This window comes from Actinacidiphila acidipaludis, from assembly GCF_019890725.1.
Lineage (GTDB): Bacteria > Actinomycetota > Actinomycetes > Streptomycetales > Streptomycetaceae > Actinacidiphila > Actinacidiphila acidipaludis.
Map to the genome: position 1 here is coordinate 1 of NZ_JAINZZ010000008.1, position 113408 is coordinate 113408.

The 113408-nt window shown below is 74.1% G+C and carries 99 protein-coding genes, 2 tRNA genes and 1 pseudogene (1 of these 102 running past the window's edge); 46 read left to right on the forward strand and 56 right to left on the reverse strand.

From position 1 onward, the window contains the following. Window positions 1-163: 163 nt before the first annotated feature. A complete protein-coding gene (locus K7862_RS09405) occupies window positions 164-565 on the reverse strand; it encodes a hypothetical protein (protein WP_222962008.1) in 402 nt (133 codons plus the stop codon). Window positions 566-704: 139 nt separating this feature from the next. Then, on the reverse strand, window positions 705-2339 hold the full coding sequence (locus K7862_RS09410; RefSeq protein ID WP_222962009.1) for an ABC-F family ATP-binding cassette domain-containing protein: 1635 nt from the start codon (window positions 2337-2339) through the stop codon (window positions 705-707). Between the two features lie 217 nt (window positions 2340-2556). Between K7862_RS09410 and K7862_RS09415 the strand changes: the two genes are divergently transcribed. From K7862_RS09415 to K7862_RS09450, 7 genes are all read left to right on the forward strand, one after another. After that, window positions 2557-2913 carry a hypothetical protein gene (locus K7862_RS09415; RefSeq protein ID WP_262412904.1) on the forward strand — a complete coding sequence of 119 codons (357 nt, stop codon included), beginning with the start codon at window positions 2557-2559 and terminating at the stop codon, window positions 2911-2913. A 155-nt stretch (window positions 2914-3068) separates the two neighbouring features. Further along, window positions 3069-3902, forward strand: coding sequence for a TIGR03084 family metal-binding protein (locus tag K7862_RS09420; RefSeq protein WP_222962010.1), 834 nt, complete (start codon window positions 3069-3071; stop codon window positions 3900-3902). Window positions 3903-4000: 98 nt separating this feature from the next. Next, window positions 4001-5539, forward strand: coding sequence for an acyl-CoA carboxylase subunit beta (locus tag K7862_RS09425; protein ID WP_222962164.1), 1539 nt, complete (start codon window positions 4001-4003; stop codon window positions 5537-5539). 12 nt (window positions 5540-5551) lie between these two features. Continuing rightward, entirely contained in the window at window positions 5552-7882 is a 2331-nt protein-coding gene (locus K7862_RS37435; RefSeq protein ID WP_262412905.1) for an acetyl/propionyl/methylcrotonyl-CoA carboxylase subunit alpha, read from the forward strand. Then, window positions 7879-9069, forward strand: a complete 1191-nt coding sequence (locus K7862_RS09440; protein WP_222962011.1) for an acyl-CoA dehydrogenase family protein — start codon at window positions 7879-7881, stop codon at window positions 9067-9069. The genes K7862_RS37435 and K7862_RS09440 overlap by 4 nt, the downstream gene beginning before the upstream one ends. 117 nt (window positions 9070-9186) lie before the next feature. After that, complete coding sequence (locus tag K7862_RS09445) at window positions 9187-9927, forward strand: enoyl-CoA hydratase family protein (RefSeq protein WP_222962012.1); 741 nt, start codon at window positions 9187-9189, stop codon at window positions 9925-9927. Beyond that, on the forward strand, window positions 9915-10535 hold the full coding sequence (locus K7862_RS09450; protein WP_222962013.1) for a TetR/AcrR family transcriptional regulator: 621 nt from the start codon (window positions 9915-9917) through the stop codon (window positions 10533-10535). Before K7862_RS09445 ends, K7862_RS09450 begins: the two co-directional genes overlap by 13 nt. Window positions 10536-11152: 617 nt before the next feature. Here K7862_RS09450 and K7862_RS09455 read toward each other — a convergent pair. Both K7862_RS09455 and K7862_RS09460 read right to left on the reverse strand, forming a co-directional pair. Next, the gene (locus K7862_RS09455; RefSeq protein WP_308011915.1) at window positions 11153-11746 is read right to left on the reverse strand and encodes a DUF1349 domain-containing protein; all 594 of its coding nucleotides are present in this window, start codon (window positions 11744-11746) and stop codon (window positions 11153-11155) included. Continuing rightward, window positions 11724-12656, reverse strand: a complete 933-nt coding sequence (locus tag K7862_RS09460; RefSeq protein ID WP_308011916.1) for a GNAT family N-acetyltransferase — start codon at window positions 12654-12656, stop codon at window positions 11724-11726. The genes K7862_RS09455 and K7862_RS09460 overlap by 23 nt, the downstream gene beginning before the upstream one ends. Window positions 12657-12979: 323 nt before the next feature. On the opposite strand from K7862_RS09460, the gene K7862_RS09465 reads away from it, so the two are divergent. Continuing rightward, on the forward strand, window positions 12980-13264 hold the full coding sequence (locus tag K7862_RS09465; RefSeq protein ID WP_222962014.1) for a DUF6343 family protein: 285 nt from the start codon (window positions 12980-12982) through the stop codon (window positions 13262-13264). 185 nt (window positions 13265-13449) lie between these two features. On the opposite strand, the gene K7862_RS09470 is transcribed toward K7862_RS09465, so the two are convergent. Together K7862_RS09470 and K7862_RS09475 are read right to left on the reverse strand one after the other, a co-directional pair. Further along, window positions 13450-13523, reverse strand: a tRNA-Met gene (locus tag K7862_RS09470). A gap of 15 nt (window positions 13524-13538) precedes the next feature. Continuing rightward, the gene (locus K7862_RS09475) at window positions 13539-13955 is read right to left on the reverse strand and encodes a hypothetical protein (RefSeq protein ID WP_262412906.1); all 417 of its coding nucleotides are present in this window, start codon (window positions 13953-13955) and stop codon (window positions 13539-13541) included. Between the two features lie 565 nt (window positions 13956-14520). Between K7862_RS09475 and K7862_RS09480 the strand changes: the two genes are divergently transcribed. The 3 genes from K7862_RS09480 to K7862_RS09490 all read left to right on the forward strand — a co-directional run bounded on the left by K7862_RS09480 (window position 14521) and on the right by K7862_RS09490 (window position 18347). Next, the gene (locus tag K7862_RS09480) at window positions 14521-16137 is read left to right on the forward strand and encodes an ABC-F family ATP-binding cassette domain-containing protein (protein ID WP_222962015.1); all 1617 of its coding nucleotides are present in this window, start codon (window positions 14521-14523) and stop codon (window positions 16135-16137) included. 142 nt (window positions 16138-16279) lie between these two features. Beyond that, the gene (locus K7862_RS09485) at window positions 16280-17221 is read left to right on the forward strand and encodes a pseudouridine-5'-phosphate glycosidase (protein WP_222962016.1); all 942 of its coding nucleotides are present in this window, start codon (window positions 16280-16282) and stop codon (window positions 17219-17221) included. A gap of 103 nt (window positions 17222-17324) precedes the next feature. Then, the gene (locus tag K7862_RS09490) at window positions 17325-18347 is read left to right on the forward strand and encodes a carbohydrate kinase family protein (RefSeq protein WP_222962168.1); all 1023 of its coding nucleotides are present in this window, start codon (window positions 17325-17327) and stop codon (window positions 18345-18347) included. Window positions 18348-18382: 35 nt separating this feature from the next. Here the strand turns inward: K7862_RS09490 and K7862_RS09495 are convergent, their stop codons facing one another. The 5 genes from K7862_RS09495 to K7862_RS09515 all read right to left on the reverse strand — a co-directional run bounded on the left by K7862_RS09495 (window position 18383) and on the right by K7862_RS09515 (window position 21077). After that, window positions 18383-19177 carry an aminotransferase class IV gene (locus tag K7862_RS09495; protein WP_222962017.1) on the reverse strand — a complete coding sequence of 265 codons (795 nt, stop codon included), beginning with the start codon at window positions 19175-19177 and terminating at the stop codon, window positions 18383-18385. 10 nt (window positions 19178-19187) lie between these two features. Next, window positions 19188-19619: a RidA family protein gene (locus tag K7862_RS09500; protein ID WP_222962018.1), complete on the reverse strand. Its 432-nt coding sequence runs from the start codon at window positions 19617-19619 to the stop codon at window positions 19188-19190. A 129-nt stretch (window positions 19620-19748) separates the two neighbouring features. Then, window positions 19749-19833, reverse strand: a tRNA-Leu gene (locus K7862_RS09505). 145 nt (window positions 19834-19978) lie between these two features. Next, window positions 19979-20644 (reverse strand): NAD(P)-dependent oxidoreductase, encoded by a 666-nt coding sequence (locus K7862_RS09510; protein ID WP_222962019.1) that lies wholly within the window; start codon window positions 20642-20644, stop codon window positions 19979-19981. Window positions 20645-20723: 79 nt separating this feature from the next. Then, the gene (locus tag K7862_RS09515; protein WP_222962020.1) at window positions 20724-21077 is read right to left on the reverse strand and encodes a chorismate mutase; all 354 of its coding nucleotides are present in this window, start codon (window positions 21075-21077) and stop codon (window positions 20724-20726) included. A gap of 143 nt (window positions 21078-21220) precedes the next feature. Between K7862_RS09515 and fdhD the strand changes: the two genes are divergently transcribed. Both fdhD and K7862_RS09525 read left to right on the forward strand, forming a co-directional pair. Next, entirely contained in the window at window positions 21221-22066 is an 846-nt protein-coding gene (gene fdhD, locus K7862_RS09520) for a formate dehydrogenase accessory sulfurtransferase FdhD (RefSeq protein WP_222962021.1), read from the forward strand. Between the two features lie 38 nt (window positions 22067-22104). Then, complete coding sequence (locus K7862_RS09525) at window positions 22105-22479, forward strand: hypothetical protein (RefSeq protein WP_222962022.1); 375 nt, start codon at window positions 22105-22107, stop codon at window positions 22477-22479. A 22-nt stretch (window positions 22480-22501) separates the two neighbouring features. On the opposite strand, the gene K7862_RS09530 is transcribed toward K7862_RS09525, so the two are convergent. After that, entirely contained in the window at window positions 22502-23047 is a 546-nt protein-coding gene (locus tag K7862_RS09530) for a DinB family protein (protein ID WP_222962189.1), read from the reverse strand. Continuing rightward, window positions 22950-24092 carry a bile acid:sodium symporter family protein gene (locus K7862_RS09535; RefSeq protein ID WP_308011917.1) on the reverse strand — a complete coding sequence of 381 codons (1143 nt, stop codon included), beginning with the start codon at window positions 24090-24092 and terminating at the stop codon, window positions 22950-22952. The genes K7862_RS09530 and K7862_RS09535 overlap by 98 nt, the downstream gene beginning before the upstream one ends. Before the next feature lie 94 nt (window positions 24093-24186). On the opposite strand from K7862_RS09535, the gene K7862_RS09540 reads away from it, so the two are divergent. Then, the gene (locus K7862_RS09540) at window positions 24187-25056 is read left to right on the forward strand and encodes a LysR family transcriptional regulator (protein WP_222962024.1); all 870 of its coding nucleotides are present in this window, start codon (window positions 24187-24189) and stop codon (window positions 25054-25056) included. Window positions 25057-25598: 542 nt separating this feature from the next. Further along, on the forward strand, window positions 25599-27425 hold the full coding sequence (locus K7862_RS09545) for an AMP-dependent synthetase/ligase (protein ID WP_222962025.1): 1827 nt from the start codon (window positions 25599-25601) through the stop codon (window positions 27423-27425). Window positions 27426-27470: 45 nt separating this feature from the next. On the opposite strand, the gene K7862_RS09550 is transcribed toward K7862_RS09545, so the two are convergent. Further along, window positions 27471-28211 carry an SLATT domain-containing protein gene (locus K7862_RS09550; protein WP_222962026.1) on the reverse strand — a complete coding sequence of 247 codons (741 nt, stop codon included), beginning with the start codon at window positions 28209-28211 and terminating at the stop codon, window positions 27471-27473. A 256-nt stretch (window positions 28212-28467) separates the two neighbouring features. Here K7862_RS09550 and K7862_RS09555 point away from each other — a divergent pair, with 256 nt between their 5' ends. Further along, window positions 28468-29295, forward strand: coding sequence for an aldo/keto reductase (locus tag K7862_RS09555; RefSeq protein WP_308011918.1), 828 nt, complete (start codon window positions 28468-28470; stop codon window positions 29293-29295). A gap of 141 nt (window positions 29296-29436) precedes the next feature. Continuing rightward, complete coding sequence (locus K7862_RS09560; RefSeq protein ID WP_222962027.1) at window positions 29437-30168, forward strand: class I SAM-dependent methyltransferase; 732 nt, start codon at window positions 29437-29439, stop codon at window positions 30166-30168. Between the two features lie 94 nt (window positions 30169-30262). Here K7862_RS09560 and K7862_RS09565 read toward each other — a convergent pair whose 3' ends face one another. Then, entirely contained in the window at window positions 30263-31006 is a 744-nt protein-coding gene (locus K7862_RS09565; protein ID WP_222962028.1) for a Clp protease N-terminal domain-containing protein, read from the reverse strand. A gap of 98 nt (window positions 31007-31104) precedes the next feature. Here K7862_RS09565 and K7862_RS09570 point away from each other — a divergent pair, with 98 nt between their 5' ends. Beyond that, on the forward strand, window positions 31105-31686 hold the full coding sequence (locus K7862_RS09570; RefSeq protein ID WP_222962029.1) for a TetR/AcrR family transcriptional regulator: 582 nt from the start codon (window positions 31105-31107) through the stop codon (window positions 31684-31686). A 147-nt stretch (window positions 31687-31833) separates the two neighbouring features. Continuing rightward, entirely contained in the window at window positions 31834-32595 is a 762-nt protein-coding gene (locus K7862_RS09575; protein WP_222962030.1) for an SDR family NAD(P)-dependent oxidoreductase, read from the forward strand. 21 nt (window positions 32596-32616) lie between these two features. On the opposite strand, the gene K7862_RS09580 is transcribed toward K7862_RS09575, so the two are convergent. Further along, entirely contained in the window at window positions 32617-34698 is a 2082-nt protein-coding gene (locus K7862_RS09580; protein WP_222962170.1) for a phage holin family protein, read from the reverse strand. A gap of 220 nt (window positions 34699-34918) precedes the next feature. Here K7862_RS09580 and K7862_RS09585 point away from each other — a divergent pair, with 220 nt between their 5' ends. Further along, a complete protein-coding gene (locus K7862_RS09585; protein WP_222962031.1) occupies window positions 34919-35710 on the forward strand; it encodes an MBL fold metallo-hydrolase in 792 nt (263 codons plus the stop codon). Then, complete coding sequence (locus K7862_RS09590) at window positions 35707-36357, forward strand: DedA family protein (RefSeq protein WP_372461534.1); 651 nt, start codon at window positions 35707-35709, stop codon at window positions 36355-36357. Before K7862_RS09585 ends, K7862_RS09590 begins: the two co-directional genes overlap by 4 nt. A gap of 98 nt (window positions 36358-36455) precedes the next feature. Here the strand turns inward: K7862_RS09590 and K7862_RS09595 are convergent, their stop codons facing one another. From K7862_RS09595 to K7862_RS09605, 3 genes are all read right to left on the reverse strand, one after another. After that, window positions 36456-37457, reverse strand: coding sequence for an MBL fold metallo-hydrolase (locus K7862_RS09595; RefSeq protein ID WP_262412907.1), 1002 nt, complete (start codon window positions 37455-37457; stop codon window positions 36456-36458). A gap of 110 nt (window positions 37458-37567) precedes the next feature. Next, window positions 37568-38779, reverse strand: coding sequence for an aminotransferase class I/II-fold pyridoxal phosphate-dependent enzyme (locus K7862_RS09600; RefSeq protein ID WP_222962033.1), 1212 nt, complete (start codon window positions 38777-38779; stop codon window positions 37568-37570). Between the two features lie 128 nt (window positions 38780-38907). Next, window positions 38908-39573, reverse strand: a complete 666-nt coding sequence (locus K7862_RS09605; RefSeq protein ID WP_222962034.1) for an HAD family hydrolase — start codon at window positions 39571-39573, stop codon at window positions 38908-38910. Window positions 39574-39626: 53 nt separating this feature from the next. Between K7862_RS09605 and K7862_RS09610 the strand changes: the two genes are divergently transcribed. Continuing rightward, window positions 39627-41174, forward strand: a complete 1548-nt coding sequence (locus K7862_RS09610; RefSeq protein ID WP_222962035.1) for a bifunctional phosphatase PAP2/diacylglycerol kinase family protein — start codon at window positions 39627-39629, stop codon at window positions 41172-41174. Between the two features lie 55 nt (window positions 41175-41229). On the opposite strand, the gene K7862_RS09615 is transcribed toward K7862_RS09610, so the two are convergent. Further along, window positions 41230-41655: an SseB family protein gene (locus K7862_RS09615; RefSeq protein ID WP_222962036.1), complete on the reverse strand. Its 426-nt coding sequence runs from the start codon at window positions 41653-41655 to the stop codon at window positions 41230-41232. A 165-nt stretch (window positions 41656-41820) separates the two neighbouring features. On the opposite strand from K7862_RS09615, the gene K7862_RS09620 reads away from it, so the two are divergent. Then, the gene (locus K7862_RS09620) at window positions 41821-42441 is read left to right on the forward strand and encodes a GNAT family N-acetyltransferase (protein ID WP_222962037.1); all 621 of its coding nucleotides are present in this window, start codon (window positions 41821-41823) and stop codon (window positions 42439-42441) included. Window positions 42442-42628: 187 nt separating this feature from the next. On the opposite strand, the gene K7862_RS09625 is transcribed toward K7862_RS09620, so the two are convergent. Both K7862_RS09625 and K7862_RS09630 read right to left on the reverse strand, forming a co-directional pair. Beyond that, window positions 42629-43870: a M48 family metalloprotease gene (locus K7862_RS09625; RefSeq protein WP_308011920.1), complete on the reverse strand. Its 1242-nt coding sequence runs from the start codon at window positions 43868-43870 to the stop codon at window positions 42629-42631. Window positions 43871-44414: 544 nt separating this feature from the next. Beyond that, window positions 44415-45482: an RNA ligase (ATP) gene (locus tag K7862_RS09630; RefSeq protein ID WP_222962039.1), complete on the reverse strand. Its 1068-nt coding sequence runs from the start codon at window positions 45480-45482 to the stop codon at window positions 44415-44417. Window positions 45483-45640: 158 nt separating this feature from the next. Between K7862_RS09630 and K7862_RS09635 the strand changes: the two genes are divergently transcribed. Further along, window positions 45641-46612, forward strand: coding sequence for a ketopantoate reductase family protein (locus K7862_RS09635; protein ID WP_222962040.1), 972 nt, complete (start codon window positions 45641-45643; stop codon window positions 46610-46612). A gap of 197 nt (window positions 46613-46809) precedes the next feature. Here K7862_RS09635 and K7862_RS09640 read toward each other — a convergent pair whose 3' ends face one another. Then, on the reverse strand, window positions 46810-48906 hold the full coding sequence (locus K7862_RS09640; protein ID WP_262412908.1) for a DUF5107 domain-containing protein: 2097 nt from the start codon (window positions 48904-48906) through the stop codon (window positions 46810-46812). Between the two features lie 235 nt (window positions 48907-49141). On the opposite strand from K7862_RS09640, the gene K7862_RS09645 reads away from it, so the two are divergent. The 3 genes from K7862_RS09645 to K7862_RS09655 are packed head-to-tail and all read left to right on the forward strand — an operon-like array spanning window position 49142 to window position 51138. Then, the gene (locus K7862_RS09645; protein WP_222962041.1) at window positions 49142-49921 is read left to right on the forward strand and encodes a maleylpyruvate isomerase family mycothiol-dependent enzyme; all 780 of its coding nucleotides are present in this window, start codon (window positions 49142-49144) and stop codon (window positions 49919-49921) included. Between the two features lie 32 nt (window positions 49922-49953). Then, the gene (locus K7862_RS09650; RefSeq protein WP_222962042.1) at window positions 49954-50691 is read left to right on the forward strand and encodes a hypothetical protein; all 738 of its coding nucleotides are present in this window, start codon (window positions 49954-49956) and stop codon (window positions 50689-50691) included. A 9-nt stretch (window positions 50692-50700) separates the two neighbouring features. Continuing rightward, window positions 50701-51138, forward strand: a complete 438-nt coding sequence (locus tag K7862_RS09655) for an ankyrin repeat domain-containing protein (RefSeq protein ID WP_222962043.1) — start codon at window positions 50701-50703, stop codon at window positions 51136-51138. Between the two features lie 39 nt (window positions 51139-51177). Here the strand turns inward: K7862_RS09655 and alc are convergent, their stop codons facing one another. From alc to K7862_RS09685, 6 genes and pseudogenes are all read right to left on the reverse strand, one after another. Then, entirely contained in the window at window positions 51178-52326 is a 1149-nt protein-coding gene (gene alc / locus K7862_RS09660; RefSeq protein ID WP_222962173.1) for an allantoicase, read from the reverse strand. Between the two features lie 131 nt (window positions 52327-52457). Next, complete coding sequence (locus K7862_RS09665) at window positions 52458-53381, reverse strand: LysR family transcriptional regulator (RefSeq protein WP_222962044.1); 924 nt, start codon at window positions 53379-53381, stop codon at window positions 52458-52460. Between the two features lie 86 nt (window positions 53382-53467). Continuing rightward, window positions 53468-53977: pseudogene (locus K7862_RS09670) on the reverse strand (helix-turn-helix transcriptional regulator); the annotation flags it as partial. 266 nt (window positions 53978-54243) lie between these two features. Beyond that, window positions 54244-54759, reverse strand: coding sequence for an AAA family ATPase (locus K7862_RS09675; protein ID WP_222962046.1), 516 nt, complete (start codon window positions 54757-54759; stop codon window positions 54244-54246). A gap of 158 nt (window positions 54760-54917) precedes the next feature. Further along, window positions 54918-55748 (reverse strand): crotonase/enoyl-CoA hydratase family protein, encoded by an 831-nt coding sequence (locus K7862_RS09680; protein WP_222962047.1) that lies wholly within the window; start codon window positions 55746-55748, stop codon window positions 54918-54920. A gap of 12 nt (window positions 55749-55760) precedes the next feature. Continuing rightward, entirely contained in the window at window positions 55761-56396 is a 636-nt protein-coding gene (locus K7862_RS09685; protein WP_222962048.1) for a helix-turn-helix domain-containing protein, read from the reverse strand. Between the two features lie 115 nt (window positions 56397-56511). Here K7862_RS09685 and K7862_RS09690 point away from each other — a divergent pair, with 115 nt between their 5' ends. The 3 genes from K7862_RS09690 to K7862_RS09700 all read left to right on the forward strand — a co-directional run bounded on the left by K7862_RS09690 (window position 56512) and on the right by K7862_RS09700 (window position 58931). Next, the gene (locus tag K7862_RS09690) at window positions 56512-57321 is read left to right on the forward strand and encodes an AzlC family ABC transporter permease (RefSeq protein ID WP_222962174.1); all 810 of its coding nucleotides are present in this window, start codon (window positions 56512-56514) and stop codon (window positions 57319-57321) included. Window positions 57322-57329: 8 nt separating this feature from the next. Continuing rightward, window positions 57330-57629, forward strand: coding sequence for an AzlD domain-containing protein (locus K7862_RS09695; RefSeq protein ID WP_262412909.1), 300 nt, complete (start codon window positions 57330-57332; stop codon window positions 57627-57629). Window positions 57630-57821: 192 nt separating this feature from the next. Then, window positions 57822-58931 carry a phosphatidylinositol-specific phospholipase C domain-containing protein gene (locus K7862_RS09700; protein ID WP_308011921.1) on the forward strand — a complete coding sequence of 370 codons (1110 nt, stop codon included), beginning with the start codon at window positions 57822-57824 and terminating at the stop codon, window positions 58929-58931. 105 nt (window positions 58932-59036) lie between these two features. Here K7862_RS09700 and K7862_RS09705 read toward each other — a convergent pair whose 3' ends face one another. From K7862_RS09705 to K7862_RS09715, 3 genes are all read right to left on the reverse strand, one after another. After that, a complete protein-coding gene (locus K7862_RS09705; RefSeq protein ID WP_222962051.1) occupies window positions 59037-59414 on the reverse strand; it encodes a nuclear transport factor 2 family protein in 378 nt (125 codons plus the stop codon). Between the two features lie 329 nt (window positions 59415-59743). Further along, window positions 59744-60616, reverse strand: a complete 873-nt coding sequence (locus K7862_RS09710) for a L,D-transpeptidase family protein (protein WP_262412910.1) — start codon at window positions 60614-60616, stop codon at window positions 59744-59746. 224 nt (window positions 60617-60840) lie between these two features. Beyond that, entirely contained in the window at window positions 60841-61476 is a 636-nt protein-coding gene (locus K7862_RS09715; RefSeq protein WP_222962052.1) for a GNAT family N-acetyltransferase, read from the reverse strand. An 83-nt stretch (window positions 61477-61559) separates the two neighbouring features. Here K7862_RS09715 and K7862_RS09720 point away from each other — a divergent pair, with 83 nt between their 5' ends. After that, window positions 61560-62648 (forward strand): MerR family transcriptional regulator, encoded by a 1089-nt coding sequence (locus K7862_RS09720; RefSeq protein WP_222962053.1) that lies wholly within the window; start codon window positions 61560-61562, stop codon window positions 62646-62648. On the opposite strand, the gene K7862_RS09725 is transcribed toward K7862_RS09720, so the two are convergent. From K7862_RS09725 to K7862_RS09740, 4 genes are all read right to left on the reverse strand, one after another. Continuing rightward, entirely contained in the window at window positions 62602-63315 is a 714-nt protein-coding gene (locus K7862_RS09725) for an alpha/beta fold hydrolase (RefSeq protein ID WP_222962054.1), read from the reverse strand. The genes K7862_RS09720 and K7862_RS09725 overlap by 47 nt on opposite strands. Before the next feature lie 233 nt (window positions 63316-63548). Continuing rightward, on the reverse strand, window positions 63549-64298 hold the full coding sequence (locus tag K7862_RS09730; RefSeq protein ID WP_222962055.1) for an SRPBCC family protein: 750 nt from the start codon (window positions 64296-64298) through the stop codon (window positions 63549-63551). Window positions 64299-64301: 3 nt separating this feature from the next. After that, complete coding sequence (locus K7862_RS09735; RefSeq protein WP_222962056.1) at window positions 64302-64853, reverse strand: dihydrofolate reductase family protein; 552 nt, start codon at window positions 64851-64853, stop codon at window positions 64302-64304. After that, complete coding sequence (locus K7862_RS09740) at window positions 64850-65470, reverse strand: ArsR/SmtB family transcription factor (RefSeq protein WP_222962057.1); 621 nt, start codon at window positions 65468-65470, stop codon at window positions 64850-64852. The genes K7862_RS09735 and K7862_RS09740 overlap by 4 nt, the downstream gene beginning before the upstream one ends. A gap of 304 nt (window positions 65471-65774) precedes the next feature. Between K7862_RS09740 and K7862_RS09745 the strand changes: the two genes are divergently transcribed. From K7862_RS09745 to K7862_RS09755, 3 genes are all read left to right on the forward strand, one after another. Continuing rightward, a complete protein-coding gene (locus tag K7862_RS09745; RefSeq protein WP_222962058.1) occupies window positions 65775-66779 on the forward strand; it encodes a hypothetical protein in 1005 nt (334 codons plus the stop codon). A gap of 78 nt (window positions 66780-66857) precedes the next feature. Beyond that, window positions 66858-68771, forward strand: a complete 1914-nt coding sequence (locus K7862_RS09750; RefSeq protein ID WP_222962059.1) for an HSP90 family protein — start codon at window positions 66858-66860, stop codon at window positions 68769-68771. Continuing rightward, complete coding sequence (locus K7862_RS09755; protein WP_222962060.1) at window positions 68768-71863, forward strand: hypothetical protein; 3096 nt, start codon at window positions 68768-68770, stop codon at window positions 71861-71863. Before K7862_RS09750 ends, K7862_RS09755 begins: the two co-directional genes overlap by 4 nt. Window positions 71864-71998: 135 nt before the next feature. Here K7862_RS09755 and K7862_RS09760 read toward each other — a convergent pair whose 3' ends face one another. The 3 genes from K7862_RS09760 to K7862_RS09770 form a co-directional block, all read right to left on the reverse strand. Further along, window positions 71999-72766, reverse strand: coding sequence for a Mut7-C RNAse domain-containing protein (locus K7862_RS09760; protein WP_222962061.1), 768 nt, complete (start codon window positions 72764-72766; stop codon window positions 71999-72001). Between the two features lie 81 nt (window positions 72767-72847). Beyond that, window positions 72848-73315: a tRNA (N6-threonylcarbamoyladenosine(37)-N6)-methyltransferase TrmO gene (gene tsaA / locus K7862_RS09765; protein ID WP_222962062.1), complete on the reverse strand. Its 468-nt coding sequence runs from the start codon at window positions 73313-73315 to the stop codon at window positions 72848-72850. 139 nt (window positions 73316-73454) lie between these two features. After that, window positions 73455-74267: an exodeoxyribonuclease III gene (locus K7862_RS09770; protein ID WP_222962063.1), complete on the reverse strand. Its 813-nt coding sequence runs from the start codon at window positions 74265-74267 to the stop codon at window positions 73455-73457. A 100-nt stretch (window positions 74268-74367) separates the two neighbouring features. Between K7862_RS09770 and K7862_RS09775 the strand changes: the two genes are divergently transcribed. Then, window positions 74368-74805, forward strand: a complete 438-nt coding sequence (locus K7862_RS09775) for a GNAT family N-acetyltransferase (protein ID WP_504740051.1) — start codon at window positions 74368-74370, stop codon at window positions 74803-74805. Between the two features lie 40 nt (window positions 74806-74845). On the opposite strand, the gene K7862_RS09780 is transcribed toward K7862_RS09775, so the two are convergent. Then, window positions 74846-75115: a LapA family protein gene (locus K7862_RS09780; protein WP_372461539.1), complete on the reverse strand. Its 270-nt coding sequence runs from the start codon at window positions 75113-75115 to the stop codon at window positions 74846-74848. A gap of 170 nt (window positions 75116-75285) precedes the next feature. Beyond that, window positions 75286-76467 (reverse strand): M14 family zinc carboxypeptidase, encoded by a 1182-nt coding sequence (locus K7862_RS09785; RefSeq protein ID WP_262412911.1) that lies wholly within the window; start codon window positions 76465-76467, stop codon window positions 75286-75288. Window positions 76468-77431: 964 nt separating this feature from the next. Here K7862_RS09785 and K7862_RS09790 point away from each other — a divergent pair. The 4 genes from K7862_RS09790 (at window position 77432) to K7862_RS09805 (ending at window position 81349) form a co-directional block, all read left to right on the forward strand. Beyond that, a complete protein-coding gene (locus K7862_RS09790; protein ID WP_222962066.1) occupies window positions 77432-78238 on the forward strand; it encodes a response regulator transcription factor in 807 nt (268 codons plus the stop codon). Further along, window positions 78231-79358, forward strand: a complete 1128-nt coding sequence (locus K7862_RS09795; protein ID WP_222962067.1) for a sensor histidine kinase — start codon at window positions 78231-78233, stop codon at window positions 79356-79358. Before K7862_RS09790 ends, K7862_RS09795 begins: the two co-directional genes overlap by 8 nt. Before the next feature lie 146 nt (window positions 79359-79504). Beyond that, entirely contained in the window at window positions 79505-80074 is a 570-nt protein-coding gene (locus K7862_RS09800; RefSeq protein WP_222962068.1) for a TetR/AcrR family transcriptional regulator, read from the forward strand. Between the two features lie 102 nt (window positions 80075-80176). Then, window positions 80177-81349, forward strand: a complete 1173-nt coding sequence (locus tag K7862_RS09805) for a GDSL-type esterase/lipase family protein (RefSeq protein WP_222962069.1) — start codon at window positions 80177-80179, stop codon at window positions 81347-81349. A 418-nt stretch (window positions 81350-81767) separates the two neighbouring features. Here K7862_RS09805 and K7862_RS09810 read toward each other — a convergent pair whose 3' ends face one another. The 4 genes from K7862_RS09810 to K7862_RS09825 are packed head-to-tail and all read right to left on the reverse strand — an operon-like array spanning window position 81768 to window position 86917. After that, window positions 81768-82724 (reverse strand): S66 peptidase family protein, encoded by a 957-nt coding sequence (locus K7862_RS09810; RefSeq protein ID WP_222962070.1) that lies wholly within the window; start codon window positions 82722-82724, stop codon window positions 81768-81770. Next, a complete protein-coding gene (locus K7862_RS09815) occupies window positions 82721-84700 on the reverse strand; it encodes a prolyl oligopeptidase family serine peptidase (protein ID WP_222962071.1) in 1980 nt (659 codons plus the stop codon). Before K7862_RS09815 ends, K7862_RS09810 begins: the two co-directional genes overlap by 4 nt. Further along, window positions 84697-86091: a M20/M25/M40 family metallo-hydrolase gene (locus tag K7862_RS09820; protein WP_222962072.1), complete on the reverse strand. Its 1395-nt coding sequence runs from the start codon at window positions 86089-86091 to the stop codon at window positions 84697-84699. The genes K7862_RS09815 and K7862_RS09820 overlap by 4 nt, the downstream gene beginning before the upstream one ends. Continuing rightward, the gene (locus tag K7862_RS09825) at window positions 86084-86917 is read right to left on the reverse strand and encodes a M55 family metallopeptidase (protein ID WP_222962073.1); all 834 of its coding nucleotides are present in this window, start codon (window positions 86915-86917) and stop codon (window positions 86084-86086) included. Before K7862_RS09825 ends, K7862_RS09820 begins: the two co-directional genes overlap by 8 nt. Before the next feature lie 787 nt (window positions 86918-87704). On the opposite strand from K7862_RS09825, the gene K7862_RS09830 reads away from it, so the two are divergent. After that, entirely contained in the window at window positions 87705-89318 is a 1614-nt protein-coding gene (locus K7862_RS09830; protein WP_262412912.1) for a DUF8823 domain-containing protein, read from the forward strand. A 75-nt stretch (window positions 89319-89393) separates the two neighbouring features. Here K7862_RS09830 and K7862_RS09835 read toward each other — a convergent pair whose 3' ends face one another. Continuing rightward, window positions 89394-91964 carry an MFS transporter gene (locus K7862_RS09835; protein ID WP_443611928.1) on the reverse strand — a complete coding sequence of 857 codons (2571 nt, stop codon included), beginning with the start codon at window positions 91962-91964 and terminating at the stop codon, window positions 89394-89396. A gap of 199 nt (window positions 91965-92163) precedes the next feature. Between K7862_RS09835 and K7862_RS09840 the strand changes: the two genes are divergently transcribed. After that, window positions 92164-92826: an RDD family protein gene (locus tag K7862_RS09840; protein WP_222962076.1), complete on the forward strand. Its 663-nt coding sequence runs from the start codon at window positions 92164-92166 to the stop codon at window positions 92824-92826. Window positions 92827-93062: 236 nt separating this feature from the next. On the opposite strand, the gene K7862_RS09845 is transcribed toward K7862_RS09840, so the two are convergent. The 10 genes from K7862_RS09845 to K7862_RS09890 all read right to left on the reverse strand — a co-directional run bounded on the left by K7862_RS09845 (window position 93063) and on the right by K7862_RS09890 (window position 107024). Then, entirely contained in the window at window positions 93063-93908 is an 846-nt protein-coding gene (locus K7862_RS09845) for an ABC transporter permease (RefSeq protein ID WP_222962077.1), read from the reverse strand. Beyond that, on the reverse strand, window positions 93905-94879 hold the full coding sequence (locus K7862_RS09850) for an ABC transporter ATP-binding protein (protein ID WP_222962078.1): 975 nt from the start codon (window positions 94877-94879) through the stop codon (window positions 93905-93907). Before K7862_RS09850 ends, K7862_RS09845 begins: the two co-directional genes overlap by 4 nt. Continuing rightward, window positions 94872-96107 (reverse strand): DUF3267 domain-containing protein, encoded by a 1236-nt coding sequence (locus tag K7862_RS09855; RefSeq protein WP_222962079.1) that lies wholly within the window; start codon window positions 96105-96107, stop codon window positions 94872-94874. The genes K7862_RS09850 and K7862_RS09855 overlap by 8 nt, the downstream gene beginning before the upstream one ends. Further along, window positions 96104-97168, reverse strand: coding sequence for a thiopeptide-type bacteriocin biosynthesis protein (locus tag K7862_RS09860; protein ID WP_222962080.1), 1065 nt, complete (start codon window positions 97166-97168; stop codon window positions 96104-96106). The genes K7862_RS09855 and K7862_RS09860 overlap by 4 nt, the downstream gene beginning before the upstream one ends. Further along, the gene (locus K7862_RS09865) at window positions 97165-99927 is read right to left on the reverse strand and encodes a lantibiotic dehydratase (protein WP_222962081.1); all 2763 of its coding nucleotides are present in this window, start codon (window positions 99925-99927) and stop codon (window positions 97165-97167) included. The genes K7862_RS09860 and K7862_RS09865 overlap by 4 nt, the downstream gene beginning before the upstream one ends. Window positions 99928-99937: 10 nt before the next feature. Further along, window positions 99938-101647, reverse strand: a complete 1710-nt coding sequence (locus K7862_RS38195) for a nitroreductase family protein (RefSeq protein WP_222962082.1) — start codon at window positions 101645-101647, stop codon at window positions 99938-99940. 77 nt (window positions 101648-101724) lie between these two features. Then, entirely contained in the window at window positions 101725-103680 is a 1956-nt protein-coding gene (locus K7862_RS09875) for a TOMM precursor leader peptide-binding protein (protein WP_222962083.1), read from the reverse strand. A 138-nt stretch (window positions 103681-103818) separates the two neighbouring features. After that, complete coding sequence (locus tag K7862_RS09880) at window positions 103819-103992, reverse strand: hypothetical protein (protein WP_222962084.1); 174 nt, start codon at window positions 103990-103992, stop codon at window positions 103819-103821. A 90-nt stretch (window positions 103993-104082) separates the two neighbouring features. Continuing rightward, on the reverse strand, window positions 104083-106083 hold the full coding sequence (locus K7862_RS09885) for a TOMM precursor leader peptide-binding protein (RefSeq protein WP_222962085.1): 2001 nt from the start codon (window positions 106081-106083) through the stop codon (window positions 104083-104085). A gap of 488 nt (window positions 106084-106571) precedes the next feature. Continuing rightward, window positions 106572-107024, reverse strand: a complete 453-nt coding sequence (locus K7862_RS09890; RefSeq protein ID WP_222962086.1) for an SRPBCC family protein — start codon at window positions 107022-107024, stop codon at window positions 106572-106574. Between the two features lie 171 nt (window positions 107025-107195). Here K7862_RS09890 and K7862_RS09895 point away from each other — a divergent pair, with 171 nt between their 5' ends. The 5 genes from K7862_RS09895 to ccrA form a co-directional block, all read left to right on the forward strand. Then, the gene (locus tag K7862_RS09895; RefSeq protein ID WP_222962087.1) at window positions 107196-108278 is read left to right on the forward strand and encodes an Rv2578c family radical SAM protein; all 1083 of its coding nucleotides are present in this window, start codon (window positions 107196-107198) and stop codon (window positions 108276-108278) included. Window positions 108279-108296: 18 nt separating this feature from the next. Then, window positions 108297-108830: a GNAT family N-acetyltransferase gene (locus tag K7862_RS09900; protein ID WP_262412914.1), complete on the forward strand. Its 534-nt coding sequence runs from the start codon at window positions 108297-108299 to the stop codon at window positions 108828-108830. A 373-nt stretch (window positions 108831-109203) separates the two neighbouring features. Continuing rightward, a complete protein-coding gene (locus K7862_RS09905) occupies window positions 109204-111084 on the forward strand; it encodes a 3-hydroxyacyl-CoA dehydrogenase family protein (protein WP_222962088.1) in 1881 nt (626 codons plus the stop codon). Window positions 111085-111163: 79 nt separating this feature from the next. Then, window positions 111164-111955: a TetR family transcriptional regulator gene (locus tag K7862_RS09910; protein WP_222962089.1), complete on the forward strand. Its 792-nt coding sequence runs from the start codon at window positions 111164-111166 to the stop codon at window positions 111953-111955. A gap of 467 nt (window positions 111956-112422) precedes the next feature. Then, on the forward strand, window positions 112423-113408 hold the 5' portion of the coding sequence (gene ccrA, locus K7862_RS09915; RefSeq protein WP_222962090.1) for a crotonyl-CoA carboxylase/reductase. The gene runs 352 nt beyond the window's last position; 986 of the gene's 1338 nt are visible here — the first part of the coding sequence; the start codon lies at window positions 112423-112425; its stop codon lies beyond the right edge, outside the window.

The following is a 113408-nucleotide window of genomic DNA, read 5'->3' on the forward strand; positions in this document are numbered from 1 at the left end:
ACCGCCGCCAACGTGAGCTGACCGCTCGGGCACAAGGCTCTTCGGGGCGCGCCGCACACGGCATCACGTGACACGCCCTGACGAGCCCGGCACGACGCAACGCGGCGGACCCGGGTCGGCCCCCACTGCCGACCCGGGTCCGCCGCTTCCCCCGGCCACCCGGTCACCGCACGTCGACGGTGACCCTCCACCCGACGATGGCGTGGCAGGACACGCCGCCGGGTTCGGCGCCCGGGCAGGCGTGCCGGAAGCCGCTCAGCTGGGCACTGCCGGTCCGTGCGCCGCGGTAGACGCCGGGCGAGACCTCGGTGAGCGCGCCGCCGTGCTCGACGGCGGGCACGTCCTTCTTGTCGATCTGCACCCGCAGGGTGCTGCCCACGCTCAGGCACACCTCGCGCGCGCCGGTGCCGTCCAGGTCGACCACGGTGTCGCCGCAGTCCGGCTGTGAGCTCGCGCTGCTCGGGTCGGGCGCTCCCACCCGGACCCCGCTGGCCGAGCCGCACCCCGTCACCAGCATCAAGGACGCGACGGCCGCCCCCGCGGCCGCGGCTATCCGAGCGCGCATCGTCCATCCTCCTTCGCCCGGGCCGCCCTTGGTCGGGGGGCGGCCGGTCCTGGATGGGACGCAGCGGGGACGCGCCTGGTTCCCCTGGGGCAGGTGGGAGCCGGCTCCGGGGAGCCACCCGGCCGCCCCGGGGGATGGTTCAGTGCTCGGTGACCCGTCCGCCGGCGACCTCGATCCGGCGCGTGGTGTGCACCGCGTCCAGCATCCGGCGGTCGTGGGTGACGAGCAGCAGCGTGCCCTCGTAGGAGGCGAGCGCGGACTCCAGCTGCTCGATGGCGGGCAGGTCGAGGTGGTTGGTGGGCTCGTCGAGCACCAGCAGGTTCACGCCCCTGGCCTGCAGCAGTGCCAGGGCCGCCCGGGTCCGCTCGCCGGGCGACAGGGTGGCGGCCGGGCGCAGCACGTGGTCGGCCTTGAGGCCGAACTTGGCCAGCAGCGTGCGGATCTCCGCGGGTTCGAGGTCGGGCGCCGGACCGCGGAAGGCGTCCAGCAGCGTCTCCTCGCCCCGGAACAGGCCACGGGCCTGGTCGACCTCGCCGACCAGCACGCCCGGGCCGAGTGCGGCCGTCCCCTCGTCCAGCGGCAGGCGGCCGAGCAGCGCGGCCAGCAGCGTCGACTTGCCGGCACCGTTGGCGCCGGTGATCGCGACCCGGTCCGCCCAGTCGATCTGCAGGTCGACCGGGCCGAACCCGAAGGAACCGCGCCGCACCCGGGCGCCGCGCAGCGTGGCCACCACGGCCCCCGAGCGGGGTGCCGCGGCGATCTGCATCCGCAGCTCCCACTCCTTGCGCGGCTCCTCGACGACGTCCAGCCGCTCGATCAGCCGCTCGGTCTGCCGGGCCTTGGCGGCCTGCTTCTCGCTGCCCTCCGCCCGCGCCTTGCGGGCGATCTTGTCGCCGTCGGGGGCCTTGCGCAGGGCGTTGCGGGTGCCCTTGTCCATCCAGTTGCGCTGCATCCGGGCCCTGGCCTCCAGGGAGGCCTTGGTGTCGGCGTACTCCTCGTACTCCTCGCGGGCGTGCCGCCGCGCGGTGGCGCGTTCCTCCAGGTAGGAGGCGTAGCCGCCGCCGAAGACGGACACCTGCTGCTGGGCGAGGTCGAGTTCGACGACGCTGGTGACGGTCCGGGTGAGGAACTCGCGGTCGTGGCTGACCAGGACGGTGCCGGACCGCAGCCCGGTGACGAACTTCTCCAGGCGCTCCAGGCCGTCCAGGTCCAGGTCGTTGGTGGGCTCGTCGAGCAGGAAGACGTCGTAGCGGCTGAGCAGCAGGGAGGCCAGGCCCGCGCGGGCCGCCTGGCCGCCGGACAGCGAGCGCATGTCCGCGTCGAGGCTGATGCCGAGACCGAGCGAGGCGGCGGCCTCGTCGGCGCGGTCGTCCAGGTCGGCGCCGCCGAGGGCGAGCCAGCGGTCGAGTCCGGTGGCGTAGGCGTCGTCGGCGCCGGGGGTCCCGTCGACGAGTGCCTGGGTGGCGGCGTCGAGCGCGGCCTGGGCGGCGGCCACGCCCGTGCGGCGGGCGAGGAAGTCGCGGACGGACTCGGCACGGCGGTCCGGCTCCTGCGGCAGGTGGCCGACGTTGGCGTCGGCCGGGCTCAGCCGCAGCGTCCCCTCCTCGGGGGCGGTGAGGCCGGCGAGGAGCCGCAGCAGCGTGGACTTGCCGGCGCCGTTGGCACCGACCAGCCCGATGACGTCGCCCGGGCCCACGACCAGGTCGAGCCCGGAGAACAGGGCACGGTCGCCGTGCGCCGCGGCGAGGTTCTTGGCAACGAGAGTGGCACTCATCAGGCCCTGGATCCTAACGGTTCGCTTCGCGGGGATCCCACTTGTAGCGGGCTCACCCGGGCCTGGCCCGGATCCGGGCCGACACCCGGGTGCCTGATTGCGCCTGGGCTCGTCCCTCCGGCCGGGGGACGTCGGGCCCGCCTTCGCCGGCAAATCCGTTCGGCCGGCGCCGGAGACCGTGCCAGCATGGCCGGTATGACGACGACCCGAGAGGTACATGCCGCGTAGGCGGCCACGACAGGTCCGTAAGAGCGCCGGGCGCCGCGGACCACATGACCTGCAGCCGGCGATCGACGGCCTGTCCTACCGGACGCGGTACGAGGTCCACCGCCTCGAGAGCACCCGCAACTACCTGAACGCCGGGGACGTCGGGCTGGCCGTGCACCTGTGGAAGGTGCACATGTGCCGCCCCGAGCGGCAGCTCTGGGAAGCGGCCGAAGCGGACGACCCGCACGGGTACTGCTGCGGCGACCCGTACGCGGGCCGCGCCCTTCTCGACGCGGTCGTGCGGGCCCTGTCCCGCCGGGGCGCCCGTGAACTGCGCGAGGTCATCGACTGGCTGGACGGCCTCTGACCGGTGAGGTGGCCGTGGCCCACCCGGGCCGCCCGCGGGAACGGACGGACCCCGGGCGGAGGGGAAAATCATGCATGCGTGCTTGATTGTTTCTGGGGGCGCTGCCACGCTCGGGTCGCACGCTGTCACACACCGGCTGCAACCGAGAGGTGGCCATGGCCGACCCGCAGTCCGTACGCAGTCTTCTGGACGATCTCCGCGCCGAGAGCGATGCGCTCGACAGCCTCGTCGCGGGGCTGCCGGCCGAGCGATGGGCGGAGGCCACGCCCGCCGAGGGGTGGACCGTCGCGCACCAGGTCGCCCATCTGGCCTGGACCGACCACCAGGCCCTGCTGGCGATCGAGGACCCGGACGCGTTCGCCGCGGAACTGACGTACGCCGTCGACCATTTGGACACCTACGTCGACGAGGCCGCCGCCCAGGGCGCACAGATGCCGGCGGCCACACTGCTGGAGGCATGGCGGTCCAGCCGGGCCCGGCTGTGGGCGACCCTCGTCGCACAGCCGCCCGGCGTCCGTCACCCGTGGTACGGGCCGCCGATGAGCACCGCCGCGGTGGCCAACGGGCGGCTGATGGAGACCTGGGCGCACGGCCAGGACATCGCCGACACGCTGGGCGTGCGGCGCGCTCCCACCGCGCGGCTGCGCCACGTCGTGCGGATCGCCGTCCGCGCCCGGGACTACGCCTTCGCCGCGCACGGCCGTCCGGCCCCGCGGGAGGAGTTCCGCTGGGAACTCACCGCTCCCGACGGCTCGTTGTGGACCTTCGGCCCGGACGGCGCCGAACAGCGGGTGACGGGACCGGCGTTGGACCTCTGCCTGCTGGCCGTCCAGCGCCGCCACCGCGACGACCTCGCGCTGCACGCCCAGGGCGAGGACGCCGACGCCTGGCTGTCGATCGCCCAGGCGTTCGCCGGACCGCCCGGCAAGGGCCGCGCGGCCGCCGGACCGGCCGGGAGCGCGCTCCGGCCGGACGGAGGTGCGTCGTGACGGCCCCCTCCGTGCCCACTGCGTCCACTGCGTCCGCTGTGCCCACTGCGTCCACCGTGACGGCCGCATCCGCGGACTTCGCCGAGCGCCGGGCGACCATGCTGGAGCGGCTGGCCGAGGTGGCGGCCGCCCACGCGGAGGCGCTGGCCGGCGGCGGGCCCAAGTACCAGGAACGGCACCGCCGTCGGGGCAAGCTGACCGCCCGGGAGCGGATCGAGCTGCTGCTCGACCCGGACACGCCGTTCCTGGAACTGTCACCGCTCGCGGGGTGGGGCAGCGACTTCGCCACCGGCGCTTCGATCGTCACCGGCATCGGTGTCGTGGAGGGTGTCGAGTGCCTGGTGACGGCCAACGACCCGACCGTACGCGGCGGCGCGAGCAACCCCTGGACGCTGAAGAAGGCACTGCGGGCCAACGAGATCGCCTTCGCCAACCGGCTGCCCGTGATCAGCCTGGTGGAGTCGGGCGGCGCGGACCTGCCGAGCCAGAAGGAGATCTTCATCCCCGGCGGGGCGCTCTTCCGCGACCTGACGCGACTGTCGGCGGCCGGAATCCCCACCGTGGCCGTGGTGTTCGGCAACTCCACCGCGGGCGGCGCGTACGTGCCGGGGATGTCCGACCACGTCATCATGGTCAAGGAGCGCTCGAAGGTCTTCCTCGGCGGTCCGCCGCTGGTGAAGATGGCCACCGGCGAGGAGAGCGACGACGAGGAGCTCGGCGGCGCCGACATGCACGCCCGCGTCTCGGGCCTCGCCGACTACTTCGCGCTGGACGAGCCCGACGCGCTGCGCACCGCCCGCCGGGTCGTCGCCCGGCTCAACTGGCGCAAGCTGGGGCCCGATCCGCGACCCGCGCCGCGCCCGCCGCTGTTCGACGAGGAGGACCTGCTCGGCATCGTGCCGGGCGACCTGCGCACGCCGTTCGACCCGCGCGAGGTCATCGTGCGGGTCGCCGACGGCTCCGCCTTCGACGAGTTCAAGCCGCTGTACGGGCCCAGCCTGGCCACCGGGTGGGCCGAGATCCACGGCTACCCGGTCGGCGTGCTGGCCAACGCGCAGGGTGTGCTGTTCAGCGCGGAGTCCCAGAAGGCCGCCCAGTTCATCCAGTTGGCCAACCAGCGCGACATCCCCCTGATCTTCCTCCACAACACGACCGGCTACATGGTCGGCCGCGAGTACGAGCAGGGCGGCATCATCAAGCACGGCTCGATGATGATCAACGCGGTCTCCAACTCGAAGGTCCCGCATATCTCGGTGCTGATGGGCGCGAGTTACGGCGCCGGTCACTACGGGATGTGCGGGCGCGCGTACGAGCCGCGGTTCCTGTTCTCCTGGCCCAGCGCGAAGTCCGCGGTGATGGGACCGGCGCAGCTCGCGGGCGTGCTGTCCATCGTGGCCCGGCAGTCGGCGCTGGCCAAGGGCCAACCGTACGACGAGGCCGGTGACGCGGCGCTGCGGGCGATGGTCGAGCAGCAGATCGAGGCGGAGTCGCTGCCGATGTTCCTGTCGGGACGGCTCTACGACGACGGGGTGATCGACCCGCGGGACACGCGCACGGTGCTGGGCCTGTGCCTGTCCGCGGTCCACGGCGCCCCGGTCGAGGGCGCGCGTGGTGGCTTCGGCGTCTTCCGGATGTGAGGGGCGGAACGGATGAGCAGTGAGTCGAACGGCATCGGCGCACCCGGGACGGCGCCCGCCCCCGCGGACCGGGTGGAGATCGGTTCGGTCCTGGTGGCCAACCGCGGCGAGATCGCCCGGCGGGTCTTCCGCACCTGCCGCGATCTGGGCATCACCACCGTCGCCGTCTACGGCGACCCGGACGCGGACGCCGCGCACGTCCGCGAGGCCGACGCGGCGGTGCGCCTGCCGGGCAGCGCGCCTGCGGACACCTACCTGCGCGCCGACCTGCTGGTGGCGGCGGCGCTCGCCTCGGGCGCGGACGCGGTTCACCCGGGCTACGGATTCCTCTCGGAGAGCGGCGAGTTCGCGCGCGCCGTGCGGGACGCCGGGCTCGTCTGGATCGGGCCGTCGCCGGACGCGGTCGCGGCGATGGGGTCGAAGACACGCGCCAAGGAGCTGATGGCGGCGGCCGGTGTCCCGGTGTTCGGCGCGCTGGACCCCGGCGCGGTCGGCGCCGGCGACCTGCCGCTGCTGGTGAAGGCGGCCGCGGGCGGCGGCGGACGCGGCATGCGTGTCGTGCGCGAACTGGACCGATTGCAGGAGGAGTTGGCCGCCGCACGACAGGAGGCGCGGTCGGCGTTCGGCGACGGCGAGGTGTTCCTGGAGCCGTACGCGGAAGGGGCCCGGCATGTCGAGGTCCAGGTGCTGGCCGACACGCACGGGACGGTGTGGGTGCTCGGCGAGCGGGACTGCTCACTGCAGCGGCGCCACCAGAAGGTGATCGAGGAGACACCGGCCCCGGCACTGCCCGACGACGTGCGCACGGCGCTGCACACGGCGGCGGCGCGCGCGGCCCGCTCGATCGGCTACACGGGCGCGGGCACGGTGGAGTTCCTGGTCGCCCGCGACGGACGGCCGTACTTCCTGGAGATGAACACCCGTCTGCAGGTGGAGCATCCGGTCACCGAGTGCGTCACCGGGCTCGACCTCGTGGCCTGGCAGATCCGCGTCGCGGAGGGCGCCGCGCTCCCGCCGGAACCGCCGCGGCCGCACGGCCACGCGGTCGAGGCCCGGCTGTACGCGGAGGACCCCGCACACGGCTGGCAGCCGCAGCCCGGGCTCTTTCACCTGCTCGAAGTCCCGGGCGTGGACGCGGAGTTCACCGTCCTTCCCGAACGGGACGCCGGACTGCGGCTCGACGCGGGCGTGACGAGCGGCGACACCATCGGCGTGCACTACGACCCGATGCTGGCGAAGGTCGTCGCGTGGGCGCCGACCCGGGGCGAGGCCGTCCGCCGGCTGGCCCGGGCGCTGGAACGGGCCAGGCTGCACGGCCCGCGCACCAACCGCGATCTGCTCGTCCGCGCCCTGCGCCACCCGGAGTTCGCGGCGGCGCGGCTGGACACGGCGTTCCTCGATCGGCACGCGGCGGAGTTTGGCGTGCGGCAGGGCGGTGAGAGCGCCGGGGCCGGCGCGGCGGCAGGGGACGCGCCGGTCGCGGGCGCCACGGCAGTGGACCAACCGGTGGCGGGCCCTGAGGGCACGGCGGACGGCACGGCGGGCGGCGCGACCCAGGCCCCTCCTACGGGTGCGGACGGCCTCGACACCCCTGCTGGAGAGCTCGGCGACGGCGATCCCGGCGGCGTCGGCGCCGCGCAGGACCCGGTGGCGCTCGCAGCCCTGGCCGCCGCCCTGGCCGACGCGGCCCGGCGGACGGCGGGGACATCCGGCGACGCGGGTCGAAGCAGTGCGGGCGATACTTCCGCGCCACGGCACGGCATCGCCGTCCCCGGCGGCGGGGCCACCGGCAGGGGCGCGGCTGTCGCGATGGGCCTCGGGGGCTGGCGAAACGTTCCCTCGCAACCGCAGCTGAAGCGTTTCCGCGCCGAGGCCACCGGCGTCGCGTATGACGTCCGCTACCGCCTGGACCGGAACGGCCTGACCGCGCCGGACTTCCCCGGCGTGGCGGTGGTGAGCGCCACCGCGGGCCGCGTGGTGCTGGACGTGGCGGGCGTCCGGCACGGGTTCGACGTGGCCACCTACGCCGAACGGGTGTTCGTGGACTCGCCGTTCGTGTGCACCGCACTGACCGCACTCCCCCGCTTCACCGAGCCCGCAGAGCGCACCGCACCCGGCTCACTGCGTGCGCCGATGCCCGGCACGGTCGTCCGGATAGGTGAATTCTCGCCGGGCGACCGCGTCGAGGCCGGCAGCCCCCTGCTGTGGCTGGAGGCGATGAAGATGGAACACCTGATCGCCGCGCCCACCGCGGGGACCCTCACCGAACTCACCGCCGACGTCGGCCTTCAGGTCGAACTCGGTGCCGTACTGGCCGTCGTCAAGGAGGAAACGGGACCATGACCACCGTCCGCAGCACCTTCGACACCACCCTGCTGGAGAGCGAGGAACGACGGGCGCTGCGCGAGGCCGTCGGGACGCTCGGACGCCGTTACGGGCGCGCCTACTTCACGGCGGCCGTGCGCGACGGCAAGCACACCGACGCGCTGTGGCAGGAGGCCGGCGGGCTCGGCTACCTGGGCGTGAACCTGCCGGAGGAGTACGGCGGCGGTGGCGGCGGCATGGCCGAACTGTCCATCGTGCTGGAGGAGCTGGGCGCGGCGGGATGCCCGCTGCTGCTCCTGATCGTCTCCCCCGCGATCTGCGGGACGGTCATCGCGCGGTTCGGGACCGCCGAGCAGAAGCAGCGCTGGCTGCCGGGTCTCGCGGACGGCTCGCTGCGGATGGCCTTCGGCATCACCGAGCCGGAAGCCGGCTCCAACTCGCACCGCATCACCACCACGGCCCGCCGCGACCCGGCCACCGGCGGCTGGCTGCTGACCGGCCGCAAGGTGTTCATCTCAGGCGTCGACATCGCCGACGCGACGCTCGTCGTGGGACGCACCGAGGACGCCAGGACGGGGAAGCTCAAGCCCTGCCTGTTCATCGTCGAACGGGAGACCCCGGGCTTCGAGTACCGGCAGATCGAGATGGAACTGTCCGCTCCGGAGAAGCAGTTCCAGCTCTTCCTCGACGACGTGGCGCTGCCCGCCGAGGCGCTGGTGGGCGACGAGGACGCCGGACTGCTGCAGCTGTTCGCCGGGCTCAATCCCGAGCGCATCATGACCGCCGCGTTCTCGGTCGGCATGGGCCGCTACGCACTGGCCACGGCGGTCGACTACGCCCGCACCCGGCAGGTGTGGAAGGAGCCGATCGGTTCGCACCAGGCCATCGCCCACCCGCTGGCCCAGGCCCACATCGAGCTGGAACTGGCCCGGCTGATGATGCAGAAGGCCGCCTACCTCTACGACGCCGGTGACGACATGGGCGCGGGCGAGGCGGCGAACATGGCCAAGTACGCGGCGGCCGAGGCCGGCGCCCGCGCCGTCGACCAGGCGGTGCACACCCTGGGCGGCAACGGCCTGACCGCGGAGTACGGCCTGGCCTCGATGCTCACCGCGTCCCGGGTCGGCCGAATAGCCCCGGTCAGCCGTGAGATGATCCTCAACTTCGTCTCGCACTACACCCTCGGCCTGCCCAAGTCCTACTGACGGGCGGGGCGTCGCCCACCGCGCCGGAGGGCCGGCCGAACGGATCCGGGCCCACCCCGCCGTCCCGCCGGGCCCGCCAGGACCTCCCCGACCACCCGCTCACGACAGGAGCCCGCAGTGACCACAGCGCCGCTCGTGCGGCGGCACACCGACCGCGGTGTCGCCGTACTCACGCTCGACTCGCCGGGCAACCGCAACGCCCTGTCCGCCGAGCTGATCGCCGATCTGGCGGCCGCCCTCGACGAGGCGGGGGCGGACCCGAGCGTCCGGGCCGTGCTGCTCACCCACGCCGGCACGTCCTTCTGCGCGGGCGCCGACCTCAAGTCGACCGGGATCCACAAGGGGCCGCGGCTCCTGGTGGACCTGATGCGGCAGATCGCCGTGCTGCCCAAGCCGGTGGTCGCGCGGGTCGACGGGCATGTACGGGCCGGCGGCCTGGGCCTGCTGGCGGCCTGCGACATCTCCGTGGCGACCGGCGCCGCCTCGTTCGCCTTCACCGAGAGCCGGCTGGGGCTGGCGCCCGCGGTGGCGTCCCTGCCGGTGCTGGCCAGGGCCGACCGGCGGGCCGCCGCCCGGTGGATCATCACCGGCGAGCGGTTCGGCACGGCCGAGGCGGTGCGCATGGGCCTCGTCACCGCCGAGGACGACGCCCTGGACGGCATCCTGGCGGGGCTGCGAGCCGCCTCCCCCCAGGGGCTCACGGCGTCGAAGGCGCTGACCACGGCGGCGTTCCTGGAGCGGCTCGACGCCGACGCCGAGGCGCTCTGCCAGGAGAGCGCCCGGCTGTTCGCGTCCGAGGACGCGGCCGAGGGCGTGCGTGCCCTGCTCGAACGACGGGACCCGCCGTGGGCACTGTGACCGAGCGGGCGCCCAAGCAGGACCGCAGCCGCGCCACCCGGCAGCGCATCCTGGAGGCCGCGGTGGCCTGCCTGGCCGAGCACGGCTGGTCGGGCAGCACGGTCGCGGTGGTGTGCACCCGCGCGGGGGTGTCCAGGGGCGCCGCCCAGCACCACTTCCGCACCCGGGAGGAGCTGTTCACCGCGGCCATCGCGCACGTGGCCGAGCAGTGGCTGACCGCGGTCCGCGAGCGCGCCCGGGCGCTTCCCCGGGAGGGCCAGGACCGGACCTACGCGGTCGTGGACATGCTGGTCGCGGTCCACACAGGGCCGCTGTTCCGGGCGGCGCTGCACCTGTGGGTCGCGGCCGGTGAGGAGGAGGCTCTGCGGCCGAGGGTCGGCGCGCTGGAGGCCCGGATCGGCCGGGAGGCGCACCGGCTGGCCGTGGACTTCCTCGGCGCGGACGAGACGCAGCCGGGGGTGCGGGAGACCGTGCAGGGTGTGCTGGACATGGCCCGCGGGCTCGGCCTGGCCAACCTGCTCAGCGACGACTCGACGCGCCGCTCCGGGATCGTCCGCCAGTGGTCCCGCATCCTCGACGCGGAGCTGCGCCGGGGGGCGGAGGGCTGAGGCCCGGCGCCCCGGGTCCTGCCCCGGGGCAGGCGACGCGGTCGTCGGAGGCGCCAGTGCTGTGCCGGCGGCCGTGGCGATGCGGTCGGTGCCGGACCGTCCGTCCCCGCCGGCACCGAGGGCCGGTGGCAGACGCCCGGTTCGCCCGCCGGTCGAGCCTGGCCTTGAGTCGCGGTCCGCGCGCCGGGCGGGGTTCTGGCCCCCGCGGGATGCGGTCCGCCCCCCCCGGGTGGGGCATAGCCTCCGCGGGCCGCGGTTCGCCTGCCGGACGGAACCCGGCCCCCGCGGGCCACGATTCGCCCGGGCCTGTCGCCCCCGGCGGGCCGCGGTCCGCCAGGGGGGCGGAGTTCTGGCCCTCCACGGGCCGCGATTCGCCCGCCGTTGCCGGGCCTGACACCCCCGCGCGCTGCGGTCCGCCCCCTGCGGGCTACGTTCCAGCCGGGCCTGTTCGGATGAACGGTCACCATCAGAGGAGCGGGGTCCCCCAGGGTTCGCCCGCGAGGTGCCCCCGGCCCGAGCGACCGGTCATCGGCCGGAGGTCCGGAGCGGAGCGGAGCGAACCGCCGCTTCGGGGCGTTGGACGGAGTGCGGCACGCATCGCGGCCGGTCGGGTGTGCTCAGTGCAGGGAGGCGTCCGCGGGGCCGGTGGCGAGCCGGGTGAATCGCACGCGCAGGCCGTCGTGCAGCGGGGAGCAGCAGAAGGGGCCGGCGTGGGCGTCCGCGGCCGGGTCGAGCCAGGCCAGACGCACCATGCGCCAGGGCTCGCCGCCGCAGCGCGCCCGTACCGTCACCGCGTCGCCGGCGCGGCTGACCCGGACGGTGACCTCGCGTCCGGTCCACTCGGGGACCGGGGCCAGCGACCAGTCGGAGGTGCCGTGCGTGACGACGGCGCCCAACTGCGGCGCGCCGTCGGACCGTTCGATCCCCGCTTTGATCCAGTTCTCCGCGTCGGCCCGGACCAGGACACCGGCCTGGTCGTACAGCTCGGGGAAGTCCGCGACGAAGGAGACCTCGACGGCGGTGCCCGGCGGGAAGGGGCTCAGCAGCGCGTGGCCGTCGTCATGGACGAAGCCGTAGCTCGTGGTGCGCCAGAAGTCGCTGCCCTCGCGGGTGGTGACGACGAGCCCGGTGCCGTCCTCGCGCACATCGGCGGGCGGGTTGAGCCAGCGGCCGTCGGCCCAGGGCAGGTCACGTTCGGTCGGTGAGGTCACGGATGTACCGCCATTCGGTCGCGCACGGCCGGTAGCCGAGCCATCGGTTGACGGCCAGCATCGGTTCGTTGCCGTCGTCGTTGCTGGTGTAGGCCTCGCGGAGTCCGCGCGTGCGGGCGAGGTGCAGCGAGTGGGCCTTGGCCGCCTTGGCCAGGCCGCGGCCGCGGTGGGCGCGGCGGATTCCGGTGCCGCCGGACCAGTACCGCGTGCGGCCGTCGGTCTCCACGATGAGCATCCCGGCGACCTCACCGTCCACCACCGGCACGATGCTCAGCTCCGGGTCGAAGCCGGGCCGGTCCCAGGTCACGGCCTTCCAGTCGGCGAGGGAGATGGCGTCGGAGTTCACGTCGCCGGGCTCGTCCTGGAAGGCCTCCTGGTCGGCCGCGTGCAGCGGGCTCGGGTCGTCGGCCCAATGGGACGCCGGGAGCAGCTCCACCCCGGCCGGCAGCTCGGGCACGGCCGGCAGCGATCCGGCGTCCGTCAGGCCGAGGCGCTGGAAGCTCGCCGAACGGCCGCGCCGGTAGGCGTGGCGGGCGGCGAAAGCGTGCGCGCCGGGGTCGTCCGCGGCCCAGGCGTAGACGGTGTGGGCCCCTTTGCCGGTCAGGTGCTCTTCGGCCGCCGCCAGCAGGGCGCCGCCCACGCCGCGGTGGCGCGCGCCGGGCGCGACGGTGAGGTTGGCGAAGGACAGCCCCGTGTCGCTGGTGTCGGCGAACAAGCCGGTCCTGACGCATCCCACGGGCGTGCCGCCCTCCTCGGCCACCAGCAGCCGGAAGTGCTGGCGCGCGGGCGAGCGTGTGACCTGGGCGTGCAGGCCGTCGGGCGTCACCACGAGGTACGGCGCGGTCGCGTAGAGCAGTTCGGAGAGGGGGACGCTGTCCCCGTCGCGGTAGTCCCGCACGATCAAGGTCACGGTGAGGCACCCTACGCGCCGCGCCTTCGCAGTGCCCGGGGTTTTCGGTGGGGGGCGGGGAGGCTGGGGCCTCGGTCCTCGGGTCTCGGGTTCTGGGGCGTCGGGGGGCGGCCTGTGGCTGACTGCGGCTGACTGCGGCTGACTGCGGACCTTTTCAGGTCGGGTCACGGATGATCGCGTGCCCGGGCGGGCAGGCGCGGGGCGTCGGGGGTCCGCGCGCCGGCCTTGCCGGGGGGATGCTGGAGACAGGGGGTGCTGCGATCCGGGCCCCGGCCCCCGGGAACGCCCGGGGCAGTGGCGCGGGGAGAAGGGAGATGACGCGGATGCCCAGAACCGGATCGGAACCCGTCCAGGCGCGCAGCCCGCTGCGCCTGCGGCTCGGGCTGGCGATCTGCGGAGTGGTCTGGGGTGCGGCGGCGGCCGTCGGCTTCGCCCTGGCCCACCAGCCCGGATGGGCCGCCTTCGTCGCGGCGATCGGGGCGCTCGCCCTGCTGGACGTGATCATCGTGGTCCGCCACATGCGGCAGGGGGCGCACTGGCAGCCGGGCCGCAACATCCCGCCCTACCAGCCGGTGGAGCCGCGCCGCAGGCCGAGTTCCCGCAGATGAGAGGGCTCGACCTGGGTGTGGAACGCCGGTGAGCGGGCCGCAGTCTCGTGGTGGCTCCCCTGTGCCACGAACCACGGGCGCAGGCCCCGGCGCTGACCAGGGAGGCGGCACAGTGACGCGGACGCGGAAACGCGCCCGGACACACAGAAAGGCCCGGCACATGATGTGCCGGGCCTTTCCTTCAGTAGCGGGGACAGGATTTGAACCTGCGACCTCTGGGTTATGAGCCCAGCGAGCTACCGAGCTGCTCCACCCCGCGTCGGTGAACTCCACTTTAGGGGGTGTTCACCCAGGCGCCAAATCCATTTCCGCGCCGCACCCCACGGAGCCGTGCGGCGCGGGTGCGAGGGAGGGCCGCCCGGTACCAGTCAGCGGCCCAGCAGCCGGCGGCGCCGAGGGCGCTCGATGACCAGGGTCGCGGCGCCAGCACGCTCACACACACCGCCGCCCAGAGCGGCCAGACCGCCGCCCTCGCGGAGACGACGGCGGCCGCCAGCTCCATCAGCACCAGCAGCACGGTGGCCCAGCCGGGCACGGCCACCATCACCTGCGCCTTCTCCCCAGGAGTCGCGAACACCGTGGGCAGCCCGATGAGCACGATCAGTGACAGCACGGACAGCACCCAGGACGTGTGCCACAGCCACCAGGGCGTGGCCACCCAGGCCGCGAGTTCGGTCGCGAACCGGAACACAGCGGGCAGCCCGTCTACAGCCCGTACCGGTCCGCCCCCGCCCGCGGTACGGCCCGTGCCGGGCCACCCCCGCCCGCCGTACAGCCCGTGCAGGGCCGCCCCCGTAGAGCGCGTGCCGGGCACCCCCGCGCGCCTCCGGCAGGAGCCGGAAAAAGCCTTTGCGGCCGCCCCAACGCCGCCGTACCGTCGTTCTCGGCCGTATCGCCGTCCGACAGGAGAAGGCCGTTGTACGTCTGAGGTCCCGGGTCACCGTCGCCCGCCCGCCGCGTCCCGCTTGAAGGGTGACGCCGCGCGCGGCACGCGTGTGCGACCTCGGCTACGAAGCAGGCCACGGGCGGTCTCGCGGCGTTCGCCGCGTCCTCACCGGCCGGATCCGACCGGACCCCGTCGAACCGACGGGTCACGGCCGGCACGCCGGTCCGGCCGCCCGCATCCCCTGTGCCTCCGCCCGTCCGTGTCCGCGTGACGTGCGGATCCGCCCGGCGTGGCCTGCCGACTCAGCGCACCCGCAACCGGTGTCCCGTTCCGTCGCTCTGCCCACCACCCAGCGACCCGGGAGATCCTCATGTCATTTCTCACCGCCTCCGTCATCTGCTCGCGCCTCACCTTCGGATGGCCGGACGGCTCACACCTCTTCGACGGCCTCAACTGGACGGCCGGACCCGGCCGTACGGGACTCATCGGCCTCAACGGCGCGGGCAAGTCGACCTTGCTGAAGATGCTCGCCGGTCAACTCGCCCCCACCTCGGGCACCGTGAAGGTCACGGGCGAGATCGGCTACCTGCCGCAGGACGCCGCGCTGGACACCTCGTTGCGTGTCGACCGGGCGCTCGGCATCGACGCGGTCCGGGCCGCGCTGCACGCCATCGAGGCCGGCGACACCCGCGAAGAGCACTTCGCCGTGGTCGGCGACGACTGGGACGTCGAGGAGCGCGCCCGCGCGACCCTCGACGCGCTCGGACTGGACCGGATCGGCCTGGACCGCACCGTCGGGGAGGTCTCGGGCGGCGAGTCGGTGCTGCTGCGGCTCGCGGCGCTGCTGCTGCGCCGTCCCGACGTGCTGCTGCTCGACGAACCGACCAACAACCTGGACCTGCGCGCCCGGCGTCACCTCTACGAGGCGGTGGCGTCCTGGCGCGGGCTGCTCGTCGTGGTCAGCCACGACCGCGAACTGCTGGAGTACGTCGACCAGATCGCCGATCTGCGCGGCGGCGAGGTGCAGGTGTACGGCGGCAACATGTCGGCGTACGAGGAGGCGCTGGCCGTCGAGCAGGAGGCGGCGGAGCGGACGGTCCGCGCCGCCGAGGCGGACATGAAGCGCCAGAAGCGCGAACTGGTCGAGGCACAGGTGAAGTTGGCGCGCCGGGTGCGGTACGGACAGAAGATGTACGACACCAAGCGGGAGCCGCGGGCGGTGATGAAGCTGCGCAAGCGGTCGGCCGAGGTCTCCGCGGGAAAGCACCGGCAGCTGCACACCGATCGCCTGGCCGAGGCCAAGGAGCGGCTGGACGAGGCGGTGCTGGCGGTCAGGGACGACGACGAGATCCGCGTCGACCTGCCGCACACCGCGGTGCCGGCCGGCCGGACCGTGCTGACGCTCGACGGTGTGCGTCTGCGCTACGGCACGCGCGCCATGCTGGAGGTGCGGGGCCCGGAGCGGATCGCCCTGCTCGGCGGCAACGGCGCCGGCAAGTCGACGCTGCTGCGCACCCTGGCCGGAGAGATCCCGCCCGCGGCCGGAGAGGCGTACGTCCACGTGCCGGCCCGCTACCTGCCGCAGCGTCTCGACGTGCTGGACGGGGAGGCGACGGTTGCCGAGAACGTGGCCGCGTTCGCTCCCTCGGCGAACACCAACGCGATCCGGGCCCGGTTGGCGCGCTTCCTGTTCCGCGGTGCGCGGGCCGACCAGCCGGCCGGTTCGCTGTCGGGCGGGGAGCGGTTCCGGGCGACACTCGCGGCCCTGATGCTCGCCGAGCCCGCACCGCAACTGCTGCTGCTGGACGAGCCCACGAACAACCTGGACCTGGCGTCGGTACGGCAACTGACGTCCGCCCTGGCCGCGTTCGAGGGTGCGCTGGTGGTGGCGAGCCACGATCTGCCGTTCCTGCGGTCGCTGGGCATCACCCGGTGGCTGCTGATCGAGGACGGCACGCTGAAGGAGGTGGACCGCGCGCTGATGTGACCGAGCGTGGATGTGCCCGCGCGCTGGTGTGACCGGACCCGCGTGGCCGGGGCGTCGCAACCGCCGTGGCCCTTGCCGGCGCATGGCCGCCGCGCCGTCTCCCCGAGGTTTGGGGAGGCGCGCGGCGTGCCAGGTAAGGGCCATGAGCACTGACGGATCCGTCCCGGCACCGGCCCTCGCCCTCTCGGAAGAAGTCGCGGACGCGCTGGCCCGGCGCGCGCCCGTAGTGGCCCTGGAGTCGACGATCATCGCCCACGGCCTGCCGCGGCCCCGCAATCTGCGGGTCGCCCGGGAGCTGGAGCAGATCGTGCGGGACGCCGGGGCGGTCCCGGCCACGGTGGCCGTCCTCGACGGGGTGCCGCACGTCGGGCTCGACAAGGACCAGGTGGAAAGGGTCGCGGAGGACCCCGCCCTGCGCAAGCTCGGGTTCCGCGACCTGGCTCCCGCCCTCGCCGCCGGCGCCAGCGGTGCCACGACCGTCTCCGGGACGGCGTTCCTCGCCGCCCGCGCGGGCATCCGGGTGTTCGGCACCGGCGGCCTGGGCGGGGTGCACCGCGGCTGGACGTCGGTCCAGGACGAGTCCGCCGACCTCCGGCTGCTGGCGGCGACCCGGATCACGGTGGTGTGCGCGGGCGTCAAGTCGATCCTCGACGTCCCCGCGACGCTGCAGCGCCTGGAGACGCTCGGCGTGGGGGTCGTCGGCTACGGCACCGACCGCTTCCCCGGCTTCTACCTCACCGACTCCGGCGAGCCGGTGGACTGGACGGTCGCCTCAGCGGACGGGATCGCCGCCGTCATGGCCGCGCAGGACGCGTTGGGCGGCCTGGAGTCGGCGCTGGTGGTGGCCAATCCCGTACCGCGGGAGCGGCAGCTCGACCCGGATCTGCACGACCGCGTCCTGGCCGAGGCCCTGGCGGCGGCCGACCGCGACGGCGTCACCGGCCAGGCCATCACCCCCTTCCTGCTGGCCTACCTCACCGAGCACACCCGAGGCGCCTCGCTGGAGGCCAACTTGGCGGCGGTCCGCGGCAACGTCGCCCTCGCCGCGGCCATCGCCGTGGCGTGGTCCAGCAGAGCGGCATGAGTGCGACGGCCCCGCGCGCGAACGGTGTCGCTCGGCGTGCGGAGGGTGGATGACCGACACGGACGGGACGGCGGAGAGCGCTCGCGGACCGGCTCCGGACGTGATGAACCGGTCCCCCGGGGCCGTGCCCGAACCGGGGCGTGGGCTGCTGGTCGTGGGAGACGTGGTCACGGACGTGGTGGCGCGGCACGACGAGCCGCTGGCGCCGCACACCGACACCGCCGCCCGCATCGCGGTGCTGCCTGGTGGCGCGGGTGCCAACGTGGCGTGCTGGGCGGCGCGTTACGGGGCCGGCGTGCGGCTGCTGGCCCGCGTGGGCGCCGATTCGGCGGAATGGCATCGCGCCGCGCTGCTGACCGCGGGGGTCGAGCCGGTGCTGCGCGTCGACGACGCCCTGCCGACCGCGGTGGTGGTGGCCCTGGTCGACGCGGCGGCCGAACGCACCCTGGTCACCGACTCCGGAGCGGCGTTCCGGCTCGGCCCCGGCGACTGGGACGAGGCCCTGCTGGACGGCGGGGCGCGCGGTATCGGCCGCATCCACCTGTCGGGGTATCTCTACTTCTCCGCGCCCGGGCGAACGTTGGCCGCCACCGTACGGAAGGCGGCGGCGGTCCGCGGCATCCCGGCGAGCGTCGACCCGGCGTCGGCGGGGTTCCTGCGCCGCCTCGGCCCCGGGGCCTTCCTCGACGCGGTGCAGGGTCTGGACCTGCTGCTGCCGAACGCCGCTGAGGCCGCCCTGCTGTCCGGACACGACGAACCGGCCGCCGCTGCCGCGTCGTTGAGCGCCCGGTGCGGCGGCGCCACGGTCGTGGTGACACTCGGCGCGGCCGGCGCGGTGGCCGCCGAACGCGGTGCGGTCGTCGCCACCGCCATGGCACCGCACACCGCTGCGGTGGACACCACGGGCGCTGGGGACGCGTTCACCGGTGGCCTGCTCGCGGCCCGGCTGGCCGGCGCGGGGCTGGCGGAGGCGCTCGCAGCGGGCTGCCGGGCGGGAGCCGAGGCGGTCACGGTCGTCGGCGGCCGCCCCCGCCTCCGGGACCCGGCCCACCCGGGCGCGGCCCACGAATCCACCCGCCCGGAGGCCGAACTCCAGGCGCCGGCGCATATCGACCCGCCGATGTAGCCTGCCTCAGCCGCCGGCACCGCCGGCCCGCAGGGTCAGATCGCGTCCCAGGGCGCGCCAGCGTACAACGCGGCGACGGTGGCCAGGAGTTCGGCGTCCGTCGCAAGCGGCGTGTCGTCGATCAGGGAAATCGGCGACGTGCCGCGGGAGTTGAGCAGGAACGCCCCGTCGTACGCGGGGACGTCGGTGAGCCGCAGGGAGCGGCGGAGTTGGGGGATCCCCTTCGCGTCGAGCAGTTCCTCGAGCAGTTGGAGGGTGATGCCGCGCAGGTGCGGGGCGGTGGGCCAGACGACGGTGCCCCCGGTCACGAACCCGATGTTGGTGACGGCGCCTTCGGCGATCTCACCGCCGGGGCCGGTCAGCAGGGCCTCGTCGAAGCCGTCGGCCTCCACCCGCCGCAGGTGGTAGCCCTGTCCGAAGCCGCCGAGGTGCTTGATGTGCGCGGCCGGGCGCCAGTACGGCACCGACCGGACGCGGTGCGCGCGGTCGGTCCGGTCCGCGGGGGGCCGGACGGCGACGACCAGCGTCACCGGGGCGCCCGGCGCCTCGTCCGGCTGGTAGACGTGGACGCGCACCGAGGCGTCGGTGCGGCCGGCGGAGGACAGGGCGTGGCGCACGGCGCCGCGGACGCGGTCACCGTCGACGCCGGTGCCGAAGAGTTCCCGGGTGGAGCCGTCGAGCCGCGCGAGGTGGAAGCGGAGGCCGCGGACCCGGCCGTCCCTGACCTGCATCGCGGTGAAGTGGCCGTAGCCGGGGAGCACGGTGGCGAGGGCGTCCGCGGTGGCGGGCTCACCGTCCACCTCGATCAGCGGTGCGGAGGAATCCGTCATACGGTCCAGCCTAGTTGGGGCCGCCGTCGGGCAGGGCCGCGGTGAGGTCGAGTTCCACCAGCTGGCCGGTGAACCCGAGCCGGGTCACGCCCAGCAGGGTGCTCGCGGTGCTGAAGGCGGGCCCCAGCGCCGACGAGTTGAGGGCCTCCCAGACCGGGCCGAGCACCGGGACACCGCCGTCGCGCCCGTCGTCGACCACGTAGATGACCGACCGCACGACGTCATGCGGCGCGGCGCCCACGGCGGCCAGCGCGGCCAGGCCGTTCGCCGCCACCTGACGGGCCTGCGCGAGGGGGTCGCCGGGTCCGACGAGGTCGCCCGCGGTGTCCAGCGGGCACTGTCCAGCCAGATGCGCGGTCCGGCCGGCCTCCACGACGGTGATGTGGTGGTAGCCGGGCGTCGCATGGAGGGTGTCCGGGTTGATCCGGGTGATCCGAGGCATGGGCGCGAGTCTGCCCGACGCCTGGGACGCCGCCCACCGGTTTTCCCGGAGGGCCGGACTCGCACCCCTGGCGGGCACGAAAAAATCGGCGTCGGCCGTGACGGCCGACACCGATCTGTTCACGCAGAGTGTCCGAGGGGGGACTTGAACCCCCACGCCCGATAAAGGGCACTAGCACCTCAAGCTAGCGCGTCTGCCATTCCGCCACCCGGACCGGGTACGACGCCGCGACCTGCGTGGTCGCGGTGACAGGAACAACGATACCAAGGAATCGGAGTGCTCCTCACCCGCATTCCCCCGACCTGCGCCGCCCCGGCGGGGCCCGGCCGGGGGCGGGCGCGGCGCCCCCGCGGTCACCCCTAGTCCGCGATGCCCACGGCCTGACGGACGGTGCCGGACTCGTCCAGCGCCCGCAGCATGAAGTGCGCGACGTCGGCGCGGGAGACGGAGACGCCGCCGCGCAGGTTCTGCCCGTGGGCGACGCGGTAGGCGCCGCTCAGCGGCTTGTCGTTCAGCTTCGGCGGGCGGACCGACGTCCATTCCAGCCCGCTGTCGCGCAGCAGGTCCTCCATGACGGCCAGGTCGGCGTAGTGCCGGCTCAGCACCCGCTTGACCAGCGGCGTGCCCACGTACCGCAGCACCGGCCCCTCGCCCGGGTCCCGCCGGGGCGGGTTCGGGCGGCCCGGGGAGGGCGTGGTGGACACGGGTGCGGCGCTGACCACGACGATCCGGCGCGTCCCGGTGGCCCGCATCGCCTCCACGATCGCCCTGGTCCCGGCCGCGGTGACCCCGGCGTCGGCCCGTGAACGCGGCCCGAGGGCGGAGAGCACCGCGTCCGCGCCGTCGACCGCCACGCGCAGCGCCGCCGGGTCGGGCGCGGCGAGGTCGGCGGTCACCGTCCGTACCTCACGGGTGAGCCGCGCGGGGTCGCGGACCACGGCGGTGACGTCGTGGCCGGCGGTGAGGGCCTGGTCCAGCAGGTGCGTGCCGATGCCTCCGGTGGCCGCGAAGATCGTGAGCCTCATCGGTCGCTCCTCGTGTCGGTGGCCTCGCCGGACGCGGGTCCTCCGTGATCAACGCGGCGACGCCGTCGCGGTTGCGGGCTCAGGAGTCCTCGTCGTCGTCCTGCCGGGGGCGGGCGGCGATGGCACGGTGGTGCCGCACGACCTCCTCGATGATGAAGTTCAGGAACTTCTCGGCGAAGGCGGGATCGAGCCGGGCGTCGGAGGCCAGCCTGCGCAGCCGGGCGATCTGGTCGGCCTCACGGGCGGGGTCCGCCGGCGGAAGGTTGTGGGAGGCCTTGAGCTCCCCCACCTCCTGCGTGCACTTGAAGCGCTCCGCCAGGAGGTGGACCAGCGCCGCGTCGAGGTTGTCGATGCTGCCGCGCAGTGCCCGCAGCTTCGCCAGTGCGGCCTCGTCGCCCACCAGGGTGGTCTCGGCGGTCGGCTGGTCGTTCATCTCGGTCTGCCATCCTGGTAGGTCCGTGGTGCTCCCGTGCGCTGCCGGCCTCACCCTATGACACCCTGCATAAGGGACACAGAAGCGCCCGATGGGCGGACACCGCAGGTCAGGTGTACGGGCTAGCGACGGGACGGGTGGGCATGGGACGGGTCACCGAGCGGCGGCGGGTACTGCGCATCAGGGACGGCGTCGCCGGGCACCGCGCGGACACGCTGGTCGCCGAGGAGCCGATGGAGATACGGCTGAACGGCCGGCCGCTGGCGATCACCATGCGCACTCCGGGCGACGACTTCGCTCTGGCCACGGGGTTCCTGGTGAGCGAGGGAGTGCTGGCCGCCGCCGGGGACGTGGCCAACGTCGTCTACTGCGCGGGCGCGACCGACGACGGACGCAACACCTACAACGTCGTGGACGTGACGCTCGCCGCCGGTGTGCCGGTCCCGGACATCACGCTGGAGCGCAACGTCTACACCTCGTCGTCCTGCGGACTGTGCGGCAAGGCCAGTCTGGACGCGGTGCGCACGGCGACGCGGATGCCGGCCGGCGATCCCCGGCTGCCGCTGCTCACGCCCGAGTTGCTGGCCGCCCTGCCGGACCGGCTGCGCGCGGCACAGGCCGTCTTCGACCGCACCGGCGGGCTGCACGCCGCCGCGCTGTTCACCGGCGAGGGCGAACTCCTCGACGTGCGGGAGGACGTGGGGCGGCACAACGCCGTCGACAAGCTGGTGGGGCGGGCGCTGCGCGAGGGGCTGCTGCCCCTGCACGACCGGATTCTGGTGGTCTCCGGGCGGGCGTCGTTCGAGCTGGTGCAGAAGGCCGTGATGGCCGGCATACCGGTGCTGGCGGCGGTCTCCGCGCCGTCCTCGCTGGCCGTCGACCTGGCCGCGGAGTCCGGACTCACCCTGGTGGGCTTTCTGCGCGGCAGCTCCATGAACGTGTACGCCGGCGCCGAGCGTTTCGCACTGGCGTCCGAGCAGGCACACTGACGTCCGTCACGTCGGCCTGATCCGCCCTGGAGTTCCGCTTGTTCGCGCTGAGCGCCGTCCTCACGTCGTTGCTGCTGCTCGAAGTCGTGCCGTCGGCGCTCGCGGCGCTCACCCGGTTCGGGCCCGGCGTGGAACGCCTGGACAGCCTGACCCGGCTGGGTCTCCGGGAGGGGCGGGCGGCCTGGGTGGTGCCGGCCGCCGGGGTGCTGCACACCCTCACCACCGTGGCGCTGCTCGTCGGGATCTGGCACCCGGTCTGGGGTGTGGCCGGCGCGGCGGCCGAGGCGCTGTTCTTCGGCTGGGTGCTGACCCGCCAGGTGCGGTTCGGCGACCGTGGAAAGGCGCTGTTCGCCTACGGGCTGTTCACGTCGTGGTCGGTGCTCGTCCTGCTGGTGGCCGCGGTCCGGCTGTGAACGGCCGCGCCCGGACTCGCCCTCAGCGCCCGACCGACCCGTCGTACAGCTCCCGCAGGATGTCGGCGTGCCCGGCGTGCCGGCCGGTCTCCTCGATCATGTGGACCAGCACCCACCGCATGGTCGGCGGCGCGGTCTCCCGCAGCGAGCGGGCGCCGGGCCGGTCGAGGTCGTCGCAGGCGGCGACCACCGCGTCGGCCCGGCGGACCGCCTCCCGGTAGGCGGCGACCAGTTCGTCCCGCGTCCCGCCGGCGTCCGGCGCGGGGTCGTCGTCCCACAGGGGCACGTCCTGCCCGTCGTACGCCCACAGGAACCAGTTGAGTTCGACCGCGGTGAGGTGCCGCAGCAGCCAGAACAGGCTGGTGCCGGACGGCACGGCGGGCGTGCCGGCGACCTCGTCCGGAACGCCCTCGGTCTTGCGGATCACGGATTCGCGCAGGTAGTCGAGGAAGGTCAGCAGGGTCGCCTTCTCATCGGCGCGGGACTCCGGCGGGCGCAGGTCGCCGCCCCTCCCCCGCGGGGGCGACACCGGGGCGCCGCTCGCCGCCTCGCCCGTCTCCGGGCTCACGTGCTGGTCCGTCTGATCCGCCGTCCGGCGCGCTGTCTGGTCCGTCGTCCCGCTCATCGCGCCAACCTACCGCCGCGCCGCCCTGCCGGGCCCAGCGCTTGGCGAGCACCGCGCAGACCATCAGCTGCATCTGGTGGAAGAGCATCAGCGGCAGCACCGCGAGCCCGGCGCCGCCGCCGAACAGCACGGCGGCCATGGGCAGTCCGGCCGCCAGGCTCTTCTTCGAGCCGGCGAACACCACGGTGATCCGGTCCGCCCGGTCGAAGCCGAGGCGCCGGGCGCCCTGCCCGGTCAGGGTGAGCATCGCGGCGAGCAGCACGGCCTCGGCGGCCAGCAGCCCCACCAGCCGGGGCAGGGACACCTGGTGCCAGATGCCCTGGGCCATGCCGGCGCTGAAGGCGGCGTAGACGACGAGCAGGATCGAGCCGCGGTCGACGAGTCCGAGCACCGTGCGGTGCTCGGCGACGTGACGTGCCGTCCGGCGCCGCAGCACCTGCCCGGCGAGGAACGGTGCGAGGAGCTGGCCGGCGATGCCGAGCACGGCGTGCCCGCTGATGCCCGCACTGCCGCCGATCAGCAGGGCCGCGAGCAGCGGGGTGAGCATGATGCCGGCGAGGCTGGAGAAGGAGCCGGCGCACACGGCGGCCGCGACGTTGCCGCGGGCGATCGAGGTGAACGCGATGGACGACTGGATCGTGGACGGCAGCAGGCACAGGAAGAGGAAGCCGGTGTAGAGCTGCGGGGACAGCACGTAGGGCACCAGGCCGCGGGCGGCCAGGCCCAGCAGCGGGAAGACCGCGAAGGTGGCCGCGAGCACGGTCAGATGGAGACGCCAGTGCCGCAGGCCGTCGATCGCCTCACGGGTCGACATCCGGGTTCCGTAGAGGAAGAACAGCAGGGCCACGGCGGCGTTCGCGGCCGTGCCGGCGACCCTCGCCCCGCCGCCGGTTGCCGGCAGCAGGGCGGCGAACAGCACCGTCCCGAGCAGGGCCGCGATGTACGGATCGAGGGGCAGGCGGGACAGGACCGCGGCTTTTCGTGGCACCGGTCCAGCATGCGCGGGCGGATGGTGATCGGGAAAGGCGGTGGCCGCTCTGACTGTCATCACGTTGCGCGATGACACGGCCTACGCTGGGGTTGTGTTCGATCCGGTGCAGTTGCGCAGTTTTCTCGCCGTCGCCCAGACGCTCAGCTTCACGCAGGCCGCACAGCGGCTGGGGCTGCGGCAGTCGACCGTGAGCCAGCACGTGCGGCGGCTGGAGGAGGCCGCGGGCGCGCGGCTGTTCGCGCGGGACACCCACAGCGTGGACCTCACCGAGGACGGCGAGGCGATGCTGGGCTTCGCGCGCACGATCCTGGAGGCCAACGAACGGGCGGCCGGCTTCTTCGCCGGGACGCGGCCCCGCGGGCGGGTGCGGTTCGGGGTGTCGGAGGACTTCGTCCTGACGCGGCTGCCGGAGATCCTGGAGGGCTTCCGCCGCGAGCACCCCGAGGTGGACCTGGAGTTGACCGTCGAGCTGTCCGGCACGCTGCACCAGCGGCTGGCGGCCGGCCGACTCGACCTCTGCCTGGCCAAACGCCAGGGGCCGGAGGGCCCGGGCCGGCTGGTGTGGAGCGACAGATTGGTGTGGATCGGCAGTGAACGGCTGCGGCTCGATCCGCGGCGGCCGGTGCCGCTGATCGTGTTCCCGCCGCCGGGCATCACCCGGGCGCGGGCGCTGGAGGTGCTGGAGCGGCACGGCCGCACCTGGCGGGTGGCGTGCACCAGCGGTTCGCTGAGCGGACTGGTCGCGGCGGCCAGGGCGGGGCTGGGTGTGATGGCGCACGCGCAGGGGCTGGTCCCGCCGGGGCTCGTACGGCTGCCGGCCAGGGCGGCCGCGCTGCCGGACCTCGGCGCGGTGGACTTCGTGCTGCTCGACGGCCGCCGCCACACCACGGCGCGACCGGCCGCGGACGCGCTGGCGGAGGCGATCCTCGCGAGCGGGGACCGTCTGCAGCGTCCGCTGTGACACCGTGATCGCGTGATCGCGTGATTCCGTGATCGCGTGATCGCGTGATTCCGTGATTCCGGCCGGTGGCGAGCGGCGCCCGGGACGTCCGCCGCGGCGGCCCCGCGCCCCACACGATCCGCGCGGCCGCCCGGAATGCCGCACGCGGACCACTCCGCGGATCGCCCTCCGACGAGCCGGCGGACCCCCCTCGCACGACCCTCCGGACCACCCCCCGGACCGCCCGGCGAACGGCCGGCGAACGGCCCCGCCGACCGCCTCCGGATGTCCGTTCGAGCATGGGACGGGTGGGGCGAAAGGGGCGGGTGGGAACCCAGAGGGTGGAGCGACCGTGACCAGCCCGGGCAGATTTGGTGGAGATACCCCTCCCCGGACGGCGCCGCGCAGCGCAGCGCGACGGTCCCCGATCCGCCTACTCATGCGTAACCAAGGGCCGACCTGGGCATACGCCGATCATGGGCGGTCGCGCGGTGGCTCTCCCGCTTCCTGTGAGGATCGGGTAGCTTACGGGCCCGCACCGTGCGGTCCTAGGAGAACACCCGTTGCGCCAGTACACCGTCCCCCCGTTGGTCACCACGCCTCAGGCGGGAGGCTTGGCGGATGCCGTCTTCGGCAACGCCGACAGCCACGCCGACCAGGTGGTGCTCGGGCGCGCGGACGGCCAGGGCGGATGGCTCGACGTGACGGCCGCGCAGTTCCGCGACGAGGTCGTCGCCGTGGCCAAGGGCCTCCTGGCGGAGGGCATCCGTTTCGGGGACCGCGTCGCGATCATGTCCCGCACGCGCTACGAGTGGACGCTCTTCGACTTCGCGATCTGGGCGATCGGCGCGCAGTCGGTACCGATCTACCCCACGTCCTCGTCGGAGCAGGTGCGGTGGATGCTCCACGACTCCGGCGCGGTCGCCGCGATCGTGGAGCACGAGGACCACGCCATGACGATCGGCGCGACCGTGGACGAACTGCCCCGGCTCACCCGGCTCTGGCAGCTCGACTCCGACTGCGTGGACGAACTCGTGCAGGCCGGCCGGCATCTGGGCGACGACGTGGTGGAGCGGCACCGGCTCGCGGTGACGCCGGACGCGGTCGCCACTCTGATCTACACCTCCGGCACCACGGGACGCCCCAAGGGCTGCGTGCTCACCCACGCCAACTTCATGGCCGAATGCGACAACGTGGTGGCCCGCTGGGAGCCGGTGTTCGCCAACAAGCCCGGCGAGGAGCCGTCGACGCTGCTGTTCCTGCCACTCGCCCACGTCTTCGGGCGGATGGTCGAGGTGGCCTGCATCCGGCACCGCATCCGGCTCGGCCACCAGCCGAGCATGGTCGCCGCCGATCTGATCCCGGACTTCGCCGCGTTCCGGCCGACGTTCGTGCTGGCCGTGCCGTACGTCTTCGAGAAGATCTTCCAGGCGGCCCGCCGCAAGGCCGAGGTGTCGGGCAAACTCGGCCCGTTCGACAAGGCCGTGGACATCGCCGTGCGGCACGCGGAGGCCATGGAGGCCAAGGCGTTCGGTATCGGCCCGGGTCCCGGCGCGGGTCTGCGGATGCAGCACCAGCTCTACGACAAGCTGGTCTACAGCAAGGTGCGCGACGCGATGGGCGGCAAGGTCCGGCACGGCATCTCCGGCGGTTCGGCGATGGAGCGCCGCCTCGGGCTGTTCTTCAGCGGCGCCGGTGTGAGCATCTACGAGGGCTACGGCCTGACCGAGAGCACGGCCGCGGCGACCGCGAACCCCCCGGAGCAGACCCGGTTCGGCACCGTCGGCCAGCCGGTCCCCGGCACCACCGTGCTGATCGCGGAGGACGGCGAGATCTGGCTGCACGGCGGCCAGATCTTCGAGGGCTACCTCAACAACGACAAGGCCACCGAGGAGGTCCTGCGGGACGGCTGGCTGGCCACCGGGGACATCGGGACGCTGGACGACGACGGTTATCTGACGATCACCGGCCGCAAGAAGGAGATCCTGGTCACCACCAGCGGCAAGAGCGTGTCGCCGGTCGCCCTGGAGGACAAGGTGCGGGCACACCCGCTGGTCGCCCAGTGCGTCGCGGTCGGCAACAACCGCCCGTACGTGGCCGCGCTGGTGACCCTGGACCCGGACGCGGTCAAGCACTGGCTGACGATGCGCGGCAAGCCGCATCTGAGGGCGGCCGACCTGGTCCACGACACCGATCTGGAGCAGGAGATCCGGCGGGCGGTGGTGGCCGCCAACACGCTGGTCTCGCAGGCGGAGTCGATCCGCACGTTCCGGATACTGGCCGGCCAGTTCTCCGAGGAGCGCGGCACGCTCACGCCGTCGATGAAGCTCAAGCGGCGGGTCATCGAGACGGTGTACGCCAAGGAGATCGAGGCCCTGTACGGCCCCTGAGTGCCGCGCGCCACGGGTGCCACGCCCTCAGCAGGCGTTCGTGGGTCATCCGCCCGGCGTGCTCCGCGCCGCCGGAAGAGCGCCCTGGTCGTGCAGTTGGCGGGTGGAGGCGCTGAACTCGGCCTGCCAGTCCCCGGTCTCCGCCTCGATGTGACCGCGCACCGCGCCGACCAGGCGGGCGATGAGGGCCAACTGGCGCTCGACCTCCGCCGGTTCGAGGGGCAGGTCCGGGTCGCGGGTCGCACCGGCCGGACCCGCGCGCAGCACGTCCGTCGCCCACTCCAGCCGGACGGCGTTGAGTTCACCGCGCAGCGCGTGGGCGACGCCGATGTCCCGCATCCAGGTCGAGGACACACCGAAGAAGTGGTCGAATCCCTTGCAGCCGGCCGCGACGGCCAGCAGCACGTAGCCCCAGCCCTGTCCGCCGCCCCCGGCCGCGGCCGTGCCGAGCGGCACCGCCGTCCCGGCGACCGCGAACCCGATGGCCAGCCCCTGCAGCAGCCGCGACGCCGTGCGCTTGCGCCTCTTGTCGCGCAGGTACCAGTCCATGGCGTCCTCGGCGCTCTGCTCGGCCCAGGCGCGCAGCCGGGCGAGCGCCTCGCGCTGGGCGGCCGGGCTGTCCGCGCCGATGTCGGGGAACGGCCGCAACTCCAGGTCCCGGCCCGGGCGCGGGATGCGCGGACTCGTGGACGGCGCGGTCGTGACGCCCGCCGCCGGAGCCGGCCGGCCTGCCGCGCCCGGAGCCGTGCTCGCCGTCGCCGGCGCCGTGTCGTCCCGGCCTGTCATCGGATCCCCGTTCCCCCTCGTGCCGAACGTGACGGAGGCTATCGGCTCCGCGGGCTGCCCGGTACGGGGAATGCGCGCATCGGCCGGCGGGGTTGCACCCGTGGGTTCTGAGCAGGCTCCCGGGGGGGCGCGGCCGCCGGGCCGCACCGGTGTCCCGGGGCGCGGCCGCGGGTCCGGGGCGGACTCCGTACCGTGCCCGGTGGGGCCGCCCGGCCCCGACGCACACCCGTCCCACCCACGTAAGGATCGTCCGCTCGTGTCACAGGTTCCCGCTGTCACCCTCAACAACGGTGTCGAGATGCCCCAGTTGGGCTTCGGCGTCTGGCAGGTGCCGGACCGCGACGCCCGGAAGGCCGTGACCACCGCGCTGGAGGCCGGCTACCGCAGCATCGACACCGCCGCCGCCTACGGCAACGAGAAGGGCACGGGCAAGGCCCTGGCGAGTTCCGGGCTGCCGCGCGAGGAGCTCTTCGTCACCACCAAGCTGTGGAACAACGACCAGGGGTACGACTCGGCGCTGCGCGCGCTGGACGCCTCGCTCCGCAAGCTCCGCCTCGACTACGTGGACCTGTACCTCATCCACTGGCCGCAGCCGGCGCGCGACGCCTACCGGGAGACCTGGCGGGCGTTCGAGAAGATCGCCGCGGACGGGCGGGCCCGCGCCATCGGCGTGTCCAACTTCCACCCCGCGCACCTGGACCGGCTGATCGGCGGATCCTCCGTGGTGCCCGCGGTCAATCAGATCGAGCTCCACCCGCGGCTCCCGCAGGCCGGACTGCGGCGGGTGCACGCGGAGCACGGCATCGCCACCGAGGCCTGGTCCCCGCTCGGCCAGGGCAAGGGGCTGCTGGACGACCCGGTGATCGCCCGTGTCGCGGCGCGCCACGACCGCACTCCGGCCCAGGTGGTGCTGCGCTGGCACCTGCAGCTGGGCAACGTCGTCATCCCCAAGTCGGTGACACCCGAACGCATCCGGGAGAACATCGACGTCTTCGGCTTCGCGCTGACGGAGGCGGACATGGCCGAACTGGCCGGTCTGGACGACGGGACGCGGCTGGGCCCGGACCCGGACCACTTCGGCTGACACACGGCGGTCCGCGGTCCGTGCGGGCGGCGGGCAGCAGTCCGTGCGGGCGGTGGGGCGTGGGGCGCCGCCCGGGGGTGTCACCGCATCGCAAGGTGCCGGGTGAACCTGTGTTCACCCGGCACCCCTAGCATGTCCCACATGCTGGACTACGACATCGAGGCGGCGCGCTACGACGCGACGCGCGGCGGCGTCCCCCGGGCGCAGTCCGCCGCACGAGCGGTACTCGCGCTGATTCCCGGGCGGGCCGCCACCCTGCTGGATGTCGGATGCGGCACCGGCCTGGTCACCGAGCGGATGACGCGGCCGGGGCTGCTGGTGTTCGGTGCCGACGCGTCGGCGGGCATGGCCCGGGTGGCGGCCGGCCGGCTCGACTCGCGTGTGGTCCTCGGCGACAGCCGGCGGCTGCCGTTCGCGGACTCCTCGCTGGACGCGGTGAGTTCGGTGTGGCTGCTCCACCTGCTCCCGGACGCGCCCGCGGTGATAGCCGAGTGCGCCCGGGTCCTGCGTCCGGGCGGGGTGTACGTGACGACGGTCGACAAGGACGCCAGTCATGACGTGCACAGCGACGTGGACGCGCTGCTGGCGCCCCACCGGGTCAGTGACGCCCACGACGCGGCCCCGCGGGTCATGGCGGTGGCCGCCGAGCACGGGCTGCGGCGCGCGGGCGAGGCCCGCTTCACCGGTCACGGGCAGGGCTGGGCGCCGTCCGACGTCGCGCAGCGGGTCGCCCGGGGGTACTTCGCCTCCGCCCTGTCGCTGACGGGCGATCAGTCCTCGCTGCTCGCGCATGAGCTGACCATGCTGCCGGACCCCGAGGTGCCCCGCGCCGACCCGGTGTACCGCCTGCTGGCGCTGCGCAAGGAGGCGTAGCGACGCACCGGCTGGGGCGCGGGGGCGGCGGGTCCGCAGGCGAGGGCCCGGATCCCGGCCTGGGGCCCGGCCGGGGACGCGGCCCCGCCGCCGGTCACTTCCCGGAGCCGCTGTCGTCCATCGTGTACTCGGCCAGCGCCGCGACCACCCACTGCTCGGTCAGGTCGTGCGTGACGCCGAGGCCGTTCAGGGCCCGGGCGCTGCGCTCCTGGTCGTCGCTGAGCACGCCCAGCAGGATGTGCTCGGTGCCGATGTAGTTGTGGCCGAGGCGGAGCGCTTCCCGCAGGACCAGTTGGAGCGCCTTCTTGGCGGCCGGGCTGATCGGCAGGTGCCCGCCCAGCGGCTTCTTCTCCGTGCCCGGCGTGGCGACCGCGGCGCGGATGTCCTCGGGCGTGGCGCCGAGCGCGGTGAAGGCGTTGGTGGCGAAGGTGTTGGGCTGGTCGAGCAGCCCGAGGACCAGGTGCTCCGGTTCGATCGCGCTGTGCCTGCTGGTGCGGGCCTCTTCCTGGGCCGCGATCACCGCCTTGCGGGCGCGCGGGGTGAAGCGGCTGAAGTTGGCGTCCACGTCGAGGTCGAGGTCGAGGTCCTCGGGGAGCCTGGGCACGAAGCGCTTCTGGGCCGCCTGCTTGGTGACGCCCATGTGCTGTCCGATGTCGGTCCAGGAGGCGCCGGCCCGGCGAGCCTGGTCGACGAAGTGGCCGATGAGGTGGTCGGCGACCTCGCCGAGGTGACCGGCGAGCATCATGGCGTGCTCCAGGTCCTCGAGCGGGTCGCTTCCGGGGTGCTGTGTCTTCACGTACTCGATCAGGTCGTCGAGTCGTACCGGGTGTCGAGTCATGCGTCAACCTTAGGTTGACGATAGAGGACCGTCAACCGCGAGTTGACGATGGAGCGGAGTTCTTGACCGATCGTTCTGCTTGCTTCTAGGGTCGTTCCATGGCCAGGACCAAGGAGTTCGACCCCGCGACCGCACTGGACGCCGCCCTGGACCTCTTCTGGCGGCAGGGCTACGAGGCCACCTCGATGGCCGACCTCGTCGAGCACCTCGGCATCGCCCGCGCCAGCATCTACGCCACCTTCGGCAGCAAGCACGAGCTGTACCTGCGGGCACTGCGCCATTACGGCGAGACGCGCGACTCCGCCCTCCTGGAGGAGCTCTCCCAGCCGGGCCCGGCGCTGCCGGCGGTACGGGCGCTGGTGCGGCGGTTCGCCGCCGAGGCGGCCGGGGACGACCTGCACCGGGGATGCTTCGTCACCAACACGGCGGTGGAGCTGGCGCCGCACGACGCGACGGCCGCCCGCCGGGTGGAGGCGAGCTGGGACCACCTGGAGGCCGGGCTCACCGCGACGCTGCTGCGCGCCCGCGCCCAGGGCGAACTCCCGGACGGCCGCGACCCGCGGCAGCTCGCCCGCATGCTGCTCGTGCTCCTGCAGGGGATCCGCGTGGTCGGCAAGGCCGGCGGGGACGCGGAACGCGCGCGGGACGCGGCCGAACAGGCACTGACCCTGCTGGACTGACACCGGGCCGCCACCGCGACTCCGAACCCCCCGTACCGCTCACTCCGACGCCCTTGTCCCGGCGCGGACTCCGCGGGCACGACCGCCCTCTTTCAAGAACGATCGATCTCATATCACCCCGTCCCCCAACGCACCGAGGAGAACGACATGCCGGACATATTCGACGGCCAGGTGGCCCTGGTCACCGGCGGCGGCAGCGGCATCGGACGGGCGACCGCCCGGGCCCTGGCGGCGGCCGGCGCCCGGGTGGCCGTCGCGGGCCGGACCTCCGCCCGGCTGGAGGAGACCGTGGCGCTGATCGCGGCGGCGGGCGGCACCGCGGCGGCCTTCAGCGCCGACGTCACCAAGGGGCCCGACGTCGAGCGCCTCGTCGCGGCCGTCGTCGACCGCTTCGGCGGGCTGCACGTCGCCGTCAACAACGTCGGGGTGGCCACGGCACCGGCCCCGGTCGCCGACATCAGCGAGGACGCCTGGCAGATGACGGTGGACACGAACCTCACCGGGCTGTGGCTGTCCATGAAGTACGAGATCCGGCACATGCGCGAGCACGGCGGCGGCGCGATCGTGAACGTCGGCTCCAACCTCGGCGCTCACCGGCGCGCCCCCGGGATGGGCGCCTACGCGGCCACCAAGGCCGCGGTGAGCGCCCTGTCGCGGACCGCCGCCCTCGACCATATCGCCGACGGCGTGCGGATCAACGCGGTCAGCCCGGGCCCGGTCGACACCCCGATGTCCTCACGTCCCGGCGAGACCCCCGGGGCCAAGGCCGACCGCCTGCGCGGCACCCTTCCGGCGGGCCGGGCCGGCACCGTCGACGAGATCGCCGCCGCCGTACTCCATCTGGCCTCCCCCGCCTCCGCCTTCATGATCGGCACCGACCTCGTCATCGACGGCGGCGCCTCCGCCTGAGCCCGTTCGGGCCCGGCGTCTTCAGGGCCGGGCCGCGGGCTCGGGGGCGGGACTGGAGCTGGGGCTGGGGTTGGAGCCAGGGCCGGAGCTGGGGCTGGGTTCGGCGGGGGCCGGGATCGGGACCGTGGGGGTCGCGGGTGGGGAAACGGGGGCGAGCCACGTGGCGAAGAGGGCGTGCAGGGACTCGGCGCCGGTCATCAGGGCGTCCGGCACGGGGAGTTCGACCGGGTGCAGGAGGAAGGGCCGGGACTGGGGGCCGCCCAGGCCACCGTGCGAGCCGACCTGTTCCTCGAAGGCGTGCACAGCGCCCGTCAGCGGATCGCAGGCCGAGTTGATCATCAGGTCGGCGGTGTGCGGGAAGCCGTCGGTCCGCAGCACCGCCGCCGCCGCGCTCGCGCCGAAGGGGGCCAGCGGGTCCGGCCCCGTGACCCGGCCGGTGGCCAGCTCGTGCTCTCCGCCACCCGGCCCGAGCACCAGTGGCCCGCGCTCCGCGCTGCGCACCAGCACGAACCCGATGCCCGGGTGGCCGGTGAGGACCGCGAGCAGGTCGGGACAGCGCCGGTCCAGCTCCTCCCGGGTGGCCCGGCCGGCGATGTCGGGGAACGTCACCAGCCCGAGGTTGCCCGACGCCAGCACGATCGGCTCGGACCGCGGCCCCTCGCACTCCGCCTCCTCGGCCCGCCGGCCCGCCTCGGGCCGCCGCAGGGCGCTGCGCGCGGCCGCCCGCGCCTCGGCCCCGCTCCGGCGGCGGGACCCGTGCCGTGTGCCGTCGGCCAGCCCGCAGCCGGCCCGCACCAGTTCGCGGAGGTGGACGCCGTACGCGCCCTCGAAGGTCTCACCGGCACTCTGCCCGTGGTCGGAGAGCAGCACGATGCGGTACGGACGCGGCGCGTAGCGGGAGGCGTCGGCGATCAGCCGGAGCGAGCGGTCCAGCCGGGTCAGCACCTTGCGGGCGTCGCGGCTGCGCGGCCCGGAGTGGTGGGCCACCTCGTCGTAGGCGACCAGGTCCGCGTAGACGGCGTCCCGCCCGGCCAGCATGTCGCCGACGACGGCCGCGACCGCGACGTCCCGCTCGACCACCGTGGCGAACGCCCGCAGCATCGGGTACAGGCCGCCCCGCTTGATCCGCGGCCGGTCCCTGCGCACCCGTGAGGCCGTGGACTGGGTGATCTCCCGGACCACCTCGGCGCAGAACGACCAGGCGGTGCGCACCGCGTTCGCGGGGTCGGAGAAGTACGCGAAGTAGCCGGACCGGGGCCGGCTGAACGTGCCCGCGCGCACCGCGACGGACATCACCAGCGCCGACTGCTCGGCGCCGCCGCTGAACAGGTTGCCGCGGGACGCGCCGCCGCGGGCCAGGAGCCCGGCGGAGCCGGTGCGTTCGACGGCCCGGCGCTCCAGTTCCGCAGCGCTGGAGGGACGGTTGCAGACCATGACCTGTCCGGTGTCCTTCTCGAACCAGCGGAAGGCGGGCACGTCGTGGTTGCTGCCGTGCAGGATGGCGAGCTGGCTCGCGCCGGTCTGGCTGCTCCAGTCGGTGCGCCAGGGCACGAGGCGGTGGGTGCGGCCGAGCCAGCCGGCGACCGTCGGCATCGCCGGGGGTGAGCAGGTGAGCGCGTCGCGCAGCACCTCGTGGCCGACGCCGTCGAGTTGCAGGAACACGGTGCCGGGCCCGGAGGGCAGCGGCAGGTCCCCGGCGCGCTTGGTGCGGCGGCCGGCGAGCCGGGCCAGCCGGCGCCCGTAGGCGGCGTCGTCGCGCACCGCGAGCGCGGTGCTGGTCGCGGAGGATGCGGCGGACATCACCGCGGCGATGACGACGGCCGTCGCGGGCGTCACCTCGCCGCGCCCGTCCGGGGTGAAGCGCAACGCGACCAGCAGCAGGGACCCGTTGAGGAAGAACACCAGCGCGCCCAGCACGAGCGCCGGCACCAGCAGCAGGGCCCGCACGATCAGCGGCCACACCAGCGCGCTGAGCACGCCGAAGGCGCCGGCGCCGACGGCCGCGGTCACCGCGATCTGGGTGGGGCTGTCGCCGCTGGGCGACTCGATCCGGAAGTCGGGCAGCAGCCAGGCCAGCAGCGCCAGGGTGGCGGAGGCCACCATCCACACCACGAGCACGCGTCCGACGGCCCGCAGTGCGCTCCGGCCCGCGGCCCGTCTCCGACTCGCTCCCGGCCCAGGCACGGGTCCACCCTGCCACACGGGTGCAGCGTGCCCTGATCGGCGGAGGGCATACGCTCGACGCGGGGAACGGGCGTGGGCTGCGCGGACATGCGCCGCCGGCCCAGGACGAGGCGATCCGACCGGGAAGGGACGTAGCGCGGTGGCGGTGGAGATCACATGGTGGGGTCACGCCATGGTGACCGTGCGGGACTCCGGCGTGCGGGTGCTGACCGATCCGCTGTTCGTCCGGCGGCTCGCGCATCTGCGCCGGCGCCGCGGCGCGCTGCCGCCCGCCTCGGCCGCCCGGGCCGACGTCGTCCTGGTCTCCCATCTGCACGCCGACCACCTGCATCTGGGCTCGCTCCAGCGGCTGGCGGACGGTACGACCGTCCTGCTGCCGCGCGGCGCGCGGCAGGCGGTGCCCGGCCTGCGCCGGCTCGCCGGGCGGCTGCGCCTGGTCGAGGTGTCGGCCGGGGACACCCACGCCGTCGGCGACCTGACGGTGCGGGCGGTGCCCGCCGCCCACGACGGCCGCCGGCTCCCCTACGGCCCGCAGCGCGTGCGCGCGCTGGGCTACGTCGTCGAGGGCGAGGCCCGGACCTACTTCGCGGGCGACACCGGGCTGTTCGACGCGATGGCCGCGGAGGTCGGGCCCTGCGACATCGCGCTGCTGCCGGTCGGCGGCTGGGGCCCGTTCCTCGGCCACGGCCACCTCGACGCGGGCCGCGCCGCACAGGCGCTGGCCCTGCTGGACGCGCGCGCGGCCGTTCCGGTGCACTACGGCACGTACTGGCCGATCGGGATGGACGCGGTGCGGCCGCACGAGTTCCACGGCCCCGGCGGGGAGTTCGTGCGGCTCGCCGCGCGCCTGGCGCCGCAGGTCGCGGTGCACCGGCTGGAGCACGGGCAGAGCGTGCTGGTCGAGGGCGCGGGACGGGAGAGCGCGGGGTGATCGGCTTCCTGGCGGCGGCCGCCTCGCACCAGACGTCCACCGAGGGCACCCAGCAGGCGTTCGGCTACCCCACGCTCTTCCTGCTGGTGGTGCTCGGATCGCTGGTGCCGGTGGTGCCCACGGGCGCGCTGGTCTCGAGCGCCGCGGTCGTCGCGTTCCACCAGACCGAACCGGTGGCGCTCGCCGTGGTGTTCGGCGTGGCGTCCCTCGCCGCGTTCCTCGGCGACGTCGCGCTGTACTGGCTGGGCCTGCGCGGCGTGCGGTCGTCCAGCGGGTCCCGGGTGCTGCACAAGCTGCAGGACCGGGTCGAGGACCACGCGCTGGAGCGGACCCAGCGGCAACTGGAGGAGCACGGGCCCGCGGTGCTGGTGCTGTCCCGGCTGATTCCGGCGGGCCGGCTGCCGGTCATGGTGGCGTGCCTGCTGGCGGAGATGCCGTTGCGGCGTTTCGTGCGCGGTGACGTGATCGCGTGTCTGGCGTGGGCGGCCACCTACCAGTTGATCGGGATACTCGGCGGGTCGCTGTTCCCCGAGCCGTGGCAGGGGGTGGCGCTGGCGGTGGCCCTGACCTTCGTGATCGCGGCCGGTCCCGCGCTGGTGCGGCGGCTGCGCCGCCCGCCGCGGGAGGCGGCCGACCCGGGGCACTGACCGGCTCCGCGGCGTCGGACGCGCCCGCGCCGGACTTCGCGCGGCCGCGGATCGGCCTGCCCCGGGCGTCGCCGGGCGCCGCGATCCCCGGGAGGCGGTCAGGAGTCCTCGGGCAGCACCCGCGAGCCGCCGACCGGCAGGTCCCACAGGGCGTCGCGCGGCAGTCCGGCCGCCGCCCACGCGGCGCGCAGCCGGGTCAGCGGCTCCAGCGGCGGCTCGCCGGACAGCAGGAACGTCGCCCAGTGCATGGGGGCCATCGAGGCGGCGCCCAGGTCCTGGAACGCCCGCACGGCCTCCTCGGGGTCGGTGTGCACCGGCCCGAGCATCCAGCGCGGCGCGTAGGCGCCGATCGGCAGCAGGGCCACGTCGATCCCGGGGTGGGCGCGGGCGATGTCCCGGAAGAAGCGGCCGTACCCGGTGTCGCCGGCGAAGTAGATCCGGTGGCCGGCGTCGTCCGAGACCACCCAGCCGCCCCACAGCGAGCGGCAGGTGTCGGTGAGGGTGCGCCGGCTCCAGTGGTGGGCGGGGACGAAGTCGAACCGCACCCCGTCGAGTTCCGCGGCCTCCCACCAGTCGAGTTCGGTCACCCGGGCGAAGCCGCGGCGGCGGAACCACTGCCCGAGCCCGGCGGGGACGAAGCAGGGGGTCTCGCGCGGCAGCCGTTTGAGGGTGGGCGCGTCGAGGTGGTCGAAGTGGTTGTGGCTGACGACCACGGCGTCGATCCGCGGCAGCAGGGACCAGGGGACCCCGACGGGCGTGATGCGGGCGGGGGTGCCGGGGATGCGGCGCGACCACACCGGGTCGGTCAGCACGGTCAGCCCGCCGATCCGCAGCACCCAGCTGGCGTGCCCGGCCCAGGTGACGGCCGCGCTGCCGGGTTCGGCCTCGGGCAGCGGGCCCGGCTCGACGGGCAGCTGCGCGACGTCCTTGAGCGAGGAGGCCGGGGGCCGGACCGCGCACTCCCGGGCCAGGCGGACCAGGTCGCGCAGCCCGGGCATCGGCAGCGGGTCGGTGAGCCGGTCGGCGAACGAACGCGGCCAGCTGCGCTGCTCGCCGTGCGGGCGGGGCGTGGCGACGGCGCGTTCGCTCTGGTCGGTCATCACGGCTCCCTGTCTGCGCTCGCGCGGCATCGGGTCCGAGAGTCCGGCGCATCACCCGGCGCTAACCGGAGATCGTGATTCCGTTTTCTCGGCTGCCAGACGAACGTAAGTCAGGCCCCGTGCCCCCGCGATCCCGAGCCGGCCGGCCCGGAAGCCGCCCGCGGCTCGTCCAGCTCGGCGAACGCCGAGGTCAGCGCGGCGAGTCCGGCCGCCACATGGGGCACCGTGAGCGGGTCCTGCGCGGTCAGTGCCGTACGCCGTTCGGTCTCGGTGGCGCCGAGCAGCACACCGGTGTCGATCCGCACCCGCGGCTCGGCCGGGTCGTCGCCGAACCGGTGGCCGCCGAGCACCGGGCGCCCCAGCAGGGCGCTCAGCCGCTCCTCGGCCTGCTCGGCGCCCATGCCCGGGGCCGCCAGCGTCGGGTAGATCTGGAAGCCGGCCCGGGGCGGACGGCACAGCGCGCCCGCGTCCGTCACCGCGCGGCAGGCGGCCGCGCCGACGCGCGCGTGCAGCCGGTTCGCGGCCACCGTGCGGTCGGTGACCTCGGCCGGCTCGGTCAGCACATAGCCGATCGCCGCGGCCACCGGCCCCGGCAGCACCGCCCGCATCGCGGCGAGCGCGGCCGCGGTGCGCTCACGCCACGACGCGCCGTGCCCGGTCGCGGGGAAGCGGGCGAGCGCGGCGGGCACGCTGACCGGCACCATCGTCGCTCCCAGGTCGGAGAGCACCACGGTGTGGTCGGGCAGCATCTCGGCGGGGCTGAGCAGCACGGTGTCGTGGTGGTGGAGCGTGTCGGAGTACGTCTCGTCCGAGACGATCATCAGACCGGCCTCGGCCGCGGCCTCGCACGTCTCGTGGAGCAGCTCGGGCGGGCTCACCGTGCCACTCGGGTCGTCCGCCGCCGACAGCACCAGCAGACGCGGCGCGCCGCCCTCGGCGCGGGCCCGCCGCACCGTCTCCAGCAGCGCGAACGGGTCCGGGACACCGCCGCCCTCGGCGGGCGCGGGCACGGTGTGCACCGGGCGGCGCAGCACCCGCACCAGCGGGGCCTGCCAGGCGGGCGCGGGCCGGGCGAGGACGGGATCGCCGTCGGTCGCGGCGAGCAGGGCGAGCAGCAGGAGCTCCGCGCCCGGCGCGGCCAGCGCGTGGCGGGCGTCCCCGGGCAGTCCGCGCCGGGTCCAGTAGCGGCCCGCCGCCTCCAGCAGTCGCGAGCCGCCGCCGGGCGGTTCGGCCGCCGCGGCCGGATCCAGGTGCGCGTCCCAGTACGGCGGAACGGGCAGCCCGGGCTCGGGCCGTACGTCGAACGGAAGAGTGAGACGCATGGGGTGCACCTCCGCGGAGCCGATGCCTCTGCGCCAACCTTCCCCCTTTTGCCGCGCCCGCGCCCTTCGGGGCAAACCCGCGCGCCCTTCGGGGCGAACCCGTCCCCTCAGCCCACCCGGGGCCGGGCTCAGCCCTGGATCAGCCGGACCAGGTCCCGCATGTCGTCGAAGACGACGGTGTCCGGCCCCTCCAGCCACTCCGCGGGCGTCAGACCGCCGCAGTAGCCGAACGCCCGCATCCCGGCGGACCGCGCCGCCTCGACACCGTACCGGCTGTCCTCCACCACCACACACCGCCGCGGCTCCGCGCCGAGGCTGCGCGCCGCGTGCAGGAACAGGTCCGGGGCGGGCTTGCCCCGGGCCACCTCGGACGCGCTGAAGATCCGTCCGGCGAACCGCTCGTAGAGCCCGGTCAGCCCCAGGGTGTGCCGCAGTCCCTCGTGGGAGGTGCTGGAGGCCACGCACGACGGCAGGGTGAGCGCGTCCAGAGCCGTCACCACACCGTCGACCGGCGTGAGTTCCCGCTCGAACGCCTCCCGGTACAGGCCCCGGTACGGCTCGTGCCAGCCCTCGGGCAGCGGACTGCCCAGATAGGCGCCGATCGCCTGTTCCATGTCGGCGTAGCTGCGTCCGACGAAACGCTCGACGACCTCGTCCTCGGACATCGGCCAGCCCAGCTCGGCCAGCATCTTCGCGTCGATCCTCACCGCGATCTTCTCGCTGTCGACCAGCACGCCGTCGCAGTCGAAGATGACCAGTTCGGGCTCGGGCCACCGGTCCTGGTGTGCGTTCACGCAGGTGAGCGTACAGCGGCGTGCCGGACCGGAGTCCGGGTATCAGAGTGGCCATGACGCTTCCGTGGAGGGCCGCCCAGAACGGCCAGAGCTGGCGACAGTGGGACCGCGCCCTGTTCACCGAGGTCGCCGGACGGCACTGGCCGGGAGCCGAACCGGTGCTGCCCCGGCTGAGCCGTGCGGCCAATCACGGCCGGCTGTGGATCGCGGCCGCGGGCACGATGGCGGCCGTCGGCGGCCGCGAGGGGCGGCGCGCCGCGGCGCGCGGGCTGGGCTCGCTCGCCCTGGCCTCCCTCACCGTCAACACCGTCGGCAAGGGGGCGGTGCGCCGCAGTCGCCCGCTGCTCGACGCGGTGCCGATGATCCGCCGCCTGCAGCGGCAGCCGGTCTCCTCGTCCTTCCCGTCGGGGCACTCCGCCTCGGCCGCCGCGTTCGTGGCCGGGGTGAGCGCCGAGTCCCCCGCGTGGGCGACCTTGCTGGCGCCGGTCGCGGCGAGCGTGGCCTTCTCCCGCGTCTACACCGGCGTGCACTACCCGAGCGACGTGCTGGTCGGCTGCGCCCTCGGCGTCGGCGCGGCGCTGGTCGTGCGGGGGATGCGCCCGCCGGTCCGCCGCCCGGAGTCGGGCCGCCCCGCGCACGTGCCGGCACTTCCCGAGGGCCGCGGCCTGCACGTCGTGGTGAACACCGCCTCCGGTCCCCCGCCGCTGCTGACGCCGGCCGCGGACCGGATCCGCGCGGCCCTGCCGGGCGCGACCGTCATGGAGTGCACCGAGGACGACGACCTGGTGAAACTGCTGGAGGCCGCGGCCCTGAACGCGGAGTCCGACGGCGGCGCGCTCGGCGTGTGCGGGGGCGACGGCACGGTGGCCGGGGCCGCCCAGATCGCCCTGGACCACGACCTCCCGCTGGCCGTCTTCCCCGGCGGCACCCGCAACCACTTCGCCCTCGACCTGGGCCTGGAGACCGTCGAGGCCACCGCGGCGGCCGTGCAGGCGGGGGACGCGGCACGGGTGGACGTGGCCCGCCGCACCGACCGCGGCGGCAACGCGCCGTTCCTCAACACCTTCAGCATCGGCTCCTACCCGGACCTGGTGCGGGTCCGGGAGCGCTGGTCGCGGCGGGTCGGGAGCTGGCCGGCGAGCGTGCTGGCCGCCGTGCACGTGCTGCGCACCTGCGAGCCGGTGCGGGTCGAGATCAACGGCCGGCCGCGCTCGGTGTGGCTGCTGTTCGCGGGGAACTGCCGCTACTCGAGCTGGGGCCTGGCCCCAGTGCGGCGGCGGGACCTCACCGACGGCCTGCTGGACGTGCGGATCGTCGACGGCGGACGGTTCGCCCGGACACGGCTGGTCGGCGCGGCCCTGACCGGCGTGCTGACGTCCTCGCCGATCTACACCGAGGCGACGGTGCGGCGGCTGCGGATCCGGGTGCCGGACGCGGAGGCGGACGGCGCGCGCGGCGCGGACGACAGCCGCACCGGTGGGGGCGGCGGGACGGCCGCGGGCCGGGGCGTGCGGCTGGCCTGTGACGGAGAGGTCGCGCTCGCGCCCCCCGAGCTGGTCCTGGACAAGGTGCCCGGCGGGCTGCGGGTCTACCGCGGCTGACCGCCGCGTACCGTCCTCCGCCGGCCCGGGGGCCGGCGGAGGAGGACCAGCGCCGTCAGTTGCTTCCGCCGATCAGGCCGGCCAGCGCGCGGACGCCCTCGCCGGAGATGCTGAGCGCGTCCTCGCTGCCGGTGTCGATGGACAGGATCAGCTCGTCGGAGGGCCAGGCGCCGCTGAGCGCGGCGAGCTGGATCAGCCGGTAGCTGCGCGTGGCCGGCAGCGCGTCGGCCATCCGGGACTCGGAGGTGAAGACCGGCACGAGCTGCCGGCCGTCGTCCTGCTCGTAGACGGGCAGCTGGATCTCACGCGGCACCTCCGCGCCGTCCGCGCCCTCGGGGTACTCCTCGACGCCCGGAACCGGCAGCAGGACGTCGCTGACCGCGAGGGTGCTCAGCGCCACGACGTTCTCGCTGCCGTGCGCGATCTCGTGCAGGGCCCGCTGCGCGGGGGGCAGGGCACCGTTGGGGTTGTTGTCGGTCATCGCAGGGGATTCCTCTCGCAGGCCGGCACCGTGGCCGGTGATCGGGTTCGTCGGCGTCCGCTTTGGTGACTGAACCCCGCGTGTACCCAAGGCGCCGCCGGTCATGCCGTCCGAGGGATGAAAAGGCGTTGACCAGGCAGGGTGCGGCCCGCGTACGGTGCGCGCATGGTTGCCAAGAGCCCCGCGCCCATCGTTCTCGACGGGCGTTCCGTACGCCTCGAACCTCTGGACCCGTCGGTCCACGCCGCGGACCTGTTCGCCGCCGGCGGCGGTGACGAGGAGGTGTGGCGGTGGCTGCCCGCCGAGCCGCCGCGGAGCGAGGAGGAGCTGCGGGCGCTGGCCGGCCGGGTGGCCGCCGCGGCCGGCTCCGCGGGCGGCCTCGCCTTCGCGGTGGTGGAGAAGAGCGGCGGCCGGGCCGTCGGCTGGACCACGTACCACGATGTGAGCACGGTCGACGAGCGCCTGGAGATCGGCTGGACCTGGTACGGCCGCGCGTACTGGCGCACGGCCGTCAACACCGAGTCGAAGCTGCTGCTGATGACGCACGCCTTCGAGGACCTCGGCATGGGCCGGATCATGTGGAAGACCGACCACCTCAACACGCGTTCCCAGCAGGCCATCAGCCGCCTCGGCGCGGTCCGCGAGGGCGTGTGGCGCCGGCACTGTCTGCGCTCGGACGGTGTGACCTGGCGCGACAGCGTCTTCTTCTCGATGCTGGCCGACGAGTGGCCGGACGCCAAGGCGCGGCTCCGCGCCCGCCTGACGGAGCACTCCGCGCGGGGCTGAGGTGTGACGCCGGGCCCGCGAGCGGGTCGACGTCTGCGGCTCGCGGGGCGGGGGGTTCGGCGGCTCGCGGGGCGGGGGGTCGGCGGCTCGCGAGTCCAGAGGTGCCAGCCGCGGGCCCGGCGCTTCCCCGGGCGGCCGCCCGACCCGGCGGTTCCCCGGGCGGCCGCTCGGCACGGCCGCCCGCAGGTCACAGATGCAGGTCGCGCAGCGTGTCCTTCGCCAGCGTCGGCTCCAGCACGGCCAGCTCCGCGTCGATCGCGGCGACCTCCGCCGCGTCGAGCCAGACCGTCCCGGGCTCCGGCGGCGCCTTCGCCAGCAGGTCACGGCGCAGGTAGCGCGGCGGGTGCGTGGCACGGACCCGGTGGCCCCGGCGCTCGTCCACCCGCCGCAGCCGCTCCCACTCGTGCCCGGGAACGGTCCGCGCGTGCTCGGCGAGGTGGGCCCACAGGCCGTCGGCGATCGCCCGGGGATCGGCGCCCCGGTTCCTGGTCCGGGCGAGGATGCCCTGGCGGCGCAGTTCGTGCATGACGGAGTCGCCGCCCAGCAGCGCGTCCAGGACCTCCACCATCGCCTCGGTGGAGGCGGTCCGGGCGGCCACGGCGTCGGCGCGGTACTCGGCGCGGCGCGCCGTGTGCAGGGTGCAGCGGTCCAGCAGCCTCAGCAGGGCGAGCACCGCGCCGCGCGGCACGGTCATCAGCGCGCGGGCCACCGCCTCCAGGGCGCCGCGGCGCAGCCGGGCGGCCGGGAGCAGCAGCACGTACCAGCCCGCCAGGGTGTTCAGGGCCGTGCCGACGACCATGCCGCGCCGCATGTCGCCGTTGGCGTAGTGCCCGAACTCGTGGCCGAGGACCGCGACGCGCTGCTGCGGGGTCAGCACGTGCCACAGCGGTAGCCCGAGGGTCAGCAGGCGCCGGTGCCGGATCCCGTACGCGGTGACCGAGGCGTTGAACCCGGCGTCGATGACGACCTTGTCGGCGGTGCGGGTGCCCGCCGCCGAGGCGACGCTGTCGAGCAGTGCGAACAGGCGTGGGGCGTCGGCGCGTTCGAGGGTCACGGCGTGCCGGGGCAGCCGCGGGAAACGGGGCCGGATGGCCGCGGCGAGGAGCAGCAGCACGAGGCCGGGCAGCACCTGGGTGAGCACCGGGAAGCCGAGGACGACCAGCAGCACGCCGGTGACGGCCACCACGACGGTGGTCAAGTGGACCAGCCAGGCCAGGACATGGGCCGCGATGCCCGCAGCGTCCAGGGACGGTGCCGCGACGCCCGCGCCGGCGTGGGCGGCGAGGTCGGCGTGCAGCCGGTCGCCCCGCCGGTCCGCGGAGCGCTTGGCACGGATCTGAAGGCGGCCCTTCAGCGGCTTCGGACCCTCGGGGTCGGTGTTCCAGCCGCAGGCGGCGCACCAGACCACGAAGCGGGCGTCGGCGGGCACGGGTTCGCCGCAGTCGGGGCAGGTCTGCTGAGGGGTACGCGCGGTCGTGGTGGTGGTTGCCCGCGTGGTGCTTGCCCTCGTGGTGGTGGCCCGCGTGGTGGTGGTTGCCGGCGGTGCGGAGGCCGGAGCCGCGGCGGACGGCGGTGCGGAGGCCGGCGGTGCGGTGGGTGCCGGTGCCGTGGGTGCCGGTTCCGTGGGCGGCAGGGCGATGCTCGGCCCTGCGCTGGCGGCTGGCGTTCGCCCAGTTGAGGCTGTGCCGGCCTGCGCGGTGTCCTCGGCGGTGGAGACGAGGCTCGCGGTTCTCGCCGGTGGTATGTCGTTGTCCTTCATGGTTCCCCCCACAAGTGACGTCGTGCTGCCCGGGCGAACAGCCGGGGCGCGGAACTGTACCGGACCGCCGGACACCCACGGCGTGCGGGCGGGCGGCGAGATCCCGCGCCCGGGCGGAACGGAACCGTGGCCCGTCCCGGACGCCCGGACCAGGGGTGGTCCGCGGCGCCCGGGAGTGACGTCCACACCCAAGAGCGTTCGTCCACACCGGACTTCACTCGTACTCCGTGCCTCCCTTACGCGTGAGGTACGCGTCGCTGACGACCTTGGCGATGGCGCGGCCGCCGAGCTCGGGGCTGTAGGCGTCCGTGGCGGTGCGCACCACCACGCCCTCCCGGATGTGCAGGCCGCGGCCGGAGACGGACTCCTTGCCCTGCGCCAGCTCCAGCACCCGGTCGAGGTCGAAGGGCCCCTCGAACAGCCTTGGCACGAGCGGGAGTTCGCCGACCGGCAGGGACGCGGGGTCGAGCCAGCGCAGCCGGCCCCCGATGTCGGCGCACACGTCGAACGCCGCGAAGCCCGGCAGGCCCCGGCCGGCGTCGACGCCGTACCCGAGGTCCTGCACCCCGTTTCCGTACACCTCGCCGTACACCCCGATCCGGTCGGCCCCCAGCTTCTCGGCCAGGGCGGCGGCGAGTTCGGGCAGTCGGTAACCGCGGACGGCACGCCAGTACAGGTTCCCCTGCGCCTCCTTGAGCGCCAGCCGCTGACCTCCGAGCCCCTTGGACGTGACGTGCACGGTGCCGGACCCGGCGTAGTACGTCAGGCAGCACGCCGTTCCGTGCAGCTTCTCCGTCACCGTGACCAGGTCACCGGCGGAGAAGATGCCCGGGTAGCGCTTGAGGTTCTCGATGTCGGTCCACGGCAGCAGGTCCGGGGCGGGCTCCACGTCGCCGCTCATCGAGATCGGCACCGGCGGCACCCACTTGACGACGCCGAGGCGTTCCGCGAAGTCCTCGCCGGCGGCGGCCGCGGACTCCAGGTCGACGCCGCCGAGCGCCGACGGCCGGCACACGGGGCCCTGGGACAGCTCGCCGCGCAGCCGCACGGCCCGCACCCGGTTCGCCGCGGCTCCCGCGAGCCGTCCGGTGAGCCCGAGTTCGGCGATCAGCGGCTCCGGCAGCACCGCCTGTTCGGGGATGTACACCGCGAACTCCCCCGTCCGGTAGACGCCCCTGGCGACGACCGCCCGGTACAGGCCCACCTGCGCGAGCTCCAGTGCGTCGGCGTTCGGGTGGTCCAGGATCGTGAGCCGCTCGGCGGTCACGCGCAGTGTGGACATGGCTGTGCCCTCCCCCATGGTTCGTCGTGGTGTGCGCGGCGATCACCCCTGGGCGCCGCGCAGTTCACTGTGTCGGCTCACCGACGCGGCCTGCCAGTGGTTTTCCTCCGGCGGCCGTCGGGGAGGGCGCGGTGCGGGCCGTGTGCGAGGCTGCGGGTATGCGATACCTCATCATCGGCGCCGGCGCGGTCGGCGGGACGATCGGCGGACGGCTCTTCGACGCCGGGCACGAGGTTGTGCTCGTGGCACGCGGGGCGAACGCCGAGGCGCTGCGGGAACACGGACTGCGCGTCGAACTCCCCGACCGGGCGCTGTCGTTGACCGTGCCGGTGGCCGCTGGTCCGGAGGAGCTGACGCCGCGCCCCGACGACGTGCTGGTGCTGTCGGTGAAGACCCAGGACACCGCGGCCGCGCTCGCCGCCTGGGCCGCCTACGGCGAGGACGTTCCTGTGGTGTGCGCGCAGAACGGCGTCGACAACGAGCGGATGGCGCTGCGCCGCTTCCGGGACGTCTACGGCATGTGCGTGTGGCTGCCGTCCTCGCACCTGGAGCCGGGTGTGGTGCGGGCCCCGTGCGCTCCGCTGACCGGCATCCTCCACCTGGGCAGGGCGCCGTCCGGCGCGGACGACGTCGCTCGGCGGATCGCCGCCGACCTGGAGACCTCGGGCTTCGCGGCGCCGGTCAGCGACGAGGTGATGGCGTGGAAGTACGCCAAGCTGCTCGCGAACCTCGGCAACGCGGCGGAGGCCGTGTGCGGCGCCGAGGAGGAGGCGTCCGCGGAGGAACTGACCGCCCGGGCACGGGCGGAGGGCCGGGCGGTGCTGGCGGCGGCCGCCATCTCCTGGGTCAGCGCCGAGGAGTACGCCCGGGTGCGCGGTGACCGGATGCGGCTCCTGCCGGTCAAGGGCGAGGAGCGCGGCGGCGGTTCCTCCTGGCAGAGCCTGATGCGGGGCACGGGCACGATCGAGGCGGACTACCTGAACGGCGAGATCGCGCTGCTGGGCCGCACCGTGGGAGTGCCGACACCGGTCAACACCGCACTCCAGCGCATGGCGAACCGCTTCGCCCGCGAGCACCGGAAGCCGGGGTCCCTGTCCGCGGACGAACTGGCCGCGCTGATGGGCGCATAGAGGCGCCCGGTCCACTCTCCGCCCTCGCTATAGGGCACTGTGCGGACGGCATCGCGGCCGCGGCACTCGGATCCGGCACGCACACATGGTTCGGCCCACAGGCAGTACGGCACGGCTCCGTCGCGCAGCCCGTCTACGCAAAAAACCCGCCCCCGAGCGGTGGCCCGGGGGCGGGATCAACGGCTGTTCCCTGAACCTCAGCTCGTCGACGCGTCCGGGCGCATGCGGAAGTCGTAGGCGGCCGGGAGCGGGTGGGCTGCGCGGGCCTCGATGCGGATGGCGTCGTCGACGGGCGCGCCGGCCGCGACCAGGGCCTCGGCGATGGCGTGCCAGGTGTCGCTGAGCGTCTCGTCGCCCTCGCGGAGGTTCTCCACGGTGAAGCCCGCGTCGAAGATCGCCCGCGCCCGTTCGGCGTCACCGCGGGCCAGCGCGGCCTGGGCGCGCAGCAGTTGGACGCGGCCGCCCTCGAGCGGGGTCGAGCCGCCCGCAGCCGGCTCGTCCAGGAGCTGCTCCGCCTCGGCGGCGCGGTCCGCGTCGAGCAGCGCGGGCACGGCCTCCAGCAGCAGGGCCCGCTGGACGGTTCTGGCCGCGTCCTGCGCCGGTCCCGGCTCCGCGGCGGCCGCCGGGGTCTGTTCGCGCAGGCTCGCGCAGGCCGCGAGGTAGCGGTCGGCCGCCTGCTGCGGCTGGCCCGCGACGGCCTCGGCGACGGCCAGGGCACGCAGCGCCCAGGGCGAGCCGTGCGCCTCGACGGACCGCTCCCAGCTGCGCACGGCCTGGGCCCGGTCACCGGCCGCCCACTGGGAGACGCCGAGGTAGTAGTCCAGGAACCACTCGTTGCCGGGGTAGGTGTCGGCGGACTCCAGCAGGTCCCGCCACTGGGGCGCGACCAGTGCCGGGCCGGGCGGCGCGTCCGCGACGGGCCGGGGGAAGACCCCGGCCAGCAGCAGTTCCAGCCAGGGTTTCTGGGCATCGCCGAGCGTGGCGGCGGGGAACGGTGTGCCGGGCAGGTCGCCGGTGCCGCGTTCGGTCTCCAGGGCGCCCCAGCCCGACCCGGTGCAGAGGATGTCCTTGGGCTCGGTGTCGGCGTGCTCCAGCCAGGCGGCGTAGGCGGCGTCGACCGTCTCCCGCGGCAGGGCGGCCTGCAGGCGTCCCGCCGTCTCGGCCCGGGCCGCCGCCCAGTCGTCGCCGTGGACCAGCGCGGGGTCGGCGGCGAGCGGTCCGTACGCCTCCAGCCAGGAGAAGTCGGAGTCGGGGGCCATCGGGATGTGTTCGAGCTGGGTGCGGGCCAGTCCGGCCTGGATCTCCAGGTAGCCGCCGGTGCCGGGCTCGGTGAGCCACTCCTGCCAGCGCCGGCCGCCGCGGTCGCTGCCCCACAGGAACAGCTTGCGGCCGCGCAGCACGTCGGTGGAGGTCTGCACCAGGCCCCGGCCCTCGCCGTCGAGCGCGGCGATCCAGCGCCGGTCGTCGCCCTCGATGTCGAAGAAGTAGTCCGCGGCATGCTGGGACCGGGTGGTGTACGTGATGTCCGTGGTGCCCGCTCCCCGGGGCGTGGGCACCGGGACGCGGGACAGGGCGCGGGTGTAGTCGAAGTGGTAGGCCGCGTCGGCCGGGGCCAGGACGCGGGTGTCCTCGGTCTCCGGCACCGCCATGTTCGACCACCAGTAGGCGGGCACCGTGCGGTCGTGCGGGTTGCGGACCCGGACGCCGACGTACAGGAAGTCCGACTCGGCCGGCAGCCACATGTCGATCTGGAACGGCAGGTCGCGCAGTCGCTCCCACTCCCACAGACGGAGCATCTCTCCGCCGTCGGGGGCGGGGAGGCGGGCGGCGTGCAGCGGCGCGCAGGTGTGGGCGCAGTGGCCGGTCGCGCCGAGGTTCCACTCGACGCCTCCGGAGAACCAGGCGTCGGCCAGTGCGAAGTTGGCCGGCTGGAACACGGGGTTGCGGTAGAGCAGTTCGCGCCCGGTGGGCTTGTGGACGAGGGAGTACAGGCGGCCGCCCAGGCCGGGCAGCACGACCGCGCGGACCCGGTCGTTCTCGATGGCTATCGCGTCGAGCCCGGCCGGTGCGCGGTCGCGGCCGTAGCCGTCCCGCAGCCGGACCGGCAGGACCGAACGCAGCGGCGCGTACCCGATCTGCCGTGCCATGTCGGCCGGCAGCCGGTCGCGGTCACCGGCGTCGACCTGGTGCACCTCGTCGAGAGGACGCAGGGCGGGCAGCGGGTTCTCCGGGCCGAGGGAAACGGCGGGAAGGGTCACCGTGATGCGCCGCACGGTCGTTGCTGTCGTAGCCAAGGCCACCTCTCTTGCCCGCGGCCGCTTCGAATCGGTCGGCCGTTACGGTGACCATGGAACATGGTCCGGCGCCGACTGACCAGGGCCCCCCGGGGTCAGGGTTGGGCAAAGGCCGAGGAAACGGCCGCTTTTCCGGGCCCGGGGCCCGGCCCGGCGGTGACCGGCGGGACGTTCCGGGCAGCAGGTCGGCCCAGGCCGGCGGCTGTTGTCGGCGGTCACTGCTACAACGGACGCCATGACGACTTCGCGCTTCCCCGAACCGTCCTTCGGGGACCGGCTGGAGCTGATCGAGGAGCGGTCCGCCGCGCTGCGGACGGCAGCCGAGGCGGCCGATCCGAAGGCCCGGATCCCTGGCTGCCCGGACTGGACCGTGCCGGACCTGGTGGCGCATCTGGGCCAGGTGCAAAGGTTCTGGGCGGCGACGGTGGCGGCGGGGCCGGCGCTGCGTCCGCCCGTCGACGTGGGCGGACAAGGCGACGCGCCCGCAGGCGACCTGCTGGAGTGGTCGGTGGCGTCCACGCTGCTGCTGCTCGACGCCCTCAAGGCCGCGGGCCCCGACGTGTCCTGCTGGACGTGGTGGGCGGACTCCGGCACCCCGGCGACGGCCGGCTCGGTGGCCCGCCACCAGGTCCAGGAGGCCGCTGTGCACGCGCGGGACGCCCAGGAGGCGGCAGGCGCTCCCGAACCCCTGCCGGCCGCGATCGCCGTGGACGCGGTGGACGAGTTCCTGCATGTGGGCTTCGGTTCCATGGACGGCTGGCCGCACGCCCCGGCCCGGGTCCGGCTGGTCAGCGAGGAGGGCCCGGCCTGGACCCTGATCCTCGACGAGACCGGCGCCTCCGCCGTGCGCGGCGGCCCGGACGGGGGTCCGACGGTCGGGGCGACCATCTCCGGTTCCGCCGGCGACCTCCTTCTCGGCCTGTACCGCAGGGCCCCTTGGGACGACGGTCCGCTGCGGGTGACCGGCGATGCCGAGCTGGTACGGCAGTTGGTGGTCTGGCCCCCGCTCGGTTGAAGACGTACCGTCCTGACGAAGGGGTGATGCCCATGTCAGGACGGGTACTGCTCACGACAGGCGCCCTGTGCGGGGCGTTGGCGCTGCTCGGCGGCTGCTCGTTCGGCAGCCACACGGACGACTCCGCTCCGGCCCCGGAGGTGACGGTCTCCCAGCCACCGCCGGTGGGCAGCATCGAGCATCCCCGCCCAGTGGAGTGCATCGACGGCATGACCTCCGCCGTCGGCCCGCGACACCAGGGCTCGCCGCCGGCCTCGGGCGCGGCGTCCGACGCGGGCGCCACCCCCGCCGCAGGCTCGGCCCAGGGAGCACCGGCGGGCACGTCCTCCCGACCTGCCTCTCCCCGATCCAGCGCCTCGCCGTCGTCAGCCGGTCCCGGCGGCCAGGGGGCCGCCGATGTCCGCGTCGGACCTCTGGTGTGGCGGGGCCTGCGCGGGCTGGAGACGGGCGACCAGCACGCCCACGGGATACAGAACTCCGGCGGCTGGCACTACCGCATCTTCCCCGACCTCGATGCGGGCGCGGTGGTCACCGTCACCATCGGCCCCGAGCAACGCGCCCGGGCCGGCCTGGAGTACGGCGGCGGCTACGGAACCACTCCCGCGCCCTCCGTCACCTTCCACAGCTGCCCCGCGGCGACCACCACCTTCTCGGGCGGCTTCTTCGTCGCCGGGGACGGCCGGGCGTGCGTCCCGGTGGACGTCAAGGTCGGCGACGCGGCCGTGCAGCACATCGTGATCTCCTTCTTCAAGGGACGCTGCCCTGCGTAGGGTGGCTCCATGACCGAGCACACGCCTGACCCCGACGCCAGCGGCGGGCCGACCGACGAGCCGGCCCACGACCCGGAGGTCCTGCAGCTCGCCGCTCAGGCCTTCGAGCTGGCCCGCCACGGGGACACCGACCGGCTCGCGGCCTACGTCGACGCAGGGGTGCCGGCCGACCTCTGCAACGACCGCGGCGACACCCTCCTGATGCTCGCCGCCTACCACGGCCACGCCGAGACGGTCCGGGCGCTGCTCCACCGCGGCGCGGAGGCCGACCGGCAGAATGACCGCGGTCAGACCCCGCTGGCCGGCGCGGTGTTCAAGGACGCCCGTGACGTGATCGACGCGCTGGTCGAGAGCGGCGCCGACCCGGCCGCGGGCGCCCCCTCCGCGATCGAGACCGCCCGCATGTTCGGGAAGGACGAGCTGCTCAAGCTCTTCGGCGCCCAGTGAGGAACAGCCTCACGCCCGGCGCCGGGTCGGAGCAGCCCCTCAGCTGACCGCCTCGGTGTGTTCGGTCAGCCGGGCCAGCCCGTTCTTGGTCAGCGAGCCGAACAGCCGTAGCCGGGAGATCCCTCCGTCGGGGAAGATGTCGATCCGGACGTGCGTGGACGGTATCGGGTTGACCAGGAAGCGGTGGACGCTGTCCGGCTGCAGCCGCACCCGGGGTATGAGTGTGGTCCACTCCCCCTCGGCGCCGTCACGGACGGACAGCGAGGCCCAACCGGCCGCGTTGCCCTTGAGGCAGGCCGTGTCGATCTCGACGGCACGTATGACGCCCTGCTCCACGAGCCGGTAACGGATCCAGTCGTTGCCGGCGTCCCGGCGCCTGCGGGTCTCCCAGCCGTCGTCCATCTTCTGCGACCGGCCGGGCAGGATCGTGTGCTCGGGCGGGGAGTAGAAGCGGTCCGAGGCGTCCTCGACCACGCCGCCGTTCTCCAGTGCGACCAGGTCGAAGGTGTCGAGTTCGGTGAGCCAGCCCGGGTCGGGCGCCACGTCGCCGTACACCCGCAGCCGCGCGACTCCGCCGTCCGGATGCTGGCGCAGCCTGAGATGAGTGAAGCGCCGCTCGACATGGACGGCGAAGGCGTTCTCCGCGTGTCCGCCGACCGGTGTGCGGGGGACGAGTTCGGTCCACTCCACGTCGGAGTCGAGCAGGTCCTCCGGCGCGGCGGAGAGTGAGTGCGCGGTCGCCTCGACCGACACCGCCTGCGGGTAGTTGCCGCGGAAGTGGGCGGTGTCGACCACGATCCCCCGGACCACGCCGGGCGTTCCGAGCCGTATCAGCGCCCAGTCGTGGTCGGCGATGTCGGGATGCGGCACCTCGGCGGAGACGCCACGCCGGCGGCGCGTCTCCCAGCCGTCCATGATCTTGCCCTTGTGCCCGAAGTGTTCAGGGTCGAAGACCGCAGGTCCCGGCAGCAGCAGGTTCTCGCGCTCGGCGAAGAACTCGTCATTGGCCGCGATGATCCCCGCTCCCAGCCGGCGGTCGGTCAGGTGGGCCAGCCCGGCGAACGGGAGTCGGGCGCGGCGGTAGTCCGCGTAGGGGTTGCCGCCGCCGTAGGGCAGTGCGTCCCCGGTGAAGTCGGTCAGCGCGGTGAAGCTCCCAGCTGTCTGCGCGGGTTGATCGCCGATGGTCATGTCGCCCCCTGTCGTGTCCCCCTCGGCGGCACCCGGGCCGCCCTTCTCGTCGTCAGCGTCGTCTCGTCTCATGGCTCCACTCTCGACGACCCCGACCCTTCACGTCCATCGAAACTTACTGAACCGACTCTTCAGTTGAACTTGACGGTGGGGTCCAGCTCCGCTGCCTGCCGCAGCGCCGCCATGGTCCGCCGCAGCAGCGGCGCGTCCTCGGCCCCGCCCCGCACCGCGCCCACGATGCGCCGCCGCGGCCGGTCCGCGTCCAGCGGCCGGACCGCGACGGAGGAGCGCAGCCCGCCGGAGAACGCCATCCTCGGCACCAGCGCGATGCCCATCCCGGCGGCGACCAGCGAGAAGATGGCGGGCCAGTCCGCCGCGGCGTGCGCCTGCTCGGGCACGAACCCGGCGTCGGCGCAGGCGGCCAGGGTGATCTCCCGCCAGGGGCCGCGGCTGCCGAAGATCCAGGGCTCCTCGGCGAGCCTGGCCAGCCGCAGCCCGGGCACCCCGGCGAGCGGGTGCCCGGCCGGCAGCGCGACGTCGAGCGGGTCCGTGAGCAGCGGAGACACCACGAAGCGCGGGTCGCGGGCGGAGGGCGCGTCGACGGCCAGCGACACCGCCAGGTCCACCTCGCCCGCGGCCAGGTCCTCGTACACCTCGGCCGCCTCGGCCTCCCGCACCGACAGCGTGATGCCCGGCGCGGAGGTGCGCAGCAGCTCGACGGCGGGCACGACCAGGCGGCTGATCGCGGTCGCGATCGTGCCGATCCGGACCAGGCCTGCGTCCCCGCGAGCGTATCCGTCGAGTTCCGCCCCGGCCCGTTCGAGCTGCGCGAACACGACTTCGGCGTGCCGGAGGAGGACGTGGGCGGCCCCGGTGAGCCGCACGCCGCGCCCGCGCGCCTCGATGACCGGAGCCCCTATCTGCTTGGACAGCGCGGCGAGCTGCTGCGAGACGGCCGAGGGCGTCATGCGCAGGGCGGCGGCTGCGGCCGTCACCGTGCCGGTGTCGTGCAGTGCGCGGAGGATCTGCAGCTTCCTCAGGTCCCACTCTTTCATGCAGGCAGCCTAAACACTCCCGGGTCGATCGTGTACCGGCACCGCGCACATCCCGACGTCTCCCGGCGAGCTCCGCGATCACGCCGTCAGGAGGCGGCGATCGTCTCGCGGTGCTGCTGCGGGCTGATCCCGCGTACCCGCTTGAACGCGGCGCTGAGGGCGAACGGGCTGCCGTAGCCGACGCGGCGGGCCACCGCGGCGACGGTCGCGTCGGGCTCGCGCAGCAGATCCGCCGCGAGCGTCAGGCGCCAGCTCGTGAGGTAGGCCATCGGCGGTTCGCCGACGAGATCGGTGAACCTGCGGCTCAGCGCCGCCCGTGACACGCCCGTTCCGGCGGCGAGTTCGGCAACGGTCCAGGGGTGCGCCGGCGTCTCCTGCAGCAGGCGCAGGGCGGGGCCCACCACCGGGTCGCTCTGCGCCGCGAACCACGACGGGCCGTCCGCGCCCGGCCGGGAGAACCACTCGCGCAGCACCGCGATCAGCAGCAGGTCCAGCAGCCAGTCGAGCACGACGTCCTGGCCGGGCGCCTCGCGGTGGATCTCGCCGGCCAGCAGGCCGGGCAGCGGGCTGTCCCAGGAGCCGCCGGGCAGGACGAGCGCATGGGCCTGAACGTGCCGCTCAACGACCGGTTGGCGAACGTCGGGGATCCGGCCCGGATCCATGATCTGGCCGCCGTGCGGGAGAAGTTCGAGAGGACCTGGGTGCATTGGACGGTGGCCCGTACGCTGACCAGCACGGCCGCGCTCGGCTGCCTGGCCTGGGCCATGCGCGTCTCGGCCCGCGCCTCGGGCGCGGCCTGAACGGCCGGGCCGGCCCCGGTCGACGCACGCTGAGTGCCGTGAAGCTCAGCGGGCCGCATCGCCTACGCCACCGACTCGGCGATGCGCCGGGCCACTTCGGCCGGCGACGCGCCTTCGGTGGGGACGATCTCGCCCTCCTCGCGCAGCCAGGGCAGGGCGGCCTCGTAGTCGGCGATGTGGTCGAGCCGCCACTGCCGGGCGGCGGTCTCGACCGTGTCCGCCTCGATCCGGCGGGTCAGCGCCGCCGCGTCGGCGTGCAGCACGAAGTGGCGTACGGGGATGCCGGCCGCGTCGAATCCGGCCGCCAACTCCCGCCAGTACGGCCGGACCAGCACGGTCTGCGGCACGACGAGCGTGCCGCCGACGTAGTCCAGGATCTGTGCGGCGGTCGCCACGACCAGGGCCCGCCACGGCGGATGGTCCTGGAAGTCCCGGGCGGTGACATCGCTGAGGACCGGCCGCAGCATGTACCCCACGTTCTCCGAGTCGAAGATCCGGGCACCGGGCAGCAGCGTGACGAGGTGCCGTGACGTGGTGGTCTTCCCGCCGCCGAAGGTTCCGTTCAGCCACACGATCATGCGGGCGACCCTACCGGCGCCCGGGCCCCCGGAGGCCGTCCAGACAGTCGTCGGGGGTCTTCGAAGGTCGCCGGGGTCGCCGGGACCGGCTGGGTCGCCGACGAACCGCCGCCCCCCGAACTCGTCGTGGCTCCTCAGCCGTCAGGAGCGCCGGGCACTCAGCCGCCGGGAGCCGCGCCGAAGCTGCCGTGCCGCCCCTCCCCCGCCGCGAAGCGGGCCGCGCCCTCCGTCGCCTCGGTCAGCGAGATCCGGCCGTGCGCCAACTCGACAGCGAGCGCGTCCCGTTCCGACCGGCCCTCCTGTTCGAGCAGCGAGAGCCGGTCCCGCCGGAGGCAGGTCTGCGGGAACGCGGCGATCTCCGCGGCCAGGAGCTCGGCTGCCGCCCGCCCCTCCCCCACCGGCACCACGCGGTCGACCAGGCCGATGGCCAGGGCCTCGTCCGCTCCCACCGGGCGACCGGTGAGCACCAGGTCCATGGCGCGTCCCGCGCCGATGAGCCGGGGCAGGCGGACGGTGCCGCCGTCGATGAGCGGAACGCCCCAGCGCCGGCAGAAGACGCCGAGGACCGCGTCCTCCTCCGCGACGCGCAGATCGCACCACAGCGCCAACTCCAGCCCGCCCGCCACCGCGTGACCGGAGATCGCGGCGATCACCGGCTTGCCGAGCCGCATCCTGGTCGGGCCCATCGGGCCGTCGCCGTGGTCCGTCACCGCGTTGCCGCGGTCGGTGCCGATGGCCTTGAGGTCGGCGCCCGCGCAGAATGTGCCTCCTTCGCCCCACAGCACCGCGACCGAAGCGCGCTCGTCCGCGTCGAAGTCGCGGAAGGCGTCGGCCAGTCGGGACGCCGTGGGGCCGTCGACGGCGTTGCGCGCGGTGGGGCGCGACAGGACGACCGTGCTGACGGCGCCCGCGCGTTCGGTGCGCACGGCCGGGGGCGGCCGGCGGCCGTGTCGTCCCGCACCGGGCCGCCGCTCGTCGTGATCCGTCATGTCCCGTTCCCCTCAGTGGTGTTCGGACAGCAGGACGGCGACCGTGTCGGGTTCCAGCGCGCGGAAGACGTGCGCCATGTCGCCGGGGTACGAGACGTAGTCGCCGGGCAGCAGCTCCACCGGGTCGTCGATGAGGCCGACTTCGGCCCGGCCGGCGCTGAGGATCACGTGTTCGATCAGGCCGGGCATGTGCGGCTCGGACTCGCGGGCCGATCCGGGCTGGGCCGACACCACGTAGATGTCGCGGCGCGCGTGCGGCGGGCAGGAGGCGAGCAGCGTGGCCACGTAGTCCGACCGCTCGGCGCTGAAGGTGAGGCCCTCACCGGCCCGGACGACCTGCACGCGCGGCCGCGGCGGGTCGACGAGCTGCGCGAACGGCACATCGAGGGTGACGCTCAGCGCCCACAGGGTCTCGACGCTCGGGTTGCCCGTGCCGGACTCCAGTTGGGACAGCGTGGACTTGGCGATGCCGGCACGGCGGGCGGTCTCGGCGAGGGAGAGACCGACGCGGCGGCGTTCGCGCTGCAGGGAGGCGGCGATGGTGGCGAGGGGCGCGCCACCGCTCTGCCCGCCCGCGGCGCGTCGGACCGCCCCCGCGGCACCGCCGGTCGCACCGCCCCCGGTGTCCGTGCCTCGTTCTTCGGCCATGGCCGCCCTCCGGCTGCGTTCACTGAAACCTGCGTTCACTGGAACCTGCGTTCGCTGAAACAAGCCAGCCGTACGGTTTGACGAACGACCGAGCTTGTGTTCATTCTAAAGGGTGATGCGTTCGATATGGCGAACCCTGGTGAACCCGGGCCTGGCCCGGGACATCGCCCTGGTCTGCGTGGCCGACGCGCTGGTCGGCGTGTCGTTCGGCGCGATCGCGGTGGGCCTCGGGCTCCCGCTCTGGCTGCCGGTCCTGATGTCCCTGGTGGTCTTCGCCGGCGCGGCGCAGTTCCTGTTCATCGGGATCGTGGGCGCCGGCGGCAGTCCGGTGGCCGCGGTGGCCGCCGGACTGCTGGTCAACGCCCGCCATCTCCCCTTCGGCTTCGCGGTCGGCGACGTCCTCGGAACGGGATGGCTGCGACGGCTGGCCGGCAGCCACCTGATGGTCGACGAGACGGTGGCCTTCACCCTGGCGCAGGACGAACCGCGGCGGCGGCGCCTCGCCTACTGGGGGTGCGGCGCGGGGCTGTTCGCCGCCTGGAACCTGGGCGTCCTCGCGGGCGCGTTCGGCGGTCGGGCCGTCGGGAACACCGACGCGTTCGGGCTCGACGCCGCGTTCCCCGCCGTGCTGGTGGCGTTGCTGCTGCCGTCGTTGCGGGACGTGACGACCCGGAAGGCCGCCGCGGCCGGGGTCGCGGTGGCGCTGATCGCAGCGCCGTGGCTGCCCGCGGGCGTGCCGGTGCTCCTGGCCCTGGGCGGACTCGCCGTCGCGCGGCACGGAGGCGACGCGCGCCAGGAACCGGGCCGGCAACGGGACTCGGGCCAGAGCCGGCACCGGGACCAGGACCCGAGCCGGCACCGGGGTGAGGACCGGAACCACGACCACGACCACGGACCGACGCGGAAGCGGGAGGCGACACGATGAGGCTGGCGATGGCATCGGTGGTCCTGGGCGCGGGCACCTACGGGTTCCGGCTCGCCGGGCCTCTGCTGAAAGCGCGGGTCCGGCTGTCGCCGCGGCTGGAGCGGCTGATGGGCACGGCCGTGGTCGTGCTGCTCGCCGCGCTGGTCGCCACGTCCGGCCTCATGGACGGTCACCACTTCACGGGGCCGGCTCGGCCGGCCGGCGTCGCCGTCGGCGCGCTGCTCGCCTGGCGGCGGGCCCCGTTCGCCCTGGTGGTGGTCGCCGCGGCCGCCACGACGGCGGGTCTCCGCCTCCTCGCCGTCCCCTGACACCTCCGCGAGCCATCCGCTCGCCGGGCCCGGCAGAATCCGCGTCCACTCAACTCCCGTGACTTCATGTCGAATTGAGGCGCGAAGTGGAGGTGACAGAAGGATTCCAGATCGTGTTACGTGTCATGTCTCCGTCGATTCATGAGCGGACGTCACCGTCCTGACGGAGATCGACCCCCCACAGGAGGACACGTGACCGGTCCGTCGACCCGTCTGATCCGGCGCACCCCGCCGCGTTCGCGCGCCGCCCTGCGCACCGCGCTGCTCGGGACGCTCACCGCGTGCCTGGCGTTCACCGTGGCAGGGCCCGGAGGCGTCGGCGCCTCCGCTGCCGACGGTGACGCGCTGCCGCTGTCCGGAGCGACCACTTCCGGCCTGCACAACACCTACGACCCCGCCTCGTTCACCTACCTCGCCCAGGGGCTGGACACGGGCACGTCGATGATCGAACTCGACGTCTGGGACGACTTCTTCACCCAGGAATGGAAGGTCAGCCACTCCAACCCGACGGGCAACAGCAACAACTGCGTCAACGCGTCGTCCCCGTCGCAGCTGTACACCGGCGGCGCGAACAAGGACCTGGAGAGCTGCCTGGACGACGTGCGGGTGTGGCTCGGCGCCCACCCGGGCCACGGACCGCTGTTCATCAAGCTGGAGATGAAGGCGGGCTTCCAGGCGACGTTCGGCATGAGCGCGGCCAAGCTCGACCAGTCCATCAGCGCGCACCTGGGCAGCCTGGTCTTCAAGCCGAACGACCTGCTCAACAAGCCCGGGGGCGGCCAGTACGCCACGCTCGACGAGGCCGCCACCGCGGGCAACTGGCCCACGCGCGCGCAGCTCGCCGGGAAGGTGATCCTGGAGGTCATCCCGGGCACGGTCGAGGAGTCCAACCCCACGGACTCGCTGTGGACCGACCAGGAGTACGCCGGCTATCTGCGCGACCTGCACAGCCAGGGCAAGACCGCGCAGGCGAACATCTTCCCCTCCGTGCACAACGCCCAGGCGGGTGACCCACGTTCGCGCTACTCCGACACCTCGCTGCGGCCGTGGTTCGTGGCGTTCGACGGCGATGCGGCCACGTACCTCAACGGCAGCATCGACACCAGCTGGTACGACACGCACCACTACCTGCTGTTCATGACAGACGCGCAGAACGTCCCGCCGGCCCTCGACGACACCAACCCGTCGGTGGCCGACGCGCAGGCCCGGGTCGCCCAACTGGCCAAGGCTCACGCGACGGTGGCGTCCAACGACTGGCGCGGCCTGTCCCCGGTCCAGTCCATGGTGGTGCCGCGCGGCTGAGCCGCGGCCCCGGACGGGACGTCCGGATCGTCCGGTGCCCGCGGTCGGTGGGGATGCCGACCGCGGGCACCGGCATGTCGGCCCCACCCGGGACGGGGGACGACCTCAGCGCGCCCCGGTCGGGCTGAGGTGCACGGCCGCCAGCTTCCAGCGGCCGTCCTCCTCGACGATGGTCTGCGTGACGCGGAAGTGGCCGTCCAGGTCGCGTCCTTCGTAGACGCTCTGCTGCCCCTGCACCCCGACGGCGACGGCCGCGCCGCCGTACCGGCGGACCGTCACCTCGGACCACGCGAAGTCGTCGTGGACAAGAGCGCCCGAGGCGTAGCGGTCGAGCCAGCGCTGCTTGTCCAGGACGAAGCCGAGCGGGCCGACGGCGGTGAAGTCGTCGGTGAGCAACTGCCGCAGCGCCTCGACGTCGCCGCGGCGCTCGGCGTCGGCCCAGCGCCTCGGGAAGTCCGCGAGTTCCTGCGGGTGCGTGATCATGCCTGGTCCCTCCGTCGCGGATGCCGGTGGCGTGTCTCCCGCAAGGGTCCCGCGCCCCCGCGCCGAGGGCATCGCCCGGCGGTATGCCCCGGCGGTACTCCCGCGGGAGTAAGGCGGGCGGCCGCACGCGCCGAGCGGCCGGCGGCGACGCGGAACGACGCGCACCCGGGCGGCCCGGCTCACGACAGGGCGTGGCGCCCCCCAAGGCGGCGCGGCCCGGAACCAGCTCGCTCAGGACGCCCGCCCACCCCGGGCACGACGTCCCGTCCAGGCCGCACGGACACCCGCCCCGGACAGGCCGTCCCGTCCAAGGCCGCAACGGCCCGCGATCAGGCCGCCAGCGACGCCCGGTCGCCCATGACGATGACCGGATGGCCGGCCGGCGTCAGCGTGCGCAGCAGCTCCACCATGTGGGCGGCGGAGACGCTGACGCAGCCGTGGGTCGGGCCGCCGTGGTCGACGTGCACCCAGATGCCGCCGCCACGACCGGCGCCGAGCGGCTGGGATCCGTCGAGCGGCGAGGTGCCGGGCACCCGGTTGTAGTCGATCGCGATGACGTAGTCGAACGCGTCGTCCAGCGGCTCGCCGTCGAAGCCGGTGCCGCCGGCCCGGAACCGGGCCGAGTGGTGGTAGGGCAGCTTGGAGCCGGGATCGGCGTCGAAGCCCCCCGCGTCGTGCAGCGTGAAGACGCCGATGGGGCTGTGCAGGTCCCCGGCGTGGTGGCTGCGCGTCCAGCCGTGCAGGGCGTTGTGGGCCGGCCAGGAGGCACCGGCGTGCCAGTGACCGTCCTTGGTGCGCGTCCACAGGGTCACGACGGCGTTCGAGGAGTTCTTGGACGCGCCGGACGCGACCAGCACCTGGGTGCTCGCCGCCGGGATGGCCGCGCGTGTCTTCGGGCCGAGTCCGGGTATCGCGAGCGGCAGTTCGGTCCTGCTGCCAAGGGCACCGGGACCCGCGGGGGCGTGGGTCGTCGCCGACGGCGGTGCGGCGGCCTTGTGGCCGCCGTCGGCGGCTGCGGCAACGGTGCCGCCCTGCCGGCCGAGGACGACGTATCCCGCGCCGAGCGCCGCGAGCCCCACGGCACCCGCCGCCGCCATGATCACGCCCTTGCGGGCGGTACGACGGGACTGCCGGAGCCGGTGCCGGCCACGGCTGGGTGCGGAGTCGCGCTGCTCGAGCGCTTCGGTCGGAGCGGAAGTCATCGCCGACGATCCTTGCAAACAGACCTGCCTGTGCCGGTATCCGACCCCCGTAGACGCCCGATTCGCCCCACACATCACATTCGCGGCAGGGCCGTTCGGGTGAGTGACCGTGAACTCCCGCTGACGCCGGGCCACGCGGCGCCCCCCGGAGAGCGCGGTCCCGCAGGGGCCTCAGCTCTCCCCGAAGCCGAGCCGCATGACCACGCGGCGCGGCGTGGGACGGCTCACCTCGGTGAAGCCCGCGGCGGCGAACGCGCCCGGCGTGCCGACGTGCAGTTCCCCCCACGGCACGTCCGCGCCGGGCTGAGTGACCATCGGGATACCTCGACCGCCCGTGCGCCGCGGCGGCGGGCGAAGTCGGCGGCGGCCCGGGCGAGGACGTGGGTGGCCCCGGTACGGCGTGCCGGGGCGCGGACGACGAAGCAGGTGACCGCCCACACCGAGGGGTCGTCGCGGTCCTCCTGGCGGCCGGCCCAGGGGATGCGCGTGCCGCGGAGCTTGGGGTACGCGGTGCGGGGTTCGACCGCGCACCATCCGACGGGCTCGCCGTCGACAAGGGCGACCAGGCCGCTGGTGGCCGCCGCGCCGGGCTGCCCGCACTCGGTCTGGGTCCGCAGCCGGTGGGCGCGCTCACCGTCGTCCACCTCGCGCCACTCCGGGGTGGGCGCCTTGAACCGCTGGCAGAAGCACAGGCCGCCGTGGCAGCGCGCGGTCCCGAGGACCAGGGTCAGGTCGTCCCAGGTCACCTCGTTCGCCGGCACGACGGTGATCCCGTCCTCGTGCCAGGCGCCGGATGCGCCGTCCCGCGTTCCGGTGCGCGGGTCCGCCGCGGTCTCGTCCGTCCTGATGCCGTCGTCCATGGCCGCGATTATCGCCGCGGCGGACCCACGGACCGCTGTGCGGCCCTTGCGTCTCCACCGAGGGGATACAGCACAGTGGAGGTATGGACGACGAGGACCCGGCCGGTGACGGCCCGTTGTACGCGATCGGCGAACTCGCCCGGCGCACCGGCCTGACGGTCAAGACCGTCCGGTTCTACTCCGACCGCGGCATCGTGACGCCGGCCGCCCGCACCGCGGCGGGCTACCGGCGGTACGGCGCCGACGCCGTCGCACGGCTGGACCTCGTGCGGACGCTGCGCGAGCTGGGTCTGGATCTGGCGACCGTCCGCCGGGTGGCGGACCGGGAACTCCCGCTGTCCGAGGTCGCCGCGACGCACGCCGCGGCTCTGGACGTGCAGATCCGCGTCCTGCGCCTGCGCCGCGCGGTCCTCGCGCAGATGGCACACCGTGGTCTCGATCCCGAGGAGTTGACGCTCGTGCACCGGCTGGCCCGCCTCTCCGCCGACGAACGCACCCGACTGGTCGGGGCGTTCCTCGACGAGGTCTTCCAGGAGCACGCCGCCGACCCGGCGTTCGGCGCGGCCGTGCGGTCGCTGACGGCCCAGTTGCCGGACGACGCCGAACCGGCCAGGGTCGAGGCGTGGGTGGAACTGGCCGAGCTCTCGGGCGATCCGGGATTCCGCTCCCACATGCGGCGGCTGGTCGCCGAGGAGGCGGCCGAGCGCGATCGGCGGCTCGGCGGGGCTCGGGCGGTGCGGCCCGATCTGGCCGCGACCGTCCAGGCAGTCGTCGCGCCGGCCGTGGCGGCCGGGGTGGAGCCGGGGTCACCGGAGGCCGAACCGTTCGTGCGGGCCCTCACGGCGGGCTGCGCGGAGTTCCTCGGCGCAGGACCGGACCCCGCCGCCCCTTACGCCCCGGATGGCCCTGACGCCCCTGACGCCGACGACGGCCCGGCCTCCGAGTGCGGCGGCCCCGGCGGGGGCGCACCGGCCACCGGCCCGCACACGCGCCTCCTGCTCAGGCTGCGGCAGCTGAACGACCCCCGCCGTGAGCGCTACGTCCGGCTGCTCGCGGTCGTCAACGCCTGGCCCGCGCCGCGGAGTCTGGCGCCGGTCCTCGACTGGTCGCTGCGGGCGCTCGCCCTCACGCCTCCTTCAGCAGAGCCTCGGTCAGCTCCTGCGGGCGGCTGAGGGCCATCAGGTGGCCGCCCGGCAGTTCCTCGACCTCGATGCCGAGCCGCTCGCCCACCACGCGCCGCTGGAAGTCCGCCGGGAAGAACCGGTCGTCGGCGCCCTGGATGAAGCGGGTCGGCACGCTCGGCCACTCCTTCAGCGGCCAGGGCTGGGCGAAGACACCCGAGGGCGGCCCGCCGGGCGCCGCCGCGAACGCCTCCTCGGTGACCGCGGCCGGCACGTCGTGGAAGAAGTCGGTCCGGAGGTCGAACTCCGCGTCGGCGCCGTGCCGTCCCATCGCCTCGGCGCGGGCGGCCCTGGCCGCCGGCTGTCCCGTCGCCCCCCACCACTCCCCCGCGGTCTCGCCGGGGCGCGGCACCATGGCGTTGACCAGCACCAGCCGGTCGACGTCCATCCGGCCGCAGACCAGCGGCGCGGAGAAGCCGGCGAGCGACGCCGCGACCAGGACGAGCGGCCGGCCCGCACGGTCCTCGCGCCCGGCGGCGGCCAGGGCGTCGGAGGCCGCGGCGGTGATCGCGTCGGCGAAGGCGTCGAGGTCGGCGGAGTCGTGCGACGGCAGGTCGAGGGTGACCACGTCGTGGCCGTGCGCCCGTAGTGCGGGCGCGACCAGGTGCCAGTACCAGGCACTGCCGTCGGCGCCGGGGACGAGTACGAAGGTCGCCATGTCAGCCGTCCTGTCCTGTCGGGTGTGCCGGACCGCGAGCCGGGCTGGCTCGCTCGCCGTCCCGGTTCACCGGGTGCGATGCGGCGGCCGGACCGCGTGGACGGCGCGGACGCACCGCCACGGGTGCCGAGGAGAGCCATCGTGCCACCCGGCACCGACAGTCCCCGCTCGCACACCCCGCCCGCCGCCCGCAAGGCCGGCCGGCTCCACGGGACGCCCGACCGGCCCGCCCGCTACGTGTAGACGGCGTCCAGCCAGTCCTGCCACCGCTTGCCCGTGCCGGCCGCGTCCGCGTCCGCCGCGAAGTCGTGGACGGACACGCCGACGGTCGCGCCGAAGTGGTTGCGGCCGAAGAGGCGGTACATCGCGTCGGCCGTGCGCAGGCCGATGAAGTACCGGTTGCGGTAGTCCAGCACAGCCTCGGCGGGCGCGTCGGCCCCCGGCAGCCGGACCTGGACGGTGTCGCCCTCGGCGGCCGTGCCGTCGAGACCCAGGGCGCGCGCGGCACGGTCGAGCGCGTCGGGCGCTCCGGCGGCGGCGCCCGCGGAGTCGGCCCCGGAGTAGACCGCGGAACGCCCGCGGAAATGGACCAGGTACTGACGCAGGGTGTGCAGGTAGAAGTCGGTGTGCCTGCTCGCGCCGTCGTACTGGTTGTCCCAGTCGTCGACGATGATCCCGCTGTGCACGTACCGCACCCACGCGCCGCCGCCCTCGCGCGGCTCGATGAGGTGGTCGAGCTGGTTGAGGGTCTGCCGCGGGCCGCCCTCCGCGCCGGCTCCTTCGGGCGCCTCGGTCCGGCCGGTGAAGCGGTGCGGCGGGTCCCAGGCGGTGACGGTGCTCCCGTAGGGTCCGGCGCCGCCCTCGCGCGGTTCGTACTCCATCGGCCACAGCCAGCCGGCCGTGCCGGTGGTGACGGCGTCCCACACCTCCTCCGGGCTCGCCTCGACCTCGAACTCGCGGACGATCTCGAACGGCTCGGGCATGGCTCAGCTCTCCTCGCGGCGCGGCGCGTAGACCACGTGGTGGACGCCGGAGCCGAACATCTCGGACTTCACGACGGTCAGCGGCATCGTCGGCAGGCCGTCCTGGAACAGCTTCTTGCCGCGGCCGACGACCACGGGGTCGACGAGCAGCTCGATCTCGTCGACCAGGCCCCTGGCCAGCAGCCACTGCACCAGCGTGGCGCTGCCCATGACGGTGATGTCGGCGCCCTCCTGCTCCTTCAGGCGCCGCACGGCGCCCTCGACGTCCTCGGCGATGACGGTGGAGTTGGTCCAGTCGGCCTTCTCCAGGGTCGTGGAGACGACGTACTTGGCGACACCGTTCATGTGGGCGCCGCCCGGCTGGTCGGCCATCGCCGGCCACGCCTCGGCGAAGCCCTCGTAGGTGACGCGGCCGAGCAGCAGCGCGTCGGAGGCCGCCATCTGGTCGCCGACGGTGCGGGCCATGTCGTCGTCGAAGTACGGGCCGTGCCACTCGAAGGGTGACTCCATCACCCCGTCGGCGGTCAGGAACTCGCTGACGATCAGCTTCCTCATGGCGTTGCCTCGATCTCGTTCGGCGCCGCGTCCCGCGGCTTGACGGTGGGGTGCAGGGCGACGACGACGCGGTGCGGACGGCCGCCCTCGGCGTCGTCGTCGTGGTACTTGGCGACGAGCGCGCCGACGCCGCGGGTCAGCTCCTCGACGAAGGCCGCGCGGTCGGCGGCGGAGGCGAAGCGGACCTCGCCGTCCAGGGCGTAGGTCGCGACCCGCTGCCGGGCCCGGTCGGCGCCGGTGATCAGCATGCCCACGTCCCTGACGAGGCGCGCGGCGACGGCCAGCAGCCAGCGGGCCGAGAGCTGGTCGCGGAAGCGGGCGGGGTCGGGCTGGACCGCGGCCAGGGCTGTCGGCGAGATCACGTACGAGGCGGCGGTGGCCCGCATCAGGCGCTCGGTGACGTTGCCCTTGCGGCGTTCGCCGGCGAGTTCGACGAGGCCGTGCTTCTCCAGGGCGCGCAGGTGGTAGTTCACCTTCTGCCGCGGCAGGCCGACCCGCGCGGCCAGCATCGTCGCCGAGGCCGGGCCGCCGGCCAGTTCCGCCAGCAGGCGGGCCCGGATCGGCTCCAGCGAGACGGCGGCCGCCTCGGCGTCTTCGATCACGCTCACATCCAGCATGGCTCCACCGTCGCACCGAAAACTTTTTTTGTCCAGACGGGACGGTTTTTCGGCTGGGGAGGGCCGGCCGGGTGTGTGCGGGCTCGGGTTCGTGGGTGACGGGGGTCGTGTTCGCCCGGGCCCCTGGTCGCCCGGGGGCGCGGCCCCACGCTCACGACGAGGCGTCCTCGGGCCGCTGGACGGCGGCTTCGTGTGAGGTGAGGTGGGCCAACAGGTGATGGTGTGTCGGGTGGGCGTGATATGCAGGTGCGTCGGGGGGCAGTGTTGGCACGGCCCTGGGGAGTTGACGCGAAGGGGCCGTCGTATGCCGTTGATCCGCCGTACCACCGCCGGGGCCGGGCGGCCCCTACTGCCGAGGTGGGGACGGAGCAGCAGGGCCTGGATCGACCGGAGTCACGGCGACGAACGGGTGGAGCTGCTGCGGAAGGCGGCGGCGAACGGCGACTGGCCCGGCGTGCGCGCCGTGCTGGACGCGGCGCTGGACGGCGTGGACCTGACCTGGCTGGTCGAGGCCGTGATGACGGTCGGCGGCGTCGAGACCTGGATCCCGGCCGTGGTCGAGGCCGAGCCGGACGCGGCCCTGCCGTTGCTCGTCTCCGGCGCCCGGCACATCGAGTGGGCCTGGGAGGCCCGCACCCGGAAGATGGCCAAGTACGTGTCCAAGGAGCAGTTCGAGGTCTTCCACACCCGGCTGCGGGTCGCGGAGGGCCAGCTCTACGCGGTGGCCGAACGGGCACCGGAGTGGGTCGCGCCCTGGTACCTGCTGCAGATCAGCGGCCGCGGGCTCCAGGTCGGCCAGGCGGTCGCGCAGCGCCGTTTCGAGGCCGCGGTGCGCCGCTCCCCCGGTCATCTGGCGGCCCACCGGCAGCACTTGCAGCAGGTGTGCCGCAAATGGAGCGGCTCGCACGCCCGGATGCACGCCTTCGCCCGCGAGGCCATGCTCGGTGACGTCCCGGGCGGCCCCCTCGGCGAACTCGTCGCGATCGCGCACCTGGAGCAGTGGCTCGACGAGGACGGCGACGTGGACGCCCCCGCCGGCAGCGGGTACATGGGCCGTTCGGCGGTCGTGCTGGAGCTGTACGAGGCCGCCGAACGTTCGGTGCACCACCCGGACCACGTGCGGCACCGCGACTGGACGCGCGGCTTCAACACGTTCGCGCTGGCCTTCGCGCTCGCCGGCGAACGCGACGCCGCCGCCGACCTGTTCCGGGTGCTCGACGGCAGCGTGACCGAGTTCCCGTGGATGTACCTCGACGGGCAGGACCCCACCGTCCCGTTCCGCACCTGGCGTTCCCGCGCCGGAGCCTGAACCCCCCTTCCCGGCGGCTCGCTCGAGCCGTACCCCCCACGCCGTCCTGACCGTCCCACCATCAGAAGGCCTTCACCGGTGTCAGAAGCCCAGACGACGCACACCTTCCAGGTCGACCTGCGCGGCCTGGTCGACCTCCTCTCCCACCACCTGTACTCCAGCCCCCGGGTGTACCTGCGCGAGCTGCTGCAGAACGCGGTGGACGCGATCACCGCGCGGCAGGCGCTCGACCCGAGGGCGCCCGCGCTGATCAGCGTGCGGACGGACGAGGACCGGCTCACCGTCACCGACACCGGGATCGGGCTGACCGAGGCGGACGTGCACCGGTTCCTGGCCACCATCGGCCGCAGTTCCAAGCGGGACGCCGGGGCCGGGGCACCGCAGGACGAGGCGCTGAACGCGGGTGCGGGGCGGAGGCAGGGTCCCGGCGTGGTGCCGGACACCGCGCTGGCCGACCGCCTCGCCGCCGGACGCGCCGACTTCATCGGCCAGTTCGGCATCGGGCTGCTCGCCTGTTTCGTGGTGGCGGACGAGATCACCGTGACCACGAGGTCCGCGGCCGATCCGGCGGCCCCGGCGGTGGAGTGGCGCGGCGGTTCCGACGGGCGGTACGCGATCCGCACGCTGCCCGACGGTGCGGTGCCCGAGCCCGGCACGACCGTCACGCTCGTCCCCCGGCGGGACGCCGCCGAGTGGACGCGTCCGGACCAGGTGGTGGCGCTGGCCCGGCACTACGGCGGTCTGCTGCGGCACCCGGTCGACGTCAGCGACGCGCACGGCGGGACCACGCGCATCAACGCCGCGCCGCCGCCGTGGCAGGTACGGCACGGCTCGCCGCAGGCCCGGCGCGAGGCGCTGACCGAGCACTGCCGCACCACCTTCGGCTTCACGCCGCTGGACTCCATCGAACTCGACCTGCCGCTGGTGGGGTTGAAGGGCGTGGCGTACGTCCTGCCGACCTCCGTGCACCCGTCGCGGCAGGCGGGCCACCGTGTGCACCTCAAGGGCATGCTGCTGTCCGACCAGGCGCACGAACTGCTGCCGGACTGGGCGTTCTTCGTCCGGTGCGTCGCCGACGCGGACAGTCTGCGGCCGACCGCGTCACGCGAGGCGCTGTACGAGGACGAGACGCTGGCGGCGATCCGCGAGGCGCTGGGCGCGCGGATCCGCGACTGGCTCACCGGCCTGTCCGCGAGCGACCCGGCGCTGCTCCACCAGTTCATCGCCACCCATCACCTCGCGGTCAAGGCGCTGGCCCGCTACGACGACGAGTTGCTGCGGCTGCTGCTGCCGTGGCTGCCGTTCGAGACCACCGACGGGCAGGTAACGCTGGACGAGTTCGCCCGCACGCACCCCGTGGTGCTGGTGACGCAGACCGTCGAGGAGTTCCGGCAGGTCGCGCCGATCGCGGGGGCCGCCGGGCTCGGCGTGGTCAACGGCGGGTACGCGTACGACCGGGACCTGGTGCACCGGCTGCCCGAGGTCCGGCCCGGCTGCTCGGTGGTGGACCTCGACCCGGCGACCGTCACCGCGCACCTGGACGCGGCGGACCCGGCGGCCGAACTGGCCGCGGCGGGCTTCCTGCACATCGCCCGCGAGGTGGTCGCGCAGTTCGACTGCGACGTGGTGCTGCGCAGCTTCCACCCGGTCAGCGCGCCGTCGCTGCTGCTGGACAACCGCGAGGCGCGCCACGAGCGCACCCGCAGCGAACTGGCCGACAGCACGGGCGGGTTGTGGGCGGACATCCTCGGGTCGCTGCGTTCGGACGTGGCCCGGGCCCAGTTGGTGCTGAACCACCTCAACCCCCTGGTACGGCGCGCCGCGTCGATCTCCGACCGGGAGCTGGCGGTGACCGCGGTCGAGGCGCTGTACGGGCAGGCCCTGCTGCTGACCCGCCGGCCGCTGCGGGCGTCGGAGAACGCTCTGCTCAACCGGGCCTTCATCGGCCTGCTGGACCACGCGATGCACGAGCCGCGGGAGGAGTCGCTGTGACGGACACACCGGAGGCCGTCTTCGAGGCGCTGCGGGAGAACAACGAGCGCCCCTACGGCCGGCAGCGCACCGTGCGGGCCGAGGAACTCGTCCAGGCCGCGGAGCAGTTCGACGACAGGGGCGCGCTGGTGACGGCCCTGTTCGAGCTGATGTCCGCCTACACCTACGCGGGCGAGGAGCGGAAGTCACCGGTGGTGTTCGCCCGCATCGTGCAGATGTGGGACACCCGGCCGGAGGACTTCAGCGAGTGGGAGGAGCACCAGCTCTACTGGCGCTTCAAGTGGGTCACGAACGCGCTGATCCAGGTCCCGGACGTGCCGCTGACGGCCGTCGAGCGCTGGAACGACGAGATGCGCGACCGGTACGCCAAGGCCGGCCACGGTCTGCAGCCGGTCCACGCGATGCGGCACCTGATGGCCCGGCACGTCGGCGAGGCGGGCGATCCGGCCGTCGACGCCGCCTACGACCTGTGGGTGACGCGGCCGCGGACCGAGTTGAGCGACTGCGAGGCGTGCGAGACGCGGGAGCGGGCGCTGCACCATGTGGCGGCCGGTGACGACGAGCGCGCGCTGGCGGAGTGGGAGCCGGTGCTCGCCGGTGAGCAGACGTGCCTGGAGGAGCCGCACGTCAGCAAGGCCAACGCGCTGCTGCCGCTGCTGCGGTGCGGCCGGACGGACGAGGCCCGCTCGCACCACCTCGCCGGTTACCGTTTCGCGCGCGGCAACCCGGACATGGGCGATGCGCTCGGCCTGCACCTGGAGTTCTGCGCCCTGTCCCGCAACGAGGGCCGCGGCCTGGAGATCCTGGCCGAGAACCGGGGCGCGTTCGCGACGTCCGGCGCCCCGCTGGACCGGCTGGGCTTCCTGACCGGTGTGGAGGTGCTGCTCGCACGGCTGGCCACCGAGGGTCACGACGCGCTCGCGGTGGCGGGCCCGCCCGGACGCGAGTGGACCGTCGACGAACTGCTGCGGCACGTCAGGGGCGAGGCGAACGCGCTGGCCGCGGCGTTCGACGCACGCAACGGCACCCCCGCGGTGAGCCGGCGGCGTGCGGCACGGCTCGGGCAACAGGTCCTCATGGACGTCCCGTTGGCGCTCGGTCTGCGGGCCGCGGCGGCCGTCCCGGTCGTCACCGCCCGGCCGCCGCGTTCCGAGGCAAGCGGCACGGTGATCGGGGCGGTTCCGGACTCCTTCGTCGAACTGGTGGCTCGGGCACGCGAGTTGACCGTCGTCGGGCGACCGGACGCGGACGTCCTGTGGGACCGCATACGCGCGCTCACCGAGGACGCGGGCCACGCCCACGACGAGGCGGCCGGGCCGGAGATCGTGCTGCGGGCCGAGTTGACCGAACGGGAGGCCTTCCAGGGTTTCGAGGACGAGGACTGGCCGCGCGCGCGGGCGGTGATGCTGCGGGCGGCCGAACTCTTCGAGGAGGCGGGCGCGCGGGACCGTGCGGCCGCGGCCCGTGCCCGGGCGGCCACCGCTCTGGCCGCCGCGGCCGAGGAGGCGGACAGCCCGAGCGCCGACGACCTCGCCACGGCCCGGACCGAACTGGACGCCGAACTGCAACTCATGAGCGAGCTGTTGGCGACCACGAGGGCCGATGCCACGGACGGTTCACCGCTGGGTTCGGCCACGGCTTCGAGCACGGGTGCAGCCACCGCTTCGAGCACGGGTTCAGCCACCGCTTCCGCGGCCGGTCCGGCGAGCGGCACGGCGACGAGCCCCGCGTGCGGGGCGGCCACGCGGCCCGCCGCGCCGGAGCACGACCGCTACCTGGCGGTGCTGCAGTGCGACGCCATGCTCACCAGCCACGCGCTGGTGGCGGAGCTCCCCGAGCCCTCGGCCGCGGTCGTCGAGGCCTTCGAGGCGTCGGTGGAGCGGCTGCTGGCCGAGTCCGAGCGGCTGGAGTCGCCGTCCCGCGCGTCGGCGGCCCGGCAGTACGCGGCGAACATCGCCGCCCGCCGCGGCCGTTTCGACGACGCGGTGCGGGACCTGACCGTGGCCCTGGAACTGGTGGAAGGCGCGGGTCAGCCGTGGCGGACGCCACGCCCGCTCGCGCTGCTCGCGCAGCTCAAGCTGCGGTCCGGCGAGGCGGAGGAGGCGCTGCCGCTGATCCACCAGGCACTGTCGACCGTCGCCCGCTGGCCGGACCCGTCGCTGTCGCTCGGGCCGTTCCACGCGCTGCTCGGTCATGCGTCGCACGCCCTCGGCGACACGTCGGGCGCGGTACGCCACCTCTCCGAGGCCGCGGACCGGCTGGACCGCGAGGGCGCCGAGCAGCACGCCGCCGAGGTCCGGCTGGAGCTCGCCGACGTGCTGGAGGGGGACGGCCGGGGCGCCGACGCGGTGGCGGTCCTGGAGTCGGCCGTGCTCGGCGACACCAGTGGGCTCGACCACCGCCTCGTCGCCCAGATCCGGCTCAACCTCGCGCGCAGCCTCGCGGCGCTCGGTGAACAGGGGGCCGCCGCAGAGGAGTTCGTGCGGCTCGCGGACACGGTGGCCACCTGGCAGGACGACCGCTTCACCCACACGATGGTGGCCTGTGAGGCGGCGGGAGCCCTGGCCAAGGCGGGCATGCGCGAGGCCGCGGCCGCGGCGTACGAACGGGCCGTCGCCGCGCACGCGGAGGCACCTCGGCCCCACCACATGGTCTCGATGATGCGGGAGTTCGCCCGGCTGGCGGTGGCCGGGGAGGAGGGCGCGGGGCTGCCCGAGGCGCTGGAACACCTGGCGCGGGCCGACGCGGTCATCGCCACCGTCCCGGAGGACGGCGGGGACTTCGCGCACTGGTACCACCGCGGCGCGGTCCACTACCAGCGCGGCCGCTGCCACGCCTCCGCGGACGCCTACGCCGAGGCCCTGGCCGAGATGGAACGGGCCGTGACGGCGTACGAGGCGGGCGGCCGGGAGGGCGAGCGGCCACGCGCGGAGGCCGTGCGGGTGGCTGCCCTGCTGGAGGCCAACGGCCTGAACGCCGTCCCCGCCGCGACCGCCCGCCTCACCGCCGCGATCGCCCGCTGCGAGGCCGCCGGCTTCCCCGACGCCGCGGCGACGCTCGCCGCGGTGCGGGACGGCCTTGGCACGGGGTGACGCCGAGGCACACCTCGGGCCGCAGCCGTCCGTCCGCCGCCGACCCGCACGCCCGCCGGGCGGGTCGGCGGTCCGGCGGCGGTACCGGCCCGCGCGAGCACGGCCTTCGGCAGTGCGGCGGCGTCAGCCCCTGCGTCAGCCAGTGCGGCGGCCCGTGTCCGTAGCCGGCCCGGCGGGCGAGCCGTAGGCGCGGAGGGCACGGTCGACGACGGCCTGCAGGGTCGCGTGGTGGGCGCCCTTCCAGTAGACGCGGGAGCAGCCCGTGCACTGGGCGAACACGTCGTAGGAACGCTGCGTGCCGCCTTCGAGGCGGTCCTGGACGTCGTCCTTGTCGGCCTGCGTCAGCGGGCCGTTGCATGCGACGCAGCGGGTCCACGGCGCGAGGTCGGGGGCGAACCGCTGGAGCACGTCGTCGAGTTGCTCCTCCGGGCGGTCGCTGTAGACATAGGCCCCGGCCCACAGCTCGCGGCGGCGCAGCAGTCCGCGGTCCCGCGAGAGCATGACCCGCTTCTCGCGGGCGGACCGGGCGGCCAGCGCCGGGTCGCCGATGTCCTCGTTGAGATAGGCCGCGTCGACGCCGAGCAGCCGCAACCGCCGGGCGAGCGTGCCCAGATGCACGTCCAGCAGGAACCGCAACGGCGCGCCCGGCACCTGCTGCGGCCGGACCACCGCGTGCACGCCGATGTGCTCGCCGTCGGCGGGGACGTGGGCGACGGCGGCCTCGCGGCCGTCCACGGTGAGTCGGCCCACCTCGGTGAGCGGGATGCCCAGTGACTCCACGACGTGGCCGAGCGACGAACTGCCGTCGGTGACGACCTCGCCCGCCTCGGCGTGGCGACGCTCGGCGGGCACGAACACGTGCAGTTCGGGGGGCACGGTGACGGTGATGCGTGGTCGGCTCACGGCCTCAGCATGCCATCGGCACGCACCCGCGGACCACGCGTTTCCGCGCCGGTCCCGAGCCCCGGCCGGCCCGCCCGGGTCTCAGCGCTCGGCGACGTCGCCGAGGACCGGTTTGACGTCCAGGACCGGGGTGCCGTCCAGCGCCTCCAGGCCGCTGACGCGGAGCCGGGCGCCGTCCGGGTCGACGCCGAGGACCCGGACCCGGTGCAGGCCGATGGGGTTCGGCCGGTCAGGGGAGCGGGTGCTGAAGACGCCCTGTTCCGGGCGGGAGGCGTCGCCGCGCGGGTGCACGGTCAGCCGGGTGCGGTCGGCGCGGTCCAGCCAGGTGAGCAGCAGGACGTCGCTGCCGGGGGTGAGGTCGCGCAGGGCGGGCCGGTAGGCGGGGTCGAAGACCAGCCAGGCGTCGGGCGCCCCCTCGTCGCCCTGCCGCGGCGCGTCGGCCCGGTCGGCCAGCGGGGACTCCACCCGGCCGACGGGCACCACGGGGAAGGAGGTGCCCGCCTGCCCCCCGGCGGCATCGGGCGGTGTCCCGGGGTGCTCTCGCGTCATGCACGGCCTCCTGCGGTGTCGGTCCCGAGCCTAGATGCGCACGCGCGGCCCCGCAGTGGTTCTCGGGGACCCCACCTGCACTCCGCGCGTGCGACCCGGCCTCACGGGCGGTCCGGCCCCACAACCGTGGCCTGCATCCTCAGAGGTCGTAGCTGACGGTGACCGGCGCGTGGTCGGACCAGCGCAGGTCGTAGGAGGCGGCCCGCTCGACGACGGCGGTGGTCGCGGTCTTCGCCAGGCGCGGGGTGGCCACCTGGTAGTCGATGCGCCAGCCGCTGTCGTTGTCGAAGGCCTTGCCGCGGTAGGACCACCACGAGTACGGGCCGGTGGTCTCCGGGTGCAGGTCGCGGACGACGTCCCGCCAGGCGTCGGGGGCCAGTACCCGGGACATCCAGGCGCGCTCCTCGGGCAGGAACCCGGCGGACTTCTGGTTGGCGCGCCAGTTCCTCAGGTCCACCTCCTGGTGCGCGATGTTCCAGTCGCCGCACACGACCGCGTGCCCGTCGGCGTCCCCGGCCGTCCGGTCGAGGGTCGCGGTCAGGTGCTGGTGGAAGGCGTCCATGAAGCGGTACTTCTCGTCCTGCCGTTCGGTGCCGACCTCACCGGAGGGCAGGTACAGGCTGCCGACGGTCACGGTGGTACCGGCGTGCGGCAGGTCGATCTCCAGGTACCGGCCGGACGCGTCGAACTCCGCCGCGCCGAACCCGACACGCACCGCGACCGGCTCGCGCCGGCTCAGCACCGAGACGCCCGCGCGGCCCTTGGCGGCGGCCGGCGCGTGGTAGGCGTACCAGCCGGCCGGCGCGCGCAGTTCGGCGGAGAGCTGGTCGGGCTCGGCCCGGACCTCCTGGAGGCAGATCACGTCGGCGGAGGTGGTGTCCAGCCAGGGCAGGAAGCCCTTCTTGCCGGCGGCGCGCAGGCCGTTGACGTTCACGGTGGTGACGGTGAGCATCCCTGGACCCTACCCGGGCCGGATCGCGGGCTCATGACCGCACGCACGTACGATGGTGACCGTGGAGATCAGAACGACCCGTTTCGACCACCCCGACGCTATGAAGCTCAACGACCTCGTGCAGCTGGAGTACGTCAGCCGCTACGGGGACGGCGACCTGACGGAGATGGCCGCCGCGCACTTCGACCCGCCGCGGGGCCTGTACCTGCTGGTCTACGACGCCGACGGCACGCCGGTGGCCAGCGGCGGCTGGCGCGCCCAGGACGCCTCGCCCGAGGGGTTCGAGGACGGCGACGCGGAGATCAAGCGGATGTTCGTGGTGGCCGAGGCGCGCGGGCGCGGGCTGGCCCGGCGGCTGCTCGCCGAGCTGGAGGCGAGCGCGGCGGCCGCGGGCAGGACCCGCATGGTGCTGGAGACGGGTTCGAAGCAGCCCGAGGCCATCCGGCTGTACGAGACGTCGGGCTACACCCCGGTGGAGAAGTTCGGCTACTACCGGCACCACGAGACGTCCCTGTGCATGGGCAAGCCCCTCGGCTGAACCGGCCGGTGGCCGACCCCGACGGCCCCCGCGGCCCGCGCTATCGGCGGCGGCGTCTTCGGGCGTAGCCCGCGTACAGCCCGCACAGGATGCCGACGACGAAGGTGATCAGCAGCGCCCCCCACAGGGGCATGGTGACCACCGGGATCAGCACCCTGATCCGGACGTCGTGGGTGTTCTCGAAGATGAAGATCAGGGCGAGGATCGCCAGGACGAGCACGACGACGCGGCCCGGCGTCAGCATGTCGCGCACGGTCCAGCGCTGAGCCGTACCCGGAGGCGTCCCGCCGGTCCCTGCGGTTCCGCTCATCGCCTTCACCCGCTCTCGCTCGCCCCGCATCGCCGACGGCTCGTCCCCGGACCGCTCGGTGGCAGGGCCGTCCTGACCCCATGATCGGCGTGGTCGGGCGCACGCGGGCTCCCGGACGGTCCGTCCGGGTGACGCCCGCACCGGGGCGGGCCGGAGCGGCACGGAACCGCTCAGGTGCACAGTTCCTCGTACACCGCCAGCACGCTGCGGGCCTGCTGCTCGACCTGGTCCTCGACCGGCACCCAGCGCGGCCGGTAGGCCGACTCGTACGCCGCGCACCACTGGTCGACCAGGCGCGTGACGGCGGGGACGTCGGCGATGCGGCGCAGCATGGCGGCCGCGCGCAGCGGGATGCGCTGCGCGTAGACCTGGATGCTGGTGACGCGGGCGGTCGTCATCGGCGGCAGCGGCGCCGCGTCCGGCGGGCGCACGGCCGGGTCCCACTCGGCGCTCAGCTGCGGTCCGATGCCGACGAGTTCCCGCACGGTGCGCAGCATCGGGCTGTCGGCGCCGATCAGCCGCGGGTCGATGCGGTCCAGCACGCGCGCCACCGTCGGCAGGTCGCGGCGCAGGGCGGCGCCGGCGGCGCGGAGGGCGTGGTCGGGGTCGGGGTGCGGCGTGGTGTCGGCGCTGCGGTCGCACGCCCACATCGGCACCTCGACGATGGCCGTGACGCCGTCGTAGCGCTGGGCGTGGGCCCAGGTGGAGTGGGCGCCGTCACCGGCCGCGAGGTCGTCCCCGGGCGGCATCACGTAGACCCCGGGCCCCGGGCTCGGCCACTGGAACGCGTCGGACGAGCCGCTCTCCAGCGGGATGTCCAGCTCGGCCGCGGACTTGCCGATCCGCTCGGGCACGCCCGGCACGTCGCTGGTGAGCTGGACGAAACTGCCGCCGACGTCGATGCCGTGCAGCGAGCACTGCAGGACCGGCCGGAGACCGTCGAGCACGCCCAGCAGGGCGCGGGTCTCGGGCAGGGCCGGGCAGAGCGGGGCGGCGTCGTCGTGCGGCAGCCACTCGGGCTGCTCCGCGGCGCACGGCCGGAAGAAGTGCTCGTAGTGTCCGCGCAGGGTGTAAGGACCGGACAGCCAGGGCTCGTTGAGCACCGCGCCGTCGGGGTCGATGCACAGCAGGAAGTGCCAGGTGCTGCCGTCGTCCGCGCCGCGTTCGCGGATCTCGGCCATCTGGGCGGCCAGCCGCAGGACCGTCGCACCGCCTATCGCGGCCTCGTTGGCGTGCGGACCCGCCACCACCAGGACGTTGCGCGTCCCGTGCCCGACCGTCAGCATCAGCAGCGGCCGTCCCGCCCGCGATCGGCCGACCTCACGCAGCCGGCACAACCGGGGGTACCTCATGGTCAACACCCGAGCACCGTCGGTCACTTCGGCGGTGGTCGGATAGCGCTGTCTCGTCACCGCAATCCCCCAGGAGCCGGGGCGTGGTCCACGTCCCGGCCGCATCACGACATCGAGTGGGTTCCGTTAGTAGGTCACGGCGTCGGTTGAGGTGTCAACGGTGCTACCGCGACCTTTCGCGGGCGCGATGACACCTGGCCGGAGGGCCGGCCGATGGGTCCGCCGTCGCGGTCCGGCGGGAGCGCAGGCCGGGGCACGGCGGCCCGCGTCCGTGCGTATGTGCGATACGCCGACCAGGTGAGGGGCCCGCGACCGGCCCGCCGACCGCCCGCGCGGCACCGGCGGGGCGCGGCGACGTGCGCGCACGCCGTACGGAACCCGCAGGCGCCGGACCTGCGGCAGCGGCCTGCGGCATATGCCACGACGGCCCGAACGATCGTGCGCACAGGGCGTCCGGGCAGCTCACGCCGGTGACACGGAGGCGGCCGCACACTCCTGTGCCGGAGCGGACGGCGTACAAGAGCTCAGCCAGAACGATGACCGCGACTGCCCCAGCAGCGGTACGCAAGGGGCGCGGACCGTTGCCGCGGGACGGTCTCGCGCCCTCGCGGGCGGCGCCGCGGACCTGCCACACCTTCGTCACCGAGGCCGGGGCCCGCGCGTACCCGCGGGACGTCCCCGACGCCCGGCACCGTCTCCTCCCCTTCTTCCCCCGCTCCCCCCTCTCTCCCCTCCTTCCCGTGGGGCACTTCGCCCTCGAGGAGCACACCGACGAGATCGCACCGCTCGCCGCCGGCCCCCTGGACGGCACTCACGCCCGGTCGGCCCGACCGGGCGCCCACCGTTGCCGCCGCCCACCGGGGTCCCGGACAGCCCGCACCCGCTTCTTACGAAACGCGGACGGCGTCCGGCCAGGGGCCGACGACCATGGTCACTGTCCGTGGCGGGTGTCAGACTCGGCTCCATGAGCAGCGCACCCGTGCCCGCACCCCAGGCAGCCCCTCCGCCGCGTCGGCGCATCCTGGTGGTCGACGACGATCCGACCGTCGCGGAGGTCGTCGCGGGCTACCTGGACCGGGCGGGATTCGCCGTCGACCGCGTGGCCGACGGTCCCTCCGCCGTGGCGCGGGCCGCGGCCGTCCGCCCCGACCTCGTGGTGCTGGACCTCATGCTGCCCGGCCTGGACGGCCTGGAGGTGTGCCGCCGGATACGGCAGGCCGGCCCCGTGCCGGTCGTGATGCTCACCGCGCGTGGCGACGAGGACGACCGGATCCTCGGGCTGGAGGTCGGCGCCGACGACTACGTCACGAAGCCGTTCAGCCCGCGCGAACTGGTGCTCCGCGTGGAGTCGGTGCTGCGGCGGGCCGGTGGCAGCCCGGCGCCGGGGCCGTGGCTGCGCTCCGGCGGGCTCGCTCTCGACCCCGCCGCCCGGCGCGCCCTGCGTGACGGTCGGGAACTCGCCCTGACCATCCGCGAGTTCGACCTGCTCGCCTTCTTCCTGCGGCACCCGGGGCGGGTGATGGGCCGCGAGGAGCTGATGCAGCGCGTGTGGGGCTGGGAGTTCGGCGACCTCTCCACGGTGACGGTCCACGTCCGGCGGCTGAGGGAGAAGATCGAGGAGGACCCGGCCCGGCCGCGGCTGATCAGCACGGTGTGGGGCGTCGGCTACCGCTTCGACCCGCCCGGCGCGGCGCAGCAGCCGCCCGACACGGCACCGGACCGCGGCCGGTCGCGGCAGGCAGCGGCGGAGGCGGGTGAGGGCGATGCGTGACCTGGGGCTCATCGCCGCCTACGCCGCGCTCGGCGCGGCCGCGGCCGGCCTGCTCGGCACCTTCGTGCTGCGGCTCCTGCGCCACCGCTCGATGGCCCTGTCGCTCGTCGTGGTGGCGGTGGTCACTGTCGCCGCGATGCTCGCGGGCACGCTCTCGGTGGCCTGGGCGATGTTCCTGTCCGACCACGACCTGGGCGTCGTCACGACGGTGTGCGCCATCGCGGCCGTCGTCTCGCTCGGCGTCACGCTCATCCTGGGCCGGCAGGTCGTGGCGGGCAGCCGGGCGCTGGCCGCGGCGACCCGGGCGTTCGGGGACGGCGACGCGTTCGCCACGCCGGACGGCACCCCGACCGCTGAACTGGCCGAGCTGGGACGGGAACTGGAGGTCACGAGCGCCAAGCTCGCGGCGTCGCGGGAACGGGAACGGGCGCTGGAGGCGTCCCGCCGCGAACTGGTGGCCTGGATCTCGCACGACCTGCGCACACCGCTGGCCGGCCTGCGCGCCATGACCGAGGCCCTGGAGGACGGCATAGCCGACGACCCGGCCCGCTACCACCGGCAGATCCGCGCGGAGGTCGACCGCCTCAGCGGGATGGTCGGCGACCTCTTCGAGCTCTCCCGGATCCAGGCGGGCGTGCTGGCCCTCTCCCCCACGCGGATGTCGGTGTACGACCTGGTGGGCGACGCGATCGCCGGCGCGAACCCGCTGGCCGCGGAGCACGGGGTACGGCTGGTCGGGGACGGAGTGGAGCAGGTGCCGGTGGAGGTCGACGGCCGCGAGATGACGCGGGTGCTGGCGAACCTGCTGGCCAACGCCATCCACCGCACACCCGCCGACGGCACGGTGGCCGTCTCGGCGCGTCAGGACGCGGCCTCCGGCTCCGTGGTGCTGTCCGTGTCCGACGGCTGCGGCGGCATCCCGCCGGACGACCTGCCCCGGGTCTTCGACACCGGCTGGCGCGGGACGGGCGCGCGGACGCCTCCGGCCGGCGCGGGTCTCGGCCTCGCGATCGTCCGCGGCATCGTGGAGGCGCATCACGGCCGCGCCGCCGTCCACAACATCCCCGGCGGCTGCCGGTTCGACGTGGTGCTCCCGCCCGCCTCACCCCACCAGGCGTGACCGCTCCACGCGGCCCCCGTGCCTGATCGCCCGCGCCTGATCCCTCACGCACGACCCGTCCTGCCGAGCCATGCCTGCAATCGATGACCATTTGCCTAAAGCCTTTAGGTAGACGCATAATCGATTTCGGTACGAGAGGAGGGCCGATGGCACGCGCGGGACTGAACGCGGAGCGGCTGGTGCGGGCCGGGGCCGAACTGGCCGACGAGGCCGGGTTCGACCAGGTGACCGTCTCGGCGCTGGCCCGGCGGTTCGACGTCAAGGTCGCCAGCCTGTACTCGCATGTGAAGAGCTCACAGGATCTGCGGACCGGGATCGCGCTCCTGGCGCTGGAGGAGATGGCCGACCGCGGGGACGCGGCGCTTGCCGGCCGGGCCGGCAAGGACGCGCTGGCCGCCCTGGCCGACGTCTACCGCGACTACGCCAGGGAGCACCCCGGGCGGTACGCCGCTGCCCGGCTCCCGCTCGACCCCGCGACGGCGGCGGCGAGCGCGGGCGGACGGCACGCCCGGATGACCCGCGCGGTCCTGCGCGGCTACGACCTGGCGGAGCCCGAGAGCACGCACGCCGTCCGGTTGCTCGGCAGCGTCTTCCACGGTTACGTCGACCTGGAACTGGCCGGCGGCTTCAGCCACAGCGCGCCGGACTCGCAGGAGAGCTGGTCCCGGATCATCGACGCCCTCGACGCCCTGCTGCGGAACTGGCCCGCGGCCTGACGCAGCACCTGACGCAGCACCTGACGCAGCCCCTGACCCACCGCACAGCCCGCCCGCGGGCGGCCGCGCGCCGGAACACGTCCGACCCACAGGTGGAGAACCATGCACACCGACGACCTGACCACCACGCCCCTGACCGCGGAGCTCCTGCGCGGCGCCCTCGACGTCGAGCGCACCGAGCGGGGCCTGCTGCCGCACCGGCTGCCCGCCTGGGCCCGGGCGCAGAACACCGACGGCCAGGTCGCGATGGTCGAGTCCCAGCCCTCCGGGGTGCGGCTGGCCGTCCGCACCCGCGCCACCGTCCTGGAACTGGACGTGCTGCCGACCAAGCGCGTCTACGTCGGGGCCCCTCCCCTGCCCGACGGCGTGTACGAACTGCTGGTCGACGGCCGGCCCGCGGACCGCGCCACCGCGGCGGGCGGCAACACCCTGACCGTCGACATGGCGGCCGGGACCTTCGAGCACCGCCCGGGACCGGCCGCCACCCTGCGCTTCGCCGGACTGGCCGCGGGCGACAAGGACGTGGAGATCTGGCTGCCGCACAACGAGACCACCGAGCTCGTCGCCCTGCGCGCGGACGCTCCCGTCGAGCCCGCCCCCGACCTGGGCCGCCGGGTGTGGCTGCACCACGGCAGTTCCATCAGCCACGGCTCGGACGCGGCGGGACCCACCGGGACCTGGCCCGCCGTCGCCGCCGCCCTGAGCGGTGTGGACCTGGTCAACGTGGGTCTCGGCGGCAGCGCGCTGCTCGACCCGTTCGTGGCCCGCGCGCTGCGGGACGCCCCGGCCGACGTGATCAGCCTCAAGATCGGCATCAATCTGGTGAACGCCGACCTGATGCGGCTGCGGGCCTTCACCCCGGCCGTCCACGGCTTCCTGGACACCATCCGCGAGGGGCACCCGGCCACCCCGCTGCTGGTCGTCTCGCCCATCCTCTGCCCGATGCACGAGGACACCCCGGGGCCGACCGTCCCCGACATGGCCGCGATCGGCGAGGGAAGGCTGCGCTTCACCGCCGGCGGCGACCCCTCGGAACGCGCCCTCGGCAAGCTGACGTTGGGCGTCATCCGGGACGAACTGGCCCGGATCGTGGCGCAGCGCTCGGCCGACGACCCGCATCTGCACTACCTCGACGGCCGCGGACTGTACGGGGAGGCGGACGAGAAGGAGCTGCCGCTGCCCGACGGGCTGCATCCGGACGCCGCCACGCACCGCCGCATGGGCGAGCGTTTCGCCGAGCTGGCGTTCGGCCCGGGCAGCGCCTTCGCGACGTGACGGGCCCGGACGGTTCCTCCGCCACTGGATGACCCGGGGATCGGGCAGGCCCGCGGGCCGAGTGACCCGCGGACGGGGTGACCCGCGGATCGGGCGGCCCGCGCATCGGGCGGGACCGCGGACCGGATGATCCACGGATCGGGTGACCCGCGCATCGGGCGGGCCCGCGGACCGGAAGATCCTCGGATCGGGCAGGCCCGCGGGCCGAGTGACCCGCGCATCGGGCGGCCCGCGGATCGGGCGGCCCGCGGATCGGGCGGCCCGCGGACTTGCCGGACCCGTGGGCTGTGTGCGCCGCGCACCGCACCGCACCCTGCACTCGCCCCCGAAAGACCGGGCGGGCCGGGTACGCGGCGTCGCGTACCCGGCCCGTTCAGCCGGACCGGCGGGAGCGGCTCCTGCGACCCGCTCCCGCGTCTCAGACCAGCGCCGGCACGTCCAGCGTGAGCGTGCACGCGTCGGCGTCGAGCACGGCAGGCACGCCCAGCGGGACGGTGAGGGTGGACGGGCAGTGGCCGAAACCGAGTTCCTCGATGATCGGCACGCCGAACCCGGCGAGGAGGTCGGTGAACAGCGCCCGGACCTCCTCGTAGGGGTCGCAGTCCTGCCAGGACCCGAGGACGATGCCGGCGACGCCGTCCAGCCAGCCCGCGCGCAGGAGCTGGGTGATGATCCGGTCGAGCCGGTAGTTGTCCTCGCCGACGTCCTCCAGGACCAGGATGCCGCCGGCCGCGGAACGGCGGGCGTGCGGCGAGCCGAGGTCCGCGGCGAGCAGGCTGACGCAGCCGCCGAGCGTCACACCCGCGGCCCGGCCGGGGACCAAAGTGCCGGCCGTCGCCGAGGTGAGCACCCGGGTGTCCTCCGGCGTGAACAGCGTCCGCTTGAGGTGCTCCTGGGTGGGGCCGTCCTTGAGGAAGGTCTCCGCGGCGGTCATCGGCCCGTGCAGGGTGGCGAGGCCCAGCCGGGTGGCGAACGCCTCGTGCAGCGCGGTGATGTCGCTGTAGCCGATGAACGGCTTGGGTCCCGCGGCGCGCATGGCCTCCCAGTCGACCAGGTCGACCATGCGCTGGGCCCCGTAGCCGCCGCGAGCGCACATCACGGCGGCCACCGACGGATCGCACCACATGTCCTGGAGGTCCTGCGCGCGGTCGCGGTCGGCGCCGGCGAGGTATCCCAGGGGGTGCTCGTCCAGGACGTGCGGGGCCACGACCGGGTCGAGGCCCCAGCCGCGGAGGAGGTCGAGGCCCGCGTCCAGGCGGTCGGCCGGTATCGGCCCGCTGGGGGCGACGATCCCGATCCGGTCGCCGGGCCGCAGCCGCCCGGGCCGGGTCAGCTCGGGCACGGGTGTCTGCTGCACCCCGGTGGTGCCGGTCATGTGGTGAGCTCCAGGTGCGGGACGCCGGCCGGGGTGAAGCCGAACACCTGGCCGTAGAGGGAGAGTTCGGCCTCCAGGCTGGTGACCATGGTGTCCAGGCGGCGGAAGCCGTGGCTCTCGCCCTCGAAGGTCAGGTAGGCGTGCGGGATGCCGCGGCCGGCGACGGCGGCGAGGAACCGGTCGCACTGCACGGGCGGGCAGATCACGTCGTCCAGTCCCTGCAGCAGGATGAACGGCACGCTGATCCGGTCGCCGTGGTGGACCGGCGAGCGGTCGTGGTACCGCTCGGGCACCTTGTCGAGCGGGCCGACCAGGGTCTCCAGGTAGTGGGACTCGAAGTCGTGCGTCTCCCCGCCGGCCGGGGACCAGCCGTAGAGATCGAGGATCGGGTAGATGACGGTGCCGCACGCGTAGGTGCTGGTGGAGGTGAGCGCCGCGGCGCTCGTCCAGCCGCCCGCGCTGCCGCCGCGGATGGCGAGCCGCGCGGGGTCGGCGGCGCCCTCGGCGACCAGGCCCTCGGCGACCGCCGCGCAGTCCTCGACGTCCACCACGCCCCACTGCTCGCGCAGCCGGTTGCGGTAGGCGCGGCCGTAGCCGGTGGAGCCGCCGTAGTTGACCTCCGCGACACCGATGCCGCGTGAGGTGAAGTAGGCGATCTCCAGGTCGAGGACCATGCCGGCGCGGCTGGTGGGCCCGCCGTGCACCCACACCACATAGGGCGCGGGGCCGTCACCGGTGGCGGCGGGGTTCCCCGGCGGGTAGACGTGGGCGTGCACCTCACGGCCGCCCGGGCCGGTGAAGACCCGGTGCCGGGCGTCGGGCAGGTACGCGGGGTCGACGGTGTCGTGGTGGGCGTTGCCGACCACCCGGGCGTGTCCGGTGCCCGCGTCGAGTTCGACGATCTCGTAGGAGGTGCGGGCGCTCGCGGCGACACCGATGACGCGGCGGCCGACGGCGGCGAGGGTCGGGTTCCACTCGGTCCACGGCCCGGACGTGTCCACGACCTCGCCGGTGGCGGGGTCGAGCAGGCCGAGCCGGAGCGCGCCGACGCCGTGCAGGACGGCGATCAGGCCGTTGTCCAGCGGGCGGAACCAGCGGTGGCCCAGCTTCCACAGGGCGTTGCCGAACTCCTCCTCGCGCGGGCACAGGTTCACGGCCTCGCCGGTGCCGGGGTCCACGCGGTGCAGGTTCCACCAACCGGTGCGGTCGGTGGCGGCCAGCAGGGTGCCGTCGGGCGCCCAGTCGACCTGGGTGACGGACTCCTCGGGGCCGCCGATGACCGTGCGGGCGGGGCCGAACACGCCGGCCGACACCTCGGCCACGCGCAGCTCCGTGCCGTCCCACGGCATGTACGGGTGGTCCCAGGCGATCCAGGCGGCGTGCCGCCCGTCGGGCGACAGGCGGGGGCCGGTGACGAACCGGTGGGTCTCCACGGCCAGTTCGCGCACCGCCGAGCGGTCCTCTGCGGCGGAGCCGTCGAGCGGGACGGCGGCCGGCACGCGGCGGCAGTCGCTCGGCCCGTCGCCGGTGAACTCCTCCAGCACCGCCCAGACCTCGCCGTGCTCGGGGTGCACGGCCAGGTCGGCCCAGCGCAGGCCGCCGCCGACGGCGGACACCGGCGTCAGGGGCCGCGGCGCCTGCTCCGGGCGGTCCGGGCGGAAGACGTAGAGCCGCTGGTCGGGGTGGTGCACGAAGACGATCAGCGGGGAGTCGTCGACGATCGCGCCGGCCCAGGGGGTGCCGCCGTACTCGATGACGCGGCTGCGCACGTTCCAGGGGGCGGGCAGCGGGCACTCCTCGGTGCCGTCGGCGTGCCGCCGGATCAGGGCGCGGCGGCCGGCCTCGGCGGGGCGCGGGGCGGTCCACCACACCTCGTCGCCGACCACGCCTACGTACTCGGGGCTGCCGTCGTGGGCGGCGGCGGTGGCCGCGTCGATCGGCGAGGGCCAGGTGCCGTAGGGCGCCGGGGCGGTCATCGGGTCTCCTCGGCGGTCCCGGCGGCCACGCCGCGCATGAAGCGGTCCAGCACGCGGACGCCGAAGTGCAGGGCGTCGACCGGGACCCGCTCGTCGACGCCGTGGAACAGCGCCAGGTAGTCGTAGCCGGGCGGCAGCTTCAGCGGCGAGAAGCCGTAGCCGGTGATGCCCAGCCGGGAGAACTGCTTGGCGTCGGTGCCGCCGGACATGCAGTACGGCACGACGTGGCCCTGCGGGTCGAAGTGCTCCAGGGCCTCGCGCATGGCCGCGTAGGTCGGCGAGTCGACCGGGGCCTGCAGCGGGACCTCGCGGTGGTGGTAGTCCCACTCCACGTGCTCGCCGGTGAGGGCGTCCATGGTGGTGGTGAACTCCTCCTCGCCGCCGGGCAGGATGCGCCCGTCGACGAAGGCGGTGGCGGCGCCGGGGATGACGTTCACCTTGTATCCGGCGTCCAGCATCGTCGGGTTGGCGCTGTTGCGGACGGTGGACTTCACCAGGGTCGCGGACGGGCCGAGCTTGGCCAGCAGCCCGTCCACGTCGTCCAGGTCGGCGGCCACGCCGTGCAGTTCGGCGAGGGCGAGCAGTTCGGCGCGCACGGTGTCGGTGATGCGGACCGGCCACCGGTGCTCGCCGATGCGGGCGATGGCCGCGGCGAGGTGGGTGACGGCGTTGTCGTGGTTGACCTTGGAGCCGTGGCCCGCGGTGCCCTTGGCGGTGAGCCGCAGCCAGGCGGTGCCGCGCTCGCCCGCGGCGACCGGGTAGATCCGCATCGAGTCGCTCGCGTGGAAGGTGAAGGCGCCGGACTCGCTGATGCCCTCGGTGCAGCCCTCGAAGAGGTCGGCGTGCTCGGCCACCAGGTAGCCGGAGCCGTAGGCGGCGCTGTCCTCCTCGTCGGCGGTGAAGGCCAGCACGATGTCGCGCGGCGGGCGCTGCCCGGTGCGGGCCCAGGCGCGGACGGCCGCCAGCACCATCGCGTCCATGTTCTTCATGTCGACGGCGCCGCGGCCCCACACCACGCCGTCTCTGACCTCGCCGGAGAACGGGTGCACCGTCCAGTCCGAGGCCTCCGCGGGCACCACGTCGAGGTGGCCGTGGACGAGCAGGGCGTCGGCGGAGGGGTCGATGCCGGGGATGCGCGCGACAACGTTGGCGCGTCCGGGCGCGGACTCCAGGATGCGCGGGGTGATCCCGGCGTCGGCGAGCTGCTCGGCGACGTACTCGGCGGCGGGCCGTTCGTTGCCCTCGCCGCCACCGCGGTTGGTGGTGTCGAACCGGATCAGCTCGGAGGTGAAGCGCACCACCTCGTCCAGCGCCTGCTGGTCGATCACGTCGGTGCGCGGACCCGCGGCGGAGGCCGGGACCGCCGCCCGGGTGGTCTGCTGCTCAGCCATACTGCTCCTCCACGGCCTGCGAGACGAGAGTGGTGACGGCCTTGAAGGCCCGGACGGCCTCGTACATCGTGGGCAGCGTGTAGGACACCCGGCGCTCGCCGGTGCGCTCGACGCCCGGCACGACGCAGGCCGCGCCGGTCAGGTGCACGGCGTCGAACTCCAGCTCCACGGTGAACGGCCCGGCCTGGGCGGGCTCCTGCCGCACCGCGAGGGCGGCGGCCTCCTTGGCGGCGGCCCGGATGTCCGCGGCGGTGCGCGCGGGCGGGCGGCACACGGCGGCGTACCGCGAGACGTAGTCCTTGACCGCGACCGTGCGGGCCCGCGGCGCGTAGTCGTGGGCGTCCAGGCCGGTGCGGTCGTCCCCGGTGACCAGGACGACGGGCACGCCGTACTCCGCGACCACCAGGGCGTTGAGCCGGCCCTCGCTGGCCTGCTCGCCGTTGACCCACACGCCGGTGATGGAGTTGGCGAGGTAGGTGTGGGCGAGCACGCCTTCGGTGCCGGCGCCCGTGTGGTACCCGACGAAGGCGATGCCGTCGACGTCGCCGTGCTGGACGCCCTCGACCATCGAGAGGTCCTTGTGGCGCCCGGTGAGCATCTGGGCGCGCTCGTCGAGCTGCTCCAGCAGCAGGTTGCGCATGGTCCAGTGCGCCTCGTTGATCAGCACCTCGTCGGCGCCGCCGTCGAAGAAGCCGGCCACGGCGGCGTTGACATCGGAGGTGAAGAAGTGGCGGCAGCGCTGCCACTGCTCGCTGCCGGGCAGCACGTCGGCCGGCCAGGTCACACCGGTCGCGCCTTCCATGTCCGCGGAGATGAGGATCTTCATGCGCGTCACGTTACGCGGCCGTGGCAGGGCCCGGCCAGAGCCCCCGGCGACCTGTGGACAACTTCACTGGTCTATACCTCTTGCGCTCCTGCCGCACGGCCCGCGACCAGCCATTTCGAGGGGACGCCGACGCACCCGACGCCCGCTGTGAACTGGGTGGTGACCAGCGGCTGTTCACCCTCGGCGCGCACCCGCGGGCCCCCTCGCGGAGTACCCGGGCAGCGCCGCGCCGGCCCGCTCGCCCGGTGCGATGCCGTGCGGGGGAACCGTCCTTGGTTTCAGCGGCGGTCCCTGCGGCCCGGACGCGAGCCCCGTGCGCCCGTCCTCCCCTGCGGCGCCGGACCGTCGGCGTCCGCCACGATCACCGCGAGCGGGGTCCCTCCGGTGAGGACCGGCGGAGTCGGGCGGTCCGTGGTTCGATGGACTCCTTCCCCCGTGTCCGCGGGCCGCGTCCGGCCGGGCAGAGCCCGCCGCCACAAGGTCCGCGGTGCCGCCGTCGACGCTGCGGCGGCATGCTCCGTGGAGGCGGGGAATGGGCTAAACAGGGCGCACGCCCGCGCGCGAGCAACCATGGCCGTCGTGCTAGCGTCCAAAGACCTGTGTGCGAACCGCGGCCCGGGGATCTTCCCGGAAGGCGGCTCCGCCTCCCGCCGGACGGGACCGGCCGGGACCGTCCGTACCCGCTACCGGAAGAGGCGACGTGACCACCTGGCAGCCTGCGCGCATCGGCGCCGTCCGGGGACCCCGGGCAGTGCTGCGGTGGTGGGACCCGCGTCATCCACTGATCATGGCGACCCTGGCCGCCGCGGTGCTGCACCTGCTGTGGGCCCTGTTCCTGGCCCGTGACTCCGGCGACATGGCCGCCCAGTACGCCTGGACGGACTTCATACGGGCGCACCCGTCGGCCTCGTACAACCTCTCCTGGTACGGCGGGATGCATCCCGCCTCGTACAGCATCCTCTCCCCGTACATCATGGCGGCACTGGGGGTGCGGACGACCGCGGTGATCGCCGGCACGCTGTCCGCGACGCTGGCCACCGCCATGCTGCTGCGCTCCCGTATCGACCGGCCGCTCCTGCCCATCGCGTGGACGGTGTTCGCTCTTTGGTGTGACGTCGTCTCCGGCAGGGTGACGTTCGCCCTGGGCATGATGTTCGCCCTGGTCTCCACGGTGCTGCTGTTCCCCGCGGAACGGGCGATCAAGGGCCGCACCAAACGGATGGCCGTCGCCGTGGCCATGGCCGCCCTGGCGACCATGTGCAGCCCGGTCGCCGGGCTGTTCCTGCTCGTGGTGGCGGCCTCGATGTTCCTCACCGGCCGCCGCACCGACGCCTATGTGCTGGCCGCCGCGCCGCCGCTGGTGGTGGGCGCGACCTCGCTGCTCTTCCCTTTCTACGGGGTGCAGCCGTTCGCCTGGTACTTCGCGATCATCCCGTTCGCCATCGCCGTGGTGACCGCGCTCGTGGTGCCGCGCAAGTGGCGCTCACTGTGCCTGGGCGCCTGGGTCTACGCCGTGGGCGTGGCCCTCACCTATGTGATCCCGTCACCCATCGGGAGCAACGTCGAACGACTTGCCCTGCTGTTCGGCGGGACCGTGGTGCTGATCGTGGCCATGAGCAGCGTGTGGGGGCCGCGCCGGACGCTGCTGCTGTGGCTGGCCTTCGGCGGGGTCGCCGCGTGGCAGATCACCAAGCCGATCGTCGACCAGGTGCAGACCACCTCGGTGTCGTCGACCGTCAAGCACGCCGGACCGCTGATCAGCGAGCTGCGGAAGGTCCAGGCCGACCGGGGCCGGGTGGAGGTCGTGCCGCTGCGCTCCCACTGGGAGGCGTCGGGCCTGTCCCCGTACGTCAACCTGGCCCGCGGCTGGAACCGGCAGGCGGACGTCGAGCGCAACCCGCTGTTCTACGACGGCACGCTCACCCCCGACACCTACCGCGACTGGCTGCGGCGCTGGAGCGTCAACTACGTCGTCCTGCCGTCCGACGAGCCGGACGGCGCCGCCGTCGCCGAGGCCAAGATCGTCGCGGCGGGCAACACCTGGCTGCACCCGGTGTGGAGCGACGCGCACTGGAAGCTGTACGAGGTCACCGGCGCCGAGCCGCTCGCGGACCCGCCCGCCGTGGTGGACCAGGCCGGGCCGGCCGAGCTCACCGTGACGATGCCGCGCAGCGGCTGGGTCGTGCTGCGCATCCCGTGGTCCCCGGTGCTGGGCATCGAGGGCGCCAAGGACAACAAGCACGGCTGCCTGACGCCGGACGGCGACTGGACGCGCCTCTACGCGCCGACCCCGGGCACCTACCGGATCGGCGGGTCCTACGCGCTGATCCGCGGCACCCAGTGCGCCAAGGACCAGACCCAGGGCACCGACGCGCCGCCCGCCGACGGCGCCGGCGGCTGACCGCCCGGATCCGGTGAGCCGGCCCTGCGCGGCCTGCCGCCGCCCGTGCCGCCCGTTTCGCGGAGCCGGGCGGGCTCAGTCGGTGTGTCCCAGCTGGAGGTCGCGTTCCGTGCGGCCGCCGCCGGCGACCTGGAGCACGGTCGCCACCGGCGGATAGCCCGCGGCGATGACGGTGTACTCGCCCGCCGCGAGGTCCACGAACCGGAACTGCCCGTCGGCGCCCGTCGTGACGGAGTCCACGACGTTGCCCGCCGCGTCCAGCAGCGTGACCCGCGCGTCCTCCACCAGGCGCCCGCCCGGCGCCTTCACGGTGCCGCGCAGCATCGCGCCGCCGGCGAGCTCGACGTCCTGCCGGGTCTCCCGCGAGGCCTGCACGGACACCGGCAGCGCGGCCGGGCGGAACGCGGGCGCGCTGGCGGCCAGCGTGTACTCGCCCGCGACCAGCTCGCTGAGCACGTACAGGCCCTCGCGGCCGCTGCGGGCGCTGGCCACGACGTCACCGCGCACATCGGTGAGGGTCACGACGGCGTCCCTGACCGGGGTGCCGTCGGCGGTGTGCACAGCGCCGGCCAGCCGGCCCGCCCCGCCCAGCACCACGTCGAGCTCCACGGGGTGGTCGCCGACAGTCACGCTGACCGCCTGCGGCTGGTGCCCGCCCGCCGCGGCGATCAGCACGTAGCTGCCGTGGCCGGGGGTGCTGAGGGCGTAGCGGCCGTCCTCGGCGGTGGCGCCGCGCCCCACCTGGTGACCGGAGCCGTCGATCAGGGTGAGCGCCGCCCGCCCGACGGTGGTGCCGTCGGAGTGCTGGACGGTGCCGCACACCGGGACCCCGCCGCCGTGGCTCCTGCGGGCGCCGGGGAAACCGGCGTCCGGCGCTTCGCGCGGTTCGGTCAGCGGAGTGCCGTTGGCGGGGGTGTGCCCGGGGTCGTACAGGCCGTCGTACACCGGGTCGTGGGCCGCGGGGGCGGCCGGGCCGTGCTGGGTCACCAGAGGTTTCTCCTTGAGCAGGAAGGCGAAGAGGAAGCCGAGGACGAGGACCGGCACCAGGTAGAGGAAGATCCGCGGCATGGCGTCGGCGTACGCGGCGATGTAGCCGTCGCGTACCGGGGCGGGCAGGGTGCGGACCAGTTGCGGGGTGACCGACTGGGGGTCGGGCAGGTGCGCGCCGTGCGGGAGTTCGACGGCCAGGCGCTTGGCCAGCCGGTTCGCGAACAGGGTGCCGAAGACGGCGGCGCCGACCGAGCCGCCGATCTGCCGGAAGTAGTTGTTGGCACTGGTGGCCGAGCCGATGTCGCCGGGGCGCACGGAGTTCTGCACGGCGAGCACCAGGACGGGCAGGATCATGCCGATGCCGAGGCCCAGCACCGCCATGTAGCCGCTGTACTCCAGCCGCGGGGTGTCCTTGCCGAGGAGGGACAGCAGGTACATCCCGACCGCGGACAGCGCGGCGCCGAGCAGCGGGAAGACCTTGTAGCGGCCGGTGCGGCTGATGAGCTGCCCGCTGACGATCGAGGCGGTGACGACGCCGAGCATCATCGGCAGCATCAGCAGTCCGGAGCCGGTGGCGCTGGCCCCGTCGACCATCTGGAGGAACGTCGGCAGGTAGCTGGCCGCCCCGAACAGGGCGACGCCGATGACCCCGCCGACCACCGCGGTGACGTTGAAGACGCCGTCGCGGAAGAGCCGCAGGGGGATGACCGGCTCCGCGGCGAACCGCTCCACCAGGACGAAGAGCAGGCCGCAGACCAGGGCTCCGGCGCCCAGTCCCAGGATCTCCCGGGACCGCCAGCCGTAGGTGGAGCCGCCCCAGGTGGTGAGCAGCACCAGGCAGGTCGATCCCGCGGCGAGCAGCAGCGCGCCGAGCACGTCCAGCCGCGGCCTGGCCCGGGGCTTGGGAAGCTTCAGGACGAGGGTGATCACGACCAGGGTGACCAGGCCGAACGGCACGTTGATGGAGAAGCACCAGCGCCAGGAGGCGTGGTCGGTGAAGAACCCGCCGAGCAGCGGGCCGGCGACCGACGCGAGTCCGAACGCGGCGCCGATCAGGCCCATGTAACGGCCGCGCTGCCGGGGCGGCACGATGTCCGCCATGATTGCCTGCACCCCGATCATCAGCCCGCCGCCGCCGACGCCCTGCACCGCGCGGAAGGCGATGAGCTCGTTCATGGTGCGGGACCAGGCGGCGAGCGCCGAACCCACCACGAACGTCAGGATCGCGAACTGGAAGACGCTCTTGCGGCCGAAGAGGTCGCCGAGCTTGCCGTAGATCGGCAGGCCGATGGTGGAGGCCAGCAGATAGGCGGTGACCACCCAGGACATCTTGTCCAGGCCGTGCAGCTCGCCGACGATCTTCGGCAGCGCGGTCGCCACGATCATCTGGTCGAGGGCGGCCAGCAGCAGGGCGAGCATCAGCCCGACGAAGACCAGGCGGATGCGGCGCGGGCTCAGCGCGGCGGCGTCCAGGCCGTCCGCCGCTTCTCCGCCGGTCCCGCCGGTCACGCCTGCCGCGCCGGCCGCGTCCGCTGTCCCGGGATCGCCGGCGCCGGGGGCCGTGCCGAGGGCGGCGGGGGCCGCCGGATCGCCGGGTCGTCGCTCACCCTCCCCGGGCCCCGCCTCCGTCCGCTCGGTCAGCGTCCCGCCACTCACTTCCGCTCCCCTCGTCGCACCTGCGCCACCGGTTCCCCGCATGAGGCGACAACGACGGACGAGCGCCGCGATTGCCCGGAACGGGAGGAAATCACCCGGACGAGTACACGGAAGTGGCCGGAATCCGGTACGGCACCGCGTGAATCGGCCCGCGCCAGGCCTACTTGACCCGAGCCGGATCACCGGCAAGGGTGGCGAGGTGAGCCGTGCCGCCCTGCCGCAGACGCGCCGTCAGACCACCACCCGGCGCCTGCGGGCCTATGCGATCGACGTGAGCGTGATGGCGGGCTGGCAGGGGGTGCTGGCAGCGAGTTCCCTGCTGCCGGGCGCCCGGTGGCGCACCAGGGTGTTCCGCGACCCGCGCACGGCGGATCTGGCCCAGTTCACGGCGGGCGTGCTGCCCGCGGCCCTGTATCTGGGGGGCGGCGAGGCGAGCACCGCGCAGGCCACGGCGGGCAAGCGCGCGGCCGGGCTCATGGTCGTCACCGCCGGCGACGGCGGCCGCGCCTCGGCGCGGACGATCGCCGTCCGGACCGGCGTGAAGCTGCTCCCCTGGCAGCTCGCGCACCTCGCCGTCACCCGGGCGACCGGTGTGGTGGGCGGGCGGCACGCCGAGCGGACGGCCCGAGCGGCCTTCGGCGCGGCGCTCGCGCTGAGCGCCGTCTCCCTCACGCTGGCCGTCTGCCGCCCGGACGGCCGCGCGCTGCACGACCTCGTCGCGGGCACCCGGGTCGTGCCCGGCAAGGCGGGAGGCGGGGACACGGACCCGGACCAGGACGCGGTCCGGGGCGCGCTCCGGAGCTCCGGCGAGGACGCGTACCGGAGCCGCGGCAGGACGGACGAGCTGACCGCGGACGGCTGAGCGCGGATGTGAGCGCGAGCCCGCCCCATGCCCGGGCCATCGGCGCGCCCCGCAGACCGGGCCCGACCATACGCGCGCGCCGCAGCCCGGGCGGCCCCGCACCCGCGCCATCCATCCGGGCCTGACCCGTACGCGCGCCCCGCAGCCCGGGCCTGGCCCAAACGCGCTCACCGCAGCCCGGGCCCGTGCCCGTGCCCGTGCCGGCGCCCCTCCGCCCGGGCCCGCCAGAACACCCCTCAGGACATGTCGCGCCGCGAGATCAGCCGCACGGACAGGCCGAGGAAGACCACCACGTAGACGGCCAGCACGATGCTCGCCGTGACCGGTCCGGACACCGAGACCACGCCGGGGATGGACGAGTTGACCTTGCCCGTGGGGTCCAGCGCGGTGGCCAGGGACCCGGCGCTCGGCCCGATCAGCAGCCGCTCGGGCCCGTGCAGCGCGGGCAGGACGCCGGCCAGGCCGGAGACCAGGTTCTCCACCGCGAGCAGCCACATCAGGCCCACGCCGATCGCCGCGCCGGTCGCGCGCAGCAGGATGGCCAGGAACATCCCGACGCTCGCGGCGGCCATGCTGACGAGCCAGGCGGCGCCGATGCCGCCGAGCAGCGTCGCCGCGTCCGGCCAGGGAGCCGAGCGGCCGCTGAGCGCCGCGGCGCCCGCGCTCGCCGCCGCGCTGCACGCCACCACCGCCCCGGTCACGCACAGCAGGACCACGGCGATCGCCGCGGCCTTGCCCAGCACCGCGGCGCTTCGGCCGGGGCGCTGGACCAGAAGCGTCCCCCAGGTCCCCCAGCGGTACTCGCCGCCGACCAGCACCGCGCCGAGGATCAGCATCAGCGCGCTGCCGAACATCGGGTAGAGGTCCACCGTGCCGGACAGGAAGCGGTCCGGGAGCAGGCCGCCGATCAGCTTGTCCGGATCACCGGCCGAGCCCTGCGGCCGGTTCCTGATGATCAGCCAGACGATGTAGGGCACGACCATGCCGAACGCCAGGGCCAGGCCCGCCCATGCGCCGCCGACGACCCAGACACCGGGGCGCTTGCGCGCCGAGAGCAGTTCGGCCCGCAGGACACCGTTCACCGGTTCACCACCTCCGCTCGTTCCGTGCCGGGCTGTTGCCGGGGTTCGTCCCCGGACTCTCCCTGGTCTCCGATGAGTTCGAAGAACACGTCCTCCAGGGAGCCGCCCGCGCACCGCAGTTCGCTGACCTCCACCCCGTTCTCCACCAGGAACCGGTTGACGGCGGCGGCCCGGTCCCGGTCGGCGGCCACCCGCAGTTCGCCGTCGACGACGGTCGCGGACCTGACGCCGGGCAGCCGTGCCGCGAGTTCGGCGGCGCGTTCGGGGGCGTCGACGGCGACGGAGATCCAGCCGCCGCCCGCGCCCTGGCGCAGTTCCTCGACGGTCCCGTCGGCCACCAGGCGCCCGCGCCGGATGACGCCGACACGGTCGCACAGCAGCTCCACCTCGGCCAGCAGGTGGCTGGAGAGCAGCACCGTGCGGTGGTCGCGGCGCAGACCGGTGATCAGTTCCCGCATGCCGGCCATGCCCGCCGGGTCGAGCCCGTTGGTGGGCTCGTCCAGGATCAGCAGGGCGGGGTCCTTCAGCAGGGCGGCGGCCACCGCGATGCGCTGCCGCATGCCGAGCGAGTAGGCGCGGAAGGCGACGTCCGCCTTGGCGGTCATCTCCACCTCGTCCAGGACCTCGTCCACCCGGGTGGGCGGCAGGTCGGCGTACCGGGCGAGGACGCGCAGGTTGTCGCGTCCCGACAGGTGGGGGTACATGGCCGGGGACTCGATGAGTGCGCCGACTCCGCGCTGCGCGGCGTGGCTCCCGGCGGGGTGGCCGAGCACGGTCGCGGTCCCCGAGGTCGGCCGGATGAGTCCGACGAGCATCCGCATGGTGGTGGTCTTGCCGGAGCCGTTGGGCCCCAGGAAGCCGTACACCTCGCCCCTGCGGACGGTCAGGTCGAGGTCGAACACGCCGGTGTCGGCGCTGTAGCGCTTGGTCAGTCCGCTGGTGCGGATCACCGTCTCGTCGCCGTCAGGCATCGGCGGCCTGCCGATCCGCGCGCCGGCCGCGGGCCGCCCCGAGCAGCAGGCCGGCCACCACCAGGGTCTCCGCGGCCAGCACCACGACCGCCCAGCCGGGTCCGGTCCAGTGCCGCAGCCTGGCGAACCACACCCACATCAGGGCGCAGTACGCCGGCACCGCGACCGCCAGCGTGGCGATGCCGTACAGGGTGTAGGCGCGTACGTCACCGGACGGGTAGGCGCGCAGTGTGTCGCGTGCGGCGGGGTCGCGGCGGCGCAGCCGCAGGCGCCAGAACCGGTAGCTCTCGCGCCGCAGGTCGACCAGGCCCAGCGCATGGGTGAGCATCACGTATCCGTCCGATCGCAGGAACGGCAGCAGGCTCATCAGCGAGCCGGCGCTGCCGAACAGGAGCAGGGCGGCGGCGATCCGGTGTCCGGGGCCGCCGTCGCGGGTCAGCCACCACCACAGCGTGACCGGCGCGAGGGAGAGCAGACCGACGAAGACACCGGCGAAGGCCGTGCCCACCCGGGCCCGGCGGCGGTGGAAGAGCACGATGTCGTCGGTCCTGCAGTAGGGCGTCAGCAGCGGGAACCGCCAGCTCAGGCCGATCTCGGTGACGGAACCGCCGAAGTGGCGGCACGTCACGCCGTGGGCCAGTTCGTGCAGCATGGTGATCAGCCAGCCGAGGACCAGCAGGAGCGGAACGGCCACCGCCCACGACCGCTGGTGGGACGCGTCGTGGGCGAGGACGGTGGTGTGGGTCCACACGATCGTCTGGAGGAGGGCGATGAGGGCGAGGGCGGGCACCACGAACCCCGTGCGGAAGGCGAATCCCAGCCGGGCGGCGAGGGTCGCGCACAGCCGGTCGGGCTGCAGGAGCACCCAGCGCCGCCGCAACCAGCCCTGCCGCGCCGCCTGTTTGTCCTGCTGCGCCTGCCGGAACCGGTCGAGCACACCGGCGTCGGCGTGCCCGTCGAGCAGCTGGTAGCGGCCGAGCAGGGTGAACATCTGCTGCCACGAATCGGGGCCGAGCGTACGGTCGTACGTCTCCCGGTACTGGACGCCGATGTCCTGCAGGGTGTGCCGGCCGTCCATCAGGCCCATGATGAAGTGCTCGCGCGGGCCCACCCGGTAGAAGCAGCCGGTGCTTTCGTCCTTGATGTGGTGGACGGTCTTCGGGCCGGTGCGCAGGGCGGGGCCGAGCACGACCTCCGGCCGCAGCCGCGGCAGGTCGTGGGTGGTCACCGCGCCACCTCCCGCGGGGCCAGGTCCTCCAGGGCCTTGCCGATCACGTAGGAGAGGTAGATCTCGTCGAGGATGCTGACGCCCAGGCGGTTGTTGGTCATGTGCACATACGAGCTGAGCACGATCGCCAGGGCGTCCTGCGGGTCGGGCACCGCGCCGTCGCGGAACTCCAGCGCGCCGGCGCCCGCCAGGTCCAGGACCTTCTCGCGCAGTTCGGCGCAGTGCGCGAGCCAGGACCTCTCCAGCGCGGTGGGCGCGGCTCCCGCCTCGCCGTGGACGCTGTCGCGCACGTGCCGGACCCGGGCCAGCAGGCGGTCCCGCATCTTCGCGTAGCTGCGGTCGAACCGCTCGTGCTGGGCGTCGCTGGGCTCCTGGTAGGAGGTCTCCCACATCGTGCGGTAGCGCACGAGGAACCGCCCGACCGCCTCCTCGTCCCGCAGGAAGGCGAAGCACAGCGACGCGGTCAGCTGGGCCGCCTGGCCGAGCAGGACGGTGCGGACGTGGACGTTGGTGGTCTCCAGCAGCGTCACCACGAGTTCGCTCGACCGCTGGAAGTGCCACTCGGCGAGCTCCATGCCGACGGCGCCGCCGTACCGTGCGAGCTCCCGCTCGTAGGCGATGTGCGCCACGCTGTTGTTGTCGCGGAAGGGCATCTCGCCGTCGGCGCCGTAGAGTTCGTCCCAGCGCTCCTGGCTGTACTCGGCGAGGAACATGTTCTTGTACAGGTCGCCGCTGGAGTTGCGGTCCTCCTCGTAGAGGGCCGGGCGCCGCCGCAGGAAGTCCGTGATCGCCTGCTCCGCGGCCTCGGCGACCGCACCGGCCGCGGCGGCGTCCGCCGGCAGCAGGCGCAGCCGTACGTGCGGGCCCTCCAGCCAGTAGCGGATGAAGAACCAGCGGCGCAGCAGGCCCTGTTCGCGGAGCCGTTCCACCAGCGGCCGCACGCAGTGCACCAGCACCGGGTTGGCGTTCGCGGCGTAGAAGACGTGCAGGCTCAGCCAGCCGTCCGCGTCCCACGACGTCTGCGCGGTCTCCAGGTGGGTCAGGGTGTCGCCGTCCGTCACCGCTCCAACTCCCGTCCGTCGTCCAGTCGGTCGAGTTCCACCGTCAGTTCGGTGACGTAGCGGTCCGCGCCGTCACCCAGCCACAGCTCGTCGGGGCCCGGCAGCATCTCGCTCAGCACGACCGCGGAGGTGCTCTTGCGCACCGCCGTGTCGAGCAGGCGGACGCACGGGAGGGAGTCGAAGTCGACGTACTGCGGCTTGTGTTCGCCGCCGAGGGCCGCGAAGACGTGCCGCGGCAGTCCGGCGGCGCGCTGCCACTCCCGCCACGCCAGGTACCACTCCTCGTCCGGCTGCCCGGCGACGACCGGGGGCAGGTCCTCGGCCGCGAAGCGCCAGCTACGGCGTTGCAGCACCACGTTCCCGAGCGTCACGCGCGGCAGCACGCTTCCCGCCTCCGCGAGGCCGGTGCCCTCCCACAGGTCGAGCTGGACCATGCTGGTGCACGAGAAGTTCAGCAGGACCTGCTGCACCTCCGGCAGGGCCATCGGCAGGAGGAATCCCAGGTAGACCGGGATGACCTCGACGCCGAGGCGGCGCGAGCGCAGCAGCAGCCGGTCGGCCGCCGCGTCGTGCTCGACGACGAGGTCCTCCACGGGAATCTGCTCGTCCGGCGGCCGGAAGCTGGTCTCACCGGGGCAGACCACCTCGTAGGGGGTCACCACGGGGTGCAGGTTGAGGTTCGTCGCGTCGTAGCCGCCCTTGAGCTCCGCGAACACCGCGCCGGTGGGGACGACGTCGGCCAGCGACCGCCGCAGCGCCTCGGTGACCCCGTCGTCGAGGCAGTGGGCGAACCGGGAGAACAACAGGGTGAGCCCGGAGTAGATGCGGTTGACGACGACCAGCGGGTCGCCGCCGCGCTCGGCCAGTTGCAGGAAGAACGACAGGGGCTGCAGGCCCCGGGCGCAGGACGGCGGGAGCTTCCGCTCCACCGCGTCCAGGAAGTCGTCGTCCAGCGCCAGGACGGTGTCGCCGTCCTGCGCGCGGAAGCGGCGGGTGATCTCCTCGGCCACCGCCGCCCGCGCCTCGTCGATGCGGGTGATCTCCTCCTGCCGGAACCAGTTGTCGTACGGGTGGAACTCCGTGCCGTCGAAGCGCTGGTGGCGCATGAGGCGCTGGTTGTAGTTGTCCCAGAAGTCCTGCCCGAACTCGTGGGCGAAGGACAGGAAGTCCTCGCACACGCCGCCCACGCCGTGCCGGGCCCTGAAGTAGCCCTTGGTCACCAGCCGGCGGATCAGGTTGGCGTCGAACGCGGGCAGCACCCGGGCCAGGCGCCGGAGTCCGGGGGTCACCTGCCCGGCCCAGGTGGTGCGGTCGGCGGTCACGGCCAGGTCCGGCAGGGTGGTGTCCTCGTAGACCAGCGTCCGCAGCACGGGGACGTCCTCGCGGTCCAGGCGGCGGTGGGCCTGCTCGACCGAGTCCTTGATGCCGCCGAGCAGTTCACGCCGGCGGACCAGCGGGGCCGTGGCGAACGCGGCGACGTCCTCGCCCATCCGCTCCACGAGGGCGGCGAGATCGGCGCTCCAGCCGGTGCGCAGCGCCCGCAGCCCCTCGGCGTAGCTGCCGACGGGGTCCGGGTCGTGGATGTCGACGTGCAGGCCCGGGACCACCAGCAGGCCCAGCCGCAGCAGTTGGGTGAGGTAGGCGTCCACCTCGGCCTCGGGCCGGCCGGGACCCATCGCGGCCAGCCGGCGCACCGCCTCCCCGAACGGCACGGCCTGGTCTCCGAACACCGCGAGCACGTCCGCCAGCACCTCCCCGGTGGGCAGGTAGAACAGGCTCTCGTGCAGCGAGTCCAGGGTGACGGCGGCGTCCGCGTCGCCTTCGGAACCGCGCCGTTTGCGCAGGTAGCGGACCCGGTCGGGATGGATCTCGAAGCCGGTGGTGGCTCGCACCGGAAGGTCGTGGCGGGTGTGCGGGGTGACCGTCAGCAGGTCGGAGAGCCGGGCCAGCACCGCGATGTTGAGCCGGGTGCTGCTGTGCTTGTCCCAGCCGCCGATCCGGGCGGCCAGCGGTGCTCCGGCCGCCTCGCCGACCACGCCGGCGGACACCGCGGTCAGGGTGCTGAAGGGGCTGGTCTTGCAGGCCGTCCGGTACAGGTACTCCAGGAACGACCGCTCGATACGGCGTTCCCGTTTGCTGAGCGGACCGTCGCCCCGCCCGAGGTAGTCGTCCAGGTAGGTGTCGAGCGAGCCGGAGGACAACTGGACGCCGAGACGCAGGTCCGTCTCGGCGGCGATGCGGCGCAGCCGGCTCCGGCCTTCGGCGGTCTCCCGCGCGACCACGGAGGCGCCGGCGCGCAGCAGCGTCTCGCCGCGTTCGCGTTCCGCGGCCCAGGTGTGCAGCGCAGTCGTCTCGGCGGGCGGCAGCAGCGGCTCGGCCGCCGCGAGCCCGCGCGGGGCACGGGAGTTGAAGACGTCGCGGCGCAGGTTGATGAGCGCCTTGCGGGCGGCCGGGTCGTCGAGGCTGTCGGCCACGCGTTCCTGCAGCATGTCGGCGAGCCGGGCGCCGCTCTCCCCCACCGCGCGCCGGACGTCGAGCACCTGGTCGGCCCAGGCGGCGCTGTCCGGTGTGGCCAGGGCCTCCGCGGTCCCGAACGGCAGTCCGCCGACGCGCAGCATGAAGCGCGGCACGAGGTGCCAGGTGCCGGCCGCGTGCGGCGCGGCTGCCGTGTCCGCCTCGGGTGCCGCGCCTGCCTCGGATGCCTGCGGGGCGGCGGCCGCCTCGGCGGGCGTGGCCGCCGTTGTCGGGCTGGATGTCACGAGTGTCCCCTCACAGCAGCCGGTAGTCGTAGTCCGCACGGTCCGCCCGCTCGTGCCCGAGCAGCACGAACAGGAAGGTGCGCTCGTCCCCGTCGTCGAGACCGACCGCCTCGTCCATCGCGATGTTGTCGAAGCCCAGGACCGCGCCGCAGCCGACGCCGAGCGCCGCGGCCGTGGTGTAGGCCGTCTGGGCCAGCGCTCCCACCTCGGCGTTGAGCACCCGGTAGCCGCGGCTGCCGTACGCCTCGAGGACGCTGCGCCAGCGGCCGGAGACGGCCAGGACGGCGCCGACCTGCTCCAGGTTGTAGTTGCTCAGGTAGTAGCTGTGCTGGAGCATCTCCGCGATCGGCTCCTGGCGTGCCACCAGCAGGCGGTGGCCGTCCGGGTCGTAGCGGTAGGTGCCGCTGGGCAGGCCGCCGACCCGGTTGGCCAGCACGTGCAGCCCGGTCAGCCCCACGTCCTCCGGCACCACGTCGGAGGTGTAGCGCCGGGCGGACACGGTGCCGGCCAGGACGGTGGCCAGTTCGTCGAGTTCCAGCAGGCGGGAGCGGACGAAGGAGCCGAAGCTGGTCCGCCGCGAGCGCAGCACGTCGCCGACGTCCGCGGTCAGGCGTTCCGACAGCGGCGCCGGCAGGTCCACGGCGTCGCTCCCGGTTGCGGGCCGAGGCGCCAGGTCGCGGGCGGTCTCCCGTGCGGGGCGCGGCCGGCGGTCCGCCAGCACGGCCTGGTGCACGTCCCGCACCTGCTCGAAGATCCGGGTGCGGGCGGAGCGTTCGAAGCTCGGCCGGTCGATCAGGCCGCCGCGCGCGCCGTCGCCGGGCAGGGCCGCCACAGGCGATCCGGGTGCCGGGGCGCCGGGCGTCCCGAACGGCAGCGGGACGACGGCGAGCACGCTCTCCTCGTCGGTGACGATGCCCAGCAGCCGGTTCAGCCGCTCGTCATCGAACCACAGGGCACGCGACAGGCGGCGGCCGGTCCCCCTGGCGATCATGTCCCAGCAGCCGAGGAGCGCGCCGACGTCCTGGGTGACCACGTGGTAGCAGAAGCTGTTGTACTTGAAGGCGTTCTTCCAGAACCGCACGGTCACCAGGAGGAACCCGTTCGCGGCCGCCTCCTGGCCGGGCTGCGCCCCACCAGGCTGCTCCTCGCCGGTCTGCCCCTCGCGGTGCTGGCCCTCACCGGCAGCCTGCGACCCGCCGGTGGCGCACGCGGCGCGCACCTCGTCGGTGAGGTCCCCGGTCAGCAGCCGTTCGAACGCGTGGTGGGCCGTGGAGTAGTGGTAGACGCCGGGGGTGAGATCACCGCCGGGACCGGCCACCCAGTACATCTCCAGCGGGTACATGCCGCCGCCGGAGGCGGTGCCGCGGCCCCACAGCGCCTCCGGGTAGAGCACCCGCACATGGCTGTCCTGGTTCCAGCTCACCCGCAGCCTGCGGTCCAGCACCCCGTAGGACAGCCGCAGCAGGGCGGCCAGGGACTCGCTGGTCCACGGCGGCCCCTGGCCGGCCGGGCCGTCGCCGAGGAGGACGTCGCCCGCGGGCGCCAGCGGATGGCCCGCCCCCTGCGGCAGCGGGAAGCGGCGCACGCCCAGGTAGGTCTTGTGCCGGGACGGCTGGTCCTCCCAGTCGGGGCTGAAGCCGATCGGCTCCATCGGCTCACGGCCGCGCCGGAACACCGACTCCACATAGCCCTGCACGAGCTGCGTCCGTTCCTGGGACACGGCTGCTCCTCCTTCGCCGGACATGGCCCGGGGGTCGGCGGGGTACGCGGCTGGCTGCGGCATCTCACGGGTTCCGCTCATGGGAAGGGATGGGGCCTGCGGTTCAGCCCGGTCGGCCCGAAGCCCGCCGAGCGGGCGTGCAGTTCGGCGAGCTCGCCGCCGAGGTACGCGTGCAGTCTCGGGTGCCCGAGGACGCGCTGCCGCTCCCAGCCGAAGTCGATGGGTACGAGTCCGGGCGCCAGGACGCACAGGGTGCGGATGCGGGTGCCGTCCTGCTCCGGGCAGGTCTGGTCGACGGTGATCACGTCGCTGCCGGCGTCGCGCAGCAGCTCGGTGAGGCAGCGCACGTCGTCCGCGAGGTCGAGCGTCGCCGGACGCTGGGCCAGCCACCCGGCGTACAGCTCGTCCATCGGCCGGAGCGTGTCGGAGTCGAGCAGGAAGCGGGCGGTGTCCGCCATCTCCGGCAGGCCGTACAGCAGGGCGTGGTCGGTCAGTTCGTGGACGCGGTTGTAGTCGGCCCGCATCTCGTGCAGGACCGGGAGCTTGGCCGCCACCCGCTCGTCCATGCCCGGGATGTAGGAGGCGGTCTCGGCGATGGCCGCGCGCACCGCCTCCACCGGGTCCATGCTGGCGCCCGCTGCGAAGCACAGCGTGCCCAGGCCGCCGTCCAGCCGTTCGGCCACCGCCATCACCGCGGGGACGGGGATGTCCACCCGCATGTCGAACAGCCGCATCCGGTAGCCGAGCCGGGCCACGCGGTCCAGGACGAACTGGACTTCCTCGTCGTCGCAGGTGGCGGGGTCGATCTCGGGCAGTCTGCTCCCGGCGTACCAGCACAGCAGGAAGGCGTCGCGCTCGATGAGTTCGAGCATGCCGTGCAGCAGCGCCTCCTCGGTGCTCGTCCCGCTGGCGCAGCCGTTCGAGCACTCCTGCACGAACTTCCGGTCGGGACGGCGGTCGAGGTAGAAGACGAACTGCTCGGGCACCAGCAGCGGGCGCCCCTCGGCGAAGGAGTAGCCCCACACCCAGTGCGTGGGCGCGTCCGGGCTGTAGGGCTGGTAGTACTCGTGGTGCCCGGCGTAGAAGTCCGGCTGGTAGCCGCCCATCGACGAGGGGTCGAGGGCGTCGGCCGCCAGTTCGCGGTAACTGGCGTACATCTCTGGCTGCTTGGCCCGCGGGAACTGTCCCGCGTACCGTTCCAGGCCCTCCAGCATCCCGTAGCGCTCGCTGCCGGCCGAGCTCTGCGACTGCCCGCTCCACCACATCTCGTGGTAGTCGTACTTGCTGCGGACCCGGAAGTAGCCGCTGACCGGCAGGGTCGCGCTGCACTGGTAGACCCGGCGGGTGGTACTCGCCAGGGCGCCGCACACCTCGTTGACGTAGCCGCCGGCCGGCAGCGGCAGGTCGGCCGCGGCCGCGCCCCGGTAGCTGGACGGGTGCTGCTTCGGGCGGAGTTCCAGCGTCAGCCGCGCGCCCTCGGCGGTGTCGGCCACCGGGGTGGCGCAGCGCTCACACTCGGAGTCCGCGATCAGCTCGTGCCGGTCGACGGTCAGGTCACGGGTGTTCAGGCGCAGGATCCGGCCGATCCGCCGGTCGCCGGCCGGAACGGCGGCACCGGCGGTCTCCGCGGCGACGAGCTGGGCGATCTGTTCCAGCACGAAGGGGACGAGAAAGGGGTCGTTGCCGCTGAGGGTGGCGTCCGTGCCGTCCTCGACGGCACGCCGCTCCTCGACCGGGCGCAGCGCCAGCCAGCGCCGTTCCAGGCACCGGCCGCACGGCCTGCTGCTCCCGTCGGCGCGGTGCAGCGGCCCGAGCAGCACGCTCTGGCCGTAGAGGCGGACCGGGTAGACGAGTTCACCGGCCGGCGGACGGTCCGCGGCGGGGCCGTTCTGCGGCAGGCCGAGGACGTCGACGTCCAGGTCCACCCCGGCGGCGGCCCGTCCGGCCAGGTGCCCGCGCAGGACACCGATCGCCCAGGAACGCGGGTCGTCAGGCGTCGCCGTGCCGGCCGCCACGCTCGACAGCAAAGTCATCCGTCCACCAGTCGCTCAATAGGAGGAAGATCGGAGGTACGGCTGCTCGCCCGTGGTGCCGTCCGGCGCCACGCCAGCAGCCCGGTCAGGCCGGTCGGCCCGGATTGTGCCCGGGCCGACCGGTTCTGACGGGAAACGTCAGCTGGTGCTGGTGCTGCAGGAGCAGCAGGAGCTCGTGCTGCAGGAGCAGCAGCTCGAGCACGAGCAGCTCGAGCTGGACCACGCCAGCTCGACCGACTCGTCGGTCATCTCCTCGATCTCGAACGTCGCGCTCTCCAGAGCACTCAGCTCGTCCTTCAGTTCGACAGCCATGACGAACCTCCCTGTAGTGGGGATGACACCCCGGAACGTCTGTTCCGAGAACCGTGGCGCGCCTTCGGGCGCGGTCGGGGCCGGGGGCGGCTACTGCGCGGCGAGCAGGACGGTGCCGGTGACCATGCCGCGGATCGCGTGCAGATCGACGGTGGTGGTGTCGGCGAAGAGCGCGCGGGTACCGTCCGCGTCGAGCCGGGCGAGTGCCTCGGCCATCGGCACCAGGGGCGCGTCGAGGGACCAGTCGCTGCGGGCGTCCGCCTCGGCGAGCACGCGGGGGTGGAAGTCGGGCAGCAGCGGGTCGCCCGGGTCCACCGGCGCGTTCTCGTAGTGCCGGCCGACCGCCAGGCCGACGGCGTCACGTACCGCCGCGCGCACCGCTCCCCGCACCGACAGGGCCGAACCGACGGCCCAGTCGGCCGTGCCGTCGGCGTCCTCGACCACGGCGAGCACGGCCGCGGCCGGTGCGGCGCCGGGCAGCGCGAGGACCCGCGCGGTGCGGCCGAAGTGCCGGAGGCTGCCCAGGGCGAAGGCGACCTCGTCGTCGCCGGCCAGCCGGCCCTCGTCGACCAGGGCGGCGGGGGCGGCGCCGGACAGGGCGCGGACCAGGCCGCGGCGGGCCAGCGCCGAGCACAGGCCGCGTTCGCGCACCGCGTCCGGCGTCCAGTCCGCCGCGGCGCCCGCGGACCCCGGCTCGAACCGCAGCCGGGCGTTCGCCGCCGAGAGCGGATAGAGGGCCGCGGCGGGCACCTGCCAGCGACTGCCGTCGTGCAGCGAGACCGCGGTCCGCAGGCCGCCGGGCGGCGGCTGCGGGTCGTCGCCCAGGCCGCAGAAGATCTCCAGCCGCTCGGGCGGCAGCACCGCCGCGCCGTCGGCGGTCCGGTGCGCACCGTCCGGGCCGACGGGTCCGAGACGGCCGACGTAGCAGGCCACCGCGGTCCGCACGGCACGTGTGCGCGCCACCAGGATCGTGTCCACGTCGAAGGCGGCGATCTCGCGCGCCGTGTCGGTCAGCGCACCGGCCGGACCGAGCCGGACGCGGCCCATCTTCAGCGGGATCTGCTTGAACGACTCGTCGGTCCAGCCGGACATCAGGCCCATCGAGGGCGAGACCAGCACCGAGGCCCTGCCGTAGGCGTCGTTGTCGTCCACGGGCGGTTCCGGCCGCTCGCCGTCCTCCGCACGCCCGTGCCGCATCGGGCAGGCCGGGTGCGGCAGGACGCGCTCACGCCGGGACTCCAGCGTGGTCAGGTCCTGGATCACGGCGTGCCGCTCGTCGTCGGGCTGCAGTTGCCCGCTGCCGAGGCGGAAGACCTCGAACGCCACCGCGTTGCCCACCATCGAGCGGGTGATCGCGCTGCCGTTCTCCGGTTCGGCGACGAGGGGACCGAGCGCCAGGCCCCGCCAGAACTCGGCGGTGAGCCCGGGATCGGAGTTGGCGGAGAGCCGGAGCTGGGCGCAGACCCAGCACGGCCGGTCGTCCGGTCCGCTCACGGGTCCCAGCACGACACGGCCGCTGTCGGCCACGACGGGGACCAGCCGGGGGCCGGCGCCGCCGAGCGGGCCGGTCACCGCGCCGAGCCGGCGGGTGAGTTCGAGCAGTCCGGTGCTGTCGCGGCTGTCGGCCACGCGCACCACGACGTCGAAGGCGGCCAGGTCCGCCGGTGCCGTGCCGCTGACCGCGACGCTCGCGGGTGCGCCCGCCTCGGCGAGGTACGCGAGGTCGGAGTCGAAGACCTGCCCCCAGGAGGTGTCGTCCACCGACACCTCGGCGAGTCCGTTGCGCAGCAGTCCGCGGACCACCGCGGTACCGACGTCCCCGGGCGGGCCGCTGACCAGGACCCGCGACGAACGGAAGCGGGCGAAGAGCTCCTGCGGAGTGCGCCGGTCCGCGTGCATGACGTGTTCGACGAAATTGATCTGGGGTGCGAAGAGTTCGGACACCGCCGGATCGAGCACCGTGTCGTCGGCGGGCGGAACGTCGCGGGCGAATCCCCGGTCGAGCAGTGTGCGCATGAGGGCGATCGCGGTCCTGCGCCGGCTTTCGTCGAGCCCCTCGCACAGCTCGGCCATGCTGAGCTGCCCGGTCATTCGCGGCCCGAGCACCGAAAGCCATTCATAAGCGCCCGCGCCTTTGAGGACGCAGGAAGTCTCCGAACTCCTCAAATAAATTCCGGTGTCGACGCGCAGAAAAACAACATCATTGCGCAGCCGTGGCCGTAATTGGGCAAGCCGCGGTTCTTCCGTCGTACGCATGCCACCCCCGTCGAGGGATCACCCCTTGGAGTGGACCGGTTCTACCCGCGTCCACGAGCGACGAGTGTGGACCGCCCAGGATGGGCCGTCAATGGGCGGGACTCCACTTGCAGGTACCTGCCATCTCCAGGCAGTTGTATGGACAAGGTCATAGCGGGCCGAATCCGATCTTGACACGCCTTTGACCTGTGGAATTCACCTGCCCGACACGGGCCTGTTCGGCACGGCGGCGGAGGCCCCAAAACCGGTTATTCCGCCGCCGCGGTCCATGATCCGAAAGCGGAACCCTCCGGCGGCACTGATGGGTATCCGCACCCTTTTGACTACCCCGCCGGCTGTTCGACTTCCGTGGCGAGGTTTGCCAGGAGTTCATCAAAGATGCGGTTGAGGCCCTTGGGAGCGAACGTACGCTCGAAGAAGCCGCCGACGCCGGTGGCGCCCTGCCAGGCGGTGACGGCGGTGATCTTGCTGCGGCCTGCGCCGGCCGGGGTGACCGTCCAGGTCGTCACCATCGAGGAGTTGCGGTCGGTCTCCACCAGTCGGCCCGGGGACGGCTCTGTGACCGCGAAGAGGCAGTCCCTGACGCGCTTGCTGGTCGCCTGGAGCCTCCAGTGCACGAGGGTGCCCGCGCCCCGGCCGCCCTCCCTGACCTCGTACTCGCTGAACTGCCCGGGAAGCACCCGGCCGCGGGTGCCGCTGTAGTCGGCCAGCGCGTCGTACACGCGCTCCGGCTCCGCCGCGACGATCCGCTCCGTGGTGGCCTCGACCAGCGCCATGACTTCTCCTCGGTTCTGTGCCCGTACCGGCCGGTCCGGTGACCGCGGCCGTGATCGGTACGCGTTCTTCACGCGCGTTCCCAGCCAACCACACCCGCTTTTCGAATCTGTGTTCTATTGTGGACGCGGGGCACGGTGCCCCAGGGGGTGGACGGACCGGAGGAGGGTGCGATGCGCTGGGACGGACTCAACCGCGACGACGCGGCAGGGGCGCTGTTCGGCAGCGAGGCGGTGACCACCCGCACCTTCGACACGCCGGGCTTCCGCGGCATCACCTTCCACGAGATACGCGCGCGGAGCATCCTCAACCGGGTGCCCGGCGCCTCCCGGATGCCGTTCGAGTGGACGGTGAACCCCTACCGGGGGTGCAGTCACGCCTGCGTCTACTGCTTCGCCCGGAAGACGCACAGCTATCTGGACCTCGACACCGGCCATGACTTCGACAGCCAGATCGTGGTGAAGACCAACGCGGCCGAACTGCTGCGCCGCGAGCTGGCCGCTCCGCGCTGGAAGGGCGAGCACGTCGCCATGGGCACCAACGTCGACTGCTACCAGCGCGCCGAGGGCCGTTACCGGCTGATGCCCGGCATCATCGAGGCGCTGCGTGACCGCGCCAACCCCTTCTCGATCCTCACCAAGGGCTCGCTGATCCTGCGCGATCTGGAGCTGGTGCGGCAGGCCGCAAGCGTCACCGATGTGTCCATCGCGCTGTCCGTCGGCTTCACCGACGGCGAACTGTGGCGCAGCGTGGAACCGGGCACGCCTTCCCCCGAGACGCGACTGGCGGTCTGCCGCACCCTCAGCGAGAACGGCCTCCCTCCCACCGTCCTGATGGCGCCGGTGCTGCCCTTCCTGAGCGACTCCCCCGAGCAGCTGCGGGCCACCGTGCGGGCCATCGCCGCGGCCGGGGCGGTGTCCATCACGCCGCTGACGCTGCACCTGCGGCCCGGGGCCCGCGAGTGGTACATGGCCTGGCTGCGCCGCAACCACCCGCATCTGGTGCGGCGGTACGAGGCGCTGTACGCCGGCGGCTCGTACGCGCCGACCTGGTACCAGCGCCGCATCACCCGCCAGGTGCACGAGTTCGCGGCCGAGTTCGGCTGCGGGCCGGGCCGGCGGGGGTCGAGCCGGCGGCTCGGCCTGCCCGAGCAGGCGACCGGCCACGAGCGCGCCACCCGCGACGAACCCGGCGAGGGCGAGGACCGGGCCCCGGCCCCCGGCGGGGGCGAAAATACCCAGCTCACCCTGCTCTGACGCCCCTAGAGTCCAGGCATGACACAAAGCACCGCCGGCGTGCGGATCCGGGAGATGACCGAGGCGGACGTGACGGCGGTGTCCACGATCCGGGTCCGCGGCTGGCAGTGGGCGTACGAGGGGATCGTGCCGCGGTCGTACCTGGACGCGATGGACGCCGAGGAGGACGCGGCGCGGCGCCGGGAGTTCCTGGCGCTGTCGGCCGGCCGGGTGCACAACCTGCTGGCCGAGGTGGACGGCGTCGTGGTGGGCTGGGCGGCGGTCGGCCCGTACCGCGGCGAGCCGGACGACGCCCGCGACGGCGAGCTCTACGCGCTGTACGTGCTGCCCGAGCACGTGGGCACCGGTGTCGGCCGGGCGCTGACCGCGGCCGCGGTGCGCCGTACCGCCGAACTCGGCCGCAGCAGACTCCTGTTGTGGGTGCTGGCCGACAACAGCCGGGCGCGGCGGTTCTACGACCGGGCGGGATTCGCGCCCGACGGCGCCGAGACCAGTGACGACTACGCCGGTGTCCCGCTGCGGGAGCTGCGGTACGTGCGCCGGGTGCCCTGACCGGGGAGGCCGCGCGTGGGTGACGGGGGTACCCACGCGCGGCTTCCTCTTCCTCGCAGCCCCCGTCTCGCGCGGCCTCCCCGAGCCACCTCCCCGCGCCGCCTTCCGCTGGCGTCCTGCGCAAGCCTCGCGCTCATCTGTGGGGTGGAGCACATCACATGCGCACAGGGGTAGCGCTCAAGTTACCCGCGAGTTACTCTCAAGCCAGGTGCCCGGAGCCTGGTGACGCAGCTCCCGGACACCGCTTCACACCACGTCGGTTCGGCACATCGCGGCGCGGCCCCGGGACAGGGCCCGCCCAGGTATCCGCGGGCGCACCCACCTGTGCGATCGGCCCGCGTCTCCACTCCCGCCTGTTCTCAGGAGTCACGCGATGGACCGTCCCTCTGCTTCCTCAGCGTCCCCTTCCACCCCTGCCTCCACTCGCGCCCCTGCCTCCGCGGCGTCGTCCGCGCCCGCCGGCGGCCGTGCTCACGGCGCCCAGGCTCTCGTCGTCGCCGTCGTGGGTCTGGGCACCATGGGCACCGGCATCGCCGAGGTGCTCACGCTGGCCGGCCGCGAGGTCATCGGCATCGACGTCAGCGACGCCGCGGCCCGCCGCGCCGTCGCCGGCCTGGAGCGCTCCACCGCCCGCGCCGTCGAGCGCGGCCGGGTCACCGCGGCCGAACGGGCCGGCGCGCTCGCCCGGTTCCGCACCTTCCCCGACCTGCAGGCCGCCGCGGAGGCGGACCTGGTCGTCGAGGTCGTCGACGAGTGCTACGAGACCAAGCGCGACGTCTTCACCGCGCTCGACCGGATCGTCCGGCCCGACGCGGTGCTGGCCACCGGCACCAACGCGCTGTCCGTGACGCGTCTGGCGGCCGAGACCGCGTACCCGGACCGCGTGCTCGGCCTGCACTTCTTCGCGCCCGCGCCGGCCATGAAGCTGGTCGAGGTGGTGTCCACCGTGCTGACCTCGCCGCAGGCCACGCGGACCGTGACCGAGCTGGTGGTCAGTCTGGGCAAGGAGCCGGTCCCGGTCGGTGACCGCCCCGGCTTCATCGCCGACGGCCTGCTGTTCGGCTATCTGAACCAGGCCGCCGCGATGTACGAGTCGCGGTACGCCACCCGCGAGGACATCGACGCGGCCATGCGCCTCGGCTGCGGCCTGCCCATGGGCCCGCTGGCGCTGCTGGACCTGATCGGCATCGACACCGCGACGACCGTGCTGCAGGCGATGTACGAGGCGACCCGCGACCGGCTGCACGCGCCGGCGCCGGTGCTCAAGCAGCTCACCGCGGCCGGGCTGCTCGGCCGCAAGTCCGGCCGTGGCTTCTACAGTTACGAGACGCCCGGCGGTTCCGTGGTCGTGCCGGACGCGGAGACGCCCGGCGACGGGCACGCGCGGGCGGCGGGCCGGACCGTGGGCTCGGTCGGCGTGGCCGGGTCCGGGACCATGGCCACCGGCATCGCGGAGGTCTTCGCCAAGGCCGGGTTCGAGGTCGTGCTGGCCGCCCGGACGCCGGAGAAGGCCGAGGCCGCCGTGGCGCGGCTGGCGCGGTCCCTGGACCGGTCGGTCGCCAAGGGTCGCCTGTCCCAGGCGCAGCGGGACGCGGCGGTGGGCCGGGTGACCCCGGCCGGCACGTACGACGGGTTCGCGGACGCCGACCTGGTCGTGGAGGCCGTGGCGGAGGACCTCTTCGTCAAGCAGCAGCTCTTCCGGATGCTCGACAAGGTCTGCAAGCCGGGCGCGGTGCTGGCGACCACGACGTCCTCGCTGCCGGTGGTGGCGATCGCGCGGTCCACCGGCCGCCCGCAGGACGTGGTCGGCATGCACTTCTTCAACCCCGCGCCGGCGATGAAACTGGTCGAGGTGGTGCGCACGGTGCTGACCGACGACGACGTCGTGGCCACGGTGCACCAGGTGTGCGCGGCGGTCCGCAAGCACGCGGTGGACTGCGGCGACCGGGCCGGTTTCATCGTGAACGCGCTGCTGTTCCCGTACTTGAACAACGCTGTGAAGATGGTCCAGGACCACTATGCGAGCGTCGACGCGATCGACGCCGCGATGAAGCTGGGCGGCGGTTACCCGATGGGGCCGTTCGAACTGCTCGACGTGGTGGGTCTGGACGTCTCCCTGGCCATCGAGCAGGTGCTGCACGAGGAGTTCCGCGACCCCGGCCTGGCACCCGCCCCGCTGCTGGAGCACCTGGTGTCGGCGGGGTGCCTCGGCCGCAAGACCGGCCGCGGCTTCCGCGAGTATGCCCGGGGCTGAGCGCGGTGCCCGTCCGGTGGGCTGGGGCGGATTTCCGCCGTCCACCGGACGGGAGCCTCCGGCGTGTTACGTTCCCCACATGCCCCAAGCTGTGAAGTCCGACGCCTCCGACACCGCGAGCGGTCGCCGTGCCGCCGCCCAGCGCCACCGGGTTCGCCAGGATCTCGCCGCCGCGGCCATGCAGTTGTTCGCCACACAGGGGTACGAGGCCACGACCGTCGACGAGATCGCGGCGAAGGCGGGTGTGGCGCGGCGGACGTTCTTCCGGCACTTCCGCTCCAAGGAAGAGGCGATCTTCCCGGATCACGACGACACCCTGGTCCGGGTACAGGCGGTGCTGGACTCCGCGGACCCGCGTGAGCACCCGCTGGACACCGTCTGCCGCGGGATCACCGAGGTGCTGCGGATGTACGCGCAGGTGCCCGAGGTGTCCGTGGAGCGCTACCGGCTGACCCGCGAGGTGCCGACCCTGCGGGAGCGCGAGATCGCGTCGGTGGCCCGTTACGAGCGGCTGTTCACCCGCTATCTGCTGGGCCACTTCGACGAGGGCGCCCACCGGGACGGGGACGACGACCCGCTGCTGGCCGAGGTCGCCGCGTCCGCGGTCGTCGCCGCGCACAACCACGTGCTGCGGCGCTGGCTGCGGGCCGACGGCAAGGGCGACGTCGAGGCGCAGCTGGAGCACGCCTTCGACGTGATCAAGACGACGTTCGGCACCGGGATCGGGGCGGGCCGGATACCTTCCAAGGCCGCCGCGCCGGCCCCGGCGGCGGTGTCCCGGCAGGGCGAGGTGGTGGTCGCGGTGGCCCGTACCGACGCCTCGCCCGCGGAGATCCTGCGGAGCATCGAGGAGGCTCTGCGCAAGGCCTAGCCGGGCCCTCGGCGCCTCAGCCAACCAAAACAGCCACCCGAAACAGCCACCCAAGCAGCCAAGCAGCCAAAGAGCCCCGTCCCGGGGCCTATGGCCTTCCCAGCGGCCGTCCGGAGCGATCCGGGCGGCCGCTGATGCGTGTACCGGCCCTGCTGTTGCTCGTCTGTGGGCACCGGGTGACACTTGAGGGAAATTGTTGGCACGCAGTGTCTTTACGACTGGCACGCGGTGCCATAACGTAAGAGCAGTCCGGGTGGGCGGCGTGCAGGGACCCTGCGCACGCCGTCTGTCCCCAAGGCCTCGGCCCCGCGCCCGGACGCCTGCGTCACAGGCACCGTTTCCGCGCCACCGCGCGGCTCCTTCAGCCGCACCGTCAGCTCATCGCCGAACCGACGACGGCCCCCATTCACCCGACCCCTGCGTTCCCTCGAGCGTTACGCGAGAACGCTTCGCCGGAGGCGAGTCATATGAAGGAAATCCTGGACGCGATCCTTGCGCCGGACAGCACCGCGGCCGACTTCGCGGCCGCCCCGCTTCCCGAGTCGTACCGTGCCGTGACCGTGCACAAGGACGAGGCGGACATGTTCGCCGGGCTGCCCAGCCGCGAGAAGGACCCCCGCACGTCGCTGCACCTGGACGAGGTGCCGGTGCCCGAACTCGGCCCCGGCGAGGCGCTGGTGGCCGTGATGGCCAGCTCCGTGAACTACAACTCGGTGTGGACCTCGATCTTCGAGCCGGTGTCCACCTTCGCGTTCCTGGAGCGCTACGGCCGGATCTCGCCGCTCGCCAAGCGCCACGACCTGCCGTACCACGTCATCGGCTCCGACCTGGCGGGCGTCGTGCTGCGCACCGGACCGGGCGTGAACAAGTGGCAGCCCGGCGACCGGGTGGTGGCGCACTGCCTGAGCGTGGAGCTGGAGTCCGCCGACGGGCACAACGACACGATGCTCGACCCCGAGCAGCGGATCTGGGGCTTCGAGACCAATTTCGGCGGCCTGGCGGAGATCGCGCTGGTGAAGTCCAACCAGCTGATGCCCAAGCCGGAGCACCTGAGCTGGGAGGAGGCCGCCGCCCCCGGCCTGGTCAACTCCACCGCGTACCGGCAGCTCGTCTCGCGCAACGGCGCCGGCATGAAGCAGGGCGACAACGTCCTGATCTGGGGCGCCAGCGGCGGACTCGGCTCCTACGCCACGCAGTTCGCGCTGGCCGGCGGCGCCACGCCGATCTGCGTGGTGTCCAGCCCGGAGAAGGCGGCGATCTGCCGGGCGATGGGCGCCGAGGCGATCATCGACCGCACCGCCGAGGAGTACCGGTTCTGGAAGGACGAGCACAACCAGGACCCGCGCGAGTGGAAGCGGTTGGGGGCGCGCATCCGCGAACTGACCGGCGGCGAGGACGTGGACATCGTCTTCGAGCACCCCGGCCGGGAGACCTTCGGCGCGTCGGTCTACGT

Excerpts from the sequence above, each read along its gene's own strand:
- K7862_RS09405 (WP_222962008.1), bottom strand. The coding sequence starts at position 565 with ATGCGCGCTCGGATAGCCGCGGCCGCGGGGGCGGCCGTCGCGTCCTTG.
- K7862_RS09410 (WP_222962009.1), bottom strand. The coding sequence starts at position 2,339 with ATGAGTGCCACTCTCGTTGCCAAGAACCTCGCCGCGGCGCACGGCGAC.
- K7862_RS09415 (WP_262412904.1), top strand. The coding sequence starts at position 2,557 with ATGCCGCGTAGGCGGCCACGACAGGTCCGTAAGAGCGCCGGGCGCCGC.
- K7862_RS09420 (WP_222962010.1), top strand. The coding sequence starts at position 3,069 with ATGGCCGACCCGCAGTCCGTACGCAGTCTTCTGGACGATCTCCGCGCC.
- K7862_RS09425 (WP_222962164.1), top strand. The coding sequence starts at position 4,001 with ATGCTGGAGCGGCTGGCCGAGGTGGCGGCCGCCCACGCGGAGGCGCTG.
- K7862_RS37435 (WP_262412905.1), top strand. The coding sequence starts at position 5,552 with ATGAGCAGTGAGTCGAACGGCATCGGCGCACCCGGGACGGCGCCCGCC.
- K7862_RS09440 (WP_222962011.1), top strand. The coding sequence starts at position 7,879 with ATGACCACCGTCCGCAGCACCTTCGACACCACCCTGCTGGAGAGCGAG.
- K7862_RS09465 (WP_222962014.1), top strand. The coding sequence starts at position 12,980 with ATGCCCAGAACCGGATCGGAACCCGTCCAGGCGCGCAGCCCGCTGCGC.
- K7862_RS09480 (WP_222962015.1), top strand. The coding sequence starts at position 14,521 with ATGTCATTTCTCACCGCCTCCGTCATCTGCTCGCGCCTCACCTTCGGA.
- K7862_RS09485 (WP_222962016.1), top strand. The coding sequence starts at position 16,280 with ATGAGCACTGACGGATCCGTCCCGGCACCGGCCCTCGCCCTCTCGGAA.
- K7862_RS09490 (WP_222962168.1), top strand. The coding sequence starts at position 17,325 with ATGAACCGGTCCCCCGGGGCCGTGCCCGAACCGGGGCGTGGGCTGCTG.
- K7862_RS09495 (WP_222962017.1), bottom strand. The coding sequence starts at position 19,177 with ATGACGGATTCCTCCGCACCGCTGATCGAGGTGGACGGTGAGCCCGCC.
- K7862_RS09500 (WP_222962018.1), bottom strand. The coding sequence starts at position 19,619 with ATGCCTCGGATCACCCGGATCAACCCGGACACCCTCCATGCGACGCCC.
- K7862_RS09510 (WP_222962019.1), bottom strand. The coding sequence starts at position 20,644 with ATGAGGCTCACGATCTTCGCGGCCACCGGAGGCATCGGCACGCACCTG.
- K7862_RS09515 (WP_222962020.1), bottom strand. The coding sequence starts at position 21,077 with ATGAACGACCAGCCGACCGCCGAGACCACCCTGGTGGGCGACGAGGCC.
- fdhD (WP_222962021.1), top strand. The coding sequence starts at position 21,221 with ATGGGACGGGTCACCGAGCGGCGGCGGGTACTGCGCATCAGGGACGGC.
- K7862_RS09550 (WP_222962026.1), bottom strand. The coding sequence starts at position 28,211 with ATGACAGGCCGGGACGACACGGCGCCGGCGACGGCGAGCACGGCTCCG.
- K7862_RS09560 (WP_222962027.1), top strand. The coding sequence starts at position 29,437 with ATGCTGGACTACGACATCGAGGCGGCGCGCTACGACGCGACGCGCGGC.
- K7862_RS09565 (WP_222962028.1), bottom strand. The coding sequence starts at position 31,006 with ATGACTCGACACCCGGTACGACTCGACGACCTGATCGAGTACGTGAAG.
- K7862_RS09570 (WP_222962029.1), top strand. The coding sequence starts at position 31,105 with ATGGCCAGGACCAAGGAGTTCGACCCCGCGACCGCACTGGACGCCGCC.
- K7862_RS09575 (WP_222962030.1), top strand. The coding sequence starts at position 31,834 with ATGCCGGACATATTCGACGGCCAGGTGGCCCTGGTCACCGGCGGCGGC.
- K7862_RS09580 (WP_222962170.1), bottom strand. The coding sequence starts at position 34,698 with ATGGTGGCCTCCGCCACCCTGGCGCTGCTGGCCTGGCTGCTGCCCGAC.
- K7862_RS09595 (WP_262412907.1), bottom strand. The coding sequence starts at position 37,457 with ATGACCGACCAGAGCGAACGCGCCGTCGCCACGCCCCGCCCGCACGGC.
- K7862_RS09600 (WP_222962033.1), bottom strand. The coding sequence starts at position 38,779 with ATGCGTCTCACTCTTCCGTTCGACGTACGGCCCGAGCCCGGGCTGCCC.
- K7862_RS09610 (WP_222962035.1), top strand. The coding sequence starts at position 39,627 with ATGACGCTTCCGTGGAGGGCCGCCCAGAACGGCCAGAGCTGGCGACAG.
- K7862_RS09615 (WP_222962036.1), bottom strand. The coding sequence starts at position 41,655 with ATGACCGACAACAACCCCAACGGTGCCCTGCCCCCCGCGCAGCGGGCC.
- K7862_RS09620 (WP_222962037.1), top strand. The coding sequence starts at position 41,821 with ATGGTTGCCAAGAGCCCCGCGCCCATCGTTCTCGACGGGCGTTCCGTA.
- K7862_RS09630 (WP_222962039.1), bottom strand. The coding sequence starts at position 45,482 with ATGTCCACACTGCGCGTGACCGCCGAGCGGCTCACGATCCTGGACCAC.
- K7862_RS09635 (WP_222962040.1), top strand. The coding sequence starts at position 45,641 with ATGCGATACCTCATCATCGGCGCCGGCGCGGTCGGCGGGACGATCGGC.
- K7862_RS09645 (WP_222962041.1), top strand. The coding sequence starts at position 49,142 with ATGACGACTTCGCGCTTCCCCGAACCGTCCTTCGGGGACCGGCTGGAG.
- K7862_RS09650 (WP_222962042.1), top strand. The coding sequence starts at position 49,954 with ATGTCAGGACGGGTACTGCTCACGACAGGCGCCCTGTGCGGGGCGTTG.
- K7862_RS09655 (WP_222962043.1), top strand. The coding sequence starts at position 50,701 with ATGACCGAGCACACGCCTGACCCCGACGCCAGCGGCGGGCCGACCGAC.
- alc (WP_222962173.1), bottom strand. The coding sequence starts at position 52,326 with ATGACCATCGGCGATCAACCCGCGCAGACAGCTGGGAGCTTCACCGCG.
- K7862_RS09665 (WP_222962044.1), bottom strand. The coding sequence starts at position 53,381 with ATGAAAGAGTGGGACCTGAGGAAGCTGCAGATCCTCCGCGCACTGCAC.
- K7862_RS09675 (WP_222962046.1), bottom strand. The coding sequence starts at position 54,759 with ATGATCGTGTGGCTGAACGGAACCTTCGGCGGCGGGAAGACCACCACG.
- K7862_RS09680 (WP_222962047.1), bottom strand. The coding sequence starts at position 55,748 with ATGACGGATCACGACGAGCGGCGGCCCGGTGCGGGACGACACGGCCGC.
- K7862_RS09685 (WP_222962048.1), bottom strand. The coding sequence starts at position 56,396 with ATGGCCGAAGAACGAGGCACGGACACCGGGGGCGGTGCGACCGGCGGT.
- K7862_RS09690 (WP_222962174.1), top strand. The coding sequence starts at position 56,512 with ATGCGTTCGATATGGCGAACCCTGGTGAACCCGGGCCTGGCCCGGGAC.
- K7862_RS09695 (WP_262412909.1), top strand. The coding sequence starts at position 57,330 with ATGGCATCGGTGGTCCTGGGCGCGGGCACCTACGGGTTCCGGCTCGCC.
- K7862_RS09705 (WP_222962051.1), bottom strand. The coding sequence starts at position 59,414 with ATGATCACGCACCCGCAGGAACTCGCGGACTTCCCGAGGCGCTGGGCC.
- K7862_RS09710 (WP_262412910.1), bottom strand. The coding sequence starts at position 60,616 with ATGACTTCCGCTCCGACCGAAGCGCTCGAGCAGCGCGACTCCGCACCC.
- K7862_RS09715 (WP_222962052.1), bottom strand. The coding sequence starts at position 61,476 with ATGGACGACGGCATCAGGACGGACGAGACCGCGGCGGACCCGCGCACC.
- K7862_RS09720 (WP_222962053.1), top strand. The coding sequence starts at position 61,560 with ATGGACGACGAGGACCCGGCCGGTGACGGCCCGTTGTACGCGATCGGC.
- K7862_RS09725 (WP_222962054.1), bottom strand. The coding sequence starts at position 63,315 with ATGGCGACCTTCGTACTCGTCCCCGGCGCCGACGGCAGTGCCTGGTAC.
- K7862_RS09730 (WP_222962055.1), bottom strand. The coding sequence starts at position 64,298 with ATGCCCGAGCCGTTCGAGATCGTCCGCGAGTTCGAGGTCGAGGCGAGC.
- K7862_RS09735 (WP_222962056.1), bottom strand. The coding sequence starts at position 64,853 with ATGAGGAAGCTGATCGTCAGCGAGTTCCTGACCGCCGACGGGGTGATG.
- K7862_RS09740 (WP_222962057.1), bottom strand. The coding sequence starts at position 65,470 with ATGCTGGATGTGAGCGTGATCGAAGACGCCGAGGCGGCCGCCGTCTCG.
- K7862_RS09745 (WP_222962058.1), top strand. The coding sequence starts at position 65,775 with ATGCCGTTGATCCGCCGTACCACCGCCGGGGCCGGGCGGCCCCTACTG.
- tsaA (WP_222962062.1), bottom strand. The coding sequence starts at position 73,315 with ATGACGCGAGAGCACCCCGGGACACCGCCCGATGCCGCCGGGGGGCAG.
- K7862_RS09770 (WP_222962063.1), bottom strand. The coding sequence starts at position 74,267 with ATGCTCACCGTCACCACCGTGAACGTCAACGGCCTGCGCGCCGCCGGC.
- K7862_RS09775 (WP_504740051.1), top strand. The coding sequence starts at position 74,368 with ATGAAGCTCAACGACCTCGTGCAGCTGGAGTACGTCAGCCGCTACGGG.
- K7862_RS09780 (WP_372461539.1), bottom strand. The coding sequence starts at position 75,115 with ATGAGCGGAACCGCAGGGACCGGCGGGACGCCTCCGGGTACGGCTCAG.
- K7862_RS09785 (WP_262412911.1), bottom strand. The coding sequence starts at position 76,467 with ATGAGGTACCCCCGGTTGTGCCGGCTGCGTGAGGTCGGCCGATCGCGG.
- K7862_RS09790 (WP_222962066.1), top strand. The coding sequence starts at position 77,432 with ATGAGCAGCGCACCCGTGCCCGCACCCCAGGCAGCCCCTCCGCCGCGT.
- K7862_RS09795 (WP_222962067.1), top strand. The coding sequence starts at position 78,231 with ATGCGTGACCTGGGGCTCATCGCCGCCTACGCCGCGCTCGGCGCGGCC.
- K7862_RS09800 (WP_222962068.1), top strand. The coding sequence starts at position 79,505 with ATGGCACGCGCGGGACTGAACGCGGAGCGGCTGGTGCGGGCCGGGGCC.
- K7862_RS09805 (WP_222962069.1), top strand. The coding sequence starts at position 80,177 with ATGCACACCGACGACCTGACCACCACGCCCCTGACCGCGGAGCTCCTG.
- K7862_RS09810 (WP_222962070.1), bottom strand. The coding sequence starts at position 82,724 with ATGACCGGCACCACCGGGGTGCAGCAGACACCCGTGCCCGAGCTGACC.
- K7862_RS09815 (WP_222962071.1), bottom strand. The coding sequence starts at position 84,700 with ATGACCGCCCCGGCGCCCTACGGCACCTGGCCCTCGCCGATCGACGCG.
- K7862_RS09820 (WP_222962072.1), bottom strand. The coding sequence starts at position 86,091 with ATGGCTGAGCAGCAGACCACCCGGGCGGCGGTCCCGGCCTCCGCCGCG.
- K7862_RS09825 (WP_222962073.1), bottom strand. The coding sequence starts at position 86,917 with ATGAAGATCCTCATCTCCGCGGACATGGAAGGCGCGACCGGTGTGACC.
- K7862_RS09830 (WP_262412912.1), top strand. The coding sequence starts at position 87,705 with ATGGCGACCCTGGCCGCCGCGGTGCTGCACCTGCTGTGGGCCCTGTTC.
- K7862_RS09850 (WP_222962078.1), bottom strand. The coding sequence starts at position 94,879 with ATGCCTGACGGCGACGAGACGGTGATCCGCACCAGCGGACTGACCAAG.
- K7862_RS09875 (WP_222962083.1), bottom strand. The coding sequence starts at position 103,680 with ATGACTTTGCTGTCGAGCGTGGCGGCCGGCACGGCGACGCCTGACGAC.
- K7862_RS09880 (WP_222962084.1), bottom strand. The coding sequence starts at position 103,992 with ATGGCTGTCGAACTGAAGGACGAGCTGAGTGCTCTGGAGAGCGCGACG.
- K7862_RS09885 (WP_222962085.1), bottom strand. The coding sequence starts at position 106,083 with ATGACCGGGCAGCTCAGCATGGCCGAGCTGTGCGAGGGGCTCGACGAA.
- K7862_RS09890 (WP_222962086.1), bottom strand. The coding sequence starts at position 107,024 with ATGGCGCTGGTCGAGGCCACCACGGAGCGGATCGTCGCGGCGGAGCCG.
- K7862_RS09895 (WP_222962087.1), top strand. The coding sequence starts at position 107,196 with ATGCGCTGGGACGGACTCAACCGCGACGACGCGGCAGGGGCGCTGTTC.
- K7862_RS09900 (WP_262412914.1), top strand. The coding sequence starts at position 108,297 with ATGACACAAAGCACCGCCGGCGTGCGGATCCGGGAGATGACCGAGGCG.
- K7862_RS09905 (WP_222962088.1), top strand. The coding sequence starts at position 109,204 with ATGGACCGTCCCTCTGCTTCCTCAGCGTCCCCTTCCACCCCTGCCTCC.
- K7862_RS09910 (WP_222962089.1), top strand. The coding sequence starts at position 111,164 with ATGCCCCAAGCTGTGAAGTCCGACGCCTCCGACACCGCGAGCGGTCGC.